The sequence below is a fragment of the Candidatus Omnitrophota bacterium genome, from assembly GCA_018830005.1.
In the GTDB taxonomy this organism is placed as follows: Bacteria; Omnitrophota; Gorgyraeia; order JAHJTE01; family JAHJTE01; genus JAHJTE01.
The window spans coordinates 1-93,987 of record JAHJTE010000004.1; the positions used below are offsets into that span (position 1 = coordinate 1).

The following is a 93,987-nucleotide window of genomic DNA, read 5'->3' on the forward strand; positions in this document are numbered from 1 at the left end:
GTCTGGCCATCTGTGTAATCAGTCGTTTCAAAGAGCGAGCCTACATAAATAGTGGTACTTGTAGGCGTTATCTTTTTTATCCGGCCTCCATCACCATCGTATTCAAACTTAGTGAAGAAGGACTCGGATTTTATTTGCCAATCAGCGTCTGAAGTTGAGTAAAGGTAATAAGCCTTACCTGCATCAACTTGAGAAAAATCATCTGTTAGAGGATTATTGCGAAAATACTCAAAATCACTAATGTCTTTATTATAACGAAGTAAGCGGTCATAATCAACATCATAAATGAGATTATTCATTGCCTTCGAGACGTCTCTTGTATCTGTAGTAGGCGAGGCAATAAAGTTCCAGCCGCTTTCAAGATTCAATTCAGGTATGTCTTTGGGTACTTTTCCACTTACTAAAATAGTAGCACCAAGGGGATTTGTAATATAAATTTGGTAGCCTCTTCCATATTCAAACTCATTAAAGTCATCGAAATTAACATTACCTACATAATGTTCAAAGTGACAAGATTCATCATTAACATAAGCAGAATTGCATGTTGAATTCGGTGCTGGTGTAAAGCGGGTTAGCTGATCGTATTGCCCTTCTATCGGCGCAAGCACTGCTTCTACACTAGAATCATCGGGTATTACAGGAAGCGAGAAAAGATTCCAGCCAGGAGTAAACTCCAGAGTTAGAGTATAAGAATCTGTGCCAATTACCTCTACCTGAGTAAGACGATTTTCTTCATCATATGAGAAAAGTTTATTGCCTTTTGAAATAAGGTTACCATTTGAATCATAAGTCAAATTAGTGGTTCCATTAGGCCCAATAATACTCGTTACAGCATGTGGCGGAGCACCATCTTCTCCATAGACAAGTGTTAAATCTCCCTTTTGTGTCATATTGCCAAGAGGGTCATAGTTATAGTTAATTGTGCCATAGGCGTTACCCGAAGCTTGAATAAGTCTATCTAAATCATCGTAGGCAAACCCTTGATTTGAATTATTGATATTATCAGCAATATCGCTGATATTTCCAATAGCATCAAATTGATACTCAAGGTCTTGAATAGTCGAGCCATCAGCAGCATAAGTTGTTAAATGTTGTAATCTTAACGTATTCGTATCATAAGTATAATCTGTATAAGTTCCATTGCCATATTCAATATGAATAATCTGACCGTTGGCATTATAATTTACATTTTCTAAATAATTCTTAACCTCTATTCCCTTTTGGCCGCTGATTTTCTTAATTAGCCCGCTCTTGCCATATTCATATAATACTGTTTCTTCATCTGGATAAGTAACTGAAGTCAACCTATCCAAAGCATCATATGTACGCGTTACCTCAAAGGATTCAGGGTTTACTATCTTTATTGAGCGAGTTTCGCGGCCTAATCTATCATAACGAAATTGGGTCGTGCTTTCAGGGTCATCAACCTGGGTAAGCCGACCTGTTGAATACTGGATATCTGATTCATCATAAGTGTAGTCTATGGCCTTTCTGCCAATAGTTTTATTAGCAAGGCGATTAATTGCATCATAAGTAAAAACGGTTCTTTCTCCTTTAGTATCAGTCTGTTCTGCTAAATTACCTGCATCATCATAAATATAGCTCCATTCTCCCATATCAGGATCATTCATGGCAATTTTTCGGCCCAAAGAATCATAAGTAATGTGTGTGGTATTATTCTGGCTATCAATAAGCTTAACAAGGTTATTCTGAATATCATATTCATAGGTTGTAGTATAAGTTTGCCCATTATTAAATTCGTCTACGCTTATAAGATTGCCTTGGCAATCGTAATATTCTTTTCTCCAATGGCCATTTTCATCAGTTTTGGTAATCGTCCAATCCGTATAGCTGGTTGAGGAATATGTCAGGTCCGGATTCGTAGTCTGAATAAGCCTGCCTAATGTATCATAAATAAAACTAAACTTAGGACTACTATAACTAGGTGGGCTAAAATCTTCACTTTCTCCTTCAGCAAAATAAGGCAAATATTTCTCTTCGATTTCTCCCTTACTATTGTATTTGACTAGACCAGAGATAACCTGACGTGGATTCCCAGTCACGGGATCATCCTCAGCCGCAGATTTTGTCTCAATTAGCCGACCTAAACCATCAAAAAAGCTATAAGTAACCATATATGCAGGTGTAGTATCATAATTTATTTTTGTATGCTTGGTTACTTTTATTGGCGTAGTTGACAAGTCATATTCATAGTAAACTGCAGGGTATGTCTGGCTATCTTCAGGACCGATAACCTTAATAAGTCTGCCAAATTCATCATAGACGTTGGTAGTTTGCTGACTATTTGGGTCTGTTGAAGTTAGGATTTGGCCGGTTTTTGGATTATAGCTTGTTTGCAGACTATGATTCAGACTATTAGTTACCTGTTCAGGATAAGTATTTAGTTCATAATCGTAGGATGTGGTTGTTGTATGATGTAAGACATCAGTGGCGTTGTGCAGTTGGCCATAGCTATTATAAGAATAGGTAGTGGCAATGGTTTTTTCTTCTGAAGTAACAGGATTATGCAGCCATACCTTTTCTTTAGTAAGTTTACCGTTGGTAGGCACAGTATTGTAGTCAGAGACGCCATCATAATAAAACCACTTTTCAGATAATTTGTTACTAGAACCATCGTAGGCAACTGCATTATTGACAAATCCTATAAGCCATTCAGTTTCGTTGTTAAGAAAATTTGTAGTAATGATTCTGTCATCAGCTAGATCATCAGACATTGTTACGTCGCCTTTATCTGACACAGTAGATTGGGTGATAAGATTGTTAACGAAGGTATGGCTATTGTCAATCAGCGTCTTTTTAACAAAGGCGTTTTCATCGGTTGTGTTGCCGTTATAAGTAAAGTTGGCAGCGCTTGCAGCATAAGGGAATTTCACAGTGCCGCCAAATAAGTCTTGATATTGCCACTCAGTTTGAGTTTTAGAATAAATATTTCCTGAGCTGTCTTTTGTTGTCTGTTTAGTTGGCCTGCCTTTTAAGGTATCATCTTGGAGAAAATGAGTTTCAGAGATATTTCCTTCCGCATCAATGCCTTGAACAATACCAAAGCCACGAAATTCACGGCTCACAGCATCATATTTGCCTTGCGCATAGTTATAACTTGTCGTATATGAATTACCTCGTCCGTCATGATTAGTTACTGTAGTTACCACCTGCACAGGAAATGGTAAGCCATATTGGCCACTCTGGTTGCGATTATCAAATTTAGTGGATTGTTCATATGTTAAGTTTACAGTACCACCAACACCATTATCTACACCAGAAAGCAAGTCCGGCATTGAACCGTTATTTAAATATAATTTTGGACCTTCGTTATTGTAATGTTTAATTATATCAGTTAACCCATCCCCATTAACATCAACTAATCTGGTGCCAAAGTTGGAAAAATCACCATCAGGCATGTCCCAGTAAGAATCACGGGACCAACCTCTAGTATTATTAATGTAAGTCTCACGTATACTATCCTTTGCTATTAATAAATCTGCCCAACCGTCTCCATTTACATCCATTAATTGGATTGAGCCATCGTTGAATTTACCTACAGGTAAATCCCAGGTACTATCGCGTGACCAATTACTGCCATTATTAATAAAAGTCCTGCGATCTTCATCCATGGCTATTACTAAATCTGGAAGGCCATCTGCATTTACATCAGTTAATTGGGAACCATTAGTTAAATTACCTTCAGGCAACGTCCAAGAGGAATCTAATGTCCAATTAGAACCATTGTTTATCCAGGTTTGATAGCCATCATAATCCCAAACACCCTCTGCAGCCTTTACAATATCAACCAATCCATCTCCATTTACATCAGAAAACACAACACCCAAAAATGTCCGAATTTCAAAACAGTCATAAGGACAGCCAATTTCATGTTCCCAGATAATTGCGGAACCCTCAGGCATATACCAGGAAGAATCGTCAACCCATCCGCCATTTTTATCGTTTATCCAAGTCTTTTTAGTATCGCATCCATTCCTCGACTTATAATGGAAAAGTAAATCTGTCCAGCCGTCTCCATTTACATCCGCAAGACGTAGCCCCCCGCCCTTATTTAACTCTGCTGCCATAGAATTGAAGTATACATATCTGGTCTCCCCGCTGCATAGCGTAATTGGATCAGGCCAAGATGCACTAGTTGATTCATACCAGCCATCAGCCTGATTATGCATAAAGGTTTTTTGAATCTGCCTCGACTCTTCAGCGTATTTTAATAAATCTGGATATCCGTCATTATTTATATCAATTATCCTAACCCCTTGGTCTCTTGGAAAGCCAACCCAAGAGGCAAATTCAGCGCCCATATGCTGATCAGCAGGATTATGGGGAATATTCCAGCTGTTAGTCTGCGTCCAGCCAGAATTTGGTTGTTGATAATTAAGGGTTAATGGGGGTAAAGATTGGCTATCGTCGTTTGAAAATTGAGTAACATTGCTAATCAGAGAACGTGCGGTAGCAGGCGAATTAGTATAATTTATGTGGTATTTTCGAATGCGCGAGTTATCCGCTGCCTTTATAATAATATCAACAAGCCGCTGTGTTGTTTTAACTAAAAATTTTGGGCGGTAATTAGAAAGGATATCATTCCTGGTTTCATATATAAATTCTACATTTCCGTGTAGGAAATTTTCATCATTGCTAAAGGCGGTATATTGAATTGATTCAGGGTAAAGCTGATTATTATCCTTCATGTAGGAAATACGCATATAATTAGAATTAATATCAGAGATCTTGTCAATTGCCCAGCGGAAAACTCCAGGAGCGCCTTCTATACGAGAAGATGAACTCTGGCCAAGCCAGTATTTTGTACCTGTCTTATCTCTAACTTCCCAATAGCTGTCATTAAAATAGAAATCCATAAAAGCACTCTCAATTTTTGCTCTGTAATGTCCGCCTCCTATATTTACTAATTCTGCAGTTGAGCCACCAGAAATAAACACATAGGTGTCTGAATCCGTGTAAGATGGTACGCCTTTTTTAGTTGAGCGTTCAATAGCACCCAATTCAAGATTCCATCCTTGGCCGCAAATGCTATTACTTGAGGAACTTGAATAGGATAGAGCTATATTAGGCTGGATGCCGCCTCTGCCTGGAGGAACAGCTATGGGTACAGTAAATGTTGCTGCGCCAGTAAAAGGGTCGGTTTGAAAAGACTTGAGACTATTAAACGTAATCGGGACTCGAATTTCGCCTTCTTCACCAGCTAGACTACGCCTTTGAGCCGCCTGTTCTGGAGAGAGTGAGGGATAAGAATCAGAAGAATTACTAGGTGACTCTGTTGTTGATTTTATGCTAGATTTTTTAGTAGGTGATTTCTCATCTTTGGCCCAGGCAAAGTCCAAACCCCAGAGCGTTGAAACAGGAACATAAACAAAGATGATTATACTTGAGATTATCTTCTTTATATTTATTTTATGAATCTTAGATACCATCAGCTTCCCTCGCCCGAGTTAGATATTGGACGCAATGGCGGATTAATTGGTTTATGTAAAATAAAGACCTTTGATTGTTTTGATACCACTGCGCCATTGCCATCGCGCACATTGGCTGTTATGATATGTACTTTACCTGCTTCCTCTGCGTTAATAGTCCAAGAAAAGATCCTTGAATGACTCCAGTCTTGCTTAATTTCACCATCAATAATAATTTGATATTCTAAAGTGTCTCCATCGCTATCAGAGGCAGCAACTTGAATGTCAAGTTGGTCTTCTGCATATACCTTACTCAGGTTCTCTGGTATAAGTATTAAAATTATCGGCTCTGAGAGATTAACTGTGATTCCATCACTCATGCCTACTTCACTTGAAATCCCAGCATTATTTTTTGCTATGACTTCAAAATAATAAGTTTGACCATGCTTAAGCCCTAGGCTAGTTAACGTTATTTCGGTATCTAGTCCAGCTGAAGTCCAGTCAACAATACCCGGTACTGAATAAAGATATTGGGCTATTTCCGATTCGGGATCTTCAGCTGACCAGCTGGCATGTAGGGTAGAGCTTGAAGTAGTGTAATCCCCATCATCGATTACCACTGGAGTGGTTGGCGGCGTTGAATCAAAACCAGGAATTGTCTGTGGATCGCTCATATAGCCTGAGGACAGCGCATAATTAGCGCTATTTGAAGATTGGCCACCAATAGCCTCGCCAATAATTGCAGTTAGGTTATATGTATCTAAGCGGTAGGTATTTCCCGCCCCAGAAACAATAGTTGATTTTTTAAGTTGAAAAACATCTGTGGTGGCCTGAATTATGTCCGTATCGCCTAAATCCTTTAAAATTTTTTCAATTTCAAAAGCCAGACTTGTCTGGACAATGCTGGTTAAGAAAAAAAAGATTAGAGCAAGACGTATTATTCTCATATTTCCATCATATAAGTTCTGACATTTAGTCAACTTGACATAATTTACAAGCTACATAAGCAGGAACATTACTTGCGCTTGAAATCGTATGACCGTGTCCTGCGCCTCCACCAGCCGAAGCTGTAATCAAAGAAGTTAATTCATTACCGGCATTGACAGTATGAGCTATATTTGTATTTGCTTCACCGGCGGTAGCCTCCTGCCTTGTAGTCATGGTATGTCTATGTGATGGAATTTCATTAACCGTCAACGTATGGTTTCCCGTTATCCCTCCATGATCATGGCTATCAGCGCCACCCCTAGCCCCTTGAGTAGCATTTACTCTTATAAATTTATCTGAATAGGCAGCAGTAACATCCGTAGTCCCTATAGGGCAGTCTCCAGATAGCATAAAAAATATGGCACCTGAAGGTAGAAGAATGCCATTTACAGCATTCTGTTGCAGAGCTCCTGTAAAATTAGAAATCCCTGAAAATGTCTTATTGCCCGTTATTATTTGCTCATCTGAAATTGTGACGATTTCTTCTTTCTGAATGCCTCCTACATTTTCAGCCTCTTCTGCTCTATAGGCATAAGGCACGCTGCTTATGCGCTGCCTAGGACTCATTTCTCCGTCAGAATTAACTTCTATTGAAAGCCAATAATCTGTATCAAATGGTATATCTAGAGGAGTTACTTGGCCTAATAATACAGCGAAATTGCCGCTTGAGACCTGAATATCTGTTTGAGTCTCGCTCCAAAGAAGATTACCGCCTCTTGCTGTATCATGCATTCTAAGGGTAAGACTATAACTACCATCCAAGGGCACATTATTACTATCAGTTAGATATCCTTGATAGCGCACAAGATGCGGGATGGCAGCAGAGCCTTCTAAGGTAAAAACATATAAAATTACTAAACAAGTTATAAGAACTATGAATGATTTACGCATTTTTATCCTCCTGCGATAGAAAGCCCTAATTCAACCTGGGGCCTATAGACTCTATATTTTATATCTAACTTATTGGCACCAAAATTAACAAGAAAACATAATGGGTATTTGCCGGTTTTAAAATAATTAAAAAGCCAAGCTTCAAATTTTTCAGGAATAGACGGCCGGGATTTAATTAGGGCCATAATCCTCTCATCAATTATAAAACCTGACATAAATATTTCGTTGTTATAATTAGTTTTAAGATCGTTACACCTTAGGAAAGATAGGCCTTTTAAGCTAAATTCTTTAGTCAGTAAGCTACAATACATTTCTTCATCTAAACCAAGACCGAGTACCTTGTAGGCTTCATAAAATGAGTCAATAACTTTATAAACTAACGTGCAGCAAGACATAGTATTTCCTACTATATCTTAACTTCTTTCTCGTAAGCAGATAGCACAATAGTTGAGATTTCTTGCTTTATTTCTTTGTTTAACGGCCGAATCGTATCGTACCACTGGTTATCTTTTCCCTGTTCTCTAGGCATTGAGACAAAAAGTCCTTTTTTGCCTTCAACGATTCGCAAGCCTTTTATTAATAGGCTTTCATCAATGCTTAGGTCTACAAATGCCTTGGTGTTTCCATCTCCATCAAGTTTATAAATTCTCTTCACGCAAAATTTAAGTGCTTTATCCATCTCTTTTTTCTCCTTTTTATAGTTAACTATTTAGCCTTGAAGCTTTCGCAGTCTTCTCTCTAGAGAAATAACCCCCTGTCAAAGCATCTAAGTCAGCAGTTAATTCTTCAATTCTTAATTCTTTTTCTATTTTTTTAAGTTCGTCTTCTGGAGGCGATTTGAGTAATGTAATCTGTAACCTACGTCTTTCAAAATACAGCCTATTTACCTCATCTAATATATCCTGGCGCAATTGCACCATAAGCCTGGAGCGGGTATCGATAGCTGTTTGATCTGAATTCCAGATTAAATCGCCAAAATCCCAGCTTAGACTTACGCCCCATGAAACCGTATCATCTCCTTTAAGTATGGCATCGGGAGTCTGTCCTGCATCCCAATGATAAAGATCAGTAACATACCTGTCAGCATCTAGTGTTAGTTTAGGCATCAGTGCTTTTTTTGAGACCTTCCTTCGCCAGTTATTAATCTTCTCAGGATGTACTTCTGCATATTCAATAGCTTGATTTTGAACTTCTAGAATTGTCGGTTCGTCGGCAAAATTTTTTAGTAAGACTCTTAATTTTTGATTACTATCAGCAAGACTTTTTATACTTGACTTAAATAATCCGTGGCTGGTGGCAACAAAAACATCCCCATTTGATTGATTTATTGCTATATCGTTTATACTATCATTGTCCAAGCCCTTATAAATTTTTTCCCAAATATTGTTTTTAAAGTTTAATTTAAACAGCCCATTAGCAGTTGCGGCGAAAAGCTCATTATCGCTAGATAAAATAAGTTTATTTATGGCTCTACTTAAAAGTCCTTGTCGAGGTAATCGTTGCCAGCTCTCAGCCTTAGCATCAGAGTGAAAAACTCCCTTTTTAGTAGCGAAATACAACGCCTGTCTATTTGAGCTGGAAATTATCGAGTTTATCAAATCTGAACTTGTATCTGATTCATCCTCTTCAGTTTCATCAGCGTCCAAATTTCTTATATAGTAAATTTTCTCCCAAGAATTTAACAGAACATCGGATTTGTAAAGTCCGCTTTCATTTGCAGCATAAATTACTCTATCAATAGGTTCTGATAAGGCACTAACTTGCAAAGAACCTAGGCTTGTTACGTTTCTCCATGTTTTACCAAAATCAGCTGAATCATATAGGCCGCTTTGCGTACCTATCAAAATTCTGTTTCCTGCTTCGCCAATAGCTAGGACATTCTCTCCTTTACCCTCTTTACCTGAATAGATAAGCCCCCAGTGTTCTGCACTACTAATTTTGCAAAATAATCCCTTATCTGTACCTGCGTATATATTATTACTTTTATCATAATATATACAATTTATGTATGCTTTAACAGAAGTAACAACCTGCCAGTTGACGCCATTATCCTGGCTTAGATATAGGAATCTATCTGTACCTGCATAAATCATGTTTGGATTAATTGGATTAATTTTTAAGGTAGTTATCAAATTTTCGCTGATGGCATCAATTTCATGAAATTCGTTTTGTTCAGGAATAATTCTTGGGCGGGCACTTGAGGCTTGAATATATAAAAATAAAAGCGCAACCAAAACAAATGTTATTGCAACTATTATACATATTAAGGTTTGCGCTTTCATTAAAAACAAGTATAACATAAATTTGATGATTTGTCAAATCATATTTTGCAAAAAATGCAAATAAATATATAATGATGTAACTATTTAAAAATATTAATGTTATAAATATATAATGAATACAATTTGCTAAAAGATTTGTATTTTATAAAATTATTTTTGATTTTTCAGCAAATTTTTCTTGACATATCTACCCATCTATGATAACCTTTAAATGGAAAATTAAGACCAGTTTAAAGATGGGGATTATCTGAAAAATTTATAATAAAAAGGTGGTCAATATGCAAATTGGTGAAAAAATTCGAGACTTAAGAAAAGCTAAGCATTTAACTTTGGAGGCATTATCTCAGGCTTCAAGAGTGGCTATTGCAACCATAAGCCGGATTGAAAATGGCAAAATGATGGGTACCTTAGATTCACACATGGCTATTGCTAAAGCGCTAGGGTTAAATTTACCTCAGCTCTATAGTGATATAGAGCCTGAAGTAAAAAAAGTGGAGTTTCAATCTGAGGGTGTACGTTCTGACGTCTTCCTCCATCCTGACAAAGCTTCATATGAGATTTTAACCACATCAGTTTTAAGCAAAAAAATGATGCCGATATTGCTTAAAATTGAAATTGGCGGTAAAACCACACTAGAACAGGCTAAATCTGGCACGGAAAAATTTATCTTTGTAATTTCAGGAAGCGTTGAAGTAGAAATTGAAAGCAAAAAGTACATATTAAATAATGGTGATTCTCTTTACTTTGATGGCGCTCTTCCCCACTTTTATAAAAATATAGGTAAAAACGAAACAAAAATTATATGCGTAACAACCCCGCCAATGCTATAAATGACAGGAGGAAATATGCGCAAGAAAATTCTAATTTGTGATGATGAAGAAGGCATTAGGGAATCTTTGAATTTGATCCTTGAGAAGGATTATGAATTAGTTTTTGCTGCTGATGGAGAGCAATGTTTGAATAACCTAAGGAATGATAAGAATATAGGACTTCTTCTACTTGATATTAAAATGCCTAAGACTACTGGCCTAGACATCCTTAAGGAAGCAAAATCTATCTCAGCCACCTTAAAGGTAATTATAGTAACTGGTTACAAAAGTGTTGAAACTGCTACTGAAGCAGCTAAACTCGGTGCGATTGACTATATTGTCAAGCCATTTGAGTCAAAGTCTATTTTAAAAAAGGTCAAAGAGGCCTACATATAATTTAGTATGTATAAGTATAGAAAACTAGACAATGTTGACACATTACTTCCTTATGTTATAATGAACACATATTGTGTTAAGATTATATCAATTTGTGCTCAAAAGGAGTTAATTTATGTTAACTAATTTTTTTTCATCCCATTCAAGAATTCAGGTTCTAAAACTGTTTATGCTTAATCCAAAAAACAGGTACTATCCTAGACAGATAGAGAAACTTTTAAAAATACCCTATACTGCTGTAAGACGTCAGCTTGACAATTTCGAAAAAGCAGGGCTTCTTAAGGCTAACACAGAAGCTAACAGGAAATATTACACAGTCAATAGTGAGTTCGCTTTATTTAAGGAATTAAAGAGTATAATTTTAAAAACAGTAGGCATCGGCAGTAAAATAAAAGAAAAATTGGTTAGTGAAAAGGAAGTAGAACTGGCTTTTATCTACGGCTCTTATGCTCAGAATGACGAAAACATTTCGAGTGACATTGATATCTTCATTATAGGGGAAATCAACTCAAGGAAACTACAGAATATCGTCTCTGTAATTCAAGATGAAACTGCTAGGGAAATAAATCAAGTAGTATATTCTAAGAAAGAATTTATTGAAAGAATAAAGAGAAAAGACCACTTTATCAATTCAGTTATAAGAGAGCCAAAAATCTTTATAAAAGGAATGGAAGATGACCTTAGAAAATTGGTTAAGCATAGGTAAATTAAAAAAACATACCACAAGCAAAGAAGAAATGGAAGCAATATTTGGTCTTATTAGAAGAGATCTAAAAGATGCTTCTTTAAGTGGACTTTCGCAGGATAGAAAATTTAATATTACCTATAATGCCGCTTTTCAAACAGCACTTGCCTTGCTTTTTTGTTACGGATATGTACCTGCCAGCGAATCACACCATTATATTACCTGGCAGGCTTTAAAAGAGATATTACCTAAAGACAAATCGGGACTTGTTAATTATTTTGACGGTTGCCGCAAAAAGCGCAATATTTCTGATTATGATAAAGCAGGAACCATTTCAGAAAAAGAGACAAAGGAATTATACGAAGAAACTAAGAATTTTGTTATTTTCATAAAGAAGGTAATTAAAGATAGCTTTCCTGAATATTTCTCCCCGTAATCTGCCCAAAGCAAAACCATGATATATGAGCTAATATTATTTGGAAGAAGCTCTTAATAAGACATAGGAACTCGGCGCAATAGACTATATTGTCAAACCATTTGAGTCAAAACAAATTGCAAAGAAGGTCAAAAACATCTTTTAACCCTTCCTTAAAATGATATACTACTCTATTTCAGCCCTGATAAACGCAATATTGATTGCTGTCGTTGGTTTCTACGTCTTTAATAAAGACAGGAAAAATATATTATACAAAAGATTTCTCTTATTCTGCATAAGCGTTGCGATATGGTGCTATACTTATTTTTTATGGTTGCTAGCAGATGATAAATCTACCGCGCTACTATACGCTCGTTCTTTATTTATAGGGTGTTCTTTTATTTACTCTACATACTTTCACTACATCACAACTTTTTTAGGATTAAATAAGCAAAAACGTAAATTTATATTTTATGCCTATTTATCTAGTTTTATACTTTTGGCTTCGGTTTTTACTCCATTGTTTATAAGTAGTGTAGACAAGCGACTTGTATTCAAATATTGGCCCTTACCAGGAATAGCCTTCCATCTTTTCACAGGTATTTTCTTCTTTTATATTCTTAGTAGTATTTATTTATTATTTAAAACATACCGCCATTCTTCAGGTGTAAAATATACCCAGTTAAAATATATTCTATTTGCAACCATTATAGGATTTGGCGGTGGTTCGACTAATTTTTTTCTTTTCTATAATATTCCTATTCCGCCAATAGGTAATGGGTTTGTTAGTATATATCCGATGGTTATGGCTTATGCAATAGCTAAACACCAATTTATGGATATAAAAGTAGCTATTAAAAAGAGTCTTGTTTATTCAACTTTACTCGCATTAATAACAGCAATTTATTTAGTTCTTGTTTTATTTATCGAAAAACTTTTTCGAGGTCTCTTAGGGTATACTTCCATAATTAATATATTTGCGATTTTTCTCATTGCTTTCTTCTTTGCGCCCTTGAAAAATAGAGTACAATATCTCATCGATAAGCGTTTCTTCAAAGGTACCCTCTCCTCATTAGCAGAGGAAAGAGAACGCCTCGAAGAGGAGCTGAAACGCTCAGAGCGCCTCAAGGCAGTAGCTACTCTGGCCGCCGGCATGGCTCATGAGATTAAAAATCCCTTAACCAGCATTAAAACCTTTACTGAATATCTAGAAAAAAACAAGGACAAGTCTGAATTTATTGCCAAATTTAGGAAAATCGTCGGCGCTGAAGTAGACAAGATTGATAATATTGTCCAACAACTCCTTGATTTTGCTAAACCAGCTCCACCTAAACTCAGAAAATGTGATATCCAACAACTACTTGATGAAATCCTCATCCTGCTAAGCAACGCCCTACTTAAACATAAAATAAAACTCGCCAAAGAATATAAAACCCAAGATCCTCAAATCCAAGTTGACTCAAATCAACTAAAACAAGCCTTTTTGAACATAATCCTAAATGCCATTGAGGCGATGCCAAATGGTGGGATATTAACCGTTACGACAAAGCAACAAAACAGCGAATTAATTGTCGCCATTAAAGATACGGGTAAAGGCATCTCAAAAGAATCACTCCCTCATATCTTTGACCCCTTTTATACTACTTCAGATAAAGGCACAGGCTTAGGACTATCCATTACTCATGGAATTATTACAGAGCATGGTGGAAGACTTGAGATTAAAAGTAAAGTTGGAATGGGAAGTAAGGTTGAGGTGAAGTTAAAAATATGAATTTATTATTTCTTAATTTAACAATTTCGCTTTCTTTAACATTCTTAACAACTTTCATAATTGGCTTATTCGTTTTTCTTAAAGATAGAAAAAATGCAGTTAACAGGACGTTCGCTTTATATTCTTTGAGCATAGCTTTTTGGAGTATTCTTGAGGTATTTTTAATTAGTGCTCATCATAAAGATTTTGCCTTGCATGTTGCTAGGATTGAAAAGGTTGGAATATTCTTTATCCCTACCTTTTTTCTTCATTTCATAATTTCCTTTTTAAAGATTAAAAAAAGTAAATTAGTTTTAATATTTTCCTATTTAATAAGTCTCATTTTTACAGGAATTTGTAATTCAAACTTATTGATAGCAGATGTTGTACCTAAATTTTACGTAAAATATCAGGTTATTCCGGGTCCAGCCTATATCTACGTCCTTTTATTTTTTACAAGTATCGTGGTTTATTGCCTCTATGAATTATTTTTAACATTAAGACGCTCAGAGGGTATTAAACGTTCCCAGCTTAACTATCTCTTTTGGGGCTCTTTAATAGGCTACATAGGAGGGGGCGCTAACTTTTTTCATGTATACAACATTGATATACCTATACTCAATCCTTTCGGCACCTATGCTGTGCCTGTTTATGTCTTTTTAGTTTCTTATGCAATATTTAGACACCAATTGTTGGATATACGATTAGTGCTTAGAAAGGGGTTGGCATACTCTATACTTCTAACTATAATTACAGCTCTCTACTTGGTTTTTATCTTGACCATTGGTGATATCTTCCAGAATTTATTTGGATATAAATCATTTTTGATAAATTTATTAGCCATATTTTCTTTTGCCATACTTTTTGCACCCCTCAAAAACGCTATCCAATCCTTCATTGATAAGCGCTTCTTCAAAGGCACCCTTGCCTCTCTTGCTGAGGAAAGAAGGCGTCTTGAAGAAGAACTCAGACGTTCTGACCACCTCAAAGCAGTAGCAACTCTTGCTGCAGGTATGGCGCACGAAATCAAGAATCCTTTGACTAGTATTAAGACTTTCACTGAATACCTTGAGGAAAACAAAGAAAAACCTAAATTCATCGCTAAATTCAAGAAAATCGTTGGTTCTGAAGTAGATAAAATTAATAGCATAGTTCATCAACTGCTAGATTTTTCAAAACCCACACCTTTAAAATTAAAGAAATGTAATATAAACCAGATCTTGGATGAAACGCTTGCCCTTCTAAGTAATGATCTGCTTAAACATAAAATCAGATTAATTAAAGATTATCGTTCTCAAGAATATTATATCCAAGCCGACTCCAACCAACTTAAACAAGCTTTTTTAAATATCTTTTTAAATTCGATCGAAGCAATGCTAAACGGCGGCGTTTTAACCGTCTCAACGAATCAACAAAACAGCAAATTAGCGGTAATTATTAAAGATACAGGAAAAGGCATTCCCGAGAAAGACCTCCCTCATATCTTTGATCCATTTTTTACGACTTCAGACAAAGGCACTGGTTTAGGCCTTTTGATTACACATGGTATCATTAAAGAACATGGGGGGAAGATTGAAATAAAGAGTAGGGTTGTGGTGGGGAGCAAAGTCAAGATTACATTAAAATTATAGAAAAAACAATTAATTTATTTTCTATTAGCTGTATATTCTCGTTAATTAAAAAAATCTTAGTGGCTATTAGACAAAATTAACACGAAGGATTTCAAATATTTACTGCAGAAATCACATTACAAGCATATAAATACAAGAACTAAATTATGAATATTTTACTAATTACTGGATTTTTTATCTCACTTACTTCTTTAATCCTCATGGTATTACTTAAGATTTATGGGAGAACTAAGATTCACAGAATCTGGTTCTTGATGAATCTTGTAGTATTTGTTTGGGGGTTGGGTTGTTTTTTTATTGGAAAATCAACATCACCTGCTGAATCCTACCTATGGTGGCGAATTGCAGTAGTAGGAGGTTTATTTATCGCTCCCTTTTTTTATCACACCACTTGTATTTTTGCTATGGTTAGACAACCAGTGCGTTTGGTAGCTTCATATATACAAGCTTCTCTATTTGCAATATTATCTCTTTTTACGGACGTTACTTTAAATAAATTAAGACTTTTATCTGGAGTTGCTTATTATCCCACAGGAAATTTAATGTTTTTTATAATGTTTCTTTGTTGGACCACTGTTATTCTTTTTGGTACTAAAGTTCTCATTAATCTATTAAAAAAATCCACTGGAAAGCTACATTTACAAACAAAATACCTTATAATTGCCTTTCTTACTGGGTTCATTGGGGGAGGCGCTACGCTGTTTCCAGTTTTTGATCTCCCTTATTCATTTATTTATCCCTTTGGTAATTTCGGTGTTGCTTTATATTCGATTATTGGTACTTATGCAATTCTGCGTCATAAATTAATGGACATTTCCTTAGTAGTTCAAAAAGGTTTTATTTATTCTGTTTTAATTACACTAATAACTACTATTTATCTACTTTCTGTTTTATTGGCGGAAAGAATTTTATTCCGTTTCGCTGGATATACTTCAATAGTTGCTTCAATTTTAGCTGCTTTTACCATTGCTCTTCTCTTCACCCCGCTCAAAAATACTATCCAAAACTTCATTGACAAACGCTTCTTCAAAGGCACCCTCTCCTCTCTCGCTGAAGAAAAGCAACGCCTCGAAGAGGAACTAAGACGCTCGGAACGTCTCAAAGCAGTAGCAACTCTTGCTGCAGGTATGGCGCACGAAATCAAAAACCCTCTAACCAGCATAAAGACTTTTACGGAGTATTTAGAAAGAAATAAAAATAAGCCTGAATTTATTGCTAAATTTAAAAAGATAGTCAGCTCAGAAGTAGATAGAATAGATAACATCGTCCACCAATTACTTGATTTTGCTAAACCCACTCCTCTTAAATTAAAGCCTTGCGATATCCACCAGCTCCTCGATGAAACTCTCCTTCTTTTAAGCAATGACCTTTTGAAACACAAAATCAAACTAATCAGAGAATACAATACCCTAAACTCTCAACTAAAGGCTGATTTTAATCAGCTAAAACAGGCCTTTTTAAATATCTTCCTAAATGCCATTGAGGCGATGCCAAACGGTGGGATATTAACTGTTACAATAAATCAGCAAAACAACGAATTAATTGTTGCCATTAAAGATATGGGTAAAGGCATCTCAAAAGAATCGCTTCTTCATATCTTTGACCCCTTCTTCACAACCTCAAGCAAAGGAACAGGTTTAGGTTTATCTATTACTCATGGAATTATTAAAGAGCATGGTGGAAGAATTAAGATTGAAAGTAAACTTGGGATAGGAAGTGAGGTTGAAATAAGGTTAATTATGCAACAGGCAACTCAATTATAAAAGTTGTACCTTTTTTATATGTAGATTCAACTGAAATCTTACCCTTATGGTTATTGGTGACGATTTTTTGTATAACAAAAAGCCCTAAGCCAGTGCCTTTTTTTGCTGACGCTTTAGTGGTAAAGAATGGGGTAAAGAGCTTATCAAAATCTTCCTTCTTTACACCCATTCCATTGTCTGATACTTTAATTTGTAATTTGTCATCCTTTTGTTGACCAAGAATATCAATTATTCCTTTATAATCATCTTGCCTTAACTCTTCTTTTCTTTGTTTAATAGCAAAATAGCCGTTATCGATTAAATTAAAAAAGACCTCTTGAAGCTGAGTAAGATTCCCCTTTATTTTAGGTAGATTCTTACTGTAACTACGCTTGATTTCTATCTCACTTAATTTGACCTTGTATTGTGCCATTTCTAAGGCTGCATCAACAATTGAATCCAAAGAAACTGATTCAAATCCTTGTTCTCCAGGTCTGGAATATTTAAGCAAACCCCTGACAATCTCTCCGCCTTTTTTTACGTTATCTTGTACCTTCTCTAATGCATGCTCGACCTGATTAAATACTTCTTCTATTTCCGCTGGAATCCTCCTTTTTTTAGTAATTTTTAAAGTATCAATTGTATCTCCTGCGATCATACTTAATGCCTGAAATCTATTATTTATTTGATGTGACAGACCATCTGCCATAGTTCCAACCGTAGCCATTTTTTCAGCTTGGAAAAGCTGTTCTTGTGTGCGTTGTACCTCTTCGTAAAATTGAGCATTTTCTATAGCCAGCGCTGCCTGATTAGCCAATGTAGTCAACACATTTAAGTCATCCTGAGTATACATCCTTCCGGTTTTTTTATCTCCTAAGGTTAAAAAGCCAAGAAGCGCATCTTCGACAAGACACGGAATAATCACTGATGCATTTAAATCTTTCATCACAAGCTCTAAATCGTTCATTTGAGAATAAGTAAGATTGAGAAACTTTAATTCTTCATAAACAATTGGACATTGCTCATTACCAAGATACTGGATAAGAGATTCATTGACATCCAGACTTACCCTATTCGAACTAATAAAACGAGTTGATTTTAGAGTATATTGATTTAAATTTTGATCAGACAAAAATACTTGAGCGTTGACTGTCTTAAGAGCTTTAGTTATAAAATGCACTATAAGACCAAGAAGTTTTCTCAGATTTCTAATTTGGACCATCCCTTGAGACGCTTTAAGTAATAGATTGTGGGCATGTCTCTCATCGGCCAAAAGTCTATTTAGTGCCTTCTGTTGTAAGTACATAAATAAGTAAGGACCAGTGGTAGCAAACAAAAGCAGAGCCAACATTGGAACCCAAGTCCAACCTTTACCAAAAATACTCATTAACCAATTTCTCCCCCAACCCGCTAGGCCAAAAGGAATGCCTAAGACTAAAGTATATACAACTCCAACAATCGCTCCTTTTGCAACAGCAACCCTGATATCCATAATGCGATATCTTAAAATAGCATAGGTTGCAATAAGCGGATAGAAGACCATTATAATATTGAAAGGAAAAACTTTTATGCCGTATGTAGGTAGAAAATGGGAGCAACCACCAATAAATGCTATAAAAATAGGAAAAAGTAAATATTTAAGTTGGTTTTGTCTAGCTCCAGTTGAATTGATATATTCTTTAACTAAAATAGTGAAGGCATACAAAATAGAACTAAACCAAAGCAAGGTCGCGATAACATAAATACTATTAACTGCCCTGACGTAATAAAAAGAGTTGAACATGAACTCAAGTTTATATCCCATCTTATTTGAAAAATTTAGAAAGATAAAAAATATTGGATCAACAATATAGAAAAAGTATAATATTTTTCTTTTCTTAATTGCGCATAATTCTAACACCGTATGTAAAAAGGCTATGGAGATAAACATAGCCCAGAAATGGCCAAATTTCCACCAGAAAATCGCCCCATTAATATCCAAAGTTTTATTGCCGACAAAAAATAAACTGAGGCCCCAAAATGCATTGGCAATATTAAATAAAACCCAATATTTATGAAGTTTTAGTTTACCAAAAATTGAAATTATAATGGCGAGAGTAAAGCAAGTAAAAAAGATTAAGCCACCAAATATTGATAATAGGCTTGGACTCATAAGTTTTTAGCTTTTTTAAATCTAAATTTTAAAAATTTCACCAAGAAGTATTTTTGCAGTTTCAATGCCGCTGTATGCGGCAGGGCTTACTCCGCTACTCCTGTTCAACCAATGCCCAGTTAAATACAAATTCTTTATTTTTGTTTTTTGTGAGAAATTGGGATCGCAAAATTGCGTTGTTGTATCTGCCCAGCCATACGCAGAACCTTTATAGTTCAACGTTGATTTAAATAGAGTAAAAGGAGTGGCAATGATTTTTATCTTTATATGCTCTGTAATATCTGGCAGTAATCTCTCAGCTAATTTTATCATTTTTCCACTAATTACATTTTTTTTATTTTCATTCCAAAATCTTTCATTTACAAAAGGCATATTAACAAATAGAAATAAAGACTCTTTTGTGCTCCTTTTATCTAAGAAAGAGTTATTCTTTACAGATGAACTGGTTATTCCAATGTAATCATACTCCTTATTCAATAGATTAGTATAAATTTTCTCAATATTATTATAATTATTATTTATAATCCAAATGTGTGATTTTAAATCAGGTAAATTATCCAGATCTTTACTGATTCCCAAATAAACTAAAAAAGCCGACAAAGACGTTTCTCTAGTATGTATTCTATTAGAAATTGTTTTAGGAACCTTCGTTGCATCGATAAGACTATGGAAAGTTTCATGAAGATCGCAAGCAGCTATAACAACTTTAGAAAAAATAGACTTTCCGCTTTCTAATATAACACCTCTAGCAATATTGTCTTCGAGTATAATTTTTTTTACCATTGTAGCTAAGGTAACGGTCCCTCCGAATTCAGAAAATTTATTTGCTAAAGCATTTGAAAATTTCTGCATACCACCTAATGGGTAATACCCTCCATCAAAAATAAAGTCTCTATAAAGTAAATATGCCGCAAGAGTTGATAATCGCGATGGAGGAACACCTGTATAACCTAATAATACAATAGATAATATAGTCTTTAATTCTTCATTAGTAAAATAGAAATCAAGGTTGTTCTTAAAAGAAGTGTTTCTCATTTTTGAAAGAGAAGTAATAGGAGAGAATAATATTTTTTCAAAAAATTTTTTTATAGCTTTTTCTTGTTTTGGAAAATACCTTTGCAGTTCCCCAATAGTTTTACCAACGCTACCATATAAGTTGACTTTATAATTTGGGGTTATTACAATATCTCTAATCTCATAATTAATAAATTCTAAATCATTTTTTAAGTCAAGTTCTTGAATAATTCTTTGCAAGCTACCGTCTTTACCACAACCGCTCAAAGAACAAACACAGGCATCAAAGAAAAAACCCTGTCTAACAAAAGAAGCACAATATCCTCCCGGACTTATATTTTTTTCCACAATTAAAGTGTTAACCCCTCTTTTTGCCAAATAACAACCACAGATAAGCCCACTAATGCCTCCACCAATAATCACTACGTCGTAATCACACTTATTAAAATTTTTCATTTTATCGTTTTTGCTTATAAAGCAACTTTTCCATTCGTTAATTTACCCTTTAACACAATATCAGAGAAAGAGGTGGCAGAAATTAGAGCACCCGGAATACCTGCGCCAGGAAAAGTTTTGGCGCCCACTAAAAACAAATTCTCTATAGGTGTCTTATTATGGAATCTTCTAAGAAGTGTTTGTTGAGGACTAGCTGCAATATCATAAATTGCTCCTTCTGTTGCATTAAGCCATTTTTCAAAAGAAACAGGAGTTAATACATTGCTAAGCTTTACTTTTTTTATAACCCAAAATTTCCTAATTTCTTTGATTACTAATTGAACGATTTCGCTCTTTAAATCTTCATATTCTTTCCTTCCATACAAATTTATAAATTTTTTCCATAAAATGTAATTTGCAGGCAGCCAACCAATATTAAAAATATAAATGTTCTCTGAATCAAAGTTATCAAAATTGCTTAAGCAATTGATATTTACTGATAACACTGGTTTAGTATACGACTGTGAATTAAATTTAAACAACATCTTTAGTCTTTTTTCTAAATCTATGCGGAGTGGCAGTACTATCGTCCCAACAGACAAAAAGTCTCGATTTAACTCTGCCTCAGCTATCAAATGGATTTGTATCGCAGAACAAGACATCTTTAATTCTACGGCTCTATTAATAAGATTTTGCGGTAAAAATCTTCTCTCGATTAATTCTAAAAATGTTTTTTTACTATCGATATTAGAGGCAATTTTTTTAGCGTAATATTCATTATTATTTTTATCTCTAACCCCGTAAGTTACCTTTTTACTATTTAAAAGAATTTTATCAACTTCCGTGTTATACAATATTCTCCCACCTAATTCTTCAAAATTCGAAGCCAATATAACTGGAATCCTTCCAAACCCCCCTTTTACAAAACAGCTTTTATCTGTATGATATGCCCCTAATAAACATATCATATACAACGCTGACACAGCACCTTTTTCTAATCCTAGGTAAAGCCAATAAACAGAAATAATTTCTTTCAACGCAGGGGAACTTATAAACCTATTTAAGAACTTTTCAAAAGTATAATTTCTGTATTTAAAAAGGTGCGGAAATAAAAATGGATACAAAAACAAAATAGACAAAGATGGATTAGAATAGCTTTTTACCGCTTCATGCTGCCATATTTTTGTTATTTCATTAAATAATTTTTTAATATTTTTATGCTCGGCAGGAAAATAAAGTTTTAATTCTTCGGCGTATTTACTAAAATCCCCGTAACAAAATATTGGTTTATTTTGATTTTTAGGTATATAAATAAAAGGTTTTTCTAATTCTAAAAATTCGAACCTTTCATTTATATTTAAATAATCAAAAATTCTATTTACAACCGCCCCTTCTCTAATACCACATAAAGAATGGGTTATGTCAATTGGATAACCATCTTTATAGAAAGTAGTTACAGCTCCACCTGGTACCTGATTTTTTTCTAAAATCAAGACTTTCATGCCATTTTTGGCAAGTATATTACCAGCAGTTAATCCGCCTATACCAGCGCCGATAATTATTACATCATATTCGTCTTTTTTCATAGTCAATCTATCTTCTTAAACACTGCTGCGGCGTTAAAGCCTGCAAATGCACAGCAGGTTTTCATTATTATATTAAGCTTGCTTTTTATTTCTGTTTTTACTAAAGAAATATTAAATTTTGGATCTGGCTTATCATAGTTTAGCGTTGCTGGTACTATGCCATTTTTGAGTGCCAACAAAAGGATCGCCGCCTCTAATAAAGCACTACCACCTAAATTATGTCCCACATAAGGTTTAAAGGTTGAAATTAAAGGTTTTTTTTGATTTGTTTCAAAAACATCGGTTATTGCCTTAGCTTCATAATAATCAATCGGCTGAGATCCTACACCATGCGGACAAAGAAAGTCTATCTTTTCTTTATCAATGCCACTATTTTTTAGTGCTTTTGAAATTGCTTTTTGATATGAGTTCCCTCCTATTTGGGGAACAGTAATCTTCCAGCCTTCAAGATCAAAACCCCCGCCTAGATATTCGGCGTATATTTGTGCCTTACGTTTTCTAGCATGTTCTAAATCTTCTATTGCAATGGCTGCACCACCATCGCCAAAAACAAGACCGTTACTATCTTTACAAAATGGCCTAACCATTCCGTCAGGAGAATATATTCCTAACTCATGAAACCACAAGTACTTATATATATCAGGATAGTCTGAAGCTGCTATAATAACAGCTTTGGCTTGGTTATTTCTTATTATTTGACTTGCTGCTTCAATGGCGTATAAACCTGAAGCACAGGCATTATTAATAAATAATGAATAATTATGAATATTAAAGACTCTAGCAATGTGGAATAAATCTGCGAAGGTTTGAATATCGTATCCGCTTTTCAGGAAAGCGCGATAAAACTTATCAAAAAAAACCTTTTTAGAAATATCCTTTTTTCTTTTATTTATTAGCATTTCGTAAGCGAGATCACTTACCTTAAAACCAAATGGCATTAGTCCAAGATTTTCGTGAGCCAATACCAGGCTGATGTTATTATCCTTGCGATTATACTCTAGCCCGCTGTCATCCAAGGCCAGCTTAATAGCAGCGATAAGATAATTTAAATCAATTATTTCTTCGCCCTCCTTCCATTCTTTAATATCATTTAATTTGTCTTTATCTATTCCAAAATCTGAAATATCAAAATTTTCAACTTTATGAAAATAGAATTGATCCCAAATCTCACCATCAAGAGTGCATTTCTCAAGCTTTAGATTAGTTCTTTGCTGGAGAATGCCCTGCCAAAGTTTATCTTTGCCTATTCCAATAGAGCTTATGGGACCTATACCGGTTATAACAATTCTCTTATCAGGCATAGCTTATACTTTATTTTTTTTCTCTAGAGCTTCTTTTAAGACTTTAAGTGCTTCTGCAATAGTAGTAATTTGAGGAATCTGTTCATCTCTGATAGAGACCTTGAACTTCCGCTCAATCGCAACTGAAATCTCGATTGCTTTAATCGAATCAACGCCTAAATCCTTCCAAAAATTTGCATCTGGCTTTAATTCTTTAGTATCTCTACCAGTGACATTAGCGACTAATTCTATTAATTCTTGTTTAAGCTTATCAAGCATTTCTTCTGGCATGTAGACATCATCTCCTTTTGTATTTCTTTATTGCAAGTGAAGAATTATTGCCACCAAAGGCAAAACCATTATTCAAGGCAACATCTACTCTTTGTTTTCTTGCGGCATTAGGAACGCAATCGATATCACACTCAGGATCAGGCGTCTCAAAGTTTATTGTCGGAGCAATTACGTTATTTTCTACGCTTAAACAACAGACAATTGCTGAAATTGCAGAAGCCGCACCCATGGTATGACCCAACATTGACTTTATGGCGCTAACCGCTACCTTTCTGCCGTTGAAAACTTTTTTTATCGCTGCTGACTCTACTCTATCGTTATGCTTTGTGCCTGTTCCATGAGCACTTATATAATCTACATCATCAGGGGTTAAATCTGACTCTTTTAGTGTATTAATCATACAATCGACTATTCCTTCAACCTGAGGATTTGTCATATGAAAAGCATCACAGCTTAAACCATAACCTAATATTTCAGCATAAATAAGCGCATTTCTTTTAAGGGCACTCTCTAGGGTTTCCAATATTAGCATACCTGCCCCCTCACCTACTATCATACCTTTTCTATTCTTATCAAATGGCTGACATTTTTCAGGTGCTACAGCTCGTACTTGATTAAAGCCAGTAAAGGAAAGATAGGAAAATGCATCTGAGCCACCCACAATAACTAAATCTGCCTTATCCAATTGCAAGAGATCAAAACCATAACCTATGCCATAATTACCAGCTGCACAAGCAGTAGTAAAAATGCGATTTATGCCCTTTGTTTTTAATTCAATTGCCATGCTAGAAGAAATATTATTTACAGGATATTGCATTATAGACCACTTTTCCACTTTATCGTGTCCATGTTTTGTCCAAATAATATCCATTTCTTCTATTTCCTGGGCCTCGCCACCAGTTGTACCAATGCAGATTGCTATACGTAGAGATCCAAGTCTATTAGCATTTAATTTGGCGTCGTCCAAGGCTAATTTTGCCGCAGCAATAGCAAGACGCGAAGCCCTACCCATCAATTTTATCTTGTTTTTGCTCATGAATGATTCACAATTAAAGTCTTTAATCTCACCACCAAAATGAGTAAATTGATTCGTGGTATCAAATGACTCAACCAATGATATACCGGATTTGCCTTTAATTAAATTGTCCCAAAAGACATCTTTACCGATGCCAATTGATGAAACGACTCCTAGACCTGTTACTACTACCCTTTTCTTTTTCATTTTTTAACTGCAAATACTAACTCAGCCTCTGCTATCTGCTTATCTTTAACAAATGCTTTTGTACTAATAAAAGCGCCCGTTGGCAATAATTTTACTGTTTCTGCTTCAAGGCTTAGCTGATCTCCCGGAAAAACAGGATGTATAAAACGAGCCTTTATTGAACCTAAATAATAATTTGGAACATTTACTAGCTCATCCTCATATCCGCTGTGATAAAGCACAATGGAAGCCTGGGCCATGGCTTCAACAATTGAGGTGCCGGGCATTATAGGATTTCCAGGAAAATGACCCTGCAAAAAACTATCATTAATACTTACATTTTTAATCGCCACGACGCGTTTTCCTGGCTCCAACTCTATTACCCTATCAATTAAGAGCATTGGATGTCTATGTGGCAGAACCTTTTTTATTTGATCTATATCAAGTGTCTTCATTTTAGTTTTCCTATTATTACCACTGTATTTGCCCCGTTAGGGCCAAAGGCATTAATCATTATTCTGTTTAATTTATTCTTTCTACTTTTATTTGTTACGTAATTAAGATTGCAATCAGGATCTTTTTCCTGGTAATTTATAGTTGGCGGAATAAGGTCTTTGTTTAGAGCGCCGATAGCTGCAACTGTAGATAATCCACCTGAGGCACTAAATGTTTCACCTAAGATAGACTTAGGGGCAGTGATGCAAACCTCATCAGCAAAGTTACCGAAGACATCTTTAATAGCCTTTGTTTCAATTCGATCGGCGTCTTTAGTTGAGTTTGCATTTGCGAAAATGCAATCTATGTCTTCGGGTTTCAAATTTGCATCCGCTAGCGCCAATTGCATTGCCTTTACCATACCTTCGCCCTTTGGATTGAATCTGTAGAATTTAATCGGGTCAAAGCAAGAACCGATACCAAGAACTTGGGCATAAATATTAGCCTTACGCTTTTTTGCAGAATCCAGTTCTTCTAAAATAAGAACAGTTGAGCCTTCAGAAAAAATAATGCCGTTTCTTCTTTTATCAAAAGGACAAGATAAAGGCTCGGGGTCACCGTTAAGACCAGATAGATAATTGAGCTTATAAAATCCAAGAAAGGTCTGAATGCAAAAATCTTCTACTGCACCCGTAACAACTGTATTTGTTCTTCCTAGATTTATAAAATCGCGCGCATAATCTAATGCGTCTAGGGCGGCACACATTCCTGTTGAAATTGTAGAATTAAAGCCTTTGATTTTAAATCTAATACCTATACGGCTTGCAGGAGAATTACCAACAGTGCTCGGGAAGACTGACGGATTAACATATCTGGGACCTTCCCTTAAAGATTCTTTGTCAAATTCTGAAATACTATGAAGACTCCCAAATGTCGTGCCCACAGAAACTCCAATCTGTTTAGTATTAGTTTCATTTATATCTAATTTGGCATCGTCAATAGCAAGTTTTACAGCTGAGCTTAATAGAAGTGTCGCCCTGTCTAAATCCATTATGTTTTGAGTGTTCAATATTTGTTTAGGATTAAAATTGCTTATTTCGCCGCCAATTTTAACCTTTAGGTCTGAGGTATCAAACAGAGTAATGGGCTTAAATCCGGATTTCCCGTCCATAATGGATTGCCAGTATTCGTCTTTACCTATTCCAATAGGCGAGATGACGCCAATTCCGGTTATAACAGTTCTGCTCTTTTTCAAGTTGCTAGGCCTCCATCAACAATAAAAGTTTGGCCGGTTATGTAATCAGCTAAATCAGAAATTAAGAATTTGACTACTTTAGCTACCTCTTCAGGATTTCCAAACCTTCCTAAAGGAATTCGTTCTAGCTCCTTGTCTTTCATGGTTTCATTCAAACTAGACAACATATCCGTTTTGATAAACCCAGGAGCAACTGCATTTACCCTTATGTTGTAAGGTGCCACCTCTTGAGCCAATGCCTTTGTAAAGCCTAATATAGCAGCCTTAGCAGCCGAATAATTCGTCTGCTTTGCTATACCCCTAATACCGCTCACTGAACTTATATTAACTATTACACCAGATTTTCTTTTTAAAAAATCCACTATAATTGAACGAGTAATATTAAAGACTCCTCCTAAATCAACCCTTATTACCTTTTGCCAATCTTCTTGCTCCATAAACGCCAAGGCCTTATCGTTAATGATACCGGCATTATTAACCAAGATATCTATGGAATCGAAATCTTTTTTAATGTCATCGACCCATTTCTTAACACTCTGGAGGTCTTCGATGTTAACTTCGTATCCTTTTACCTTAACCTCATCTGATGATAACTCTATCTCAATCTCTTTAGCCAAATCTCTGCTTTTTAGATAGTTAAATGCTATGTTAACTCCCTCTCTGGCAAGTTCATTGACTATTGCTCTGCCAATGCCTCTCGTACCTCCAGTAACGATGGCTGTTTTATTCTTACCCTTCATTTTATGACTCCTCGCATTTTTTTGTTAATCCACTCATCAAGAAATCGTTTTGAAAAGCGCCAGTCGCCCCCTAATTTAAATGCCGGGATTCTACGCTCCCGGGCATACTTCTTTACAGTAAAAGGGTGAAGCTTTAAAATTCTAGCTACTTCCTTTGTGGTTAATATATCACTATCTATCATTTTGCAATTGATGAAAAAACATGCTAAATATTAACTATTGTCAATCGTTGCTATTCGTTGTTTTACGGAATTATTAATATAGCATTGTTGTTAAATGTTGTCAAGCGTTATTTTATGGAGACATAGATAGTCATGGGTAAGATGATATAGATTATCCTAGATTAAGAATTAGAGAGGTCTGAAGGATTGGCAGGAAATTAGAAGGTTAAAGACGTGGCTTTACTCCTTAATCTCAGCAAGGGCATCGCCGACATTAACAGTATCGCCTTCTTGAACTAAGATTTTCGAAAGTGTACCGCTGGCAGAAGAAGGAACATTAAACGTTGCCTTATCTGTTGCTGCTTCAACTAAGTCCTCTCCTTCTTTAACTGCCTCACCTTCTTTAATATGCCAGAAGGTTACTATTGCCTTGGTAATACCTTCACCCAGTTCTGGTAAGATTACTTGTTTCATTCTTTACTCCTTTATTTCTTTCTGTTTTGATATTTAAATTAAAAACTTTACAAAAATTATCCATTAGTTTATGTTTAAATACGTTGAAATCAACACTATATCCTAACTCTTTAGCCACTGAAGTCATTTCAACATCCATTCCACAAGGCCGAATATAGGAAAATATCTTTAGATTATTATTTACATTAATAGTTAAGCCGTGATATGTAATCCAATGACTAATGCCGATGCCGATAGAGGCAATCTTTTTACTTCCAGCCCATACGCCTCTTTTATCCTGCACAACGTGTGCCCTTAGGCTAAATTCCCTAAGCGTATTGAGTATAACATGTTGAAGATTATTTAAAAAAACATGGATGTCCTGGTGTTTTCTCATCTTTAAATCAAAAACAGGATATATCGTCAACTGCCCTAATTCATGAGCCGTAATATCTCCCCCGCGATCAATCTTAAAAAAATCAACGCCCTTTGCATTTAAGCTATTTGGATCACACAAGAGGTTATTGATATTTCCAGATCTTCCAAGGGTAATAACAGGAAAATGTTCACAGATAATCAAGGCCTCGTTAGATAATCCAAGCTTTAATTCCTCAAGGGACCTTTTTTGTAAATGGTAGGCTTTTTTATAGGAAATCTTTCCAAGATCGATTATATCACAGTCAAATGTCATTTTTTCTGTGGCTTGCTTCGAGTGCACTAATGCGGTAATTTTTTGGTAAGCTCCTTGATTGTCTGCGCAGTAAGCCTTAATGTTTCCTCTTCTTCTTTATTTAAAGCTAGGGTGATTATTTCCTCGATACCTGATTTTCCTATCTTTGCAGGTACACCCAAACAGATATCAGAGATGCCGTATTCACCTTTAAGATATGCGGCTGCACAAATAATCTTTTTTTCATCTTTAGCAATTGCTTTAACAATTTCAAATATAGCTGCCGAAGGCGCAAAATAGGCACTGCCGCTACCATAAAGAGAGACAATCTCTGCGCCTCTTTCAACTGTCAAGTCAGATATTGTTTTAATCTCTTCTTTTGTTGCAGACTCTGCCAAAGACACATCTTTAACATAAGTCAACCTATCCAACGGCAGCATACCTCTTCCGTGGCTGGCGATGACCTGGGCATTAATGTCATTAATATTCTTATCAAACTTTGAAGCTATTAAGTTCGCAAAACGGGCTGAATCCAAACTATTTCCCATTCCGATTAATCGCTTTGAGTCAATCTGGGTGAGTTTTTTAAAATAATAAACCATTAAATCCAATGGATTTGTAACTATAATTACGATTGCATCTTTAAGCTTAGATTTTATTTTTGTCGCAATCTCTTTAATTAAATTAGCGTTTTTGGCTATCAGGTCTTCCCTGCTCATGCCAGCTCGACGAGGAAAACCTGCGGTAATAACGATAATTTCACTTTTTTCTACTTGATTGATATCAGATGTGGCAATGATTTTTTGGGGGGATTTGGAAAAATAAAGACTATCGGAAATATCTGCGGCCTTGGCCTTGGCAATATCCTCTTTAATATCAATTAGGGTTACATCTGCCAGGTGAGAATCTATAATGCGGCTTGCAAGCAGTCCCCCGACATTACCAGCGCCAATTATGCTAACTTTCATTTTTATAATTCCTTGATAATCGCCTCGGCCATCTCGCTGGTGCCTACTGCAGTGGGATCATTGCGGTCAGGCTTCAAATCATAGGTTACAGACTTACCTTCTTTTACTACCTTGATTAATGCATTCTTTAATCGTTGACTTGCTTGTTTTTCATTTAGATAATCTAGCATCATTACTGCAGATAGTATTGTTGCCGCAGGATTTACCTTGTTCTTCCCAGTATACTTCGGAGCTGCGCCGTGAACAGGTTCAAATAACGCTAATTCATCTCCAATATTTGCACCCGGGGCCACCCCTAAACCTCCTACTAAGCCAGCGCAAAGATCAGAGATTATATCTCCATAAAGATTAGGCAGTGCCAAGCAATCAAAATTCGTGGGCCGAAGCACAAGCTGCATTGATAAATTATCTACTATGGTCTCCTCAAAATCAATTTTCCCTTTGTATTTAGAAGCGATCTGGCGGCCGCATTCCAGAAACAATCCATCAGAATACTTCATAATATTGGCTTTATGAACTGCTGTAATTTTTTTCCTTTTATGTGCAATTGCATATTCAAAGGCAAAGGTAAATAATCTTTTTGAAGCTGATTCAGAAATTGGCTTTAGAGAAATCGCAGAATCAGACTTTATATCCCTGCCAGTTGTCTTTTTCGTAAGATTGATAAGCCCTTTTACCTCTTTTGAGCCTTTCTCAAATTCAATTCCGGCATATAGATCTTCTGTATTCTCCCTGAATATTAATATATCAATGTCAGGATTAATGCTTCTTATTCCAGGATATGCCTTGGCAGGACGCAGGCAGACAAACAAATCCAGTTTTTGACGCAACTGAACATTAACAGAACGATATCCGCCTGCAACTGGAGTGATAATCGGCCCTTTAAGGGCAACTTTGTTCTTTCTGATGGAATCTAGAACCTCTTGAGGTAGAATCTCGCCCTTCTCTTTTAAGGTAACGCTGCCGGCATTCTTTATTTCCCAATCTATCTTTACACCGGTTGCATCCACGCATTTTCTCGCAGCAGCGGCAACTTCAGGTCCAATGCCATCACCAGGAATTAAGGTAACTTTGTGTGTACTCATTTTAATTTTATTGTCCCGTACTTTTTGAAATGGTTGACTATTCCTCCATCTGCAATTAGTCTCTGCATAAATGCAGGAAGAGGCCTAATGTTTATTATAGACTCTGTCTTAATATTGCGAATAACGCCTTTATCAAAGTCCAATTGCAACTGATCATTATCCTTAATTGCCGAGGTATCAGCCTCAATTAAAGGCAAGCCAATATTAAAAGAATTTCGATAGAAAATTCTTGCAAAATTCTTAGCAATAAGGGCAATAACGCCAGCTTCTTTAATAACTAAAGGGGCCTGTTCCCGAGAAGAGCCCATACCAAAGTTCTCACCCGCAACCAGGATTGTTGAACCTGGGGTTATCTTATTTATAAAATCAGGATCAAGGTCTTCCATTAAATGCTGTGAAAGTTTCTTTATATCTGTAATTTGAAATTTGTATCTTCCAGATATAATCGTATCCGTGTTGATATTATCACCTAATTTAATTACTTTTCCGACTAGTTTCATCAGAGATATTATAGGCTCTTAAATTCAGCTGGATTTTTTACCTTACTTAGAGCAACCTCTTCTGTGATCAAACCCTGGGTATATAATTCCTTCAATGATGTTTCCATCAATTTCATTCCGAATTGTTTTCCTGTCTGCATTAATGTCGGGATCTGCTCAATCTCTTGTTCTCTAATCAGGTTTCGTATTCCAGGTGTGCCGACCATAATCTCAGTTGCTGCTACTCTTCCCTGACCAGTCGCACGCGACAGGAGCAGCTGTGAGACAACACCTTGCAAGCAGTCAGCCAACTGCAATTTGACCTGTTGCTGCTGATGTGGAGGAAAAACATCAATGATTCTTTCGATTGTCTGAGGCGCATCAGGAGTATGCAATGTTGTTAAAACCAAATGACCTGTTTCTGCAGCAGTTAGGGCTGTGGAAATTGTTTCAAGATCCCTCATCTCCCCTACCACAATAACGTCAGGATCTTGACGCAAGGAGTGCTTTAGCGCCTCTGAGAACGAATGGGTATCAGCAAAGACCTCACGTTGTTTAATAACACTTTTCTTGTTATGATGTATATATTCAATTGGGTCTTCAATAGAAATTATCATATCCTGCCTTTCTTCGTTTATCAAATCCACCATTGCCGCCAGGGTTGTGGTCTTACCTACACCCGTAGGGCCAGTAATCAAAACTAGACCGTTTGGCCTTCTTGCTAAGGCAGCAAGTATCTTAGGTAGACCCAATTCTTCCAGCGTGGGAATCAATAAAGGTATTCTTCTAAAGGCGGCCTCAACCGCACCCTTTTGAACATGGACATTAACTCGGAAACGATCGATGCCAGGTAAGGATAGAGATAAATCTAGTTCCCATTGCTTTTCAAATTTTTCTTTTTGTGCATCATTTAAGATGCTGTAGATCATTTTCTTTAATTTCTCTCGGTTTAGTTCTTCACGCTTAGTATAGATTAACTTTCCATCAATACGCAAAATTGGAGGCATATTCTCTGTTAAGTGCAAATCAGAGGCCTTGCTTTTGATTGTTAGCATTAGAAGTTCTCTTAAGTCCATAATCTTCTCCTTTTAATTTTTTAATGACAACTAAATGTATATTATTATACCATTTTTATCTGAAAAACATATTCCCTATCAAGTTTAACAGCGATAGCCTTATAGAGAACAAAATCATAAAACAAAAACGCCTTAATCTAATTATCCTTAAAGATGAAGGATTACTTCACTTACAAAAAATTATTTGATAGCTCTGTTTGCTTGTCTCTTGATCCAATCTTTTACTTCTGCTTTATTTAAATAATAAAAGGAATACATACTCGCTACCATTAAAACTATATTAAATGCTATTGGACTATTAAAACCTAATGTTGCTGAAATAGTTATTATACTAAGTAGTCCATAAAATATATATGTTACAGACAAAATTAATAGTAATTTTCTTGCCCACTCTTTAATTCGTAGCAGCCCTCTTGCAGATACTAAAGTAGCAATACTTAAAATTCCCAAAGGTAAAACTCCTGAAATAAAAGCTGTAATCCTATATTGCAAATCATGTTTATTGATAATTGTCCAAATGGTCATCGGTAGTGTCAATAGATATAAAATAGCAATTATTGAATAAAAGGTAGAAATAAATGAAATTGCCTTCGGTATCACTGATTCTTTGTACAACATAAACCCCTCCTTATTTATTTTATTTCAGGATAAAAAGTTGCTTTACCCACGGCTCGTAAATAATCAATTAAATTCCAGCCCATATAATTCACTGTATGAGCAGAATATTTAATCGTATACACTGTAGATTCTTCGACAGCTGCCTCGGCTAACTTAGCGGTTGCATGTGCGCCAAGATAAGGACTCTGCGATACTATCTGCCAATATACAAAGTTCTTCGTCATATTATCGCGAAATTCATAGTAGGCATTAGTTAATCCTTGAATATAAAATTTATAATGAGGGTAGTTATATTGCCAGTAATAATATGAAAATCTGTCCAGCCATGATCTCTGTCTATAAAATCCAAATGGGTCAATAAAATTTATAGGATTATTGGATACGCAAGGATATAAATTTAATGTCTGTGGAGATATCATTATACCACTTACTGGATCCTCCTGTAGGAATCTCCCGATAGCTGCATCATAATACCTTGCCCGGTAGTAATAGAGTCCACTTTCAAGATCAAGCTCTCTCCCTGTATACGTGTAAGGATTTATCAAAGAGCCAGTCTTAGCCTTGATATTTCCAAAAGAATCATAAAGATATGTCGGGACCACTATACCTGTACTATCAGTAAGCTCAGTAATTGACCCTAGACCATCTACATGGTACCAATAAACCCCTCCTCCTCTTTCCACCCTCAAAGGCTCATCAATACCTGGACCATGGAGGTATTTGGCTCGGAGAGTATTGATTCCATCGTATTCTGCAATAATGTCTTCATTATCATAGACGTATCTAGTAATAGTGCCATTGACATTCTTCTCGATTCTTCTGCCTAAGCCGTCATAGGTATATTGAGCAGATGTTAGGTTTGGAAAATTTATCCTAATCAACTGATTTTCAAGGTTGTAAGTATATGTTGTTATCTGTAAGGTAGATTTGTTAGTTTTAGAAGTTAGGTTTCCATTATCATCATAACTATAAGTATATTCATCATCTTCTAAGAGTCTGTTGGCATCATCGTAGGTATAATTTGTTGGATTACGGTTGCCTACTGAGTCATAGGCATAGTTTTCAGCTGGATTCTCAGGTTGAGGATGACTAGCATTAGTTAAGCGATAAATGTCATCATAGGTGTAGTTGTGAGTGCCATCACTATCAGTCATGGTTAATCTATTGCCAGCATTATCATAAGTATAAGAGTAAGAATCTAAAGAAACTAACCTACTTGCTAAATCATAGGCGTAGCTGGAGGTTGTTCCATTAGCCAAGTTTAAACCTGTTCTTCTAGAAAGTTCATCATAGTTAAAATGAGCCAGGTTTTGATCTAAAGCATCAGTGATGTCAATGAGGCGGTTGAGTGAATCATAGACGTATTTTGTAACAATGTATTCAGGATCAGTTAAGGTTAAGCGATTGGAATTCTTGTCATAGGTGTAGGATATGATTGTTCCTGGTTGATGACCTAAATCAAGCGTAGTTGATGTTTCTATTCTTGAGGCCAAGTCATAGATCATGCTTAGTGATGAATCAGGCGTAGTTACTGAGGTAAGGTTGTTTACAGAGTCATAGTCATATGTTACGTTCAAACCTGATCCAGATTTATTACTAAGGCGATTTATATCATCGTAGCTGAAGGTTATTGTATCAGCATTAAAGTCTGCGGTGGTTTCAAGATTGCGATTTAAATCATAGGAAAACGTTTTAGTGTTACCAAGGGGATTAGTTATTGTCTTAAGCTGGTTAATTTCATCATAGGTAAAGTTTGTTTCATTTAAATTGGCGTCAATTATCTTCTTGAGGTTTCCGGCCTCGTCGTATTGGTACTGGGTGATGTTTGTTTCTGGGTCTGTTACCTTGGTTAGGCGGTTTATATCATCATATTCAAAGGTTGTAGTGTTGTTTTCGGCATCTTGAATAGTAAGGATATTGCCAGCACTATCATAAGTAAAGGTTGTAGTATTGCCCTCTGGGTCAGTGGTAGTCTTCAAATTGTAAGTATCAGTATAATAGGTAAAGATAGTTTGATTCTCTACTGCAGTACCAAAACCAGAAATAATCTTAGTTACTAATCCCCTACTATTATATTCCATCTTAGTAATATTTCCTTGAGCATCCGTAATCTGAATAGGGTTACCATTTTCATCATAATCAATATTTGTAGTGTTGTTTTCTGGGTCTGTGATGGATGTTATCTGATTAAAGTCTGGCTCATAGCTGAAGGCGGTGGTAGCTGATATGGAGTCTTCAGTTGAAGTCAAGAGATTGCCTTTCCAATCGTAGGTCATTATAACAGTGGAACTATTAGGTCTAGTGATCTTTGTGGGATTATCGTTTACATCTCGCGCTATAATTGTAGTTTGATTTAGGGCATCTGTAATCTGGCTATATGCGCCGAATTTAGAGGTTTGAGAGGTTGTAGAATAATTTTTGCCGTCAATTATAGTCTCAACTATATCATCAGGCCTTACAACTGGAGCTGGATTATCAGGAGTACCTACACCAGGCGCTAGATCATTGATTAGGCCCTGAACATCCGACGGAAAGAATTGAATTATCTCTTGAGGTGTATTTGGGAAAAGCATACGCGTTACTCTTCCATAGCTATCATACTCATACTGCGTTGTAAATAAACGTTCATTAGTTTCAGAGGTTAAAAGGTGATTAGTATAACTAAATGTTTTAGTCGTACTATCAGGGTTAGAAATTTGAACTAAGTCGTTATTTTCATCAATAATAAACTGAGCGATTCTTCCTGCAGGGTCAGTTATGGATTTGAATTTCCCTTCAGCTGAATAGATAAACTGATAGGTGTCACCTGTAGGAAGAACAATCTTGCTTAATTCCTCCTCTTTACCATCAGAGTTTGCGTCTATGTAGAGATAGGCCGTACTATTTCCATTGCGGTCAACTATAGAAGTCTGCAAACCATGGGCATTAAAGTTGATTTGGGTACCATCTTTTAATTTACGTCTGTAAGTACCGTCGAGATTTTGAGTAATAAATGAGTAGTCACCAAAAGAAACAACATAATCCCGTTTTTCTAGATAATCGCCGTTAAAATTAGCGGCAATTAAGGACGAAGGTGAAGTGCCTACTTGAACATCCTCTCCAATAGAGAAGGTTCCATTACCATTATTATTAAGTAGTATAGAGAGATTGTTGTCAGCGAAACTACCTACAGCGAGGTCGGGAAGTGTATCTCCATTGAAATCAGCAGTGACTATCGCCCCAGGATTGGTTCCTACAATAATATCAGTTTGGGCAGAGAAAGTCGTGCCATCACTGTCGTTAAGTAGTATAGAAACGTTATTATCATTCGCATTAACTACAGCGAGGTCGGGAAGTGTATCTCCATTGAAATCAGCAGTAGCTATCGCCCAAGGACCCCCACCTACAAGAGTAGGATATGGGTAGGTTGAAAATGTACCATTACCATTTCCAAACAAAATAGAAACAGCATTATAGCTATACAAGTCGCGAGTGATCGCAAGATCTGGAATAGCATCTCTATTAAAATCAGCTGAAGCTATTGAATAAGGATATAGACTAAAAGTTCCTATGTTCGAAAATGTACCATCGCCGTTACTTAAAAAGGTACGTAGGTAATCCCCAGTGACTTCGGCAATGTCAAAAAGATTATCTCTATCAAAATCAGCTGTGGTTATTCCTCGAGCGCTATTTCCTATGAATATATCAGGCTGTACTAAGAAGGTACCGTCTCCGTTACCAAGAAGAATAGAAGTATGGTTGTCGTTTACATTACCTACAGCGAGGTCGGGAAGGCTATCGCCATTGAAATCAGCAGTAGCCATTAAGATGGGGCTGACCCCTACGGGAACATCAGGCTGAACTGAGAATGTGCCATCGTCATTACCTAGAAAAATAGAAAGATCATCATCGATGTAATTAGCCACAACAAGATCAGGAATAGTGTCTATATTAAAATCAGCAGTGGCTACTACCCGAGGTTGATTCCCCACAGTAACATTAGGCTGAGCTAAGAAAGTACCGTCTCCATTACCAAAGAGAATAGAAATATTATCGTCATATGTATTAGCTACAGCGAGGTCTAAAATAGGACTCTGTTGAAAATTAAACACCATACTTGAACCATTGCCTTCAGTTAAAAGAATTGAACCATCAGCGTCAAAATGAAGTCTTTGTAAACCTTGTAAACTCCATCCAGCACCAAAAGGAGAATTTTGCTGATTGTTGACAATCAATTTTTCCTTGACTTCTTCGCTTAAAGGCACTGGCTCTATGGTAGGAACGCCTGTATCAGAAATTGGATCTCCGGCAAAACGGTCTGTTGTCCAATAAGTTACATTAGTGTAATCATTAGAAACTTCTATAATATAAGGATAACTTCCCGTAGAAAGAGTCTGTCCTTGCGAATCTTTAGCATCCAAGAGATAAGCGTATCTAACTTCTCCCTCTACTCCTTGATAGGTTGCCTGGATTTGCCTATCGGCAATTTTTACTTTAAAGGTAGTAGTATCCGGGATATTAGTGGCCACTGGATCGAGGTCAGTTTCAATACAGATTAAACTTGAGGGTTGAGCAGTAAGTGAGTTATAGATTAGTTTTAGACTATCTTTCTTTCCTAATCTTATAATGCCAGCTAAGTCATGTTCAGTAGTAAAACTACCTGATTTCACCCCCACCCCTGGATCCCTAGCTTCTTCAAACTGTTTATCTATATCTTGAGTTCTATTTGCGATTAGTCTTGGACTTTTGTCTTTTGGTGGTGGCGGAGCTGGAAAATTCAAATCCCATGGAGAAAAATGGTCAATTTCAAATTCAAGCCACTGACCATCACTTGAGACAGAACCCATAAGACCTGTATCTTCCCACTGGTGCGTTTCTTCATTGTAAACTCCTCCCGGAATTGGTGTTCCAGGAGCAAAACCTAAAGTGTTAGCCACTTTCATAGTAACTGGCTGCTGAAACGTAGTAACTTTCCTTCTGGTAGTTGTGGATTCAGCTTCTAGATTAAGGGCGTAGGTAAAGAAACTAGTTTCTGGTAATTCATCGGGCAATGCCTTTCCTTTCTGATATTTAGTAGAGTTTACATCTGCTGCTTCTGTTACTGCACCAGCTGGAAAAACAAGCTCTATTTCTCCAGTAGAATTAACATGTGTTCCGCCTTCAGGAAGAATAGTAGTTACTACTGGGTCTAACGGTGTGAGATAAACAGAGGTTACAGCTGAATGTCTGCTGGCTACTACTTCCACTGTTCTCTGAGCAGAGGTAAAGTCACCTTTACTAACATCAATGGTAACAGTCAGCTTACCTGATTCTGGGAAAAGTGACTGAAAAGAAAAGGAGAATTTTCCATCTATATCAGAGGTAGTACTTCCAACAAAGTCGGGTGAGGTAACTACAGCATTAGCAAGAGGAGTTTCAGTATCTGCAGCATAGACTATACCGCTAATAAAGCTTGTAGGCTCTACAATCTCTATACTCTCTGTATCACTCCAACCAGTAGCAGCAATCGTATCGCAAGTTGTACCAGCATAAGCTTGATTTGCAGAAAAACGCTGTCTCAGCCAAGCAAATATCTTCTGTAAAAAGTCCGCTCCTTTAGTTATGCCCTGTGTAGCAGGAAGAGCAGCTTTGACGCGGTAATAATAAGTGCCGACAGTTCCTTTGTTAACAAAGAGTTGAGAAACATTCAAAGTATAGCTAACAGGGTTGCTAAACTGGGGGTTATCTGCTTCTTCTAGCTTATAGGCTTCAGCACAGTCTACATCAGTCCAATCTACTAGATAAGCTGCATCAAAATTAGGATCTATGGGCTTGTTTAAATGAGGTGGTTGAGGCGTTGTTTCTGGAGGTAATTCTGGAATATCTTCAGTGGGAGGGGCATCTCCGCAAAAAGCAGGCTTAGTAAACAAGAAGCCGTGAGAAACAAAAAAGCCTAAAATCAAAATAACGACCAATAATGACTTAAAAACACAACTCTTCATTCTCATGCCTCCTTTAGAAAAACATAAAGGATTATTTCAAAAACTTCCTTGGATCAGTTATTTTCCCTTCAATTACACTGGCTGCCACAGTTGCTGGCGAGGCAAGGTAAATATTGGCATTGGGATTACCCATCCTGCCTTTAAAATTACGGTTTGCTGTTGAAATAACGTTTTCCCCATCAGCAGGAACGCCATTGTGCGTTCCTACGCAGGGTCCACAACCAGCAGCAACGACAACAGCGCCAGCCTTAATAAATGTTTCAATCAGCCCTAATTTGAGTGCTTCCAGGTAAATACTGCTGCTTGCAGGCGCAATGATAAATTTTACGCCTTTTGCTACAGATTTACCTTTTAGAATTTTTGCAGCAATTTTTAAATCGCTAAGTCTTCCGTTGGTACACGTACCAAGATAGCCTTCCTGAATTTGCTCGCCCTCTACTTCCTCAACCGATTTTGCATTATCTGGACTATGAGGCGTTGAAACTATAGGCGTTAGCCCTAATAAGTCTATCTCTTTTTCATCCACATAATGAGCATCTTTATCTGCAGTCTGTGGCTCTAATCTTTGCCTTGTTCGCCCCTTCAACCATTTATTAGTTACCTTATCAACTGGTAAAAACCCACATTTAGCACCTACCTCAACTGCCATATTTGCGATTGTGAATCTACCGTCCATATCTATCTTTGCCAGGGGCAAGCCGTAAAACTCAAGGGCTTTATATGTGGCACCATTTGCTCCTAACAAACCAGTTATATACAAAATTACGTCTTTAGCAAAGACACCTTTTGGAATTTTCCCTTTTAGGGTAATTTTAATCGTCTCCGGAACCTTAAACCAATTCAAACCGCTGGCTAAAGTGACTGCTAAATCAGTCGAGCCAACTCCAGTTGCGAATACACCCAAGGCGCCGTATGTACAGGTATGCGAATCTGCACCAATCACAAGATTCCCAGGAAGAATCTTACCTTGTTCTGGAATAATCTGATGGCATACACCACAGCCTATTTCAAATAAAGTAACATTCTTTTCCTTAGCAAACGCTCGCATCCTGCTATGAACAGCTGAAACTCCAAGATTTGGAGCAGGGCTATTATGATCAATTACCATGCAGAATTTTTCTTTGTCAAAGACCTCTTCTCTGCCAAGCTGTTTGAATCTATCAATGATTATACTGCTTGTTCCATCCTGGCCAAAACAAAAATCTACATTAGCCAGGACAAAATCACCAGCACAACAATCTTGGGAACTATGTTTAGAAAAAATCTTCTCAGCGATAGTCTTGGCTGTCTTACTCATGGGAAAGTGACTCGATGAATTTCTTTATTCGCCTGCAACCTTCTATTATTTCATCGTTATTCGTGGCAAAGCTTAAACGCACATGAGACTTTGATCCAAAACTCTCCGCCGGAATACAAGCAACAAACTCCTCATCAAGTAGCCTACTGGCAAATTCCATAGGTGCAATTTTTAAGCCTGAGATATTGACGAAGACATAAAAAGCACCCGCTGGCTTAAAGAAAGAAATCCCGGGGATCTCTCCCAGTTTTTGTGTCAGGCAATCTCTTCTTTTCGAAAATTCATTGATAAAAGGTAGGATTTCGCTATCTTTCATGGCCAAGGCAGAAACTGCTGCCTTTTGGCTTATTGAGGCAGGATTACTCGTAGAATGACTCTGCAGACTAGCAACGGCTGCTGCTATTTCCTTGGGTGCGCCTAAAAATCCAATTCTCCAGCCTGTCATCGAATAGGTCTTGGAGACGCCATTTATAGTAATCGTTTGTTTGTAGATTTCGTTATTTAATGAAGCAATTGATGTGTGTTTTTGCCCGTCAAAAATTAATTTTTCATATATTTCATCACTCAATATGAAAGTCTTGTTTTTAGCTACAATTTCAGCAATCTGCATTAGCTCAGCCTCCGAATAAACAACTCCTGTTGGATTCGAAGGGCTATTTATGATTAAGGCCTTTGTCTTTTTATTGATTAATGACTCCAGTGCCTTTTGATCTATTTTAAAGCCTTGTTTTTGCTTTGTTTCGAGAACGACGGGTTTGCCACCGGCTAGCTTTATCATTTCAGGATAGCTCAACCAGTAGGGAGAGATAATTATGACTTCATCATGGGGATTAACAATTGCCTGTAGACTGTTGTAAAGGGAATGTTTTGCTCCTGAAGAAATGATAATTTCATCTAGGGAATATTCGAGATTGTTATCTCTTTTGAATTTTTCTTGAACTGCTTTTTTTAGTTCTGGGGTACCGCTGGCAGGGGTATATTTTGTGAAACCGTCACGTATTGCCTGAATTGCAGCTTCTTTTATTTGTTCGGGTGTATCGAAGTCGGGTTCGCCGGCAGCAAAGTTGATTATGGGCCTGCCTTGCTTTTTTAGAAGCTTGGCTTTCGCAGTGATGGCTAAAGTCGAGGAGGGTTTAATTTCATTTAGCCTCTTGGCCTTTTCCATAAGATTCTAAGGTTCTTGTTTTCGCCTGAAGATTTTACCTATACCACCAAAAAACTTACCACCTTTCTTTTTATCTTTTGGTAGTTCTTTTACAGCTGGTGTTGGCTTCTGCTTTAGGGGTTTCTCCTCTTTTGCTGTTGGTGGTGCTTTTGGCTTTTCTTTTGGCGGCGTAACTTGTTTTGGGGCCTGCACCTTCTCTTGTGTTACTGCCTTTTCTTCTTTTTTTGCTTTGGGAGGTGATTTCTTTTCTGGCAAGCGCTTTATTAATTCAAAGATAACAAGATTAGCATTATCGCCTCTGCGTCTTGAAAGACGCAAGATACGCGTGTATCCACCATTTCTCTCTTTGAATAAAGGAGCGAATTCAATGAATAATTTCTTAACCAAAGCGTGGTCTTTTAATTTCTGAAAAACCCTCCTTCTGTTAGTCAAATTATCAACCCTAGCTAGAGAAATAATGCGTTCAACAGCAGGAGCGACAACCTTGGCCCTGGAATATGTCGTGGTTATTCGCTGATACTTAAAAATGGAGCGGCATTGATTAAGGATGAGTGATTTTCTCTCACCTTCAGTAAGGTTTAATCTTGTTCTCTTTTTGGCATGGCGCATAATCTTATCCTTCCTTTTTCAATTTCTTGACATCGAACTGTATTCCAAAAGAAAGGCCCATGTCTTTGAGTATAGCTGATATTTCATTCAACGACTTTTTACCAAAATTTCTAAATGCGAGCATTTCTTGTTCAGTGCGTTTAACAAGATCAGCAATTGTACCAATCTTAGCTTCTCGTAGACAGTTAGAGCTTCTTACCGAAAGCTCAAGCTCGGAAACAGGAAGTTTTAATTTATCATAAAGCGTTCTTTCTTCCTCTGTCATAGCCTCTTCCTCTTCTTCTTCAGGAAGCTGGCCAAAGTTTACAAAGACATCAAGATGCCTCTGCATAATATTTGCAGTGTAAAGAAGGGCATCTTTAGGTGAGACACTACCATTAGTCCAAATCTCTAGAACTAGTCGGTCATAGTCTGTTCTTTGGCCAACGCGAGTATTTTCAGCCCTGAAATTCACTTCCTTAACTGGCGTAAATATGGAATCAATAGCTATAACGCCAATGGTAGCACCTTCTTTCTTATTCTGTTCTGCTGGAACAAATCCCCTGCCACGGCCTACCTCTATCTCCATATTGAATTTGGTAGGTGCGGTTAATGTGACAATATGCTGTTCCGGATTTAAGACCTCAACAGTTTCGTCGGTAATTATATCCTTTGCCTTAATATCGCCTTTTTTTGTAGCCTTGATATGAATAGTTTTTGATGTCTTTGAATGTGATCTCAGGATTAATGTTTTGATGTTTAGGACTATCTCGGTTACATCTTCCTGGACGTGTGGAATTGTAGAGAACTCATGCATAACATTATTAATCTTAATGGAGGTAGCAGCGCTGCCTTCAATTGAGGATAATAAAATTCTACGCAGGGCATTTCCCAGGGTTACTCCATAGCCTCGCTCAAATGGTTCAGCGACAAATTTTCCATATGTCGGTGTATAAGTGGCCTCGTCGCAATCAAGTCTCTTTGGCATCTGGAAATCTTTCCATTTACTTCCCATTGTTCCTCCTTAAATGAAAAAGCTATATTATTTTGAATACAACTCAACAATTAGCTGTTCAGAAATTGGAAACTGGACATCGGACCTTTCGGGTAATTTTAAAATTTCTAAAGTCAACTTTTCATGATCTGCGCGCATCCATGCCGGAACAGCACGCTCTTTGTTTGCCTCTAAGTTTTCCTTAATTAGGTTTGCGAGTTTACCCTTTGGTTTTATTGTGATCTTTGAATCAGGCTTAACAAGAAACGATGGAATGGTTACTTTGCGACCATTTATTGAAATAAAGGCATGGCGAACAAACTGCCGGGCTTGATTTCGACTAGCAGCAATACAGGAGCGAAAGATAACGTTATCTATTCTTCTCTCCAATAACTGCAGCAGAACCTCACCTGTAGCACCGCTCTTTTTTGAAGCAATAACAAAATAGCGCCTGAACTGCTTTTCTAAAATTCCGTAAATCCTTTTTACTTTCTGTTTTTCTCGTAACTGCATGCCGTAATTCGATAGCTTACTACGACTACGACGGCCTTGACCATGTTCACCCGGAGAATAGCTCCTACGGGTAAATGCACACTTATCAGTAAGACAGCGCGAACCTTTTAAGAATAATTTTGTGCCTTCTCTTCTGCAAAGTCTGCACTTTGAACCAGTGTAACGCGCCATATCTATACTCTCCTTCGCTTTTTAGGGCGACATCCATTATGGGGAATAGGAGTTATATCTCGGATTGCCGTAACTGTCAGGCCTGTAGCTTGCAATGCCCTAATTGCTGATTCCCTACCAGAACCTGCGCCTCTAACGCAAACAACAACCTCTCTAAGCCCTAATTCCTTTGCCTTCTTGGCTGCATCTTGAGCAGCGATCTGAGCTGCAAATGGCGTTGATTTTTTGGAACCACTGAAACCAACAACGCCGGGCGAAGACCAGGAAATCACATTTCCGCTCTTGTCAGTAATGGAAATAAGCGTGTTATTGAATGTTGCCTGAATAAATACCAAACCGCTGGTCACACCTAATAATTTCTTCTTTTTACCTTTTTCCTTTTTTATTGCCATCATCTTCTCCTAGAAAGTATTTATTCCTTAGTTGGCTTTTCCTTTGCTGCCGGGGCTCGCATAAGAGCAACGTTTTTACGTGGACCTTTTCGTGTACGGGCATTGGTCTTTGTACGTTGGCCTCTTACTGGCAGGCTTCTTCTATGACGTAAGCCGCGATAAGTAGAGATATCCACAAGACGTTTTATATTTTGCGAGATCTCTCTTTTTAAATCGCCTTCGACCTTAAACTCTTTCTGAATTACGTGGTTTATTTTCGAAACCTCTTCGTCACTAAGGTCCTTTGCTTTTTTATGAGGGTCTACCCCGGCCTTATCTAATATTGCCAATGAATTAACCGGGCCGACTCCAAAAAGATAACGAAGCGAAATATTAATCTTTTTTTCTTTTGGTAGATCTACACCTAATATTCTGGGCAATCTAAAACCTCCTTTAATGACCCCTAGACTTAAAGGGTTAACTTACCCTTGTCTCTGCTTATGCTGGGGGTTAGAGCAAATAACTCTAACTACTCCACGTCTTTTGATGACCTTGCAATTAAAGCAAAGTCTTTTAACTGCTGTTCTTACTTTCATTTTGTCCTATAAGTAATCCTACCCCGGTTTAGATCATATGGAGAAAGTTCTAATTTTACACGATCGCCTGGTAGGATGCGGATAAAATGCATCCTAATTTTACCTGAAATATGCGCAAGCACTATATGGTCGTTTTCTAACTTTACGCGAAACATAGCGTTTGGTAAAGATTCAACAACAACACCTTCTACCTCAATTGCTTCTTCTTTAGCCATAAGTTATCTTGTTAAAATAGCGTTTCCTCTTTCAGTTATTAATACGCAGTGTTCGAAATGAGCAGATGGAAACCTGTCTTTAGTTACTGCTGTCCAGCCATCTGAGAGAATCTCAACAGGATGTGCGCCCATATTGACCATCGGTTCAATCGCCAGGACCATCCCGGCCTTTAATTGTTCTCCCATATGAGGTTTTCCGAAATTCGGTATCTGCGGGTCCTCGTGTAATTTCTTGCCTATGCCGTGACCAACAAATTCCCGAACTACTGAAAACCCCCTTGAAGCCACAAAGCTTTCTACGGCATTAGATATATCTGAGACAAAATTTCCCGGCCGGGCCTTATCAATTGCCTTTGCTAGAGCCTTTTTAGTAACTCTAACTAAATCTACGATTCGGCGATCAACACGCCCAACCAGACAGGTGATTGCAGCATCAGCAAAATAGCCTTGATATTTAACGCCCACATCAATGCTTACAATATCACCTTCTTTTAAAACTCGCCCAGATGGAATAGCGTGAACTACCTCTTCATTAACACTTGTGCAGATATTAGCAGGATATCCCTCATAGCCTTTAAATGCTGAAACAGCGCCACATTCTTCAATTATCGCTAATGCGTAATTCTCTAATGCGACCGTTGTAATCCCAGGGCTGACCTTCCTTCCGATGCCTTTTAGCAGACTTGCCACAATCTTTCCGGCTCTGCGCATCAGCTCTATTTCTTCAGCAGTTTTTATAGTAATCATTTCAAACAACTAAAAAACTTTTCTAACTGAGTAAGTGCATCCTCTGCACTTAAATCCCCGGAAACCTCTTTAAGTTTTTCTTTTTTTTGGTAGTATTCTACTAAATCTTTAGTCTGCTGTTCGTAAGTCTTTATTCTGTTCTTAATGGTTGAGAGCTTATCATCGTCACGCTGAATGAGCCTTCCACCGCAATTATCACAGATGCCCTCATTTTTAGGCGGTAAATTCTTTATATGGAAATTGACACCGCAATCCTTACATACCCTGCGACCAGAAAGTCTCTGTATTATTGTCTCTTCTGATGCCTTTAAATATATCACCCAGTCAATAACTGTTGAAAGTTTCTTCAATATTGCATCGACTGCTATTGCCTGTTGGATGTTCCTGGGAAAACCATCCAATATAAAGCCTTTTCCAGCATCAATAGCTTCAAGCTTGTTTTCAACCAGCAACGTTACTAAATTATCAGGGACCAATACGCCTCTGTCTATATAAGATTTGGCCTCTTTTCCTAAAGAGGTCTCATTGCGCACTGCCTGCCTTAATAAATCCCCTGTTGAGATATGCGGTATATTGAATTTCTTGCTTAAAAGCACTGCTTGCGTGCCCTTTCCTGCGCCTGGAGAGCCAAGAAGAATTATCCTCATCGCGTCCGCCCTCTAATCTGACCGGATTTCATAAAGCCTTCGTAATTACGCATTAGAAGTTGAGATTCGATCTGCTTAGCAGTATCAAGTAAAACACCGACTACAATTAAGATCCCTGTTCCTCCAAAAAAGGAAGCAATCAAGTAAGGAATCTCAAGCCAGGCCATTATTAAATCAGGAAATACAGCAATAAAGACAATAAACATTGCACCCGCTAAGGTAATTCGAGTCATAACAAAGTCAAGATAATCTGATGTTGGCTTTCCCGGTCTTATCCCAGGAATAAAGCCTCCATATTTTTTCATGTTATCTGAAATGTCAATAGGGTTGAATACAATGGCTGTGTAAAAATAGCAGAAAAACATAATTAAACCTGCATATACCAAGGTATAGAGAAAATGTCCCCTAACTAAACTTTGCGCCAAACGTTGAAAGGCAGGATTAGGTATAAAAGAAGCTAAGGTCGCAGGAAACAGGATTATTGATTGCGCGAATATAATAGCTATTACTCCTGACATATCAACTCGTAAGGGCAAGTAAGTACTTTGACCTCCATAAATTTTTCTGCCCACAACCCTGCGCGCATACTGAACAGGTATTTTGCGCTGGCCCTGAGTAATAAAGGCAACAGCAAATATTACTCCAAATAATATAAAAGGTAAGATTAAAAGCTTAGCCGGATTACCAATTACTGCCTGTGCAGCCGCCCCTGGATTAACTAAAAGATACAACTGATACAAGGCCGAGGGAATTCTAGAAATTATGCCTACAGTAATAATCAATGAGATTCCGTTTCCGATTCCCCTTTCCTGTATTTGCTCCCCTAACCACATAACAAAAAGCGTTCCTGCAGTCAGGGTAATTACAGTAACAAAGCGAAAGATCAATCCTGGATTTGAAACGATCTGTAGGTCTTGAAAGCGTGCAGGATTTTCCAACCATAGCGCAATGAAGAATCCTTGAACTACAGCCAACAAGACTGTTCCGTAGCGCGTAAGCTGGGTTATCTTCTTTTGACCCTCTCTACCTTCCTTTGCAATTCGCTCCAAGGCAGGGATTACTGCTGTTAAGAGCTGTAGAATAATTGAAGACGAAATATAAGGCATGATCCCGAGAGCAAAGATTGTCAATCTGCTTATCGCACCACCTGAGAACATATTCATTATGCCAAAGAGCGTACCGCCTTGAGTCTGGCTCATCCTTTCAAAAAATTGTGCTAAGGCCGAGCTATTAATTCCAGGCGTCGGTATAAAAGAGCCAATTCTATAAACAAAGATAATCCCCAGAGTAAAGAGGATTTTCTTTTTTAAATCGGGTATTTTAAAACAGTTGGCAAAGGAAGAAAGCATTCTATTTATTTAACTATCTTACCACCGGCTTCTTCAACTTTTTTGATTGCGTTAGCTGAGAACTTGCATCCTTTAAAGACAAAAGAGCGCGACAACTTACCATCGCTTAATATCTTGACTGGTTTCTTATCAGACTTAATAAGACCTGCCTCTTTTAAGAAACTAGGTGTAATCTCTTCAATTTCTTTTTTAATATTTTTACTAATAGCCTCCAAGCTTACTATCTGGTAAATATGCTTCTTATATACATTAAAACCAACCTTTGGCAGCTTCCTCATAAGCCGCGTCTGTCCACCAGCAAAACCAAGATAGGTTGTTCTGCCTGTTCTTGCCTTATGTCCTTTATGCCCCCGAGTTGATGTTTTACCATGGCCAGAAGAACTGCCGCGACCAACCCTCTTTTTTCTCTTTTGCCTAATCCTTGGTCTCAATTGATTAATTAACATTTTAAACCTTTGCAGCCTTCAGCTTTAAAAAGCCAGTGATGGTGGCCTTAGTAACATTAATCGGGTTATTTGACGTTAGACACTTAGTTAAGATATCCCTAATCCCCGCAGCCTCACAAACCGCTCTTACGCAACCAGCGGCAATAACACCGGTTCCGGGCCTTGCAGGCTTGAGCAATACTCTTGCAGCACCGTATCGACCTATAATTGTATGAGTAATAGTCTTCTCAACCATCGGTACAGTTATCATTGCATTTTTTGCCTTACTAATAGATTTACGAATCGCGCTTGCTACTTCGTTCGCCTTCTCTAGCCCAAGACCAACGTGGCCCTTTCCATCACCCACAACAACCAGGGCGTTAAAATTAAGCTTTTTACCGCCTTTGGTTACCTTGGTTACGCGATTAATGCTTATAACTTTTTCAATAAGTGCTTCTTGGCTTTGAGTTTCTTGTTTTTTAGCTTCTGTCATTTTAGAATTCCAACCCTGCCTTTCTTGCGGCCTCTGCTAAGGCCTTTATTCTTCCGTGATAAGGTCGATCTCTTCTATCAAAAACAACCTTGCTGATGCCTTTTTCTTTTGCTCGTTGAGCCAGAATCCCACCAAGCATATCTGCTGCTTTAGTGTTGCCGCCATATACATTAGCACCCTTTAATTTTTTATCTAAAGTAGAGGCGCTAAGCAAGGTACTATGATTTTCATCATCAACGAGCTGAACGAATATGTTTGATAATGTTCTAATGACGGCGAGTCGCGGCCTCTGTTTCGTGCCGCATATCTTAACCCTTGTTCTAATCTGTCTTTTAAGTCGCCTTGTCTTTTTATCTCTCATAGCTTGATTTATTTAGATACAACCTTACCTACTTTTCTACGAACCTTTTCGTCAGTATAACGGATGCCCTTACCTTTATAAGGCTCAGGAGGAAAAATATGTCTAATCTCTGCTGCTATCTGGCCGACACGTGCCTTATCCATACCCTCAATAGTAATTTTATTCTGTTTACCAACCTGAACCTTAATGTCATCAGGAATCGGAAAATTTACCGGGTGTGAAAAACCCAATTGCATATTGAGCACCTTACCCTGCACCTGAGCACGAAAACCAACACCAACAATTTCTAGCTCTTTAACAAAACCTTTCTCTACGCCTGCAATCAAATTAAAAGCCAGGCTTCTTGCCAGGCCATGTAGAGATTTACTGCTTTTGGTATCATTGGGTCGAGACAAAATTAATCTATCTTTATCGACCTTGGCAGTAATTGGCAAAGGAATGTTAAGAGCTTGCTTTCCTTTTGCGCCGCTGGCAGTTATGACCTGCTTAGAAATTTCGACTTTTACTTCTTTTGGAATAGCTATTGGTTTTTCGCCTACTCGTGACATCTTTCTGTCCTATTGTTAACTCACCAGACGGATAGAATAATCTCACCGCCTATTTTCATCTCTCTGGCTTCTTTATTGGTTACAACACCTTTAGAGGTAGTGAGAATTGCCAAACCCAGTCCATTTAATACCTTGGGTATTCTCTTAGCATGAACATATCTTCTCAAGCTAGACTTAGAAACACGCTCTAATCCGATAATGGCTGATTTTCCTTCGGAATCATACTTTAAATAAACGCGAATTAACTTCGGAGTTTGACCTTCTAAGACCTTAAGGTTACTAATATAATTTTCACGCTTTAATATCTCTAAGATTGACAATATAAGATTATTCTTAATTACATCGACAGTTTCTTTTTTGATCATATAAGCGTTGCGGATTACTGTCAGTGTATCAGCGACTAAATCTGTCCTCATTGATTCTCCTCATAATAAACAACTAGTGTACTTTAGAGCAAAACCCTTTCATCTTACCAACTTGCCTTTTTTACTCCGGGAATTTGACCTTTCCAGGCGAGTTCACGGAAACAAATTCTACATAAATTAAATCTACGCAAATATCCGCGTCTCCTGCCGCAAATGCGACAACGATTATATTTTCGTGTGCTAAATTTTGCTGTCTTACTCCATCTTTCAATTTGTGATTTTTTTGCCATTTAGCTTGCCTTACCTTGTGTTTGAAAGGGCATTCCAAATAATCTCAACAATTCTCTGGCCTCTTCCTTTGCCTTGGCAGTTATGCAGATAGTTACGTTCATTCCTTGCGAAAATTCAATCTTATCATATTCAATTTCAGGAAAGATTAGCTGTTCTGCAATGCCAAATGAATAGTTACCAGCCTCATCGAAGGAATTCTGCGAGAGGCCGCGAAAATCCCTAATACGAGGAAGCGCAATATTGATTAGTCGGTCGAGAAATTCATACATCCTGGCTCGACGCAAAGTCACCTTTAACCCCACAGGATGACCTTGCTTTATTTTAAAATTAGATACCGCCTTTTTAGCGCGTCTTTTAATTGGCTTCTGACCGGTTATAGTAGCAAGATCAGCCATGGCCACATCAAGAAGCTTAATATCATCTACAGCCTCACCCACCCCCATGTTGACGACAATCTTGCTAATATGCGGCACAGACATAGAATTCTTATAACCGAATTTTGACTGTAACTGCGGGACTATTTCTTTTGTGTATTTTTCTTTTAATCTAGGTTTATTCATGAATTTATATTGTATTGTTGCATTTAATGCATAGTCGAGTTTTTGACTTATCCTTTAAAGTTCCGATTTTAACACGTACAGGCTTATTACATTGCCTGCAGAGGATCATGAGATTTGATAGGCTAACTGGATTCTCCTTTTCTATAATGCCGCCCTTTTGATTTTCTTGAGTCCGACGCATATGCTTCTTAAAGAAATTAATCTTTTCTACGATCGCCTTCTGGTTTTGTGAAAAGACCCTTAAGACCTTTCCCGTCTTTCCCCTATCTTTACCGGAGATTACCTTTACTATATCGCCTTTTTTTATCTTATCCATTACTGCACCGTTGGAGGAATTTTATATAACCTCAGGGGCCAAAGAAATTATTTTCATAAAGTTTTTATCACGTAATTCTCTGGCTACCGGCCCAAAAACCCTAGTACCCCTTGGATTCAATTGGGCATCTATTATTACAACTGCATTCCTATCAAATGTGACATAGCTACCATCGTTGCGGCAAATCTTCTTTTTCGTTCTAACCACAACTGCTGTAACAACCTCTCCCTTTTTTACGGCAGCATCTGCAATCGATTCCTTTATATTGACTTTGATAATATCACCAATGAATGCAAATTTTTTGCCCCTGCGCCCTAATACACCAATACAAGAAGCAATTTTTGCCCCTGTATTATCGGCGACATCAAGTCTTGAACGTAGTTGAATCATAACTTTTAATAAATTTAATTACTAGCTATTGTTATTTAATAATTTCTACCAGGCGCCATCGCTTATCTTTAGAAAGCGGACGCGTCTCCATAATCCTGACAGTATCCCCAACATTGGCCTCATTCTTTTCGTCATGGACCTTGAATTTTTTATTCTGGCCTACGAGACGTTTATAGCGAGCATGGAACTGCACAGTTGAAACACGCACCACTGCTGTCTTATTCATCTTATTGCCTATTACAACACCGGATAATACTTTTCTGCTATGTCTTTTTTTGTCCACTTTCTTCTTGCTCCTGCTCTTTTAATAACGTTTGAATTCTGGCAACGTCTTTTTTTAGCAACTTGAATCTATGAGGCTTTTCAACACGGCCGATCTTTCTCTGGTAATTCAGCTTAAAGATTTCCTCTTTAAGCTGAGTCTCCTTTGTGAGCAATTCGTCTTTATTTAAATTACGTAATTCTTCAATCTTCATGGTATTAATGCATTCTTGTTAAAAATTTAGTTCGAATCGGTAGTTTGTGGGCAGCAAGACTTAGGGCCTGTCTGGCAAATTCCTTTGGGACTCCACCTAACTCAAATAATACCCTGCCCCTTCTTATAACAGCAACCCAGTGGTCTAATTCTCCCTTACCCTTACCCTGTCTGGTTTCAGCTGGTTTCTTGGTTACGGATTTATCCGGAAATACCCTAATCCAGAGTTTACCGCCGCCTCTTAGCTGTTTGGTCAAAGTAACCCTTGCCGATTCCAGTTGATTATTTTTTAGATAACCATTCTCCAATGCCTTTAGTCCAAATTCACCAAAATTAATTGACGTTCCGCGGGCAGCCTCTCCCCGGCGAGAACCCCTTTGGGCCTTACGATATTTAACTCTTTTAGGCATAAGAACCATGGTGGAACCTCTAAATCTTACTGTTTAGCGCTTTCTGGTTTACCTTCGGATACCTTGCCAACGCCAGGAATAATATCACCTTTATAAACCCACACCTTTATACCAATCAAACCATATGTTGTAAGTGCTTCAGTAAATCCATAGTTGATGTCTGCACGAAAGGTCTGTAAGGGAATCTTGCCTTCTTTGTAAGTCTCTCTTCTTGCAATTTCAGCTCCTCCCAGCCTTCCGGCACAACTAATTTTTATGCCTTTTGCACCACTATTTATTGCCTGATCAATAGCCCTTTTAATTGCCCGCTTGAAAGCAATTCTTTTAACTAGCTGAAAGGATATATTTTCGGCGATCAATTGTGCATCAGCTGCCGCGTTTTTAATCTCCCCAATTTCAATATTGAACTCCTTCTTGACAATATTACCGAGTTCGTTACGTAGCCTCTCAATCTCAGAGCCATGACGACCAATTATGACTCCGGGTCTTGCTGTATTGATTCTGATATTTAACTTATCGGACATTCTTTTAATTTCAATGCTCGAGACCGCTGCCTGAGAAGTGCGTTTTTTTATGAATTTCCTTATCTGATAGTCTTCTTGAATAAATTTTGGATAATCCTTCTTATTGGCATACCAAGGAGATATCCAATCCTTTATTATACCGATCCTTAAAATCAACGGATGTACTTTTTGACCCAAAACTCCTCCTATTTAATTACGTCTAATTCCAAATTAATATGGCTCGTCCTCTTTCTAATCCTCATTGCCCGACCGAAAGAAGCAGCCCTGTATCTCTTCCAGGTTGATGCCCCATCAACAACGAATTTTGAAATAAATAGCTGTTGGGCAGTCAAGCCTTTTACCTTTGCATTGGCAATAGCAGAATTAACTAATTTAATAATTGGTTCCTTAGAACCACGCGATATGCTCTGCAAGATTGCAAGGACTTCAATTACAGGTTTTCCTCGAAGCAGATTAACAACCTCACGTACCTTACGTGGTGCAATTCGAACAAATTTTAATGACGCCTTTGCGACCATGATAAACTTCCATCCTTAAGTCTGTTTATGTCTTTTCAGGTCCTTTCTTTGCCTTTACGCCGCCATGTTTACGGAATGTACGCGTTGGTGCGAATTCTCCTAACTTATGCCCAACCATATTCTCGGTAATAAAAACTGGAATGTGCTTCCTGCCATCATGGACAGCAATTGTAAGGCCTACAAAATCTGGAGTTATGGTTGAACGACGACTCCATGTCTTTATTGGTTGCCTGGAGCCCATCCTTCTAGCCTTCTCAACCTTTTTCTCCAATTTCTCGTCAACAAACGGACCTTTTTTAATAGATCTAGACATTTTTATTAGTTAGTTAATTCGTTTTATAATGAATTTATCTGAATATTTCGTCTTTTTTCTTGTCTTAAAACCTTTCGTTGGTTTTCCCCAAGGGGTTACAGGATGAGGATTACCTTGTCCTGCCTTACCTTCGCCTCCACCATGAGGATGATCAATGGGGTTCATTGCCACTCCACGAACCGAAGGTCTTATGCCAAGCCAGCGCCGTCTACCTGCCTTTCCATACATTAAAGAACTATGTTCACTATTACTTACATTTCCAATCGTCGCCATACAATCTAGACCAACGAGCCTTAATTCTCCCGAAGGCAATTTAACTTGAGCGAATTTCCCCTCCTTAGCAGTAATCACAGCTGATGAACCTGCACTGCGAACAATTATGCCTCCAAGGCCACGTCTTAGCTCAATATTATGTATGGGCGTACCAGGTGGTATCAACTTTAGTGATAAGCAATTGCCTATCTTAATTTCAGTATTTGGATTCTCGCTTGCCAGGACTTGATTTCCTTCAACTAAACCAGTCGGCGCAATAATATAGCGTTTCTCGCCATCTTCATATTTAAGTAATGCGATTCTTGCGCTTCGATTCGGATCATACTCAATAGCAATAACTATTGCAGGCATATCTCTTTTATCGCGCTTAAAATCAATAATGCGATATTGACGCTTACGGCCGCCGCCTCGATGCCTAACAGTAATGCGGCCAAGACTATTCCTGCCACCACTTTTTCTAAGGTCTGTGCAGAGGCTTTTCTCTCTCTTTTTCTTGGTTAACCCATCAAAGCCTGAAGTTATAGTCCATCTGAGAGCAGGTGTTACTGGTTTATATTTTTTTATAGCCATAATAAATTATAAGTTAAGTGGTCTCTATTTTTTGACCCTCTACTAAAGTTACGGTTGCCCTTTTCCAATCAGGGGTTTTTCCATACTGATAACGCACTTTCTTCAATTTACCAGGACAAATTTGAGTATTTATCTTTTTTACTTTAACTTTATAAATTTGCTCAACTGCCTTTTTTATTTGCAGTTTGTTGGCATATTTTGCAACCCAAAATAGATATTTGCCATATGGCTCTAAGTAAGACGTGCCTTTTTCTGTACGTACAAGACTCTTGATTATGTCAAATCTAGTTATCATTTTATTCTATCCACTATTTTTTGCAAAGCTGCCTTTGTAAGGACAAGCCTCTTAGATTTCAGAACGTCGTAGGCGTTAACATTAGAAGCCAATTTTACTTCTAAAAAGGGAATATTCCTTGCTGCAAACAGTATATTCTCATCAGATTCTGACAAAAGTAATAATACCTTATTTTTGATATTAAGCGTAGTTAAAATAGAAAATAAAAGTTTGGTTTTTGGTTTTTCGATTTTTAATTTGTCTAAGATGGTTATTGCCTTTTCATTAAACCTATCAATTATTGAATGCCTTAGAGCTTCTCGCTTTAACCTTTTGGGAATGCTGTAATGGCTGTTGCGCGGTATGGGGCCAAAGGCAACGCCACCGCCTTTCCATATTGGATTTCTATTGGAACCTACCCTGGCCCTGCCAGTTCCTTTCTGACGCCAAGGCTTAGCACCACCACCAGAAACATCACCCCTATTTTTAGTAGCTGCCAATTTGCATTTTTCATTGTTTTGATACATTGAAACTGCCCTATGCAACAAGAAGGGCTTAACGTCTACATCCGAAAATATCTTCGGCAGCTTAATCTTGTCTATTTCTTTTCCGCTAATATCCTGTAGCGCTATTTCTTTTGCTAAAACCTTATTTTGTTTCATTGTCTTTTATTTGTCCATGCTTCTTTATTGCCTTTTGAATTACAAGCAGGTTATTCTTATGTCCTACCACAGCGCCTTTCACAACCAATAGATTATCTCCCGCCACCACTTCTATAACCTTAATATTTTGTGTGGTTACTTTTCTGTTGCCCATATGTCCGGGCATATGATGGCCTTTAACAACGCGAGATGGATAGGCACTTGCACCTATTGAACCAACACGACGATGGCTAGTTGAACCATGCGTTTTGAATCCACCCGCCCAATGCCAGCGCTTCATACCTCCTTGAAAACCTTTCCCAATAGAGGTCCCTCTTATGTCAACATAGTCACCTTTTTTAAAAATATCGGCGGTGATTTCGGAGCCAATTGCCGGCACTTCTTTAGAAGAAAATTTTACTTCTTTGATAATCCTTTTAGGTGCAACCTTTATTTTTCGAAATTGCCCTAATTGTGGCTTCTTGATGCGGTTTTCTTTAGAAGTCTTTTTTACATCCTCAAATCCCAACTGAAGCTTAAAAATATCACCCTTTGAATAGCTTTTAAGTACTACGCAGGGACCGGCCTCAATCAGGGTTACAGCAATGCATGTTCCATTCTCATCGAAAACCTGCGTCATGCCAAGCTTTCTTCCTAAAATGCCACAAGTTTGCATATCTTATTTGATCTCCACATCAACACCAGAAGGAAGGTTGAGCTTCCTTAAGGCATCCACTGTTTTTGCTGTAGGCTCTATTAGCTCAATTAAACGCTTATGCGTGGCCAGTTGAAATTGTTCTCTGGCTTTCTTGTCAATCACCGGAGACTTTAGAACAGTATAGAGCTCTTTTTTGGTAGGCAAGGGAATCGGACCTGAAACCTTTGCCCCCGTTCTTTTTGCTGCCTCAACAATTTCAATTGTTGATTGATCCAGCAATCGGTGATCAAATGCCTTAAGACGTATCCTTATCTTTTGCATTAAAATCTTCCTTCTTACACTGATTCAGAAAAATCAGCGCTAATCTAACCTTATGCTATAATTTCGCTAACCACGCCTGCACCAACCGTATGTCCACCTTCACGGATTGCAAAGCGAGTCTCTTTCTCAACGGCAACAGGTATAATCAACTCTACCTCTAGTTCAATATTATCACCTGGCATAACCATCTCTACGCCTTGTGGTAGTTTGACTGAACCTGTAACATCAGTCGTGCGGAAATAAAATTGTGGCCTGTAACCAGCAAAGAACGGTGTGTGCCTTCCGCCTTCTTCTTTGTTGAGTATATACACTTGAGATTTAAATTTTGTATGAGGGGTTATTGAACCTGGTTTTGCCAAAACCATCCCTTTTTCTAAATCATTTTTTTCTACGCCGCGTAAAAGCAATCCTACGTTATCTCCAGCTTGACCTTCATCAAGAAGTTTACGAAACATTTCAATTCCCGTAACAACAGTCTTGTGGATTTCTGGTCTCAAACCTACGATATCAACTTCCTCATTAATCTTGACAATGCCTCTTTCGATCCTTCCTGTGCCAACAGTTCCACGGCCAGAAATTGAAAAGACGTCTTCAATAGCCATCAAAAACGGCTTATCTGTTTCTCTTTTCGGAGCAGGAATGAATTCATCTACAGCCTTCATCAGCTCTAATATAGGTTTCACGGCTTCATTATTGGGATCTCCGCCTGCTTCCATAGCTTTAAGGGCACTTCCCTTTATGATCGGAGTTTTATCCCCAGGAAACTTATATTTATTAAGCAAATCACGGATTTCTAGCTCCACCAAATCCAGCAGCTCTTTATCTTCTACCTGATCAACCTTATTCAAGAAGACTACCAAGGATGGAACATTAACCTGACGCGCAAGAAGAATGTGCTCTCGAGTTTGAGGCATTGCGCCATCTGCAGCTGAAACAACAAGGATAGCGCCATCCATCTGAGCCGCGCCGGTAATCATATTCTTAATATAATCAGCGTGTCCAGGACAGTCGATATGCGCATAATGTCGCTTTTCTGTCTGGTATTCTACATGAGAGATATTGATTGTCAAACCTCTCTCTTTTTCCTCTGGTGCGTTATCAATCTGTTCGTAGCTTTTTGCCTCTGCAAAACCAGCCTTGCTCAAAGCAAGCGTGATAGCAGAAGTAAGAGTTGTCTTCCCATGATCAACGTGGCCAATAGTGCCGATGTTAATATGGGGTTTAGTTCTTACAAATTTTTCCTTAGCCATAAAAATACCTCCTCATTTTCTTCGTCTACTCTCCTTGAAATTAAGCACCTGTCGATGTTGCGTACATTATTTTCTCTTTTATATGTGAAGGCACCTCTGAATAATAAGAGGGCTCCATAGTATAGGATGCACGACCTTGGGTTAAAGAACGCAAGGCATTAGCATAATCAAAAAGTTCTGCCAACGGTACATCAGCGCGTACAGTGCGTACATTTACACGTTGACCTAACGCTATTACGCGCCCCCGCCTCCCGTTTAAATCACTAATAACCTGGCCTAAAAATTCAAAAGGAGTAACAACCTCAACATCCATTATCGGTTCAAGTAAGACAGCATTCGCCTTTCTCATACCGTCACGAAAGGCAATCGCTGCGGCCATCTTAAAAGCAATCTCAGAAGAATCTACTTCGTGGAATGAACCATCAACTAGCTCTACATCAATATCAGTTACTGCAAAGCCGGCAATTGCCCCACTCTTAGCAGACTCTAATATACCTTTTTTAACAGATGGGATAAATTCTCTGGGTATTGCGCCGGATTTAATTCTATCAGTAAAGGTAACGCCACTACCTTTGGCCTCTGAAGGTGCCATCGTAATAACCACGTGTCCATATTGGCCGTGCCCACCAGTTTGCTTGACAAACTTTCCCACAGAATTCACCTTTTTTGTAATTGTTTCGTTATAAGCCACCTGCGGCCTGCCTACGTTTGCTTCAACATTGAATTCACGAAGTAACCTATTTACAGCAATCTCTAAATGCAGCTGACCCATGCCTGAAATTACAGTCTGACCAGTCTCAGAATTATACGTGACACGAAAAGAAGGATCTTCCTCTTCAAGTTTTTTAAGCGACATACCTAATTTATCCTGATCAATTTTAGTCTTGGGCTCAATTGCCAATGAGATTACTGGTTTAGGAAAATGCATTGATTCCAAAAGGATTGGATAAGATTCATCTGTTAAGGTATCACCTGATCTTACTTCTTTTAATCCCACAACTGCTCCGATATCACCTGTTGAAAGCTCATCAACAATTTGCTGTTTATTAGCATGCATCTGAACGATTTTGCTCACCCGCTCTCGACAACGTTGCATAGCATTATATATGTAACTGCCAGACTTTAATACCCCAGAATAAACCCTGACATAATTTAGTCTACCGACATACGGATCGGTTATAATCTTAAAGCATAGGCTACACATTGGAGCATGATCAGAGGCTATCCTTTCTTCATATTCGCCGCTCTTTGGCTCTATGCCTTTAATCGGCGGCAAATCTAAAGGCGAAGGCAAATAGTCGCATACTGCCTCAAGTAAAAGCTGAACTCCTTTATTCTTAAAAGAAGAGCCACATAATATCGGAACAAATTTATTATTTATAACCGCCTCTCTTATTGCTTGCTTGATCTCCTCTGTAGTCACCTCTTCGCTATGAACGAATTTATTCATAATATGATCATCAACCTCAGCAAGCTTTTCTATTAAGTTGTTACGGTGTTGAGAAAAAAACGATTGCAAATCATCAGGGATAGGCAAATAATCTAATTTTATGCCTAAATCATCCTGAGATTTAACGAATTTGCCTGAGATCAAGTCAATAATTCCTTCGAAGCTTTCTTCCTTTCCAACTGGCAACTGTATTGGAGCAACATGTTTATTCAAGCGTTCCTTTACCTCATTGACTACATTGAAGAAATCAGCTCCCATTCTATCCATCTTATTTATAAATGCAATCCTGGGAACCTTATAATGGTCTGCTTGCCGCCATACTGTCTCGCTCTGAGATTCAACTCCTCCAACAGCACAAAAGATAACAACACAGCCATCTAAAATTTTAAGCGAACGTTCGACTTCAATCGTAAAGTCGACATGGCCAGGCGTATCAATAATATTGATTCTTTTGGTCTTCCAAAGAATCGTTGTTGCCGCAGCCGTAATAGTTATGCCCCTTTCCTGCTCCTGAGGCATCCAATCCATAGTCGCCGTACCTGAATCTACCTCGCCAATTTTATAAATCTTCCCCGAATAAAAAAGCATACGCTCGGTAGTTGTAGTCTTTCCTGCGTCAATATGGGCGATGATCCCAATATTTCTTATATTGCCTAAATCGTTCTCTTTTGACATCTCTTTTAATAAGTTCAAATTACCATCTAAAGTGAGCGAAGGCTTTGTTTGCCTCTGCCATTTTGTGAGTGTCATCTCTTTTCTTTATTGTTGCGCCTTCCCCTTTATAAGCAGAGAAGAGTTCCTCAGCCAATCGCAACTGCATTGTCCTGCCCTTTTTAGAGCGTGCGAAATCTCGTATCCATCGCAAGGCCAAGGCCGTACCCCTAGCCTGATTCACCTCTATAGGTACCTGATAGGTTGCGCCGCCAACACGTCGAGGCTTAACCTCAAGACGCGGCCGAGCATTTTCAATAGATTTATTTAACGCCTTTATTGCATCTTCGTTTGTCTTTTTCTGTAAAATCTCCAACGAACCGTAAAGAATCCTCTCTGCGACAGATTTCTTGCCTTCATGCATTAGCATATTTATAAATTTAGTTACAACCCGACTTTTGTATTTTGGATCAGGTAATAATTCTTTTTTAGATTTTGATTTCCTTCTCATTGTTTAGGCCTTTTTGCTCCATATTTGGAACGCGATTTCTTTCTATTTGCAACTCCCAGAGTATCCAGCGAACCACGCACTATATGATATCTAACACCTGGTAAATCCTTAACCCTGCCGCCGCGAACTAATACAATTGAGTGTTCCTGAAGATTATGCCCTTCGCCTGGTATATAGGCTGATACCTCACTAGTAGTAGTCAACCTGACACGGGCAATCTTACGCAAAGCCGAATTTGGTTTTTTAGGTGTCATTGTTCGTACCTGCAGACATACGCCTCTTCTTTGCGGACATCCCATTAACGCAGGTGATTTTGTCTTCTTTTTTTTGGCTACCCTTCGTTTTCTAATTAATTGGGAAATTGTTGGCATATAATTATTCCTTAGATGCTACTAAAGCTTCCAAGTCTTTCTTTTCCTTATCAACTTCTTGGGAAGCGCCTAATTTTTCCAAAATAACCTCGTTATCATTCACAGCAGCTGTTCCAGCAGGAATCAGGTGGCCAACAATAACGTTTTCCTTCAACCCGTAAAGAAAATCAACCTTTCCTGAAGCAGCCGCCTCTGTTAATACTCGCGTTGTCTCCTGAAAGCTTGCTGCAGAAATAAAACTTTCTGTTGTCAATGATGCCTTTGTTATTCCTAAAAGCAAGGGAGTCGCTGATGCTGGTCTGCCACCTTTCTTCATTACTTTTTCATTTTCCTGCTTGAATCTCCATTTGTCTACGTGTTGGCCGGTTAAAAATTCTGTATCACCCGCATTTTCGATGCGCACTTTTTTCAACATCTGCCTGATTATAAGTTCGATGTGCTTATCATTAATTTGTACACCCTGCAAGCGATATACCTCCTGGACTTCATTAACCAGATATTCTTGCAAAACCTTATCGCCGCAAACCTGCAATATGTCCTGCGGTACGACTGGACCATCAGTCAGCTGTTGACCTGCAACAACACGGTCGCTCTTGTAGACGTTTGGATGTTTGCCAGCCGGAATAGCATATTCGCATTTCATGCCTGTAGGAGAACGAACGACTATCATTCTTTGGCCTTTTTTGGTTTCTCCAAATTCAACAAATCCATCGATTTCTGTTATGATTGCAGGGTCTTTAGGCTTGCGTGCCTCAAAAAGCTCTGCTACCCTGGGAAGGCCTCCAGTAATATCTCTAGTTTTGATAATCGTGCGCGGAATCTTCGCGAGTAGGTCGCCAGCCTCAACGTTTTCTCCATCCTTAGCAAGGATATGTGCCCCAGCCGGAATAGGATATATACCTAAAACCTCTTTTTTGTTATTCAGGATTATTATTTGCGGATGATACTCTGCCTTATGCTCAACAACAATGAACTCAACAGCCCCTGTTACCACATTTAGTTCTTTTCTTATGGTTACGTCTTCCTCAATCTCTTCATATTTTACTGTACCTGAAACTTCAGTTAAAATAGGTGATGTGTAAGGATCCCAACGAATATAGGCAACGCCTTTTTCTATCTGCTGTTCATCTTTGAACGAAAGAAATGCCCCTTGTACAACAGCATAACGTTCTAATTCCCTTCCTTGAGCGTCATTAATGCTTACGAAACCATTGCGATTAAGAACAACGAATTCCTTCTTCTTGCTAACAGTGCGCAGATTATGATATTTAATAATGCCTTTATTGCGACTTTTAACGGCTGATTGCTCAACAATGCGAGAGGCAGTACCACCAATATGAAATGTGCGCATCGTAAGCTGCGTTCCCGGCTCACCAATAGACTGAGCAGCAATAACGCCAACTGCCTCACCCAGTTCTACAAGACGATCAGTAGCTAAATTAGTACCATAACATTTTACGCATACGCCGCGCTCTGATTCACAAGTCAAAACGCTTCTAATGCGAATTTTTTCAATTCCAAGTCGCTCGATGATTTCAGCCTTTTCAACAACAATCTCCTCACCTGAGGTAATAATCGTCTCATCAGTAATAACATCAACTACATTATCCAAGGCAACCCTACCTACAATTCTTTCCTTCAAAGAAACAACCACTTCATTACCTTCGATAATAGCAGAAACTGTGATGCCGTTTAATGTTCCGCAATCTAATCCATTAACAATAACCTCTTGTGCGACATCGACCAAACGTCGAGTTAAATAACCTGCATCAGCTGTCTTTAGAGCAGTATCTGCTAGGCCTTTGCGCGCTCCGTGTGTAGATATAAAATACTCCAAAACAGTCAAGCCCTCTCTAAAATTAGCAGTGATCGGACTTTCGATAATTTCCCCTGAAGGCTTAGCCATCAAGCCACGCATACCAGCCAGCTGACGAATCTGCAACTTCGAACCTCGCGCTCCAGAATCTGCCATCATAAATATCGGATTAAATGGACTAAAGTCCTCAAAAAGTAAATCAGAAATTTCATCTGTAGTATGGGTCCAGATGTCAATAATCTTATTGTGGCGCTCACCTTTGGTAATAATACCGCGCCGATACTGTTCCTCAACCCTGCGCGTCTCCTCTTTTGCTTTATCAAGACAGGTCTCTTTGCCTTTGGGAATCGTCAAATCATCGATACTAATCGAAAGACCTGCTAATGTTGCATATTCAAAACCAAGCTGCTTAAGCTTATCTAATAATTGTACTGTTTCTGTACGATGAAAACGCTTATAGCATTCAGAAACAATATTTCCGATCTTGCTCTTATTCAGGGTCGTATTAACAAAACCAAAGTCTTTAGGTAAAACCTGATTGAATATGATTCTACCTACTGTAGTCTCAATGATGACACTATTTGCCGATAGATTTTTAATTTGATTGAAATCATTGTATATATCTAAAATCTTATTTTTTTTCAAATCCAGTCTTACTTTAATACGTGAATGCAATTCAATACAATTATCATTAAAGGCAATAACAGCCTCGTCAGGCGTGGAAAAAACCTTGGCCTCTCCTTTTGACTTCGGTTTTATTTTCGTCATAAAATAGCAGCCAATAATAATATCCTGCGTTGGCGTTGCTATTGGCCTTCCATCAGCAGGAGAAAAGATATTATTAATTGAGAGCATAATAAGCTTGGCCTCAAGCTGAGCCTCAGTAGAGAGTGGAACATGAACTGCCATTTGATCTCCGTCAAAATCAGCATTAAAAGCTGCGCAGACTAAAGGGTGAATCCTTATGGCCTTGCCTTCGGTCAAAACAGGTTGAAAGGCTTGGACGCTTAACTTATGCAACGTGGGAGCACGATTAAGTAATACAGGGTGGTCCTTAATTACTTCATCTAAAATATCCCAGACTTCAGTTTTGGCGCGTTCAACCAGCCTCTTGGCACCTTTAATCGTATGAACTATATCTCTTTCACGCAGTTTTCTTATAATAAAGGGCTCGAATAACTCTAATGCCATATATTTAGGTATACCGCATTCATGCAATTTGAGTTCAGGGCCAACAACAATGACAGAACGACCAGAATAATCAACGCGCTTACCTAGTAAATTCTGCCTAAATCTACCTTGTTTTCCTTTAAGCATATCAGACAGAGACTTCAAGGGACGATTATTCGAACCTAAAACAGGCCTGCCATGCCTGCCGTTATCCAAAAGGGCATCAACAGCTTCCTGTAGCATTCGCTTCTCATTACGAATAATAATATCAGGCGCGTTCAAATCCAGCAATTTCTTTAGACGATTATTGCGATTTATTACTCTTCTGTAGAGATCATTTAAATCACTGGTGGCAAATCTACCCCCATCAAGCGGTACAAGCGGTCTTAAATCAGGCGGAATAACAGGCAAGACAGAAAGAACCATCCACTCTGGCTTATTGCCTGATTTACGAAAATCATCAATGATTTTAAGAGTTTTAACAAGCCGCTGTGCACTGGCGCCGCCTTTTGAATCCTCTATCTGCTTTCGCAGTTTCCTACAGCTATTATCCAGATCAAGATCTTTAAGCAAGGCTAATAACGCTTCGCCTCCAATCTTAGCATCAAATCCCTGGTCATACTTTTCAAGACACTGCTGATATTTATCCTCAGAGAGAAGTTCTCTTTTCTTCAGAGGCGTGTCTTTCGGATCAATGACAACATATTCTTCATAATAAATAATCTTTTCTAAATCCCGCAACGATAGATCAAGCATCGCCGAAAGTCTTGATGGAACAGCCTTAAAAAACCAGATATGCGATACGGGCGTTGCCAATTCAATACTACCCATTCTTACACGTCTTGTGCTTGAACGATCAATACTCACGCCGCAACGGTCGCAGGTAATTCCTTTAAATTTGATACCCTTATATTTTCCGCAGTTACATTCCCAGTCACGCACAGGACCAAATATCTTTTCGCAAAAGAGTCCGTCCTTTTCAGGTTTTAGCGTTCTGTAATTTATGGTCTCGGCCTTTTTTACCTCTCCAGAAGACCAGGAAAAAATCGCACTGGGAGATGCAATTTTTATTGCTATGTTGTCAAATTGAACATTATCTTGTTGCATTTCAGCTCCAATTTATATTCGTTTAATTATTTGCCTTGGACTTTCCCACAGTTACATCCAAACCAAGACCCTGAAGTTCTTTAATTAGAACATTGAACGACTCAGGAATGCCTGGCTTAAGACGTTGTTCACCTTTAACAATTGCCTCATAAATCCTAGTCCTTCCAGTAACATCATCACTTTTCACTGTTAGCATTTCCTGCAAGGTGTATGCTGCTCCATATGCCTCAAGCGCCCAAACCTCCATTTCACCAAAGCGCTGGCCGCCGAATTGTGCCTTCCCCCCTAAGGGCTGCTGTGTAACTAATGAATAAGGACCAATGGAACGAGCATGAATCTTTTCCTCAACAAGATGAATAAGCTTCATCATATAGATATATCCCACAGTCACCTTCTGATGGAATGGTTCTCCTGTATGGCCGTCATAAAGAGTAATCTTTCCATCTTCTGGTAAACCAGCTTCAGACAACATCTGTTTAATCTCTGCCTCAGTGGTGCCATCGAAAATCGGACTGGTGACCTTTAATCCTAAGGCTTGAGCTGCCCAGCCTAAATGTGTCTCTAAAATCTGACCCACATTCATACGACTCGGCACTCCTAAAGGATTTAATACCAAATCTATTGGCGTGCCATCTTCTGTAAAAGGCATGTCCTCTTCTGGTAAAATCTTAGCTACAACCCCTTTATTTCCATGCCTACCAGCAACCTTATCTCCTGCAGACAACCTCCTCTTCATGGCAATATAAACTACAACTCTTTTTAGTACGCCTGCAGGTAATTCATCTCCGCGTTTTACCTTTTCGATCTCCTGTTCTTGTTCTGCAATCAAGACTTTGACCTGTTCATCGAAAATTTCAGCAACAGCCTGAGCGCGATCATGAGAGCTTAAGTCAATCTTAAGCAGTTTCTTCTTATCAACTCCTAAAATGCGACAAAGTTTTTTTATTTTTTCTTGCTCAATATAGGAGATCTCCTGTCCATAGTAATCTTTGATCTGGCGCATCTTGGCCAATTCCTTTCTTTTGCCCTCTTTAGATTTGCGGCCGCGTTCTTTACGAGCAAAAATCTGAACATCAACTACAACGCCTGAAATTCCCGGAGACGCATTTAGGGAAGTATCCCTGACATCTCCTGCCTTCTCTCCGAATATGGCTCGCAATAGCCTCTCTTCAGGTGAAAGTTCAGACTCTGTCTTGGGGGTAACCTTGCCTACCAGAATATCATCTGGCCTAACTTCAGCGCCAACACGGACAATGCCATTTTCATCTAGATTCCTGCGAGACTCCTCACTAACATTGGGAATATCCGCAGTTATCTCTTCGTTACCAAGCCGAGTTTCCCTTGCTTCCACTTCGAAACGCTCAATGTGAACTGAAGTAAAGAGATCATTCTTAAGCACATTCTCACTCATCAGAATAGCGTCTTCAAAGTTAAAACCACGCCATGGCATAAAGGCTACAAGTACATTTTTTCCCAAGGCTAACTGACCATCGCTTGTTGCCATACTATCAGCAATAACCTCGCCGGCTTCAACATTTTGGCCTAATTTAACAATCGGACGTTGACGCAAGCAGGTATTGGCATTAGAACGAATGAATTTATTTAAATTGTACGTTTCTCGACCAATCGTAATGCGCTCTGAATCAACAGAACTTACCCGGCCACTATTTTTTGCGACTACTACAGCTCCTGAATCAACAGCTACACGGCCTTCCATTTCAGTACCAACAAGAGGGATGTCAGCAAACAGCAAAGGCACTGCTTGTCGCTGCATGTTCGAACCCATTAAAGCTCGGTTTGCATCATCGTGTTCAAGAAAAGGAATTAATGAAGTAGCAACTGAAAATAACTGTCGCGGCGAAACATCCATATATTGGATCTTTTTTGGTTCGACCTTTGGGAAATCTCCTTTACATCTACAAGAGACGGCTTTCTCAACAAAGGTATTATCTTTATCAATCCTTGCATTTGCCTGAGCAATAATCTTATCCTCATCAACATCAGCTGTCAGATATTCGATTTTCCGCGTTACCTTGCCTGCTTCTACTCTACGGTAAGGTGTTTCAATTAAGCCTATTTCATTGATACGCGCATATATAGTGAGTGAAGAAATTAAACCGATGTTTGGTCCTTCTGGCGTCTCAATAGGACATACGCGTCCGTAATGAGAAGAGTGGATATCTCTTACCTCAAAGCCTGCACGCTCACGTGATAATCCACCTGGACCTAATGCGCTAAGTCTCCTTTTATGCGTTAATTCGGATAAAGGATTAACTTGATCCATAAATTGGGAAAGTTGACTTCTACCGAAGAAATCTCTTATCTGACTGGAAAGTAGTTTGGAATTAATCAGATGGTGCACTGATAGATTCTCAATATCACCTAATATTGCAATCCTCTCCCGCACCAGACGCTCCAGACGCGCCAGGCCAATACGAACCTGGTTTTGAACTAATTCCCCTACTGTTTTCACGCGGCGATTACCAAGATGGTCAATGTCATCTATGCTACCTTTTCCTGATTTCAACCCAATTAAATAATTAATTACCGAGATAATTGTTTCCTTATCCAGCATCCGTTTGGATAATGAAACATTCAGGTTTAATTTGCGATTGAGAATAAATCGTCCTGCCTTTTCCAAATCATAACGTTTGTTATCTTGGAATAGACGAGTAAAGAGCGCCTCAGCCGCTTCTTGCGTAACCGGCTCAGTAGGACGCAATTTACGGTAAAAGTCCATGAGGGCTTCTTCGCGTGTTTTTGTAAAATCTTTTTCTAATGTGTTTTTTATTAATTCTGAGGTGGGACTGGGAAAGGCCTTCTTTATTTCTTCATCAGTTGCATATCCGAATATTCTCAAAATTTGCGTTGCCGGAAAATTACGTTTTCTATCCACATAGGCAATTATCGTATCTGAAAGATCTGCTTTAAATTCAAGCCAGGCGCCTCGATAGGGAATTATTCTACCAAAGAATAGACTTTTTCCCGTTGGATGTTCTTCGCTTTCAAAGGATACCCCGGGAGACCTCTGAATCTGGCTAACGATTACTCTTTCGTCTCCGTTTATAATAAAAGTGGCGTTTTCAGTCATCAGGGGTATATCACCAAAATATACCTCTTGTTCCTTTGTCTCTTTAGGAGAAATGAGCCTCAATTTAACTTTAAGTACGCCAGCATAGCTCACTGACCTTCGCCTGCACTCTTCAACGCAATACTTGGGCTTTCCTATTGTGTAGCATATAAACTCTAACTGATATTTATTGTCGTAGCTTTGAATTGGAAAAATTTCCTCAAAGACTTCCTGTAGTCCTACTGAATTTCTTTTGCGAGGGTTTACCTCCATCTGGAGAAAGTTATTATAGGCCTCAAGCTGTACATCCAACAAATTAGGAATAGGAAAAATCTCTTTTAGCTTTCCGAAACTTTTCGTTTTTTTCATAGTTTAGAAATTGATTACAGTAAAATTTTGTTTTTGTTAAACCAGAGAAATCTTACTTTAATTCTACTTTAGCCCCTACTGCCTCGAGCTTCTTCTTGATTTCGTTAGCCTCATCCTTAGGGACATTTTCTTTAACCGGCTTAGGAGCTGAATCCACAAGGTCCTTGGCCTCTTTAAGCCCCAGGGTTGTTAAGACGCGAACTTCTTTAATGACCTGAATTTTGTTTGCACCAACCTCTGTTAGGACAACGTTAAACGTCGTTTTCTCTTCTTCTTCCTCAGCAGCTGCTCCCGCAGCAGCCCCGGCTATGGCCATCGCAGGCATTGCCGCAACACCAAACTTATCCTCTAATGCCTTTACCAGGTCTGAAAGCTCAAGAACGCTTAAGCCTTCAATAGTTTTGATAACGTCTTCAACTTTAGCCATCTTTCGTCCTCCTTGAATAATTAACCGTTACTGTCTATCTTCTTTTTTATCTTGTACTTCAACCTTTTTATCTTTTACTTGCTTTTGTTCCTTTGCAGAAATCAGGCAAAGTAATAGCTTTCTCGTAAGTTGCTCTAAAACTGCCCTAAACTTTATTAAGGGAAACTTCATTGCAATAACCCCTTTTGCAATTAGCCCAACCCTTCCAGGAAGTTTTGCAATATCCGCAAGCTCCGCACTTGAGATATCTTTATCATCTAAGATACCGGCCAATAACTTAAATTCCGTATGCTCCTTGACAAATTCTGCCAGCGCCTTTGTAGTAGCAACGATATCATCGCCGACAAATACCAGGCCTGCGCAAGTGCAAGACTCATCAAGCAATTTTTCCTTCTTTATCCCCTTAAGAAATCTCTTAAAAAGCGATAACTTGGTTATTAATAATGTGGAGGCCTTATCATTTAAGCTCTTGCGCAATTGAATTAAATCCCGCGTGTTTACTTTATTGAGATTTACAGCAATTAAACTTGAATGCGATTCGTAAGCAGCATTTAATTTGTTTACAATCGCGTCTCGATAAATATAACCTACTCTAGTTGGTTTTTCAGCTACCTTTAACATATTATACTTTTAGCCTAAATCCAGGCCCCATAGAGGTTGAAATGAATAAGGATTTAATAAATTGCCCTTTGAGTGTATTCGGTCTAGCCTGATTGAGGGCATCAAAAAATACCTTGAAATTATTTTCTAAAGAGCTTTCAGGAAATGAGGCCTTGCCAATGGTTACATGCAAACCACCTTGTTTATTTACGCGAAATTCAATTTTTCCAGCCTTCAATTCTTTAATTATGCCCTTAATATCATTAGTCACTGTGCCTGTCTTTGGACTAGGCATTAAACCGCGCGGACCAAGAACCCTCCCAAGCCGACTTACATCCTTCATCATTTCGGGTGTAGCGACTACGCAATCAAAATCCAGAAAACCCTTAGCCACCTTTTCTATAAGCTCGGCAGCACCGACCAAATCTGCACCTGCCTCTTTAGCAGCGGCCTCGGCTTCTCCTTTGCAGAACACTAACACGCGCCTTTTCTTTCCAGTGCCATGCGGAAGCACCACCGTACCCCTAACTAACTGATCAGTTTTCTTAGGATCAATACTTAAACTTATTGCCAAATCAAGGCTCTCATCAAACTTTACCTTTGGCAGCTTTTTTATCTTCAAGATGGCTTCTGAAATTGAATAGGTTTTGCCTTTTTCAATTTCCTTATGAGCCTCTTTTAACCTCTTGCTTATTTTTTTCATCTTAAGCCTTGCTATCAATAGCTATGCCCATGCTACGTGCCGTGCCTTCGATAATCTTCATTGCTGTGTCAATATCACTTGTATTTAAATCCTTTAGCTTCTGCTTGGCGATATCCCTAATTTCTTTTTTGGAGATTGTGGCGATCTTTTCCTTTCCCGCTGTTCCTGAAGCCTTTGCCAAATTACAGGCCCTTTTAAGTAAAATCGATGAAGGCGGGCTTTTGATAATAAAGTCAAATGTCCTATCCTCATAGAGACTGATCACTACCGGTAAAATCAAACCCTCTCTATCCTTGGTAATATCGTTAAAAGACTTGCAGAACTGCATTATATTTATACCATGTTGACCTAAGGCCGGACCTACTGGAGGCGCAGGATTAGCTGCTCCTGCCGGAACATGTAACTTAACCTGGGCAATAATCTTTTTCTTAATCTTTCTCTTTTTAACTGCCATCACTTATTCCAATCCAATTAATACTATTCCTACGTTAAACTTTCTCTACCTGCCAATATTCAAGTTCAACAGGTGTTGCGCGACCAAAAATTGACACACTTGCCTTGAGTTTTCCTTTTTCAGGCTGTACCTCATCAATAGTGCCGTTAAAATTAATAAACGGGCCGTCAACAATCCTTACAGCTTCACCTGCTTCAAAAATTACCTTAAGACTAGGCTTAACCTCAGAATCGCGAGAGCGCGACAGTATTGACTCAACCTCTTTTTCCTTAAGGGCTGAAGGCCTTCTGCCCATTCCGATGAAACTTGTAATGCCAGGAGTGTTTTTAATCAAAAACCAGGTATTGTCGTTTAATTCCATATGCACCAAGAGATAACCTGGAAAGAACTTCCTTTGCGAAACACGTCTTTTACCAGCGCGGATTTCAGAGATTTGCTCAGTGGGGATAAGAACTTCGGAAATTAAATCAGTAAGTCCTGCAGTTTTTATCTTATTCACTAGGCTTTTCTTGGCCTTCTCTTCCGAACCTGTCTGCGTATGGATAATATACCACTTCTTCATAATCTCACTTCAAAAACCGATATCTAGGGTCGTCATTTTAGGAAAATGCTCAAAATTTTTGATAACGCCAAATCAACTGAACCTACATAAGCTGTCAAAAATCCAGTCAATACAAGGATTATTACTGTTGCAGCCATAACCTCTTTTCGCGTCGGCCAGGAAACCTTGACCAACTCGGTGCGCACCTGAAGAAGAAACTTTGCTACCTTTGCGAAGTTTTTTATAACAAAAAAAAGTAAGACACCGCCAGCAATGCCAAAGAAAATTTTAGAAAAATTCGCAAATATAAAATCCATAATGAATGATTTTAATTAACGGGGGCGGCAGGACTCGAACCTACAGTTCGGGTTTTGGAGACCCGCCGTTTAGCCAGTTAACGGACGCCCCCAGTTTCGTTGGGGCATAAAAATTGCAATTACTTTATTTCCTTGTGTTGAGTATGTTTACGACAAAAATTACAATATTTTTTCAGCGCTAATTTTTCTGTATGAAGCCTTTTATTTTTTGTCGATGTATAGTTTTTCCGTCGACATTCACTACATTGTAATGTAATATTTTCACGCATAAAATTTATATTGCCGCACTTATAGCCCCCGACCGGAATTGAACCGGTGACCCCGTCCTTACCAAGGACGTACTCTACCTACTGAGCTACAGGGGCAGATTACACAAAGTCCTTATTGTACACAGACTTATAGATTCTGTCAAGGAGAAATTTATCTTTTTTTGGGAAAGCTAAATGGTGAGAATTTTGCGTTCAACTTCTAAGGAATGAGCATACCTAATTAAGTAGAAGCAATCTGTACCGCAGGCATAGAAAGCACCTTTAAGCAGGCAGTTGAATTTCTGCATATGCTTCCTGCTATCTCGCTGTTTATTGATAAAGACGTGTGTTTGGAAATTCTTCTTATAAGAATGCTTGATTTTCTTGACGAGATAGATATATTTTCTCCTGGTCGTGGTGATATAGTCCTTGCCCTGGTTTATAACGCAACTTGAAAATAGCTTGCGTCTCTTGTCTATTGATGAAATGTTTTTAAGAAGAACTTCTTTCATTGTTCTTGCCTCTAGGTATTTAGGAAACTTTTTTAAAGTCTTTATTAAGTACATAAAAAAATATCTTATTCTAAGTATAACACATAAAGAGGGTTACGTCAACGTCTCAACCAAGGCAATTTTGCCCTACCCTCCTTTTTACCTAACAGCCTATAAATATTAGACTTATGGCTAATTATTGCAAAAAAGGCAACAATGAGAGAAAAAGTAAATATTTCTCTTGAATCTACTAGGAAAAATGTTGCTACTGGAAGTACTATGGCGCTAGAAATAGATGCCAAAGAGACAAAACCAGTTGATAGAAAAATAACAGTCCAAACACAGACGCTAATAAGTAAAACAAGCCTTAAATCACTGATCGAAAGCATAAGCCCCAAAAGCACTCCTAAGGTTGTAGCAATCCCCTTTCCTCCTTTAAAGCTCAAAAATACCGGCCAGATATGGCCGATGATCACAATCATCCCAAGAATTATCCTCCAGACATCCCTGCTTATGACTAAAGGGTAGACGCCAGAAGCTAAAACAGCTGAAGCAAAGAACCCCTTAAACACATCAAAAAACAATACAGTAATACCTATTGATTTGCCAAGAACCCTAAATGCATTTGTTGCCCCAATATTGCCAGAGCCAAGCTTGCGAATATCAACGCCTTTTAGAACCACACCCAACAAATAAGCAGTAGGTATAGAACCTAATAAATAACTACTTATGATTAGTAATATTATCATCATTTAAAGTAAATAGATTGAATCCTCTACGGATATAATCAATGCCGGAAATAACAGTAAATAGAATAGCCAAATTCCATAAGAAATGTGAATATTTAAACTCAAGCAGTATGACTACAATTGTGGACATCTGAAAAAAAGTAGTTAATTTACCCCAGGAGGTCGGGATGATTTTTATATCTTGGCGTACAAGAAAAATCAAAAATGTTCCCAGGAGTATAATTGCATCGCGGCTGATCACAACTAACACAACTGAAAGCGGCAATTTAACCAAAAAAAACTCCCTTCTGGCAAATAAAAATATATAAGCACTCATTAGCAGCAATTTATCCGCCAGAGGATCAAGAATAGGCCCTAATTTTGTCTTTTCTTTATATATACGAGCCACGAGACCATCAAGGACATCAGAGACAATTGCTAGGAAAAAAATAACAAGCGCAATTACCCTTAAATAGTCTTTTTGCGGAGTGTAATAAAGAATAGTAGCGACTAAAAATGGTATAGTAAGAATTCTAAATGCAGATATCTTATTTGCATATCTCATTATCTGATTATCCTCATACGATTAAGTGGCCAATAAATCAAAAATGCCTTTCCAGTTAAGAATCTTTCATTAACAAACCCCCAATAACGGCTATCGCGCGAAGAGCTACTATTGTCACCTAGACAATAATAAGAATTATCAGGGATATCAACTATTCGATCCGCCCCTCCATAGGGCCCTTCATTGAAATATGTGTTGGCCCTTATCCTGCTATTCTCAACAAGTTCATCATTGATATAAATATCGCCGTTTTTAATCTGGACAGCCTCGCCCGGCAAACCAATCAGCCGCTTGATATAACTTTTACTTCGCGTATCCTTAAAAAATGATAGCATCCGTCTATAGAGAAGTCCTGAAGTTTCATCATTTAGGTATTGCTTAAATGATTCAAAATTACGCTTACCTGCACTGGGCGGATAGATAAAAACGATTACTTCCCCCCTTTTTAACTCTTTTAACCTCGGAAGTCTTGCTCCTAAAAAAGGTATCTTGGGACCATAAAATAGCTTGTTAACCAAAATCCTGTCACCTGGCCTTAACGTTGGTATCATTGAACCACTGGGAATCTTAAATGCCTGTAAAAGAAAGGTACGAATAATCAATGCCAAGATAAACGCAATAATAATTGCCTCTATCCACTCTCTTCTTGCAGATTTAACCGAATTTTTCCTCGTCTTTTTTTTCGCCATTGCTCAACCTCGTAGTTAGATTATTAGTAATTTATACTCTCTAAGATCTGCTTAACGTATCTTTATTGCTGCCAAAAATGCCTCTTGCGGTATTTGAATTTTTCCGAATTGTTTAAGGCGTTTCTTTCCCTGCTTTTGCTTTTCCCAAAGTTTGCGTTTACGGGTAATATCACCACCGTAACATTTACTAGTTACATTTTTTCCCAAAGGGCTCAGTCTTTCTGAGGCAACAATATGGGAACCAATAGCAGCCTGCACCCTGATCTCAAAAAGTTGTCTGGGAATAAACTCCTTAAGCTTCATTACCAGTTTCTTTCCGAGCTGACTAGCCTTATCCTTATGCACGATCTGTGAAAAACTATCAAAGGCCTGGCCGTTAATCATGACATCTAACTTTTCTAATCTTCCAGGGCGATATCCGATAAAATCATAATCAATAGAACCATATCCTTTAGTAACTGATTTAACCTGGTCGTAAAAATCAACTATCACTTCAGCTAACGGCATTTCAAAAATCAATTCCAATCTCTCTTCGCCTAAATATTCGCTCGACTTGTAAATCCCTCTTCTGGTCTTAGCGAGTTCATATATTTTATCCATAAATTTCTTGGGAGATACTATGAGCATTCTGATAAATGGCTCTTCAACTCTCTCTCTCATTTGTGGCTCTGGTAATTTAGATATATTATCAACAATTACCAACTCTTTATTTTTAGTAAAACAGCGAAAAACAACATTAGGGGCAGTTAAGATCAAATCCAGGTTATATTCTCTTTCTAGCCTCTCTTGAACTATCTCCATATGAAGAAGACCGAGAAAGCCGCAACGAAAACCAAAGCCGCAGCTAGATGAATTCTCTGGCTCATAAACAAATGAGGCATCATTAAGATGGAGCTTTTCTAAGGCCTGACGCAAGAGACCAAAGTCTTTGGCATTAACCGGATATATACCGCAGAAAACAAGTGGTTTTATCTTTCTGTATCCGGCCAAGGGCTCTTTTGCTTTTTTTTCAAGGCAAGTTATTGTATCGCCTACAGTAATATCCTTTGCCTGACGTATATTTGCAGTCAAAGAACCAACTTCGCCCACAGAAAGCGAATCAACTTCTAATGAGTCAGGTGTAGAAATCTCAAGGCTTTCTACTTCATATTCTTTTTGTTCATGCATTAATATAATTTTGTCTTTAGGCTTTAGTGAGCCGTTTACAATCTTAACATATACAACAACGCCTTTAAAAGTATCATAAAAAGAGTCAAAAATCAATGCCTGAGTCGGCTCATCTGCATTACCCTGAGGTGCCGGAACGTCCTTAACAATTCTATCTAGAATTTCTTTAACACCAGTGCCTTCTTTTGCTGAAGCTAAAATTATCTCCTCTTCCTTAAAGCCTAGAATATCTACCATTTGAGAAAGAACTAGGTCTAAATCTATATTTACAATGTCTATCTTATTTATGACCGGGATAATCTTAACGTTTCGCTCTCTGGCTATGTGAAAATTAGCCAATGTCTGTGCCTCAACGCCTTGAGTTGCATCAACAACTAAAACAGCTCCCTCACAGGCATGAATAGATTTAGAAACCTCGTACGTAAAATCAACGTGGCCAGGGGTATCTATAAGGTTGAGGATATAATCAGCACCATCATTACCTTTATAATTAAGGCGCACTGCTGATGATTTAATTGTAATGCCGCGCTCTCGCTCCAATTCCATATCATCCAATACCTGATCAGTACTATGCCCTATATCAATCGCATTAGTTATTTCTAGTATTCTATCTGCCAGGGTTGATTTTCCGTGGTCAATATGAGCAATAATGGAAAAATTTCTGATTAGTTTTTTATCCATAATCTAATGGCGTCGTATAAGAATAAAACTTCAAGAATATTTTTTTGTTTTTTTGTTTTTCTTTTTTTTGCTACAAGACTGTTTCTTTAAAACCTTTTCCTGCAACCTGGCCACCACTTGGCTAATGCTAAGCCTTGTAGTATCAACATAAATAGCATCATGCGCTCTTTTTAAAGGACCGCAACTTCGAGTTAAATCGTTTCTATCTCTACATTGAATGGATTTTTTAACATCTTGACACGAAACTGAGGGGTCTCTCATCTTCAGTTCTTTAAACCTGCGTTTGCCTCGCACGCCTAAAGAGGCATCAAGGTAAAACTTTACAAACGCATCGGGAAAAATTACTGTGCCGATATCTCTACCTTCCACTACACAATTTTGCTTCTGGCCCATAGCACGCTGTGATTTACCCATAATCTGCCTGATTGCTCCTATGGAGGCAATAAAAGAAACTAAGGAACTAACCAAAGGGCTTCTTATCTGTCTATTAATAAGCTTGCCATCTAGATATACATCTAAACTAAAACGAGCGCCTTTCACAAGCTGGATACGAGCCTTACGGGCAACACGTATAAGTGCCTTCTTTTCCAGAAAATTGACCTTTTGCCGTAAGCCTGCCAGGGTTAGAGCCCGATACATTGCCCCTGTATCCAAATAAAGATAGCCTAACCTTTTCGCTAAAAGTTTAGCTACTGTGCTTTTTCCAGCACCAGCAGGACCATCAATGGTGATAATTTTAACCTTGAGATTGGGTTTTCTGGGGCGGGTTTTGTTCAATTTAGAGATTGTCACGTCTTTTTTTTGCTTTTTTAAAATATGCTTGAAGAAGACGAGACCTTCCTGTTTTTAGCAACCTTGCAAGAAGAGAAAGTGATTCTTTAAACCTTTTAATGGCGCCTAATATTTCGCTTTTATTGCTTAAGCATATATCCCGCCAGATCTTTTCGCTAGAAGATGCGAGTCGCGTACAATCTCTGAGGCCATTCCCAGAAAAAGATAAATCCCGATAAGACAGGCAATTCATTAAAGCAAAGGAAATCATGTGGGGTAGATGGCTCGTCATTGATACTATTCGGTCATGGTTACGACTATCTGTAATAATAATCTTGGCGCCGAGAGACTGCCAGATCTTTTTCACCTTTCCTAAAGCTGCCTTATTCGTCTTTCTAGTTGGAGTAAGAAAACAAATCGAATCTTTAAACATATCTGCCTTTGCAAACGATAGGCCGCTTTTATCCGAGCCAGCCAATGGATGCGCACCAACAAAAAAGATGCTTTTTTTTGAAAGGAGCCTGCTACTTAAATCCACAATCTCCTTCTTAGTGCTGCCTACATCCATCAAGATTGCACCTGGCTTGGCAAAATTTATAATCCTGGCTAAGCTTTCCTTTATAACCCCGACTGGAGTCGCCAGTACAATAAGATCTGCTTCATACACAGCCTGCTTAAAACTAAACGCAGCAGCATCTACTATCTTTAATTTCCTGGCATTTCTTGCTGATCTTTGTTTGCGAAAAAACCCAATGACCTCAGAAGTCAATTTTCTCTTTTTCAAAGCAAGGGCAATGGAGCCGCCGATAAGACCAACGCCAATGATTGCCACCTTTTTAAACTTAATCTTCTTCTTTGACATTTTAAATTTGCCTACCAATTGCCTTTGCTACAGCCCTCATTCTAGGCATTAGTTCGTTAAATCTTCCCGGTAATAAAGATTGTGCACCATCAGAAAGGGCCTCTTCAGGATTAGTGTGCACTTCAATCAAAACACCATCAGCACCTGCAGCGATTCCAGCTAAGGCAAGTGCAGGCACAATGCCCCATTTACCGCTTGCATGCGAAGGATCAACGACAATGGGCAAATGCGATAGGTCTTTAATTACAGCAATACAGGAAACGTCCAAGGTGTTGCGCGTATAGTCCTCAAAGGTCCTAATTCCCCGCTCGCAAAGTATGACGTTAAAATTTCCACCCGCAAGAATATATTCAGCTGACATCAGGAATTCCTTAATCGTAGACATCATACCTCTTTTTAAAATTACGGGTTTGCGAGTTGCACCCACCTCTTTCAAAAGGTTAAAATTTTGCATATTTCTTGCGCCGATCTGCAATACATCTGCATAATTAGCCACAAGAGAAACATCACGAGGATCCATGACCTCGGTAACAGTTACTAAATCAAACTCTTCCCCTACCTCTTTTAGTAATTTCAAGCCATCTTCACCTAGACCCTGAAAGCTATAAGGTGAAGTGCGTGGCTTAAAAGCACCGCCGCGCAAAGCCTTTGCGCCGGAAGCCTTAATTTCCTTAGCAATTGCCTTTAACACATCTCTGCTTTCAATAGCACAAGGTCCAGCTATAGGTATAATTTGCTTTGTTCCGATCTTAACGCCTTTTCCTAAGTCAATTACTGAAGATTCGGGTTTAAATTCTCGCGACACCAATTTATAAGGAGCAAGAATAGTAAGGACCTTCTCTACCCCTGGAAACACCTCTAAGGGCGTAACCCTTAATACATCTTCAGGCCCGATTACACCAATAATCGTACGCTGTGTTCCCTTAGAGACCATTGGCGTCAAACCCAGCTTTTTAATACGCTGCTGGATATGTTCAATCTGTTCATTTGTAGCGTCTGGCTTTAGGACAATTATCATCTCATCCTCATATGTTTTAATTCATTTATAAATCTTAAATTTTGCGCATGTGTACCAATTGTCACCCGGATAGAATCATATAAACCATAACCTGCCATGCTTCTTAAGATTATTCCCTTCTCAAGCAAATATCTACAAATTCTCCTGGCTCCTTTACCTATGTCAATCAAAATAAAATTAGCCACTGAAGGTATATAGTCAATCTGCATCTGTTTGAAATTGCTATACAAAAATCTCTTCTCCTTCAATACTAACCTTCTTGTCTTAGCCAAAAACGCCTTATCATCAATAGCTGCAGTCGCAGCCACTTGCGCTAAAGAATTTACATTAAAAGGCTGTCTGACCTTATTCATAATATTGATGAGAGATGATTTTCCCAGGGCAAATCCAACTCTTAACCCTGCCAAGCCATAGCTCTTAGAAAAAGTACGTAGTATGATAATATTATTGTTACCGATAAGCTTTAAGGTCTTAGGAAAATCTCCTACGTCGATGAATTCATTATAGGCCTCATCAAACACCACTACAATTCGCTTGGGAACTTTTTTAATGAAATCTTTGACCTCCTGGGCATTCACATAAGTCCCGGTCGGATTATTGGGATTGGCTATAAATATTAATCTGGTTTTACTAGTTATAGCAGCAAGTATTGCCTTCAAATCATAGCAATAATCTTTTAATTTGATGGCCTTAAACTTACGGCCATTTATTTTGCTAATTATCTCATATTCCAAAAAGGTAATTTTTGCTGAAATTACCTCATCACCAACCCTGCTAAAGGCCTTAATAACACAGTCTATCAATTCATCGCTGCCATTACCAACTACAACTGAATTAATGTTAAGCTTGAATTTCGACGCTAATTTCCTTCTCAGGAAATAGTAGTGCATATCAGGATAGCGGTTGATATCCTTAAGCTTGCGCCTTATTGCAGCCTTGGCCTTTGGTGAAGAACCCAGCGGATTCTCATTTGATGCAAGCTTCACTATGCGTTTAGCATCAAGGCCTGATTCGCGGCTTAATTCCTCTATGGATTTTCCTGCGACATAGGACTTTACGCCCTTTATATTTGGATTAACAAAACTCATGTTTATTTTTTGTTTATTTACCTAGTCTTTATTCTAGACCGGGTATGAACCAAGAACCTTTAAATATTTACACTTTTTAGCTAGTGCATTCAAGGCCTTCTTTACCTTAGCTTGATCGCGATGACCCTCCAAATCAAGAAAGAAATAATAATCCCAGGCCTTTCTCTTGGAAGGCCTAGATTCTATTTTCGTAAGATTGAGCTTATTTTCTTTGAACGGAACCAACATATCGCATAAAGCCCCGACCTTGTCTTGAATGGAGAAAACAACAGATGTCTTATCGTTGCCTGTTGGAGAAACATCGTTTTTACCTATTACCAAGAATCTGGTCATATTATGAGGGCTATCTTCGATTGCCTTAGAGACTATCTTCAAATTGTAAATTTTTGCTGCCAAGGTTGAAGCAATGCATGCAGCATTTTTTTCCTTAGAAACAATCTGAGCCGCCTTTGAACTACTTGAAACCTCCATAAGCTCTGCTTTGGAAAGATTAGTCTGTAGCCAGATACGGCATTGTCCGAACACTTGAGGATTAGAATAGATGCGCTTGATCTTTGAGTTAGGATATTTCATAAGCAAATTATGGGAGATCTCCAATAGGGCCTGAGAGCAGATTTTCAAATCCGTTTCTGTCAACATATCCATGGTATGGGAAACAGCTCCCTCAATGGAATTCTCGATCGGCACTACTCCATAATCTGCCTCAGCCTTATCCACTAAAGCAAAGCAGTTACCTATAGAACTTGCACCGATATAATCCACCTGAGAGCCGAACTTTTTAATTGCTGCCAAATGAGTAAAACTTGCCTCTGGTCCTAAATATGCAATCTTAATAGGCTTCTCTAAAGCAAGCATACTAGACATTACTTCACGATAAATAGCCTCAAGAGCGCTCTTAGTCATAGGGCCTTTATTCATTAAAGACAGCCTCTTCAGGATTTCCCTTTCTCTATCCGCAGCATAGATACTCGTGCCTTTATGGATTTTGACCTTTCCAATTTTTAAACTCATGTTGGCCCTTTTATTCAAAAGCTGTAAGATATTTTTATCTATAGAGTCAATAGTTTTTCTTAAATTTTTAATGCTCATCTTATCCATAATTATCCTCTTCTAACAAGCCTGCTAAAAAACTTTAGCAAAGCGGGGAAAATTTTAGCCTTCATCAGCAACTGGCTCCTGGCTGATAGGCTTACTTTCTCCTTCTTCTTTAACTTCTAAATCTTTCAATGTCTCTTCTACGTTTTGTGGCTGTGGATTCATAGTAGCGAATTCTTCGATGGGTGGCAAATCCTGTAAAGACTTAAGACCAAAATACTCAAGAAATCCACTCGTGGTTGCATAAAGAAAAGGCCGGCCCAGACAATCCTTCCTTCCTGCAGTACGAATTAAGCCTTTCTCCAGGAGTGTCCTTACTACACCATCAACATTTACACCTCTCAATGACTCAATATCTAATCTTGTTACGGGTTGTTTATAGGCAATAATCGCTAGTGTCTCCAAACTAGGTCCGGAAAGCCTTTCTACGTGCCTACTCTTATAAAGACTTTTAACAAAAGAGGCAAATTCTCGATTAGTAGACATTCGAAAGCCACCTGCAATTTCTACTATTTGAATTCCGCTATTTCTTTTCTCGTATTCTGTCTCTAACTGCGCAATATAACTACGTATTTCATCCGTATCCACATTGCCCAACACCTCTCTGATCTGGGTAATCTTTAATGGACCCCCATTTGCAAAGATCAAAGCCTCAATTACATTTTTAATATTATCTTGTGGATTCTGCATCTTTTGTGTTTTGTCTATAAACCTCATTAAGTAATGCTTCGGCGGTGTTTATCTCTGGGGAGCGCAGAAGCGCTTTCTTCAGCATCTCTTTAGCTACTGGCTTCTTGTATTGCAACTGCACCAAAATCTGTAATGCTTCTTCTTCATAATCGCATTGCTTTTTCTCAGCTTGTTCAACCGCATCGTCCTGCAAGAGGGCAAAGCGGCCAACCTTATCCTGAAGCCTTGCAATAATATCTTTTGCCCTTTGCCTGCCAATACCCGGCAAGCCTAACAAAAAATTCGTGTCTTCATTATAAATTGCCCGCGCAACTACTGAAATTGGTTTATTTAAGGCCTTAATTGCTGCCTTTGGACCAACGCCTGAAACTGTAATAAACTGCTCAAAAAAATCTCTTTCAAGTTTATTCAAGAAACCTATCAATACTGGCACACTGCGAGATGGCTCAATCTGATGATAATGATAGGTGATTAAACTCAATATCTTATCTTCCGGCATTGACTTAACGATACGTTGCAAAATTGTCATTGGAACCAGAACCTCATAACAAATACCATTGATATCAATAATCAAAGAGTTATCTTTTATCTGATTTACTTTCCCGCAAATTTGAGCAATCATATTATCATTATACCCATCATCCAAGGCCCTTAAGTGTATGGCCATGTGTTATTGCTACTGCTAAGGCATCAGTAATATCAAAATATTTAGGCGTATCCTTTATTTTTAAAAACTGCTGTATTACTTTTTGCAGTTGTTCTTTGCTCGCCCTCCCCCTTCCAATAACTGCCTTTTTTATGCGTGTTGAAGGGTATTCGTAAAGCGGAATATTCAATTGAGCGCTAATCAAACAAATTAATCCTCGGGCCTGTCCGAGTGCATAAGATGTAGTCGGATGACGATGATGCGAATAAAGCTTCTCTAGGGCTATAGCCTGAGGCTTCATCCTATTTACTAAACTAAGCATAGAGCGATAAATATACTGCAGTCGCCTTTCGACTTTATCATCCTTTCTTGTTTTAACAATGCCGGCTTCAATTAAAATAGGCTCTCTATTATTCCAGTCAACTAGACCATAGCCTGATATATAAAGCCCCGGGTCAACTCCAAGTATCTTCATCTAATCACTTACAGCCTTATCTAGCAATTCATCAGGGATATCAAAATTTGCATAGACCCCCTGCGCATCATCATGATCTTCTAGGGCCTCAACCAAGGCTAGTATATTTTTTGCCATCTGGGCATCATTTACTTTAACCATCGAGCTAGGAAACATTGTAATTTCGCATGTTTCAAAAGCTATCTGTTTATCAGAAAGCGCTTTTTTTACAGCCTCAAGATCCTGCGGCTGAGTAGTAATTTCATATTTTTCGCCTTCGCCTTTTAAATCCTCAGCCCCTGCCTCAAGTATAATAGTGAGAAGCTTGTCTTCATCTATTGTTTTTTTATCGACTACAATAAACCCTTTTTTTGAAAAGAGCCAATTCACTGAACCTGCGCCCGCTAAATTACCGCCTTTCTTAGAAAGGATATTTCTAATTTCGGCTGATGTACGATTTTTATTATCCGTAAGTGTTTGAATGATAATAGCCACACCACAAGGTCCATAGGCCTCATAGGCAACAGACTCATAGCTTATCCCAGGAAGTTCGCCTGTACCTCTTTTGACTGCCTTGGTTACATTATCAAGAGGCATATTGGCCTGTTTGGCTTTTGCCATAGCAGCTCGCAGTCTTATGTTTATATCCGGATTGCCGCCACCTTCACGCGCAGCACAAGTAATCTCGCGAATTAACTTTGTATACACCTGCCCTTTTTTGGCATCAGTAGCTGCTTTCTTATGTTTAATACTCGCCCACTTTGAATGACCTGACATTTTTTATCTCCTTTTATTTAACGCGTAATTTAAAAATTAGGAACAGGCAAATAAGCCGAGTTCTGTATGATTTTGATGGTCATTCATCTTGTCTGCTAGATTACTCTAGCGACTCTAGCGGTCTACCCACCCATCCATAGTCAAACTAACTGGAACGGGAGATTCCAAGTAATGGGCCTATATGACCTTGCTCCACGTAGAGATTGCCGCGTTTCACATCAACTCATAGTCAGCGAACTGAATATGAGCTTACTCGTCTCTGTGGCTCTTCCGCCTAGGGCGAACAAGTTCATCAATTTCTGACGAACCCAATCCGTTTCGGAATAAAATCCGAAAGAGAGGTATTACCTCTTACGTTTCCCTCTGGAGCTCGGACTTTCCTCTCCAGCCTGTTCGGCCGGAGCAACCATCTTTGCCTGTTCTCTAATTGCCTTAACTGCTAGTTTATCTGCTTCGCGATTTTGCTCTCTGGGAATATCGTTAATCTTAACTTCATCAAACTCAGAACAAAGCCGCTGTGCTTTTAAATAAAGGATCTTTAAAGTATCATTCTTTACTTTAAATTTCTTTTTAATCTGATTTGCCAATAGTTGACTATCGGTATTTATGACAATGCTTCTCGCTTTTAAACTAAGAAGTTCTTGCAGGGCGAAAATTAACGCCATATATTCAGCTACATTATTAGTAGCAGTACCGATAAATTTAGATAAATTTCTAACTGTGTGTTTGCCTTTTGAGATTACTACTCCCGCACCCGCAGGTCCAGGATTACCACTTGAGGCGCCATCGATAAATGCTTCAAATATCGAACTGCGGCATTTTTTAACGGCGGTATTCTTAAACAAATCATCCAAAAGGCTTCTTCCCCTCTAACTCTTTGGAAACACTATTAGTTTCCTAATTCTTCTTCTAAATACAAAAGACGAGTGCACATCTGACAGGTAATAATCTTATCATACATTTTTATCTCATTAATAACCTGCGCCCTTGCACTCATAAAACAGCCTTGGCAAGTATCATTCTTTACCGGAACAATGGCTAAACCAGCACGATTTTCCAAGACCTTTTCATAACCTGAAAGGATCTTCTCTTCTATGTCTAAAACGACCTCTTTGCGTTTATTATCCAATGTCGCCAATTCCTGATCAATTTCAGTGACCCTATCATTAAGCACCTTTCCTTCTTTATGTAACCTTTCTTCTTCTAACTTTAGATTGTCAGTCTCCCTGGCAAGTTCGTCTTTTTTTGAATCCACAGTGTCGAAGTTTACGAGTAATTCATCCTCAATAACAGATTTATCTGCCTTTAGGCCTTCAATCTCTTTTAACATAGCTGTGTATTCTTTGTTTGTTTTTAATGTATATAACTGCTGTTGCGATTTGTTTATTGCCGCTTCCTTTGAAGAAAGCTCTAGCTCTTTATCTTTGCGTTTAAGCAACAGCGTCTCTATTTCCTTCTTTATCTCATCGGCCTTGAGCTTTTTGGCATTAAATCGCTCTTCTAGCTCTGCATGCTCTTTTGGCTTATCTTGCTTTTCTTTTTTTAAATTAAGGATCTGACTATCAAGTTTCTGAAGTTGGACAAGTTTCCTAATCTGTTCCTTTATAGAAGTGTTCTCAGTCATTTAAAAGAATATAATTAAAAACTAGTAAATACCTCATTGATTTAACGTGCTAAATAACCTGGGCGATACAGGACTCGAACCTGTGATCTCTGCCATGTGAGGGCAGCGCTCTAACCAGCTGAGCCAATCGCCCCTAAAATTCCTAGACTAAAGTTTATTAAACACAAAGTGAGAATCTTTATCTATCTACTTGGGCGATACAGGACTCGAACCTGTGACCCGCTGATTATGAGCCAGCTGCTCTAACCGACTGAGCTAATCGCCCAAAACTTGCACCTACTTAATTATCAATGAGTTACAATAATAGTCTCTTTAACTGTTTCTCTCTCAACTTGCCTTGGTGTCCAAATAGTGTCCATTCGCTTGCCTAAAATGTCTACCCAATACCTACTCTCTCACATTCTCTTTTTTCTTTTATAACAGCACGATTATAGCGACGAAACATCTTCCAAAATCTTGGGATATCTAGATTAGGCATATATGAAATATTGTAGCGCTTAAGTATTGCGTTCATTTCTTTCTCGGCTTTTCATTTCTTTTTTTCAAATCCACTATCCACAAAAATGGCAATAAGAAGATGTAAATTATCCGTGCTAATAATTTCATAAACCAAAGAGAAAGAGAAACCTGTATTTTACTTAAATGCTTGAGTGCTTTCATTTGAGCCAATTTGTCTGTAGAAAAAGGCGTATATCCCACAATAGAAATCCGTCTCTTAAATCCTTCAAAAAATTCCTCAAAAGATACATAGGAGAGAAATAAAAAGAACGATATGATTTTTTGTAATATTTATCAATGGTCTCGTGAGATAATGTAGGGTGGTCATACAATTCATAATTAGAAGAATGAAAATTATATCTATTCAAGTCTTTTGTTTTGATCAATCCCTTACTATCCCACTCGTTGAATAATTCTGTTCCTGGCAATGGAATGGTAATATTGAATTTTGCGAAATCAAGTTTTAATTCTTTTGCTAACTTAATTGTTTCCTCCATGGTTTCTTCTGTCTCCCCAGGAAGCCCAAACATAAAATAACCTAGTGTCTCAAAGCCCAGCTCTCTTGACCAGCGGACTGCATCCCTTACCTGTTGTAAGTTTATCCCCTTTTTAATCCTATTGAGGACTTTCTGACTTCCTGTTTCTATGCCTAGTGTGATTTTATAACAACCTGCTTTCTTCATCTTTGTAAGTAACTCTTTATCCAAACTATCTACTCTCATACCATTAAGCGGAAACCATGGAAATTTTAAGTCTCTATTTATAATCTCATCACAGATTGCTTTTGCCCTTTTTAAATCCGTTGAAAAAGTATCATCGAGAATATTTATCTCATTGAATCCAATCATCAACATATATTCAATTTCATCAACTACCCTCTTGGGACTCTTTACACGAAACTTTCTACCCTGGATGTTTTTATTGCAAAAAACACACCCATAAGGACAACCACGGGAAGTTTCTAAGTAACCAGGTGGGCTTTTCCTATGGCTCAATGATAGGCTATTATATCTTTCAAGGGAATAGAGATTCCAAGCGGGCAATGGTAAATCATCTAAGTCCTCTATTTGCTCCGCCTTACCTGTATTTATGATGTTGCCATTTTCTTTAAATACCAACCCCTTAATGTTTTTCCAATCCTTAGTTAATAAATCCCGCATAACAAAATCTGCCTCACCCATTACAGCGACATCAAAAGACCCCTTAATCACATCTTCAGGAAAAGTTGCAGTATGCACTCCACCAGCGACAAGAATGGTACTTGATCTGATTCTTTTTATGAGACTTGCTAGTCTTTCTGCTTCAAAATATAAAGGTGTGGTAAAAGTTATGCCTACAATCTTGGGTTTTTCTGCTCTGATATTTTCTTCCAAGAATAAATCGGGGTCATCTTCTATGTTTAAATCTAATATCTTAACTTTGTAACCTGCATCAAGAACTGGCTTAGCAAGTAATGGCAAATTAAGCAAGGGGCTAATTGGCGCACCAACTTTAACTTTAGTATTTTTATAAATTATATTGCTATAAGCAGGATTAATTAGTATTGCGTCTGTCATACTCTCCTTATTCTATTCTTGCAGGATTCCCATATCCTATAGGAGCATCGTGAGTTACTACGCTTCCTGCCCCCATGAATGAGTACTCTCCAATTATGAGTCAGCTGCTCTAACCGACTGAGCTAATCGCCCGAAACTTACACCTAAACGTTTAATTTTACTATGGATTAGAAATCTTGGCAAGATAATTCTATTGATACGCTTGGAGAAACCTGACTTATTTTGTTTTAGCCAATTCTTCTTCAATTATTTTCTTGAATAGTTCAAAGGGCATTGCCCCTTCAACCATGCGTCCGTTGATGAAAAAGGCAGGAGTTCCTTGAACGCCGAACCTTTGGGCATCCTTCAGGTCATTCTCTACCTCTTCCTTTGTCTCTTCTCTATCTAAACATGCATCAAAGACCTTCGCATTCAAGCCAATTTCTTTAGCAAGTCCTTTTAATGACTCTGTCTCTAACTCAGGGGCATTAATAAGCTTATCAAACATCTCCCAGTACTTATTTTGCCTTCCGGCGCATTTAGCGGCCACTGCCGCAGATTTTGCCTGAGGATGAAAGCCTAAAGGAAAATCGCGATATGCGAACTTAACTTTCCCAGTAGAAATATATTCCTTTTCAATTCTAAGAAAGGCATTTTGATAAAATCTCTTAGAAAATGGACACTGAAAATCGCTGAATTCAACCATCAAAACCTTGGCATCAGGACTACCTTTAATGGCATTACCTGCTGCATTTACGCCTTCGACTTTTTTTGAGCCGGGCTCTGGCCTTCTTTCTGCAGCTTGGCGTGGCTGTAGTTGTGTATCTTTTAGTCCTTTTATTATTTCACTGATGCCTTCTTCAGAGATGCCCGTCTTTTTAGCTCGTATAGTCTCATTGATAATTGCGACACTGTTAATTATACAATATCCAATTATCGCTGCAGCACAGATAATAGAAAGACAAATTAACAATACATCTAATCTAATCCATTTCATTATATACCCCTTTTGGTTTGATTAGTTGATTAATTTTTTATCCTTATAACTAACTTAATGATTTTACTATAGTTATAAATAGTTGGCAAGATAATTCTGAAACTTTAGTGGCACTTACTTAAAGGCAGGCGCATTTAAACTTTGCGGCTTACTAACTCCTAACTTGCATGCGGATTAGACGTATCTCCTAATTACTGTCAACACCCTTCCAATAATCTGGACATCTTGGCTTGTATCGTTAGAAAATGCTCTATTCTTTATATCAGAACCCCTCATAGAGCTTAACTCTATAGGCTGGTATTTATCATTTGCGGGACTTAAATATATTCTCCCTCTTTCTATCTTTAAAATCTTTGCTGTCGCATCCTCGTTAATAAGGGCGATAACGATGTCGTTATTCATGGCTGTGTTCTGCCTCTTCACCAACGCCAAGTCACCTTCCCTTATACCGATGCCTTCTAAGCTGTCGCCTTTTATCCTTAACGCAAAGATATCTTCATTAAAAAGGAAATTATCCAAATTGACATAGCCGTCTACGTCTTCAAAGGCCAATTCTGCGGGACCAGCCCTAACCCTACCAACAATAGGAATTTGGAATATTCGCTCTTTCACTAATTCAATTGAACGCGCCTTTCCTTGGTGCATCTTGATATAGCCTTTTTCTGCTAAGGCCCTCAGGTAATCTCTTACTGTACCTGTTGAAGAAAAATTAAAATGCTTACCAATCTCACGAATAGTAGGAGGCAATTTTTCCTTCTTAATCTTATCCCAGATGAATTTTAGGACATTCTTTTGTTTGGTGGTTAACTCTTTCATAATAAATATTATTACCACACAAATGTGTGGATGTCAAGAGAAATAAATACCTTAAACTATGGTCTAGGAATTTATTTAATAAAATAGGAGGGATAATCCTCCCTGCTTCGTTTTGCGCGAAGCAGGTTACTTCTCGTGGGAAATGCTCATATCCAGAAATGAACGAAGACGCCGAGCACGAGTAGGATGTCTTAACTTACGTAATGCCTTGGCCTCAATCTGACGCACGCGTTCGCGCGTAACCTTGAAGACATTACCTACTTCCTCTAGCGTACGCGGACTTCCATCGCCAACGCCAAAACGAAGCATAAGAATCCTTCTCTCTCTGTCAGTAAGCGTGCCTAACGCATCTTGCATTTCATCTTTAAGCATGGAGTGTACTGTGGCATTTGCAGGAGATATGGCCTTTTTATCCTCAATAAAATCACCAAAATGAGTATCGCCCTCATCACCGATTGGCGTCTGCAATGAGATTGGCTCCTGAGCAAGTTTTAAAATACTTTTTACCTTATCACAAGACATGCGCATCTCTCGTGCAATCTCTTCCGGATTCGGCTCTCGCCCTTTTTCCTGAACAAACATCCTTGAAATACGGATAATCTTATTTATAGTCTCAGTCATATGCACAGGGATGCGTATAGTCCTTGCCTGATCAGCAATGGAACGAGTAATGGCCTGTCTTATCCACCAGGTAGCGTATGTTGAGAATTTATAGCCTCGTTTATATTCGAATTTCTCTACTGCCCGCATAAGGCCAATGTTTCCTTCCTGAATCAAATCCAGAAATGACAGGCCTCTGTTTGTATATTTTTTGGCAATGCTTACGACTAATCTCAAATTGGCTTCTACAAGCGCCTTTTTTGCCCGAGAAAATCTCCACTCCCTCTGCCTTATTATCTTTAAATCATCCTTGATCTTTTTGTAGCTTTCGCCTAAAGAACATAAGAGTTCTCGCTTTCGCTTTCGCAATTGAGCAATTTTGCCTTTTTCTTTCTTTAATCTTTTCTTTTTGAAGTCTTTGTCTATGGCATCGATAAGTTTAATTGTATTTTTGAGTCTCTTGCATATACCTTCGACAATGTTGGTGGCAAAACTAAATTCCATCATCAAAGATGAACTATCACTGCCCTTTCGCGTATGACGCAATTTATGAGTCAGCCTACCGATTCTGCGTACGATGCTGGCGCGTTTAAGATTGATGTCGAATTTGACTGCATCTTCAAGATTGATCTTTTTCTCTAGAATATTGTTGGCAAGTTTCAATATTTCATCACGTGCAAATCTTGTAACCAAGACAACTTCGCAGAATCTATTCTCTGCCTCCTCTATTCGTTTTGCCAGAGCAATCTCATCTTCGCGCGAGAGGAGCGAAATATGACCCATCTGTTTCAAATACATCTTGACTGGATCATCTAAGGGGATATATTTATCTGCCAGCGCAGGGGGCTTCTTGTCTTCAGAAATTGCAAGTTTAAGGTCTTCCGTGCTAAAGCCGGTCTTTATCTTAGCTAAGTCCTTCTGTGAATCAACTAGTTGAATTTCCTCTTTACCTAAATAATCCAGTACTCTATCTATCTCTTCAGTAGAAACAACATCCTCAGGCAAAAGATCATTGACTTCATCGTAAGTAAGAAAACCTTTGCGCTTTCCGATAGCGACCAATCTTTCCAGACCTTTAAGGTTGCTATTTTTTTTCGTCTTCATTAGAAAAACTCCTATGTCTTTTTAATCAGCTTATTATAATCTATTATTAATCGATTAACTGTTTGCTCATCGTTTCTTGTCTGCGCAGCAAGAATCTTCTGATGCATTGTCTGCTTTTCTCGTTTAAAGCGTTTTAGTTTAATGCGTTTTAGGCATTCGCCTAATACCTTATCTTTATCATTGGAGCATAATTCATCTATACAATAACTATCTTCATTTAATGATAATTGTGAAATCATCTGATGAACAAAAGCGCCCTCAAAAAAACTCATGAGCTGATGAGGTGCCGCAACCTTACCCTGATCATGAAGTTGGAAAACCTTAGAAATGATTTGTTTGATATCCTCATCCTGAAAATCATCCAAACTGATCTCTTTCTTTATCTCATTAACACAGCTGGCATCTTTTAGTATTAATTTCAAAATCATCTTCTCTACTGCAGAGGCCTTAGAATCAACGATAAAATCGTAACGATTATCGCCAGTGTTAAACCCTGGACTTTGAACCATCTTATCCGCCTCTTCCAATAGAGCGCTTTCATCTATATTGAGCATCTGAGATAATTTCCTCAGATATTGGCTCTTTAGAATCTGATCTTTGAATTTGTTTATTGTAGAAAGCATTTCATGCGCTATTTTAGTCTTGCCCTCAATAGATTTAGAATCAAGGCGTTTAGTAAGAAATGACATCTTGTAATCAAATAGCCCTAAAGCGCCCTTTATGATTGAATTCAATGCATCTAAGCCCTTTTCTCTGACTAAAGAGTCAGGATCAAGGCCGCCAGGTAAAACCGAAATTCTCACATGAACGCCTTCTTCGACACATAAATCTAAGCTACGCAAACTCGCCGCCTCACCTGCACTATCTGCATCAAAAATAACAATGATGTTCTTTGTATAGCGCTTAAGTAACCTAACCTGATTGTTGGTAAGGGCAGTACCTGAACTAGATACAATATTAGCTATCCCCTCTTGATAGGGCATAATCATATCTAAATAGCCTTCAACAACAATTGCCGCATCCTTTTGCCTTATGCCATCTTTTACAAAATTAAAACCATAAAGATTATTGCCTTTTATAAAAATAGGCGTTTCAGGAGAATTTATATATTTGGCCGTATCCTTACCATCTTCGATAGTGCGACCGCCAAAGCCTATAATCCTTGACTTTACATCAAAAATGGGAAACATAATCCTATTGCGAAATCTATCATAAAAACCGCCACCTTCTTTAGCTATCAAGAGTCCACTTTTCTCTAGTATTTTTAAATTAATTTTGTTCTCTCGCAGATAATTCAAGAGACTATCCCAGGAATTAAGAGCAAATCCCAATTTAAAGGTTTTTGCTGTCTCTGGAGTTATTTTTCTTTTTGCTAGATACTTGCGTGCGAAGCTAGCTGCTTCTGCTTTAAGTAAATTTCTGTGATAAAATTCTGCAGCAAGTTCATTGGCCCGATAGATTTCACGGTTAAAATTACCAGCCTCATCAGTCTGAATTACCGGCAAAGAAACTCCTGCCTTTTTTGCCAAAATCTGGACGGCCTCTCTAAAATCCAAGTGTTCATAGCGCATAAGAAAATTAAAGGCATTTCCACCTGCAGAACATCCAAAACAATGGTATATACCTTTATCCGGGCTTACAATAAAAGAGGCTGTCTTCTCATAATGAAAAGGGCAAACTGCCTTAAAATTCCTACCGACCTTCTTTAAAGGTATATAGCTTGAGATAAGCTCAACTATATCTAGCCTGTTTAGGACCTCTTCAAGAATATGTTCTGGAAAGCGCGTTGACATAATATTTACCTTTTATATCTCTTGAATCCTCCACCGCAAATAATCTCAAGTCTTGCCTTTTTTTCGAGCCTATCAAGCTGAAGATTAATTCCTACGCTGTCACTTGAAATATGGCCGGCAATAACAACATTGATTCTTTCTTTCTTGACGTTTTTAAAATGCTCCTCTGAAAGATGCATACAGATCAAAGTGCTGATGCCTTTATCAGCTAATTTAGCAAAGACATCTCTTGAGCCTTCTGTGCCGCCTGTCATATCGACAAATGTCTTTCCCGCCTTTGAGTTAGGGCTGCCGCAAATGATCTTCGGCCCGTTTTTATTGACTGCAGCATATTTGTATTCCGGCATTTGATGTAATATATCAATGATATCCTGCAGTTTTTGAGGCGCTTTTTTATCAATTATTTTCTGTAAGTAGGTTGCAACGCAATTATCAGCAGCTGTATGCATACATAAAAATGGAATATTGAGCAATCTTGCAGTATCCACAGCGCGCATATTATTAACAGGCATAAAACGCCTTTCGACCTCTTTGGCCCTTTCTGATGTTAAAGACTCAGCCAGAGAGATAGAAACCCCTACTTGGGCTAGCAGCTCTGCCTGCATAGACATAACTTCAAATATGGAGGCCAGTGCCCTTCCCCAAGGATGATGAGAAATCGCAAGATCAATTTTCTTCTTCCTCTTCTGGTTTAGACGGTCAATAAGCAAAAGCTCTTCTCCCCCTACATCTATCCCGACAAAGATCGTCTTGATCTCCTTGTCTTTATCGCCGAAAAGGAGCCGGGTATCTGCGTAAGGATTAAAAAGTGAATCCTTGTCGAAGAATTCCTTGTCTTTGTCTCTTAATTGCTTGTAACGCTCTTTTTTTCTTGCCAAATCGCTGGAAACAGACTTCTTACCTCTAGGATCATTCTCAATTCCTGTTTTAACAATTTGTTCGTAGAGTTTGCCTAATTTCATATTCAGTTCCTTTCTTTAAAATGATTACAAAGATTGAAAAAATAAGGTCAGAGTGACTGATTATCTTCCAAGAGCTTCAAAGAATTCTTCATTGAAGCCTTCTTCGGGAAAGAATGGTTTAACTAATTTATCAACCATAAAGGTGTATGTCTTTGCTACAGTACCAAAGGTGTATATGCCAAAAAAGGAAATCTTAGCGCCTCTGTCTAAGAATCCTACAGGTGAAACGATAAAAACTATGAGTATCATTCCACTTAAAAATATTCCGCGAACCCCTCCTAGAAAAGCACCAATCCACTTATCCAAGACAGGATGAGGCTGCAATTTGACAAGAAGTAAAAACGCCTCCCGAATTAAACTGCAGAAAAACACAGAAATTACAAATAAGAGCGTAAAAGATATGAAATTTCCGATTTCAGTGGGGATAAGTTCTGGCTTGCTTAAAAAAGAACCTAGTTTAGAATAGTAATGCACACACGCAAATACAGAAACCAAAACACCTGCTAACTTAAATATCTCAACGCCAAGGCCGCGTTTTATCCCAATGTAGACACAACGACAAACCATCACAATCACTATGATGTCAGCCCACCGTAGCTGATTTACCAATGCAAACAACAAATCACCTCTTTAAATGAGCACATAACTTAAGAAGAGCCTTTCTCCGACATAAGTTAAATGTGCGAATTAAACCCTACACCCATATTAAGCAATTTGAATATTACAACTAATTACCTTTAATTACCTTATTTTTCCTTAGCTGTACTCTTGATTAAAGAAAACAGCTCAATTTTTCAATATTTTATTTCCAGTACTTGAATACGGCTATTCCCTGTATCACCAACATAGATAAAGTTCCCTTTTATAGCAAGGCCAACAGGTGCTGAGAATTCTCCTAAACCATCGCCTTTCTTCCCAAAGGAAAATTTTGGAGACAGGTTGCCATCGGGATTGATTTTTAAGGTCTGAATACGGTGGTTACCAGTATCAGCGACATAGAGACAGTTCCCTTTTATAGCAAGGCCA

100 protein-coding genes, 4 tRNA genes, 1 other RNA gene and 1 pseudogene are annotated in these 93,987 nt (G+C 38.3%); 7 read left to right on the forward strand and 99 right to left on the reverse strand.

What is annotated here, in order from left to right; genetic code table 11:
• The 6 genes from KJ593_08030 to KJ593_08055 all read right to left on the reverse strand — a co-directional run.
• The coding region (locus KJ593_08030) for a VCBS repeat-containing protein (GenBank protein ID MBU2541831.1) at positions 1-5,450 on the reverse strand (5,450 nt) is incomplete at its 3' end.
• On the reverse strand, positions 5,450-6,376 hold the full coding sequence (locus tag KJ593_08035; protein ID MBU2541832.1) for a fibronectin type III domain-containing protein: 927 nt from the start codon (positions 6,374-6,376) through the stop codon (positions 5,450-5,452). The genes KJ593_08030 and KJ593_08035, both read right to left, overlap by 1 nt.
• A 25-nt stretch (positions 6,377-6,401) precedes the next feature.
• Positions 6,402-7,307: a hypothetical protein gene (locus KJ593_08040; GenBank protein MBU2541833.1), complete on the reverse strand. Its 906-nt coding sequence runs from the start codon at positions 7,305-7,307 to the stop codon at positions 6,402-6,404.
• 2 nt (positions 7,308-7,309) lie between these two features.
• A complete protein-coding gene (locus KJ593_08045; protein ID MBU2541834.1) occupies positions 7,310-7,702 on the reverse strand; it encodes a GxxExxY protein in 393 nt (130 codons plus the stop codon).
• A gap of 11 nt (positions 7,703-7,713) precedes the next feature.
• Positions 7,714-7,986, reverse strand: coding sequence for a SpoVG family protein (locus KJ593_08050; protein MBU2541835.1), 273 nt, complete (start codon positions 7,984-7,986; stop codon positions 7,714-7,716).
• A gap of 22 nt (positions 7,987-8,008) precedes the next feature.
• Positions 8,009-9,589, reverse strand: a complete 1,581-nt coding sequence (locus tag KJ593_08055; protein MBU2541836.1) for a hypothetical protein — start codon at positions 9,587-9,589, stop codon at positions 8,009-8,011.
• A 278-nt stretch (positions 9,590-9,867) separates the two neighbouring features.
• On the opposite strand from KJ593_08055, the gene KJ593_08060 reads away from it, so the two are divergent.
• From KJ593_08060 to KJ593_08090, 7 genes are all read left to right on the forward strand, one after another.
• On the forward strand, positions 9,868-10,419 hold the full coding sequence (locus KJ593_08060) for an XRE family transcriptional regulator (protein ID MBU2541837.1): 552 nt from the start codon (positions 9,868-9,870) through the stop codon (positions 10,417-10,419).
• 15 nt (positions 10,420-10,434) lie between these two features.
• Entirely contained in the window at positions 10,435-10,794 is a 360-nt protein-coding gene (locus KJ593_08065) for a response regulator (GenBank protein ID MBU2541838.1), read from the forward strand.
• Positions 10,795-10,909: 115 nt separating this feature from the next.
• On the forward strand, positions 10,910-11,500 hold the full coding sequence (locus KJ593_08070) for a winged helix-turn-helix domain-containing protein (protein MBU2541839.1): 591 nt from the start codon (positions 10,910-10,912) through the stop codon (positions 11,498-11,500).
• Positions 11,469-11,915, forward strand: a complete 447-nt coding sequence (locus KJ593_08075) for a hypothetical protein (protein ID MBU2541840.1) — start codon at positions 11,469-11,471, stop codon at positions 11,913-11,915. Before KJ593_08070 ends, KJ593_08075 begins: the two co-directional genes overlap by 32 nt.
• Before the next feature lie 157 nt (positions 11,916-12,072).
• On the forward strand, positions 12,073-13,665 hold the full coding sequence (locus KJ593_08080; protein MBU2541841.1) for a hypothetical protein: 1,593 nt from the start codon (positions 12,073-12,075) through the stop codon (positions 13,663-13,665).
• The gene (locus KJ593_08085; GenBank protein MBU2541842.1) at positions 13,662-15,275 is read left to right on the forward strand and encodes a hypothetical protein; all 1,614 of its coding nucleotides are present in this window, start codon (positions 13,662-13,664) and stop codon (positions 15,273-15,275) included. Before KJ593_08080 ends, KJ593_08085 begins: the two co-directional genes overlap by 4 nt.
• Before the next feature lie 146 nt (positions 15,276-15,421).
• A complete protein-coding gene (locus KJ593_08090) occupies positions 15,422-17,038 on the forward strand; it encodes a hypothetical protein (GenBank protein MBU2541843.1) in 1,617 nt (538 codons plus the stop codon).
• On the opposite strand, the gene KJ593_08095 is transcribed toward KJ593_08090, so the two are convergent.
• The 93 genes and pseudogenes from KJ593_08095 to KJ593_08555 form a co-directional block, all read right to left on the reverse strand.
• The gene (locus tag KJ593_08095) at positions 17,013-19,169 is read right to left on the reverse strand and encodes a GAF domain-containing protein (protein MBU2541844.1); all 2,157 of its coding nucleotides are present in this window, start codon (positions 19,167-19,169) and stop codon (positions 17,013-17,015) included. The genes KJ593_08090 and KJ593_08095 overlap by 26 nt on opposite strands.
• Positions 19,170-19,190: 21 nt before the next feature.
• Complete coding sequence (locus KJ593_08100) at positions 19,191-20,639, reverse strand: NAD(P)/FAD-dependent oxidoreductase (protein MBU2541845.1); 1,449 nt, start codon at positions 20,637-20,639, stop codon at positions 19,191-19,193.
• Positions 20,640-20,653: 14 nt separating this feature from the next.
• Positions 20,654-22,204, reverse strand: a complete 1,551-nt coding sequence (locus KJ593_08105) for an NAD(P)/FAD-dependent oxidoreductase (protein MBU2541846.1) — start codon at positions 22,202-22,204, stop codon at positions 20,654-20,656.
• A 2-nt stretch (positions 22,205-22,206) separates the two neighbouring features.
• Positions 22,207-23,505, reverse strand: coding sequence for a hypothetical protein (locus KJ593_08110; protein ID MBU2541847.1), 1,299 nt, complete (start codon positions 23,503-23,505; stop codon positions 22,207-22,209).
• A 3-nt stretch (positions 23,506-23,508) separates the two neighbouring features.
• Positions 23,509-23,775, reverse strand: a complete 267-nt coding sequence (locus KJ593_08115) for an acyl carrier protein (protein MBU2541848.1) — start codon at positions 23,773-23,775, stop codon at positions 23,509-23,511.
• A 7-nt stretch (positions 23,776-23,782) separates the two neighbouring features.
• A complete protein-coding gene (locus KJ593_08120; protein ID MBU2541849.1) occupies positions 23,783-24,997 on the reverse strand; it encodes a beta-ketoacyl-[acyl-carrier-protein] synthase family protein in 1,215 nt (404 codons plus the stop codon).
• The gene (fabZ, locus tag KJ593_08125; protein ID MBU2541850.1) at positions 24,994-25,431 is read right to left on the reverse strand and encodes a 3-hydroxyacyl-ACP dehydratase FabZ; all 438 of its coding nucleotides are present in this window, start codon (positions 25,429-25,431) and stop codon (positions 24,994-24,996) included. Before fabZ ends, KJ593_08120 begins: the two co-directional genes overlap by 4 nt.
• Positions 25,428-26,666: a beta-ketoacyl-[acyl-carrier-protein] synthase family protein gene (locus KJ593_08130; GenBank protein ID MBU2541851.1), complete on the reverse strand. Its 1,239-nt coding sequence runs from the start codon at positions 26,664-26,666 to the stop codon at positions 25,428-25,430. The genes fabZ and KJ593_08130 overlap by 4 nt, the downstream gene beginning before the upstream one ends.
• The gene (gene fabG / locus KJ593_08135) at positions 26,663-27,406 is read right to left on the reverse strand and encodes a 3-oxoacyl-ACP reductase FabG (GenBank protein MBU2541852.1); all 744 of its coding nucleotides are present in this window, start codon (positions 27,404-27,406) and stop codon (positions 26,663-26,665) included. The genes KJ593_08130 and fabG overlap by 4 nt, the downstream gene beginning before the upstream one ends.
• Entirely contained in the window at positions 27,403-27,588 is a 186-nt protein-coding gene (locus tag KJ593_08140) for a helix-turn-helix domain-containing protein (protein ID MBU2541853.1), read from the reverse strand. The genes fabG and KJ593_08140 overlap by 4 nt, the downstream gene beginning before the upstream one ends.
• A 219-nt stretch (positions 27,589-27,807) precedes the next feature.
• Complete coding sequence (locus KJ593_08145) at positions 27,808-28,041, reverse strand: biotin/lipoyl-binding protein (protein MBU2541854.1); 234 nt, start codon at positions 28,039-28,041, stop codon at positions 27,808-27,810.
• Positions 28,010-28,738, reverse strand: coding sequence for a lipoyl(octanoyl) transferase LipB (gene lipB, locus KJ593_08150; protein MBU2541855.1), 729 nt, complete (start codon positions 28,736-28,738; stop codon positions 28,010-28,012). Before lipB ends, KJ593_08145 begins: the two co-directional genes overlap by 32 nt.
• Positions 28,738-29,658 carry a malate dehydrogenase gene (locus KJ593_08155; GenBank protein MBU2541856.1) on the reverse strand — a complete coding sequence of 307 codons (921 nt, stop codon included), beginning with the start codon at positions 29,656-29,658 and terminating at the stop codon, positions 28,738-28,740. Before KJ593_08155 ends, lipB begins: the two co-directional genes overlap by 1 nt.
• Before the next feature lie 2 nt (positions 29,659-29,660).
• Positions 29,661-30,743, reverse strand: coding sequence for an isocitrate/isopropylmalate dehydrogenase family protein (locus KJ593_08160; protein MBU2541857.1), 1,083 nt, complete (start codon positions 30,741-30,743; stop codon positions 29,661-29,663).
• Positions 30,740-31,243 carry a 3-isopropylmalate dehydratase gene (locus KJ593_08165; protein MBU2541858.1) on the reverse strand — a complete coding sequence of 168 codons (504 nt, stop codon included), beginning with the start codon at positions 31,241-31,243 and terminating at the stop codon, positions 30,740-30,742. The genes KJ593_08160 and KJ593_08165 overlap by 4 nt, the downstream gene beginning before the upstream one ends.
• Before the next feature lie 8 nt (positions 31,244-31,251).
• Entirely contained in the window at positions 31,252-32,298 is a 1,047-nt protein-coding gene (locus KJ593_08170) for a type IV pilus twitching motility protein PilT (GenBank protein MBU2541859.1), read from the reverse strand.
• Positions 32,299-32,478: 180 nt separating this feature from the next.
• Positions 32,479-32,916: a hypothetical protein gene (locus tag KJ593_08175; protein MBU2541860.1), complete on the reverse strand. Its 438-nt coding sequence runs from the start codon at positions 32,914-32,916 to the stop codon at positions 32,479-32,481.
• Positions 32,917-32,930: 14 nt separating this feature from the next.
• On the reverse strand, positions 32,931-38,876 hold the full coding sequence (locus KJ593_08180; protein MBU2541861.1) for a VCBS repeat-containing protein: 5,946 nt from the start codon (positions 38,874-38,876) through the stop codon (positions 32,931-32,933).
• Positions 38,877-38,907: 31 nt separating this feature from the next.
• Positions 38,908-40,173, reverse strand: coding sequence for a 3-isopropylmalate dehydratase large subunit (locus KJ593_08185; GenBank protein MBU2541862.1), 1,266 nt, complete (start codon positions 40,171-40,173; stop codon positions 38,908-38,910).
• Positions 40,166-41,338 carry a pyridoxal phosphate-dependent aminotransferase gene (locus tag KJ593_08190; GenBank protein ID MBU2541863.1) on the reverse strand — a complete coding sequence of 391 codons (1,173 nt, stop codon included), beginning with the start codon at positions 41,336-41,338 and terminating at the stop codon, positions 40,166-40,168. Before KJ593_08190 ends, KJ593_08185 begins: the two co-directional genes overlap by 8 nt.
• A 6-nt stretch (positions 41,339-41,344) precedes the next feature.
• On the reverse strand, positions 41,345-41,947 hold the full coding sequence (gene rplQ, locus KJ593_08195) for a 50S ribosomal protein L17 (protein ID MBU2541864.1): 603 nt from the start codon (positions 41,945-41,947) through the stop codon (positions 41,345-41,347).
• Between the two features lie 4 nt (positions 41,948-41,951).
• The gene (locus KJ593_08200; GenBank protein ID MBU2541865.1) at positions 41,952-42,941 is read right to left on the reverse strand and encodes a DNA-directed RNA polymerase subunit alpha; all 990 of its coding nucleotides are present in this window, start codon (positions 42,939-42,941) and stop codon (positions 41,952-41,954) included.
• A 27-nt stretch (positions 42,942-42,968) separates the two neighbouring features.
• Positions 42,969-43,604, reverse strand: coding sequence for a 30S ribosomal protein S4 (gene rpsD / locus KJ593_08205; GenBank protein MBU2541866.1), 636 nt, complete (start codon positions 43,602-43,604; stop codon positions 42,969-42,971).
• Between the two features lie 2 nt (positions 43,605-43,606).
• Positions 43,607-43,996 (reverse strand): 30S ribosomal protein S11, encoded by a 390-nt coding sequence (gene rpsK, locus KJ593_08210; protein MBU2541867.1) that lies wholly within the window; start codon positions 43,994-43,996, stop codon positions 43,607-43,609.
• Between the two features lie 20 nt (positions 43,997-44,016).
• Positions 44,017-44,415, reverse strand: a complete 399-nt coding sequence (gene rpsM / locus KJ593_08215) for a 30S ribosomal protein S13 (protein ID MBU2541868.1) — start codon at positions 44,413-44,415, stop codon at positions 44,017-44,019.
• 42 nt (positions 44,416-44,457) lie between these two features.
• Positions 44,458-44,571, reverse strand: coding sequence for a 50S ribosomal protein L36 (gene rpmJ / locus KJ593_08220; protein ID MBU2541869.1), 114 nt, complete (start codon positions 44,569-44,571; stop codon positions 44,458-44,460).
• A complete protein-coding gene (gene infA / locus KJ593_08225; protein ID MBU2541870.1) occupies positions 44,568-44,786 on the reverse strand; it encodes a translation initiation factor IF-1 in 219 nt (72 codons plus the stop codon). The genes rpmJ and infA overlap by 4 nt, the downstream gene beginning before the upstream one ends.
• A 3-nt stretch (positions 44,787-44,789) precedes the next feature.
• The gene (map, locus tag KJ593_08230; GenBank protein ID MBU2541871.1) at positions 44,790-45,533 is read right to left on the reverse strand and encodes a type I methionyl aminopeptidase; all 744 of its coding nucleotides are present in this window, start codon (positions 45,531-45,533) and stop codon (positions 44,790-44,792) included.
• Positions 45,530-46,180, reverse strand: coding sequence for an adenylate kinase (locus tag KJ593_08235; protein MBU2541872.1), 651 nt, complete (start codon positions 46,178-46,180; stop codon positions 45,530-45,532). The genes map and KJ593_08235 overlap by 4 nt, the downstream gene beginning before the upstream one ends.
• On the reverse strand, positions 46,177-47,529 hold the full coding sequence (gene secY, locus KJ593_08240; protein ID MBU2541873.1) for a preprotein translocase subunit SecY: 1,353 nt from the start codon (positions 47,527-47,529) through the stop codon (positions 46,177-46,179). The genes KJ593_08235 and secY overlap by 4 nt, the downstream gene beginning before the upstream one ends.
• A 5-nt stretch (positions 47,530-47,534) precedes the next feature.
• The gene (gene rplO, locus KJ593_08245; GenBank protein MBU2541874.1) at positions 47,535-47,975 is read right to left on the reverse strand and encodes a 50S ribosomal protein L15; all 441 of its coding nucleotides are present in this window, start codon (positions 47,973-47,975) and stop codon (positions 47,535-47,537) included.
• 1 nt (position 47,976) lies between these two features.
• The gene (rpsE, locus tag KJ593_08250; protein MBU2541875.1) at positions 47,977-48,447 is read right to left on the reverse strand and encodes a 30S ribosomal protein S5; all 471 of its coding nucleotides are present in this window, start codon (positions 48,445-48,447) and stop codon (positions 47,977-47,979) included.
• A 1-nt stretch (position 48,448) separates the two neighbouring features.
• Positions 48,449-48,808, reverse strand: coding sequence for a 50S ribosomal protein L18 (rplR, locus tag KJ593_08255; protein ID MBU2541876.1), 360 nt, complete (start codon positions 48,806-48,808; stop codon positions 48,449-48,451).
• Positions 48,809-48,816: 8 nt separating this feature from the next.
• Positions 48,817-49,356 (reverse strand): 50S ribosomal protein L6, encoded by a 540-nt coding sequence (gene rplF, locus KJ593_08260; protein MBU2541877.1) that lies wholly within the window; start codon positions 49,354-49,356, stop codon positions 48,817-48,819.
• A gap of 20 nt (positions 49,357-49,376) precedes the next feature.
• Positions 49,377-49,772 carry a 30S ribosomal protein S8 gene (gene rpsH / locus KJ593_08265; GenBank protein MBU2541878.1) on the reverse strand — a complete coding sequence of 132 codons (396 nt, stop codon included), beginning with the start codon at positions 49,770-49,772 and terminating at the stop codon, positions 49,377-49,379.
• Between the two features lie 53 nt (positions 49,773-49,825).
• A complete protein-coding gene (locus KJ593_08270; GenBank protein MBU2541879.1) occupies positions 49,826-50,011 on the reverse strand; it encodes a type Z 30S ribosomal protein S14 in 186 nt (61 codons plus the stop codon).
• Positions 50,012-50,572 (reverse strand): 50S ribosomal protein L5, encoded by a 561-nt coding sequence (gene rplE, locus KJ593_08275; GenBank protein ID MBU2541880.1) that lies wholly within the window; start codon positions 50,570-50,572, stop codon positions 50,012-50,014. It abuts the gene before it with no gap.
• A 4-nt stretch (positions 50,573-50,576) separates the two neighbouring features.
• Positions 50,577-50,888 (reverse strand): 50S ribosomal protein L24, encoded by a 312-nt coding sequence (rplX, locus tag KJ593_08280; GenBank protein ID MBU2541881.1) that lies wholly within the window; start codon positions 50,886-50,888, stop codon positions 50,577-50,579.
• Positions 50,889-50,909: 21 nt separating this feature from the next.
• Entirely contained in the window at positions 50,910-51,278 is a 369-nt protein-coding gene (gene rplN, locus KJ593_08285) for a 50S ribosomal protein L14 (protein ID MBU2541882.1), read from the reverse strand.
• Positions 51,279-51,309: 31 nt separating this feature from the next.
• Positions 51,310-51,561, reverse strand: a complete 252-nt coding sequence (gene rpsQ, locus KJ593_08290) for a 30S ribosomal protein S17 (GenBank protein ID MBU2541883.1) — start codon at positions 51,559-51,561, stop codon at positions 51,310-51,312.
• The gene (gene rpmC / locus KJ593_08295) at positions 51,542-51,754 is read right to left on the reverse strand and encodes a 50S ribosomal protein L29 (GenBank protein ID MBU2541884.1); all 213 of its coding nucleotides are present in this window, start codon (positions 51,752-51,754) and stop codon (positions 51,542-51,544) included. The genes rpsQ and rpmC overlap by 20 nt, the downstream gene beginning before the upstream one ends.
• Before the next feature lie 4 nt (positions 51,755-51,758).
• Positions 51,759-52,172, reverse strand: a complete 414-nt coding sequence (rplP, locus tag KJ593_08300) for a 50S ribosomal protein L16 (protein MBU2541885.1) — start codon at positions 52,170-52,172, stop codon at positions 51,759-51,761.
• Positions 52,173-52,189: 17 nt separating this feature from the next.
• Positions 52,190-52,864, reverse strand: coding sequence for a 30S ribosomal protein S3 (gene rpsC / locus KJ593_08305; GenBank protein MBU2541886.1), 675 nt, complete (start codon positions 52,862-52,864; stop codon positions 52,190-52,192).
• 8 nt (positions 52,865-52,872) lie between these two features.
• On the reverse strand, positions 52,873-53,205 hold the full coding sequence (gene rplV / locus KJ593_08310; GenBank protein ID MBU2541887.1) for a 50S ribosomal protein L22: 333 nt from the start codon (positions 53,203-53,205) through the stop codon (positions 52,873-52,875).
• Positions 53,206-53,230: 25 nt separating this feature from the next.
• Entirely contained in the window at positions 53,231-53,518 is a 288-nt protein-coding gene (gene rpsS, locus KJ593_08315) for a 30S ribosomal protein S19 (protein ID MBU2541888.1), read from the reverse strand.
• A gap of 9 nt (positions 53,519-53,527) precedes the next feature.
• A complete protein-coding gene (gene rplB, locus KJ593_08320; protein MBU2541889.1) occupies positions 53,528-54,361 on the reverse strand; it encodes a 50S ribosomal protein L2 in 834 nt (277 codons plus the stop codon).
• A gap of 13 nt (positions 54,362-54,374) precedes the next feature.
• The gene (gene rplW, locus KJ593_08325) at positions 54,375-54,656 is read right to left on the reverse strand and encodes a 50S ribosomal protein L23 (protein MBU2541890.1); all 282 of its coding nucleotides are present in this window, start codon (positions 54,654-54,656) and stop codon (positions 54,375-54,377) included.
• Positions 54,653-55,297: a 50S ribosomal protein L4 gene (gene rplD / locus KJ593_08330; GenBank protein ID MBU2541891.1), complete on the reverse strand. Its 645-nt coding sequence runs from the start codon at positions 55,295-55,297 to the stop codon at positions 54,653-54,655. The genes rplW and rplD overlap by 4 nt, the downstream gene beginning before the upstream one ends.
• Positions 55,284-55,952 (reverse strand): 50S ribosomal protein L3, encoded by a 669-nt coding sequence (gene rplC, locus KJ593_08335; GenBank protein MBU2541892.1) that lies wholly within the window; start codon positions 55,950-55,952, stop codon positions 55,284-55,286. The genes rplD and rplC overlap by 14 nt, the downstream gene beginning before the upstream one ends.
• A gap of 3 nt (positions 55,953-55,955) precedes the next feature.
• Entirely contained in the window at positions 55,956-56,261 is a 306-nt protein-coding gene (gene rpsJ / locus KJ593_08340) for a 30S ribosomal protein S10 (GenBank protein ID MBU2541893.1), read from the reverse strand.
• A 44-nt stretch (positions 56,262-56,305) separates the two neighbouring features.
• A complete protein-coding gene (tuf, locus tag KJ593_08345; protein ID MBU2541894.1) occupies positions 56,306-57,505 on the reverse strand; it encodes an elongation factor Tu in 1,200 nt (399 codons plus the stop codon).
• 40 nt (positions 57,506-57,545) lie between these two features.
• A complete protein-coding gene (gene fusA / locus KJ593_08350) occupies positions 57,546-59,630 on the reverse strand; it encodes an elongation factor G (protein ID MBU2541895.1) in 2,085 nt (694 codons plus the stop codon).
• 19 nt (positions 59,631-59,649) lie between these two features.
• A complete protein-coding gene (gene rpsG / locus KJ593_08355) occupies positions 59,650-60,117 on the reverse strand; it encodes a 30S ribosomal protein S7 (GenBank protein MBU2541896.1) in 468 nt (155 codons plus the stop codon).
• Complete coding sequence (rpsL, locus tag KJ593_08360) at positions 60,114-60,488, reverse strand: 30S ribosomal protein S12 (protein MBU2541897.1); 375 nt, start codon at positions 60,486-60,488, stop codon at positions 60,114-60,116. The genes rpsG and rpsL overlap by 4 nt, the downstream gene beginning before the upstream one ends.
• Before the next feature lie 4 nt (positions 60,489-60,492).
• On the reverse strand, positions 60,493-64,581 hold the full coding sequence (gene rpoC / locus KJ593_08365; protein ID MBU2541898.1) for a DNA-directed RNA polymerase subunit beta': 4,089 nt from the start codon (positions 64,579-64,581) through the stop codon (positions 60,493-60,495).
• Between the two features lie 22 nt (positions 64,582-64,603).
• On the reverse strand, positions 64,604-68,020 hold the full coding sequence (gene rpoB / locus KJ593_08370; GenBank protein MBU2541899.1) for a DNA-directed RNA polymerase subunit beta: 3,417 nt from the start codon (positions 68,018-68,020) through the stop codon (positions 64,604-64,606).
• 52 nt (positions 68,021-68,072) lie between these two features.
• A complete protein-coding gene (rplL, locus tag KJ593_08375; protein MBU2541900.1) occupies positions 68,073-68,447 on the reverse strand; it encodes a 50S ribosomal protein L7/L12 in 375 nt (124 codons plus the stop codon).
• 27 nt (positions 68,448-68,474) lie between these two features.
• Positions 68,475-69,068: a 50S ribosomal protein L10 gene (gene rplJ, locus KJ593_08380; GenBank protein ID MBU2541901.1), complete on the reverse strand. Its 594-nt coding sequence runs from the start codon at positions 69,066-69,068 to the stop codon at positions 68,475-68,477.
• Position 69,069: 1 nt separating this feature from the next.
• A complete protein-coding gene (rplA, locus tag KJ593_08385) occupies positions 69,070-69,750 on the reverse strand; it encodes a 50S ribosomal protein L1 (protein ID MBU2541902.1) in 681 nt (226 codons plus the stop codon).
• A gap of 1 nt (position 69,751) precedes the next feature.
• The gene (rplK, locus tag KJ593_08390) at positions 69,752-70,183 is read right to left on the reverse strand and encodes a 50S ribosomal protein L11 (GenBank protein ID MBU2541903.1); all 432 of its coding nucleotides are present in this window, start codon (positions 70,181-70,183) and stop codon (positions 69,752-69,754) included.
• Between the two features lie 55 nt (positions 70,184-70,238).
• A complete protein-coding gene (nusG, locus tag KJ593_08395; protein ID MBU2541904.1) occupies positions 70,239-70,769 on the reverse strand; it encodes a transcription termination/antitermination protein NusG in 531 nt (176 codons plus the stop codon).
• A gap of 29 nt (positions 70,770-70,798) precedes the next feature.
• Positions 70,799-71,062, reverse strand: coding sequence for a preprotein translocase subunit SecE (gene secE / locus KJ593_08400; GenBank protein MBU2541905.1), 264 nt, complete (start codon positions 71,060-71,062; stop codon positions 70,799-70,801).
• Positions 71,063-71,081: 19 nt separating this feature from the next.
• Positions 71,082-71,154: transfer RNA gene (locus tag KJ593_08405), tRNA-Trp, on the reverse strand.
• A gap of 27 nt (positions 71,155-71,181) precedes the next feature.
• A complete protein-coding gene (rpmG, locus tag KJ593_08410) occupies positions 71,182-71,331 on the reverse strand; it encodes a 50S ribosomal protein L33 (protein MBU2541906.1) in 150 nt (49 codons plus the stop codon).
• 23 nt (positions 71,332-71,354) lie between these two features.
• A tRNA-Thr gene (locus tag KJ593_08415) sits at positions 71,355-71,427 on the reverse strand.
• Between the two features lie 74 nt (positions 71,428-71,501).
• Positions 71,502-71,876: a hypothetical protein gene (locus tag KJ593_08420; GenBank protein ID MBU2541907.1), complete on the reverse strand. Its 375-nt coding sequence runs from the start codon at positions 71,874-71,876 to the stop codon at positions 71,502-71,504.
• A gap of 44 nt (positions 71,877-71,920) precedes the next feature.
• On the reverse strand, positions 71,921-72,553 hold the full coding sequence (gene plsY / locus KJ593_08425) for a glycerol-3-phosphate 1-O-acyltransferase PlsY (protein ID MBU2541908.1): 633 nt from the start codon (positions 72,551-72,553) through the stop codon (positions 71,921-71,923).
• A complete protein-coding gene (locus tag KJ593_08430; GenBank protein MBU2541909.1) occupies positions 72,525-73,094 on the reverse strand; it encodes a CDP-alcohol phosphatidyltransferase family protein in 570 nt (189 codons plus the stop codon). Before KJ593_08430 ends, plsY begins: the two co-directional genes overlap by 29 nt.
• Entirely contained in the window at positions 73,094-73,783 is a 690-nt protein-coding gene (gene lepB, locus KJ593_08435) for a signal peptidase I (GenBank protein MBU2541910.1), read from the reverse strand. Before lepB ends, KJ593_08430 begins: the two co-directional genes overlap by 1 nt.
• Positions 73,784-73,834: 51 nt before the next feature.
• Positions 73,835-75,631, reverse strand: coding sequence for a translation elongation factor 4 (gene lepA, locus KJ593_08440; GenBank protein ID MBU2541911.1), 1,797 nt, complete (start codon positions 75,629-75,631; stop codon positions 73,835-73,837).
• Between the two features lie 30 nt (positions 75,632-75,661).
• The gene (gene cmk / locus KJ593_08445; protein MBU2541912.1) at positions 75,662-76,408 is read right to left on the reverse strand and encodes a (d)CMP kinase; all 747 of its coding nucleotides are present in this window, start codon (positions 76,406-76,408) and stop codon (positions 75,662-75,664) included.
• Between the two features lies 1 nt (position 76,409).
• On the reverse strand, positions 76,410-77,264 hold the full coding sequence (locus tag KJ593_08450; GenBank protein MBU2541913.1) for a prephenate dehydrogenase/arogenate dehydrogenase family protein: 855 nt from the start codon (positions 77,262-77,264) through the stop codon (positions 76,410-76,412).
• A 1-nt stretch (position 77,265) separates the two neighbouring features.
• Complete coding sequence (gene aroF, locus KJ593_08455) at positions 77,266-78,282, reverse strand: 3-deoxy-7-phosphoheptulonate synthase (protein MBU2541914.1); 1,017 nt, start codon at positions 78,280-78,282, stop codon at positions 77,266-77,268.
• Positions 78,279-79,370, reverse strand: coding sequence for a histidinol-phosphate transaminase (locus tag KJ593_08460; GenBank protein MBU2541915.1), 1,092 nt, complete (start codon positions 79,368-79,370; stop codon positions 78,279-78,281). The genes aroF and KJ593_08460 overlap by 4 nt, the downstream gene beginning before the upstream one ends.
• A 33-nt stretch (positions 79,371-79,403) precedes the next feature.
• Positions 79,404-80,459, reverse strand: a complete 1,056-nt coding sequence (gene pheA, locus KJ593_08465) for a prephenate dehydratase (protein ID MBU2541916.1) — start codon at positions 80,457-80,459, stop codon at positions 79,404-79,406.
• 63 nt (positions 80,460-80,522) lie between these two features.
• Positions 80,523-81,155: an SMC-Scp complex subunit ScpB gene (scpB, locus tag KJ593_08470; protein MBU2541917.1), complete on the reverse strand. Its 633-nt coding sequence runs from the start codon at positions 81,153-81,155 to the stop codon at positions 80,523-80,525.
• A complete protein-coding gene (locus tag KJ593_08475; protein ID MBU2541918.1) occupies positions 81,136-81,822 on the reverse strand; it encodes a hypothetical protein in 687 nt (228 codons plus the stop codon). The genes scpB and KJ593_08475 overlap by 20 nt, the downstream gene beginning before the upstream one ends.
• Positions 81,794-82,276, reverse strand: coding sequence for a crossover junction endodeoxyribonuclease RuvC (gene ruvC, locus KJ593_08480; GenBank protein ID MBU2541919.1), 483 nt, complete (start codon positions 82,274-82,276; stop codon positions 81,794-81,796). The genes KJ593_08475 and ruvC overlap by 29 nt, the downstream gene beginning before the upstream one ends.
• Positions 82,277-83,032, reverse strand: a complete 756-nt coding sequence (locus tag KJ593_08485; GenBank protein MBU2541920.1) for a YebC/PmpR family DNA-binding transcriptional regulator — start codon at positions 83,030-83,032, stop codon at positions 82,277-82,279.
• A 35-nt stretch (positions 83,033-83,067) separates the two neighbouring features.
• Positions 83,068-83,455, reverse strand: an RNA gene (rnpB, locus tag KJ593_08490) — RNase P RNA component class A.
• A gap of 2 nt (positions 83,456-83,457) precedes the next feature.
• A pseudogene (locus tag KJ593_08495) lies at positions 83,458-83,886 on the reverse strand (ribonuclease HI family protein).
• A gap of 35 nt (positions 83,887-83,921) precedes the next feature.
• Positions 83,922-84,656, reverse strand: a complete 735-nt coding sequence (locus KJ593_08500; protein MBU2541921.1) for a hypothetical protein — start codon at positions 84,654-84,656, stop codon at positions 83,922-83,924.
• A gap of 59 nt (positions 84,657-84,715) precedes the next feature.
• Positions 84,716-84,789 (reverse strand) — tRNA-Val (locus KJ593_08505).
• A 58-nt stretch (positions 84,790-84,847) separates the two neighbouring features.
• Positions 84,848-84,921, reverse strand: a tRNA-Met gene (locus KJ593_08510).
• 111 nt (positions 84,922-85,032) lie between these two features.
• Complete coding sequence (locus tag KJ593_08515) at positions 85,033-85,170, reverse strand: hypothetical protein (protein MBU2541922.1); 138 nt, start codon at positions 85,168-85,170, stop codon at positions 85,033-85,035.
• 142 nt (positions 85,171-85,312) lie between these two features.
• Positions 85,313-86,710: a B12-binding domain-containing radical SAM protein gene (locus tag KJ593_08520; GenBank protein MBU2541923.1), complete on the reverse strand. Its 1,398-nt coding sequence runs from the start codon at positions 86,708-86,710 to the stop codon at positions 85,313-85,315.
• Positions 86,711-86,927: 217 nt separating this feature from the next.
• Complete coding sequence (locus KJ593_08525) at positions 86,928-87,686, reverse strand: DsbA family protein (protein MBU2541924.1); 759 nt, start codon at positions 87,684-87,686, stop codon at positions 86,928-86,930.
• Between the two features lie 174 nt (positions 87,687-87,860).
• Positions 87,861-88,502: a transcriptional repressor LexA gene (gene lexA, locus KJ593_08530; GenBank protein ID MBU2541925.1), complete on the reverse strand. Its 642-nt coding sequence runs from the start codon at positions 88,500-88,502 to the stop codon at positions 87,861-87,863.
• Positions 88,503-88,628: 126 nt separating this feature from the next.
• On the reverse strand, positions 88,629-90,206 hold the full coding sequence (gene rpoD / locus KJ593_08535) for an RNA polymerase sigma factor RpoD (protein MBU2541926.1): 1,578 nt from the start codon (positions 90,204-90,206) through the stop codon (positions 88,629-88,631).
• Between the two features lie 11 nt (positions 90,207-90,217).
• Positions 90,218-91,999, reverse strand: a complete 1,782-nt coding sequence (gene dnaG / locus KJ593_08540; protein MBU2541927.1) for a DNA primase — start codon at positions 91,997-91,999, stop codon at positions 90,218-90,220.
• A 5-nt stretch (positions 92,000-92,004) separates the two neighbouring features.
• On the reverse strand, positions 92,005-92,961 hold the full coding sequence (locus KJ593_08545) for an NGG1p interacting factor NIF3 (protein ID MBU2541928.1): 957 nt from the start codon (positions 92,959-92,961) through the stop codon (positions 92,005-92,007).
• A 60-nt stretch (positions 92,962-93,021) separates the two neighbouring features.
• Positions 93,022-93,579, reverse strand: a complete 558-nt coding sequence (locus tag KJ593_08550; GenBank protein ID MBU2541929.1) for a CvpA family protein — start codon at positions 93,577-93,579, stop codon at positions 93,022-93,024.
• A gap of 176 nt (positions 93,580-93,755) precedes the next feature.
• Positions 93,756-93,987: 6-bladed beta-propeller (locus KJ593_08555; GenBank protein MBU2541930.1), on the reverse strand; the 232-nt coding region annotated here is incomplete at its 5' end.

Coding starts and splice junctions, on each gene's coding strand:
- lepA (MBU2541911.1), bottom strand. CDS start 75,631: ATGGATAAAAAACTAATCAGAAATTTTTCCATTATTGCTCATATTGAC.
- KJ593_08085 (MBU2541842.1), top strand. CDS start 13,662: ATGAATTTATTATTTCTTAATTTAACAATTTCGCTTTCTTTAACATTC.
- KJ593_08080 (MBU2541841.1), top strand. CDS start 12,073: ATGATATACTACTCTATTTCAGCCCTGATAAACGCAATATTGATTGCT.
- pheA (MBU2541916.1), bottom strand. CDS start 80,459: ATGAGCATTAAAAATTTAAGAAAAACTATTGACTCTATAGATAAAAAT.
- rplA (MBU2541902.1), bottom strand. CDS start 69,750: ATGAAAAAAATAAGCAAGAGGTTAAAAGAGGCTCATAAGGAAATTGAA.
- KJ593_08235 (MBU2541872.1), bottom strand. CDS start 46,180: ATGAGGATAATTCTTCTTGGCTCTCCAGGCGCAGGAAAGGGCACGCAA.
- KJ593_08175 (MBU2541860.1), bottom strand. CDS start 32,916: ATGTTGTACAAAGAATCAGTGATACCGAAGGCAATTTCATTTATTTCT.
- fusA (MBU2541895.1), bottom strand. CDS start 59,630: ATGTCAAAAGAGAACGATTTAGGCAATATAAGAAATATTGGGATCATC.
- rpmC (MBU2541884.1), bottom strand. CDS start 51,754: ATGAAGATTGAAGAATTACGTAATTTAAATAAAGACGAATTGCTCACA.
- KJ593_08060 (MBU2541837.1), top strand. CDS start 9,868: ATGCAAATTGGTGAAAAAATTCGAGACTTAAGAAAAGCTAAGCATTTA.
- rplW (MBU2541890.1), bottom strand. CDS start 54,656: ATGATAACTAGATTTGACATAATCAAGAGTCTTGTACGTACAGAAAAA.
- KJ593_08075 (MBU2541840.1), top strand. CDS start 11,469: ATGACCTTAGAAAATTGGTTAAGCATAGGTAAATTAAAAAAACATACC.
- dnaG (MBU2541927.1), bottom strand. CDS start 91,999: ATGTCAACGCGCTTTCCAGAACATATTCTTGAAGAGGTCCTAAACAGG.
- KJ593_08170 (MBU2541859.1), bottom strand. CDS start 32,298: ATGGACTTAAGAGAACTTCTAATGCTAACAATCAAAAGCAAGGCCTCT.
- rplD (MBU2541891.1), bottom strand. CDS start 55,297: ATGAAACAAAATAAGGTTTTAGCAAAAGAAATAGCGCTACAGGATATT.
- KJ593_08515 (MBU2541922.1), bottom strand. CDS start 85,170: ATGAACGCAATACTTAAGCGCTACAATATTTCATATATGCCTAATCTA.
- fabZ (MBU2541850.1), bottom strand. CDS start 25,431: ATGAAGACACTTGATATAGATCAAATAAAAAAGGTTCTGCCACATAGA.
- KJ593_08180 (MBU2541861.1), bottom strand. CDS start 38,876: ATGAAGAGTTGTGTTTTTAAGTCATTATTGGTCGTTATTTTGATTTTA.
- rplC (MBU2541892.1), bottom strand. CDS start 55,952: ATGCAAACTTGTGGCATTTTAGGAAGAAAGCTTGGCATGACGCAGGTT.
- rpsD (MBU2541866.1), bottom strand. CDS start 43,604: ATGGCGCGTTACACTGGTTCAAAGTGCAGACTTTGCAGAAGAGAAGGC.
- rpsH (MBU2541878.1), bottom strand. CDS start 49,772: ATGAGGACAGATTTAGTCGCTGATACACTGACAGTAATCCGCAACGCT.
- KJ593_08270 (MBU2541879.1), bottom strand. CDS start 50,011: ATGGCAAAAAAATCACAAATTGAAAGATGGAGTAAGACAGCAAAATTT.
- rpsK (MBU2541867.1), bottom strand. CDS start 43,996: ATGGCAATAAAAAAGGAAAAAGGTAAAAAGAAGAAATTATTAGGTGTG.
- lexA (MBU2541925.1), bottom strand. CDS start 88,502: ATGAAAGAGTTAACCACCAAACAAAAGAATGTCCTAAAATTCATCTGG.
- KJ593_08120 (MBU2541849.1), bottom strand. CDS start 24,997: ATGAAAAAGAAAAGGGTAGTAGTAACAGGTCTAGGAGTCGTTTCATCA.
- KJ593_08545 (MBU2541928.1), bottom strand. CDS start 92,961: ATGAAATTAGGCAAACTCTACGAACAAATTGTTAAAACAGGAATTGAG.
- KJ593_08200 (MBU2541865.1), bottom strand. CDS start 42,941: ATGGGAAGTAAATGGAAAGATTTCCAGATGCCAAAGAGACTTGATTGC.
- KJ593_08450 (MBU2541913.1), bottom strand. CDS start 77,264: ATGTCAAAGAAGAAGATTAAGTTTAAAAAGGTGGCAATCATTGGCGTT.
- KJ593_08140 (MBU2541853.1), bottom strand. CDS start 27,588: ATGATAGATAGTGATATATTAACCACAAAGGAAGTAGCTAGAATTTTA.
- KJ593_08105 (MBU2541846.1), bottom strand. CDS start 22,204: ATGAAAAAAGACGAATATGATGTAATAATTATCGGCGCTGGTATAGGC.
- KJ593_08475 (MBU2541918.1), bottom strand. CDS start 81,822: ATGGCCATACACTTAAGGGCCTTGGATGATGGGTATAATGATAATATG.
- ruvC (MBU2541919.1), bottom strand. CDS start 82,276: ATGAAGATACTTGGAGTTGACCCGGGGCTTTATATATCAGGCTATGGT.
- rplN (MBU2541882.1), bottom strand. CDS start 51,278: ATGATTCAACTACGTTCAAGACTTGATGTCGCCGATAATACAGGGGCA.
- rpoD (MBU2541926.1), bottom strand. CDS start 90,206: ATGAAGACGAAAAAAAATAGCAACCTTAAAGGTCTGGAAAGATTGGTC.
- rplL (MBU2541900.1), bottom strand. CDS start 68,447: ATGGCTAAAGTTGAAGACGTTATCAAAACTATTGAAGGCTTAAGCGTT.
- KJ593_08160 (MBU2541857.1), bottom strand. CDS start 30,743: ATGAGTACACACAAAGTTACCTTAATTCCTGGTGATGGCATTGGACCT.
- KJ593_08070 (MBU2541839.1), top strand. CDS start 10,910: ATGTTAACTAATTTTTTTTCATCCCATTCAAGAATTCAGGTTCTAAAA.
- rplV (MBU2541887.1), bottom strand. CDS start 53,205: ATGGTCGCAAAGGCGTCATTAAAATTTGTTCGAATTGCACCACGTAAG.
- KJ593_08110 (MBU2541847.1), bottom strand. CDS start 23,505: ATGCCTGATAAGAGAATTGTTATAACCGGTATAGGTCCCATAAGCTCT.
- rplF (MBU2541877.1), bottom strand. CDS start 49,356: ATGTCACGAGTAGGCGAAAAACCAATAGCTATTCCAAAAGAAGTAAAA.
- rplQ (MBU2541864.1), bottom strand. CDS start 41,947: ATGCGCCATGCCAAAAAGAGAACAAGATTAAACCTTACTGAAGGTGAG.
- KJ593_08115 (MBU2541848.1), bottom strand. CDS start 23,775: ATGCCAGAAGAAATGCTTGATAAGCTTAAACAAGAATTAATAGAATTA.
- KJ593_08065 (MBU2541838.1), top strand. CDS start 10,435: ATGCGCAAGAAAATTCTAATTTGTGATGATGAAGAAGGCATTAGGGAA.
- rplR (MBU2541876.1), bottom strand. CDS start 48,808: ATGAGAGATAAAAAGACAAGGCGACTTAAAAGACAGATTAGAACAAGG.
- rplP (MBU2541885.1), bottom strand. CDS start 52,172: ATGGTTCTTATGCCTAAAAGAGTTAAATATCGTAAGGCCCAAAGGGGT.
- rpoC (MBU2541898.1), bottom strand. CDS start 64,581: ATGCAACAAGATAATGTTCAATTTGACAACATAGCAATAAAAATTGCA.
- secE (MBU2541905.1), bottom strand. CDS start 71,062: ATGGATTTTATATTTGCGAATTTTTCTAAAATTTTCTTTGGCATTGCT.
- rpsG (MBU2541896.1), bottom strand. CDS start 60,117: ATGAGAAGGAAATCAAAATCTAAAAAAGAATTATTACCTGATCCAAAA.
- KJ593_08035 (MBU2541832.1), bottom strand. CDS start 6,376: ATGAGAATAATACGTCTTGCTCTAATCTTTTTTTTCTTAACCAGCATT.
- KJ593_08055 (MBU2541836.1), bottom strand. CDS start 9,589: ATGAAAGCGCAAACCTTAATATGTATAATAGTTGCAATAACATTTGTT.
- KJ593_08045 (MBU2541834.1), bottom strand. CDS start 7,702: ATGTCTTGCTGCACGTTAGTTTATAAAGTTATTGACTCATTTTATGAA.
- rpmJ (MBU2541869.1), bottom strand. CDS start 44,571: ATGAAAGTAAGAACAGCAGTTAAAAGACTTTGCTTTAATTGCAAGGTC.
- tuf (MBU2541894.1), bottom strand. CDS start 57,505: ATGGCTAAGGAAAAATTTGTAAGAACTAAACCCCATATTAACATCGGC.
- fabG (MBU2541852.1), bottom strand. CDS start 27,406: ATGAAGGGTAAGAATAAAACAGCCATCGTTACTGGAGGTACGAGAGGC.
- rpsE (MBU2541875.1), bottom strand. CDS start 48,447: ATGACAGAAGCTAAAAAACAAGAAACTCAAAGCCAAGAAGCACTTATT.
- lepB (MBU2541910.1), bottom strand. CDS start 73,783: ATGGCGAAAAAAAAGACGAGGAAAAATTCGGTTAAATCTGCAAGAAGA.
- infA (MBU2541870.1), bottom strand. CDS start 44,786: ATGGCTAAAGAAGAAGCAATTGAGGTAGAAGGTGTTGTTGTTGAATCT.
- rpoB (MBU2541899.1), bottom strand. CDS start 68,020: ATGAAAAAAACGAAAAGTTTCGGAAAGCTAAAAGAGATTTTTCCTATT.
- secY (MBU2541873.1), bottom strand. CDS start 47,529: ATGCTTTCTTCCTTTGCCAACTGTTTTAAAATACCCGATTTAAAAAAG.
- rplJ (MBU2541901.1), bottom strand. CDS start 69,068: ATGTTAAAGGTAGCTGAAAAACCAACTAGAGTAGGTTATATTTATCGA.
- KJ593_08155 (MBU2541856.1), bottom strand. CDS start 29,658: ATGAAAGTTAGCATAATTGGCGCTGGTAATGTCGGGGGACTGCTTGCA.
- KJ593_08165 (MBU2541858.1), bottom strand. CDS start 31,243: ATGAAACTAGTCGGAAAAGTAATTAAATTAGGTGATAATATCAACACG.
- KJ593_08090 (MBU2541843.1), top strand. CDS start 15,422: ATGAATATTTTACTAATTACTGGATTTTTTATCTCACTTACTTCTTTA.
- plsY (MBU2541908.1), bottom strand. CDS start 72,553: ATGATGATAATATTACTAATCATAAGTAGTTATTTATTAGGTTCTATA.
- KJ593_08185 (MBU2541862.1), bottom strand. CDS start 40,173: ATGAGTAAGACAGCCAAGACTATCGCTGAGAAGATTTTTTCTAAACAT.
- KJ593_08145 (MBU2541854.1), bottom strand. CDS start 28,041: ATGAAACAAGTAATCTTACCAGAACTGGGTGAAGGTATTACCAAGGCA.
- scpB (MBU2541917.1), bottom strand. CDS start 81,155: ATGCAGAATCCACAAGATAATATTAAAAATGTAATTGAGGCTTTGATC.
- KJ593_08460 (MBU2541915.1), bottom strand. CDS start 79,370: ATGAGTTTTGTTAATCCAAATATAAAGGGCGTAAAGTCCTATGTCGCA.
- KJ593_08100 (MBU2541845.1), bottom strand. CDS start 20,639: ATGAAAAATTTTAATAAGTGTGATTACGACGTAGTGATTATTGGTGGA.
- KJ593_08095 (MBU2541844.1), bottom strand. CDS start 19,169: ATGAGTCCAAGCCTATTATCAATATTTGGTGGCTTAATCTTTTTTACT.
- KJ593_08190 (MBU2541863.1), bottom strand. CDS start 41,338: ATGGAAAAGGCCAAGAGGCTAAATGAAATTAAACCCTCCTCGACTTTA.
- KJ593_08050 (MBU2541835.1), bottom strand. CDS start 7,986: ATGGATAAAGCACTTAAATTTTGCGTGAAGAGAATTTATAAACTTGAT.
- rplX (MBU2541881.1), bottom strand. CDS start 50,888: ATGGATAAGATAAAAAAAGGCGATATAGTAAAGGTAATCTCCGGTAAA.
- KJ593_08500 (MBU2541921.1), bottom strand. CDS start 84,656: ATGACTGAGAACACTTCTATAAAGGAACAGATTAGGAAACTTGTCCAA.
- rpsL (MBU2541897.1), bottom strand. CDS start 60,488: ATGCCAACAATTTCCCAATTAATTAGAAAACGAAGGGTAGCCAAAAAA.
- KJ593_08040 (MBU2541833.1), bottom strand. CDS start 7,307: ATGCGTAAATCATTCATAGTTCTTATAACTTGTTTAGTAATTTTATAT.
- KJ593_08485 (MBU2541920.1), bottom strand. CDS start 83,032: ATGTCAGGTCATTCAAAGTGGGCGAGTATTAAACATAAGAAAGCAGCT.
- KJ593_08420 (MBU2541907.1), bottom strand. CDS start 71,876: ATGTACTTAATAAAGACTTTAAAAAAGTTTCCTAAATACCTAGAGGCA.
- KJ593_08525 (MBU2541924.1), bottom strand. CDS start 87,686: ATGAAATGGATTAGATTAGATGTATTGTTAATTTGTCTTTCTATTATC.
- rpmG (MBU2541906.1), bottom strand. CDS start 71,331: ATGCGTGAAAATATTACATTACAATGTAGTGAATGTCGACGGAAAAAC.
- aroF (MBU2541914.1), bottom strand. CDS start 78,282: ATGATAATTGTCCTAAAGCCAGACGCTACAAATGAACAGATTGAACAT.
- KJ593_08520 (MBU2541923.1), bottom strand. CDS start 86,710: ATGACAGACGCAATACTAATTAATCCTGCTTATAGCAATATAATTTAT.
- rpsS (MBU2541888.1), bottom strand. CDS start 53,518: ATGTCTAGATCTATTAAAAAAGGTCCGTTTGTTGACGAGAAATTGGAG.
- rplE (MBU2541880.1), bottom strand. CDS start 50,572: ATGAATAAACCTAGATTAAAAGAAAAATACACAAAAGAAATAGTCCCG.
- rplB (MBU2541889.1), bottom strand. CDS start 54,361: ATGGCTATAAAAAAATATAAACCAGTAACACCTGCTCTCAGATGGACT.
- KJ593_08430 (MBU2541909.1), bottom strand. CDS start 73,094: ATGAGATATGCAAATAAGATATCTGCATTTAGAATTCTTACTATACCA.
- map (MBU2541871.1), bottom strand. CDS start 45,533: ATGATTACTATAAAAACTGCTGAAGAAATAGAGCTGATGCGCAGAGCC.
- rplO (MBU2541874.1), bottom strand. CDS start 47,975: ATGTTAATTAATCAATTGAGACCAAGGATTAGGCAAAAGAGAAAAAAG.